Below are 84581 nucleotides of genomic sequence, written 5' to 3' on the forward strand. Positions count from 1 at the left end.
GTGCCGGGCCCGTTCAACCTCTCCGCCGACCCGGCGCTCGACGCCAACGGGATCGCGCGGGCGCTGGGGACCACCCGGGTGCCGGTGCCGGCGGCGGTGCTGCGTGCCGGGCTGAGCGCGGCGTTCCACGCGCACCTGACCCCGACCGAGCCGGGCTGGCTGGACCTCGGCCTGCAGTCGCCGGTGCTGGAGACGGCCCGGGCGCGGACGCAGCTGGGCTGGCAGCCGGCCCACCGCGGCGACGACGTCCTGCGCCAGTTCGTGGCCGCCCTCGGCCGCGGGGACGGCGGCCCGGGCCCGCTGCTGGCCACGGCCGGCGGCCGCGAGCACGACCCCGCCGGCGACCCGCGGAACGTCCCGAACCCGCGCTGAGGACAGCCGCGTCACCCCTGCCGTCGACCTGAGCCGCGGCCCGGCCCCACGGGGCCGGGCCGCGACGCTGTCTCTGGAGACTGTCGCACGCCTCTGAGCAGCAGGTTCTCCGTCCACAGGTCTGCCGCCGACTTCCGTTCGAACGTATGATCGATCACGTGACGGGAACCTCGACCGCGGTGCTCGACGCACCGGCCACGACGCCTCCAGGTGTCGGCTGGGCGTCGGGTCCACTCGGCGAGGTGCAGGCCGCCGACCGCGAGATCGCCCGGCAGACCGCGCGGCGGTACCGGGCGATCGCCGCCTTCGCCGCGACCCGGCCGGCGTCGGCGGATCGGGCGCAGGGTGAGCGCGGGGCGATGGCGGCCGAGCGGTGGGCCGCCCGCCCGGAGGTGCTGCGTCCGGTGAGTGAGTGGGCCGCCCAGGAGCTGTCGATCGCGCTGAACGTGTCTGCTCAGCGCGCGCAGGACGAGCTCGAGCGCTCGCTCACGCTGACCCGGCGGCTGCCGCTGGTGCTCGACGCGCTGGAGACCGGGGTGATCCACCCCGGGCACCTGTGGTGCCTGCTCGAGCACGTCGCCCCCATCGCCGACGACGCCGTGCGCACCCGCGTGCAGCGCGAACTGCTCGACTGGCTGGCCGTCCGGCACCGGGTGACCACCCCGGCGCAGCTGGGCGACCGGGTGCGGCGGGTGGTCGTCCGGCACGACGCCCGCGACGCCGCCCGCGACCTTGCCTCCGCGATCCGCCGGCGAGGTGTGACCGCCCGGCCCGACCGGTGCGACGGCACGAGTGTGGTGTCGGCGCTGCTGACCACTCCGGAGGCGGCTGCGCTCGTTGCGGCGCTGGGCGCTTACGCCGACGCGCTGTCGCACGATCCGGCCGATGGGCGTACCCGCGGGCAGAAGATGGCCGACTGCCTGCTCGACCTCGTCCTGCGCCCCGGGGAGACCGACCTGCCGCCGGTGCAGGTGGTGCTGTCGGTGGTCGCGCCGATCGGCGCGCTGCTCGGCGGAGACCAACCGTGCGAGATCGACGGGCAGATCGTCCCGGCCGAACTCGTCCGTGTCCTGCTCGCCGCGCTGACCGGGCACGGGCTGGTCACCCCGATCACCGACAGCCCGACCACCGACACCGACACCGACACCGGGGCAACCGACAGCGTGGTCACCCGCGACGGCGATGGCGACGGCCATCGGGGCCTCACCGTCGACGAGTCCCCGCGCAGCGACCAGGTGCTGCTCGGTGTCACCGCCGCCGAGGCGGTGCGTTACGAGGCCGAAGCAGGCGAGCTGGCGGCGTGGTGGGCCGAGGTGGAACGTCGGGTGCTGGCCGGGGAGTTCGACGCCGAGCCGCCACCGCACTTCGTCGACGAGGACGGACCACCCGACCTCGCGCCATCGACCGACTCCGCGCCACAGACCGGCAGCGACGTCGCAGACGGCTGGTGGGCCCGCGCCGACCGCGCCGTCTGTGCCGCCGGAACCGCGCTCCTCACCGCGCAGCAGGCCCTCGGCCGCGCCTGCCGGCTGGTGACCACCGCCGAACGCGCCGACACCGCCGACGAGACCGCCTGGCGCGGCAGCGACGCCGGGCGGGTCACCGCCGCCCCGGACGCACTCGCCGCGCTGGCCGCTGCCACCGACCAGGCGCGGGAGTCCCTGGCTGACCTGCTCGGGCGCACCGCCGGCGGCGGGCTGGCCGACCGCCCATGGATCGTGTTGACCGACGCCGTCACCGGCGCACTGCTGGCTCTCACCGACCCACCCCGCCTCCGCCGTGCTGCCCGCCATGGCACAGGACTCGGCGCCCCGGGCCCGACCGACGGCTACCGGCCCGGCGCCACCCTCGACCGGCACGTCCGCGCCCGCGACCGCCGCTGCCGCTTCCCCGGCTGCCGCCGCCGCGTCCCCCGCGGCGGCGAACTCGACCACGCCGTCCCCTGGCCCGCCGGGCCCACCGCCGCGGCCGACCTCACCGGCTACTGCGCGAGCCACCACCGCGGCAAGCACCACGCCCCCGGCTGGCTCCACCGCCTCACCCTGGACGGAACGCTCACGGTCACCACGCCCAGTGGCATGACCGCGGTCACCGAGCCACCGCCCTACTGAGGTCCCGGGGCCGTCAGCTCAGGAGCGGGTGGTCCAGGCGCCGACGTCGCGGCCGGTGGCGGAGAAGACGTCGGCCGCCTGCTCGGCGCGCAGGGCAACGAACAGGCCCTCGGCCTCGGCGAGCACCACCTCGGGGGTGTCCTCGGCGACCAGCCGGGCGTGCGCGGTGGTCCGCCGGCCGACGGTCTCGCCCATCTCGGCGGTGAGCAGCAGCGGGACGCCGAGGTGCACGGGACGCCGGTAGGTCACCGTGAGGGAGGCGGTCAGCCCGCCGCGGCCGGCGGCTCGCAGGGAGCGGGCGAGCACGTGGTCGAGCAGCGTGGCCACCACGCCGCCGTGCACGAGCCCAGGCGGTCCCTCGTGCGGCTTGCCCACCGTGACCCGCCCGGTCGCCGTCCCGTCGGGGGTGTCCGAGGCGACCAGCGGCGGCGCCACCGGGCTGCCGGGACCGTAGACCGGGCTGTACCAGCGCTCGCCGGTCTCGGGGTCGTCGACGCGGGCGATCTCGTGCAGCCCCCGGCTCCGCGTCCGCAGCCGGGCGGCCAGTTCCCGCGCGGCGACGGCGGCAGCCGCCAGCTCGGCGTCGTCGACCTCGGTGCGGACGGCGGCGTCGACCAGCTCGCGCAGCGCGTCGCCCAGTTCGCCGACGGCGACCCGGCGGGTGGCCCGCTCCCCGGGTGTCAGCGGCGCGTCAGCCACGCGGCATGCCGGCCGCGCGCAGCAGCCCGCCGCCGACGATGACCCGCTGCACCTCGCTGGTGCCCTCGTAGAGCCGGTACAGCCGGGCGTCGCGGTAGAAGCGCTCGACCGGGGTGGTGCGCAGGTAGCCCAGGCCGCCGTGCACCTGCACCGCACGGTCGGTGGCGCGGCCGACCATCTCGCTGCACCACAGCTTCGCCGACGACGGGCCGATCGAGGTGTCCTCACCGGAGTCGTAGCGGGCGGCCACCTCGCGGACCATCGCCCGGCCGGCCAGCCACTCGGAGTGCATGTCGGCGATCAGCGCCTGCACCAGCTGGAAGCGGCCGATCGGTGCGCCGCCCTGCCTGGCGGTGGCCGCGTAGGCGACCGACTCGTCGAGCACCCGCTGCGCCATGCCGACGCACAGCGCGGCGATGTGCAGCCGGCCGCGGGAGAGGACGGTGAGCGCCTTCGAGTAACCGCGGCCCTCCTCGCCGATCAGCGCGTCGGCGGGCACGTGCACGCCGTCGAAGAAGACCTCGGAGGTCCAGGCGCCGGACTGCCCCATCTTCTTGTCCTTGGGGCCGAGCGTGACCCCGGGCGCCTTCGCGTCGACGACGAAGCTGGAGATGCCCCGGCCACCCTTCTCCTCCGGGTCCGTCCGGGCGAAGACGACGAACAGGTCGGCCAGCGGGGCGTTGGTGATGTAGCGCTTGGCGCCGTTGATCACCCAGCCGTCACCGTCGCGGCGGGCGCTGGTGCGCAGGCCCGCGGGGTCCGAGCCGGCCTCGGCCTCGGTGAGCGCGAAGGAGCCGATCAGCTCGCCGGCGGACAGCCGCGGCAGGTACGCCTTCTTCTGCTCCTCGCTGCCGAAGCGGGCGATCACCTGCCCGGCGATGCCGTTGTTGGTGCCGAACAGCGAGCGGAAGGCCGGCGTGGTGTAGCCGAACTCGAAGGCGAGCTCGACGTCCTCGCTCATCGAGACGCCCAGGCCGCCGTACTCCTCGGGGAGGGCGTAGCCGAACAGGCCCATGTCGGCGGCCGCGCCGCGCAGCTCCTCGGGGATGCGGTCGTCGAGGTCGATCTCCTCCTCGCGGGGGACGACCACCTCCCGCACGAGCTGGCGCACCGCGTCCCGGATCTGCGTGAAGTCCTCGGCGTCCACGTCCCCATGGTGCCGCCTCCAGCGGCCACCCGACGAGCCGGGGGTGAAACACCTCGTGGGCGATGTTGCAGATCAGGGAACTGACGGTTGCCGTCTGAGCACTCCGCGTTGCCCGTCACCGTGAGCCGCACTAGCGTCACCCACGGCTCCCGAACCAGCGGCGCCGCGTCCACTCCCGGAGTCCCCGTGCACCTCTCCGTCGCCGTCGTGCCCGCTCCCGGCCAGGTCGTCGCCCGGATCACCGGCGACGCCGGCCGCACGACGCTGCCCCGCCTCGCCGCCGGCCTGACCCGTGCGGCCGAGCACGGGACGGCCAGCGTGGTCGTCGACGTGGCGGGCGTGCGGTTCCACGACGGCGCGGCCCTGCGGGCCCTGGCCGGCTTCAGCGACACGCTCACCGCCGCGGGACGGCAGTGCCGCGTGGTCGGGGCCCCGGCGGTCACCCGGCGCCTGGTGGCCGAGGCCGGCCTCGCCGGCGTGCTCGAGCTCGACGGCCCGCTCACCGGCGCGGACCCGGTGCGACCCCGGCCGTGCCCGCCGGCCGATCCCCCCGCCGCGGCGGACTGGCAGCCGCCGGCGCGCGAGGAGGCCCGATGGCCCCGCCCCGCGGCCCACCCGGTGCGGGGACCCGCCGGCGAGTCCCGCCGACGGGTCCCCGTCCCCCTCGACCGCTGGCGCTGAGGGCTCAGGCCAGGGCGTCCAGGCGGGCCATGTCCTCGTCGGAGAGGGTCAGGCGCGCCGCGCCCATGTTCTCGGTGAGGTGCTCGACGGACTTGGTCCCCGGGATGGGCAGCACGACCGGCGACTTCTGCAGCAGCCAGGCGAGCGCGACCTGCGCCGGGGTGGCGTCCAGCTCACGGGCGACGTCGGCGACCGGGCTGTGCGGAGCGGCGAGGTCGCCGGTCGCGATCGGGAACCACGGGATGAACGCGATCCCGTTCTCCGTGGCGTGGTCGAGGACGTCCTGCGACTGCCGGTTGGTCAGGTTGTAGAGGTTCTGGACGCTGACGACGTCGACGATCTCCCGCGCCGCCCGCAGCTCCTCCACCGAGACCTCGGAGACGCCGATGTGGCGGACCTTGCCCTCGTCCTGCAGCTCCTTGAAGGCACCGAGCTGGTCGGCCAGCGGCACGTCGGCGTCGATGCGGTGCAGCTGGATGAGGTCGATCCGTTCGACCCGCAGATGGCGCAGCGACAGCTCGACCTGCTGCTTGAGGTAGGCCGGGCGGCCGACGGCCGTCCAGATGCCCGGGCCCTGGCGGGTCAGTCCGGCCTTGGTGGCGATGACCAGGTCCTCGGGGTACGGGTGCAGGGCCTCGGCGATGACCTGCTCGCTGACGAAGGGCCCGTAGGAGTCGGCGGTGTCGATGAGGTCGACGCCCTGCTCCACGGCGGCGCGGACCACGCGGAGCGCGCCGTCGCGGTCGGCCGGCTCCCCCCAGACGCCGGGGCCGGGCAGCTGCATGGCGCCGTAGCCCAGCCGGTGGACAGTGAGGTCGCCGCCGATGGCGAAGGTGTCGGCTGGTGCGGTCGCGGTCATGGACCCTCCCGGGTGCGCGGTGCCCCGGGCCGGCTGCCCGGGGTCTCGACGTCGCCAGCACGGCGGCCCGTGAGGGTCTTCCCGGGGGGCCGGGATGTGACCGGCGACACGTGGAGGAGAGGACGGCGATGGGCGAGATCCTGGTGCTGCGGCACGGCGCGACGGAGTGGAGCAAGAGCGGCCAGCACACCGGGGTGACCGACCTGCCGCTGCTCCCCGAGGGCGAGGAGCGGGCCCGCTCGCTGGCCCCGGCCCTCGCCCGGCGGCACGTCGTGGAGGTCTGGGTCAGCCCCCTGCAGCGGGCCCGGCGCACCGCCGAGCTGGCCGGGCTGACCGCCACCGCCGTCGACGAGGACCTCGTCGAGCTCGACTACGGCGGCTACGAGGGCCGCACCACCGCCGAGATCAGCGAGGAGCTCGGCCGCGAGTGGTCGGTCTGGCGCGACCCGATCGTCCCGGGCGGGACCCCCGGCGAGACCCTCGAGCAGGTCGGCGAGCGGGTGGACCGGGTGCTGGCCCGCGCCCGGGCCCGGCTCGACGACGGCGACGTCGCCCTCGTGGCGCACGGGCACCTGCTGCGGGTCCTGACCGCGCGGTGGCTGGGGCTCGAGCCCGCGGCGGGGTCGCTGTTCGCGCTGCCGGCCGGCGCCTACGGCTCACTGGGGCACGAGCACGCGCGCCCGGCGCTCACGGGGTGGGGGCTGGGCTGACCTCGGCCGCCTCGACGGCGGGCGCGGCGGGCCGGCCGAACAGCCAGCCCTGGGCGAGGTCGGCGCCGAGCGCGGCGACCTCCTCGGCGACCTGCTCGGTCTCCACCCCCTCCGCGACCACCACCGCACCGAGCCGGTGCGCGTGCCCGGCCACCGTGCGCACCACCGCGCGGGCGCCGTCGTCGGGCAGCGCGGACACCAGCGCGCGGCCGAGCTTGACGACGTCGGGGCGGACGACGTCGAGCAGCGAGCGGCTCGACCAGCCGGCGGCCACCTCGTCGAGCGCCACCCGCCAGCCGCGCGCCCGGTAGGACTCGAGGACGGCGAGCAGGTGCCCGCGGTCGGCGACGGCGGCCCGCTCCCCCACCTCGAGCACCAGCTGCCGCGGCTGCAGGCCGGCGGCCTCCAGCGCCTCGACGGTGCTGGCGAGGTCGGCGTCGGGGTGCAGCACCGAGGTCGGGTGGGTGTTGACGAACAGGTCGGCCCCGCCCAGCCAGCCGGCCGCGCCGGCGATCGCGCACTCGCGGCCCACCCGGTCCAGCCGCGGCAGCCACCCGGCGGAGTCGGCGACGAAGAACAGGTCGCCGCCGTCGACGGTGCGCCCGTCGGAGTCGCCGCGCAGCAGCGCCTCGTGCGCGACGACGGCACGGTCGGCCAGGGCCACGACCGGCTGGTAGGCCGACCACAGCTCGGCCTCGGCGAGCACCCCGACCTCGGCGGTGACCGCCCGGCGGGCCAGCTCCTGCGCGAGGGTCGGCGCGGTGAGCAGGCCGATCGCCAGCGCGGTGTACTCGTCGGCCGGGTCGGTGGCCACCCGCACCGCCTCGGCCTCGGCGCCGGTCAGCGCTCGGGAGATCCGGTCGAAGAACAGCTCGACGCCCACGCCCTCGCGCTCGTCGGAGAGGTCGAGCAGGCCGGGGGCGGAGAACACCGACAGCCCCACCGAGCGGGCGACGGCGGCCACGGCGGGCAGCACGTTCTCCTCCGCGGTCGCCAGGAGCACGCGGGTCGCGGCCTCGGGCAGGGGCCACTCCTCGCGCCTCCGCACCGCGCCGATCGGACTCGCCACGCGCAGCAGGATGACCGACCGGTCCGACGAGGCCGGGCAGGCGCGCGGACCGGGTCCGACCGGGTCCGGTACCGCGGCGCGGACCGGCCTCAACGGGCACCCGAGGCCCTAGTGTCGGTCCATGACCGCACTCGTCACCGAGCCGCCGACGCGCGCAGGCCGCGGCGGCCGTCCGCGGGACCCGAGCCGCGACGACGTCATCCGCGCAGCGATCCTGCAACTGCTCGGCGAGGTCGGCTACGGCGCGCTGACCATGGACGCCGTCGCTGCGGAGGCCGGCGTCGGGAAGGCGACGATCTACCGCCGCTGGCGCACCAAGCAGGACCTCGTCGTCGACACCGTCTCCGACCTCAACCGGGCGTGGACGGTCGACGTTGACACCGGGTCGCTGGAGGGCGACCTGCGCTCGCTGGTGCACCGGATGGTGGAGATGATGGCCAGCCCGGTCGGGTCCGCCACCCGTTCCCTGCTGGCCGCGATGCAGCACGAGCCGGCGCTGATCGAGGCGTTCCGGGAGGGGCCGCTGGCGGTGTGGCGGCGGGCCTACGACGAGCTGTGGGCGCGCGCGCAGGCGCGCGGCGAGGTCGGCCCGGGGCTGCCGCAGTCCATCCCGGCCGAGGCCACCACCGCGCTTCTCGTGCAGCGCTGGATGGTCACCCGCGAGCCGGTGGACACCGCCTACGCCGACGCGGTGCTCGAGACCGTCGTCCTCCCGCTGGTGCGCCGGGCGGGCTGAGCCCCACCGGCACGCGCGTCACCAGCCCAGCGTGCCCGGCTCGCCCTTGAACGGGCCGACGACGTCGCCGGTGATCCATCCGCCGTAGAAGTCCCCGGCCTGCGCGTGCACCTGCTCGCCGTCGACCAGCGCCCGCTCCACCTTGCTCGGGTAGAACGCCACCGCACCGCGCAGGTGCTCGTAGCCCGGCGTCGGCTGCTCGTAGGACCAGCCCACCGCGGGGTACCGCCGGCCGTCGACGACAGCGTCCCAGTAGGTGGCCTGCCCCTTCCACTCGCACCACGACGAGCCACGGGCCCGCTCCAGCACGCCGGGGACGACGTCGTCACGGGGCACGTAGTAGACCGGCGGGTGGCTGGTCTCGCAGACCCGCACCGCCCGGGTGGACTCGGCGACGACGCGCCCGCCCATCTCGACGACGACGCGGCGGGGCGTGACCTCGGCCGAGGGCGGGCGGGGGTAGTCCCACACCGACTCCTGGCCGAGGCCGACGGGGTCCCGCCGGGGCGCGCGCACGGGGTCGCTCAGTTCCTGCGGTGCCGGACCTTCTGGACGACGACGAGCGTCACCAGCAGGCCGAGGGCACCGATGGTCGCCTTGCCGGCGGTCGAGGTCAGGAACCGCTGCACGGCGTCCCTGCCCTGGGCCTTGAGCCGAGTCGGGCTGCCCCGGTAGGCGAGGTGGTCCAGGGTCGCCGCCAGCGACTCACGGGCGGCGTCGATCTCCAGCTGGATCTCTCGAGGGTCGCGAGGCACGGCGACAGCCTGCCAGACACGGCGCCGACCGGCCCGTTTCGCCGATCACGGCACCCGGCCGGGCGACCGGTCCTAGACTCGGCGGCCACGCGGGAGTGGTGTAACGGCAGCCACGCCAGACTTAGGATCTGGTGCCCTCGGGCGTGCGGGTTCGAGTCCCGCCTCCCGCACTCGACGGGCCGGGCGGCAGAGGTCCCGGTCAGCCCAGCGTCACGGTGAGGTCGACCTGCGGCGAGGGCAGCTCCGGGTCGTCGGCGTCCACCACGGCCAGCAGGTCCACCCGGTCGCCGTCGGTCCCGCGCAGCGCCAGCCCCTCGACCTTGACCACCCGACCCTCCACCTCCGGGACCGGCGCGACGTCGAGCACCCGGCCGCCGTCGGCCAGGACCAGGGCGGTGGCCACCACGGGGCCGTCGTCCACGGCGTTCGGGGTGTCCTCCGCTGCCGCCGACAGCAGCTCCCGGCCGTCGGGAAGCGCCACGGCGTCGGTGACCGCCAGCCCGACGCCGGCCACCTCGCCGAGGTCGAGCACGTGCACCGCGCCGAGGCGCACCGAGCCGGGGTCGGCCCGTCCGAGCAGGACCGCGACCAGGTCCGCGAGGGGGACCTCGACGCCCGCGCTGGGCACCCCGGCCGCGAGGTTGCCGCGCTGGTACCAGCGGAGGACGTCGCCCGCGCGGCTGGCGCCCTCGAGGTTCAGCTGCCCGGCCGGCACGCCGAGGCGGTCGGCGACCGCGGCGTAGAGCGGCCCGAGGTCGGCCGCCCGCACCGAGGGCCGGTCGCCGTCGAGGGTGACCAGCACCCCCCGCATCCGCCGGTCGGTCGACCCCGACCCGAGCAGCAGGACCGCCTCCTGCCCGTCGGCCTCCACCGGGCAGGCCGTCTCGAGGTCGGGCTTGAGCGACTTGGTGCCGGCCGCCTCGGAGAAGCGGTCGTGCCCCTCCACGGGCGGGAGCAGCCGCACCGGCAGCACACCGCCGGGTCGCTGCCAGGCGGCGGCGGTGGCGTCGTCCTGCGCCACCAGCCAGCCGTCGCCCAGCGGGGCGAGGCCGGAGGCCGCGGTCACCGGCGTCCCGTCGTCGAAGCGGAGGCCGCGCACAGCGGTGAGGTCGACGCGCACGACCCCTCCGTGCCCAGCCGGGGGCCCGACCACGCCGGCGCAGATCACACGACCGTGTTCCCGCAGGTCGGCACGCTGGGTCCCCTGAGACGCCGCTGCACGGCCCCCGCAGCCGTCGTAGTGTCGGGAGCGGCCGGCCGCACGACGGGGTGCCCGGGTCCGGCCCCCTTCCCCGCACGCAGTCCCCGGACACGACCCCGTCGGAGCTCATGACCTCCCCCCGCACCGAGAACGACACCCGTCCCGGCACCGACCCCGAGCCGGCCCCCGAGAAGCCGCGCGTCTCGCTGAGCGTCACCCAGGTGTTCGCCGGAGCCCTCGCCGCCGTCTCCGCGGCGGTGCTCGCCTCCTTCTTCGGCGTCGCCGGCACCGTGATCGGCGCAGCTCTCGTCAGCGTCGTCAGCACGGTCGGCTCCGCGCTCTACAGCGCGTCCCTCAACCGGACCAGCGACCGGCTCAGGAAGGCCCGCGAGCAGCTCGCCACCCGGCCGGCCCCCGCGTCCGGTGACGCGCCGACCCGCGAGCTGCCCGCCCACCTCGACCCGCGCCGGGCCCCGGCAGCGCCCCGGCGGCGGATCCGATGGCCGCGCGTGGCGGGGTACGCCGCCGCCGTCTTCGTGCTGGCCATGGGGATCGTCACCAGCATCGAGCTGATCGGCCAGCAGCCGGTCTCGGCGCTGGTCGGCGGCACCGACACCTCGTCGTCGTCCACGACGATCGGCGAGCTGTCCAACGCCTCGTCCTCGCGCGACGTGACGCCGACGGACACCGACCCGGCCGACGCCGACCCGACCGGCCCCGCGGACACCTCCACCGAGGCCCCCGCCCCGGGGACGCCGGAGGACGGCGCCGAGCAGTCGGCCACCCCCACCGACGAGCCGGACGGGTCCGCGCCCGCGACCGAGAGCGGCACCGGCGACGACGCCGAGGACGCCGAGGAGTCCGCGCCGGCCGAGCCGTCGACGCAGGCCCCGCAGACCGGCTCCGGCAGCGGCTCCGGCAGCGGCTCGGGCAGCGGCTCCGGCAGCGGCTCCGGCAGCGGCTCCGGCAGCAGCCCCCAGGCCGACGCCGGCACCGGGGCCTCGCCCACCGCCTGAGCCGCCTGAGCCGCCTGACCCACCGCCGCCGGCCCTACGGTGGCGCGATGGGCTTCTACGCCGACCGGCTGCGGCCGCGCCTGCACGACTCCGCCCTCGGGCCCCGGGTGACCGGCGCGATCCGCGAGCGGGTCTGCGCCGGCCTGGCCGGCGACGTGCTGGAGATCGGCTACGGCTCGGGGCACAACCAGCCGCACCTGCCGGCGGAGGTCACCGGCGTGTGGGCGGTCGAGCCGTCGGCCACGGCGCTGCGGCTGTCCGAGGAGCGGCGCGCCGCCTCCCCCGTCCCCGTCGTCGTGGCCGGCGACGACGCCCGCGCCCTGCCCTTCCCCGACGACCGCTTCGACGCCGCCCTCTGCACCTGGGTGCTGTGCGGGATCCCCGACGCCGCGCTCGCGCTGGCCGAGGTGGCCCGTGTCCTGCGCCCCGGCGGCGTCCTGCACCTCGTCGAGCACGGAGGGGCGCCGGACCCCGGGGTGCTGCGGCTGCAGCGCCTGGGCAACCCGGTCAACCGGAGGGTGTCCGGCTGCGTCCTCGACGACGACGTCGAGGCGCTGCTCGCCGCCTCACCCCTGGCCGTCACCCAGCTCGCGCACTGGTACGAGCCGGGCGCCCCGCGACTGCTCGGGTCGATGTACGAGGGCCGGGCGAGCGCCTGACTCAGGAGCCGACCAGCGCCCGGTGCAGGACGGCGACCAGCTCGGCGCGGGTGACGATCCCGGCCAGCCGGCCCCCGCCGTCGACGACCGGCAGGTGCCGCAGGCCGCGGTCGGCCATGAGCCCGACCAGCTCGGAGACCGGGGTGTCGACGCCGACCGTGGTGACCGGGCTGCTCATCACCTTCGACACCGGGTCGAGCGCCACGACCTCGAGGTTGAACAGGTCGTGCACGGTGACGATGCCGACGACCCGGCGCTCGTCGGTGACCACCGGGAGCGCCTTGACCGCGTGCTGGTTCATCAGCATCCGCGCCCGGTAGAGGGTCTCCTGCGGCTGCACGGTGCGGACGTCGTGCTCCATCAGCGCCCCCACCCGCAGCTGCCCCAGCCGGCGGTCCAGGGCGTGCGCCTCGGCGTCGCGGACCAGCGCCAGGACGTCGCCGGGCAGCACGTCCAGGCCGCGGTCCAGCCGCTGCATCGCCGCCCGGACGTCCTCGGCCTGCAGCCCGACCCGCTCGGTGGGCGGCGCCTCGGGCCCGGACCGGGGCGGCTCGGGCACGTGCGGGTACGGCCGCCCGGTCAGGTTGTTCACCAGCGCCGCGACCAGCAGCAGGACGACGGTGTCGACGCCGACCGGCCACAGCGCGAACGCCCAGCCGTGCTCGGTGACCGCCGCCCCGCCGACCGCGGTGAACAGCGCGCAGGCGCCGCCCGGTGGGTGCACACAGCGCAGCACCATCATCAGCGGGACCGCCACGCCGACGGCGACCGCCGCGGCGAGCGTGACGTCGTCGACCAGCTTGCCGGCGGCCACCCCGACCAGCGTGGACACCGTGTTGCCCACGACCACCGGGTAGGGCTGGGCCAGCGGGCTGGCCGGGGCGGCGAACAGCAGCACCGCGGTGGCGCCCATCGGCGCCACGATCCACGGCAGCCCCTCCGGCCCGCCGGGGACGGCGTGAGCGGTGACCGCGGCCAGCGCGATGCCGGCCAGGGCACCGAGTCCGCCGCGCAGCACCTCCGAGCGGCGGTAGCCCACCGGCCCGGGACGCAGCCCGGCCCTCCACGCCCCGACGTCCGCGCGCACCCCGCTCCCCTCCCGCAGGCGCCCCGCCCGCGCGGGCGCAGACAGTACGGTGTGGGACCGGTCCCCGGGCCGTGTCCGGGCGTGCCCGGCCGGTCAGCTCCGGTCGAGCGCCCGGGCGACCACCGGGACGAGCGCGGTGAAGGCCTGGCCGCGGTGGCTCCGGGCGTCCTTCTCCGCGGGCTCGAGCTCGGCCGAGGTGAGGTCCAGGCCGTCGGGCACGAACACCGGGTCGTAGCCGAACCCGTTGCTGCCGCGCGGTTCGCGGACCACCCGGCCTCGCCACTGCCGCTCGACCACCGACTCGGCGCCGTCGGGGGTGACGAGAGCGGCGGCGCAGACAAACGCCGCGCCCCGCCGCTCGTCGGGGACGTCGGCGACCTGGGCGAGCAGCAGCGCGGTGTTGGCGTCGTCGTCGCCGTGCCGGCCCGACCAGCGCGCCGACAGCACCCCCGGCATCCCGTTGAGCGCGTCGACGGCGATGCCCGAGTCGTCGGCCACCGCCGGCAGGCCGGTGTGGCGGACCGCCTCGCGCGCCTTTAACAGCGCGTTCTCCGCGAACGTCGCGCCGGTCTCGGGGGCCTCCGGGTACTCGGGGACGTCGCGCAGCCCGACCACCTCGATCCCCGGGACGGCGTCGGACAGCAGGCGCTGGAGCTCAGCGAGCTTGCCGGCGTTGCGGGTGGCCAGGAGCAGGCGGGTCATCGCTGGAGTGCCTCCTGCTGGACGCGGGTGAGCTCGGCGCACCCGGCGACGGCGAGGTCGAGCAGCCGGTCGAGGGTCGCCCGGTCGAACACCGCCCCCTCGGCGGTGCCCTGCACCTCGACGAAGCCGCCGGCCCCGGTGCAGACGACGTTCATGTCGGTGCCGGCCCGCACGTCCTCCTCGTAGGCGAGGTCCAGGCGCGGCTCGCCGTCGATGACGCCGACGCTGACCGCGGCCACCGACTGCGCGAGCGGGTCCTTCTTCGCCAGCTTCCTCCGGTCGCCCAGCCAGGAGACGGCGTCGGCGAGGGCCACGTAGGCGCCGGTGATGGCCGCCGTCCGGGTGCCGCCGTCGGCCTGCAGGACGTCGCAGTCGAGCGCGATGCTGTTCTCCCCCAGCGCCGCCAGGTCGATCGAGGCGCGCAGCGAGCGGCCGATGAGCCGGCTGATCTCGTGGGTGCGGCCGCCGATCTTGCCGCGCACCGACTCGCGGTCGCCGCGGGTGTGCGTGGCCCGCGGCAGCATCGCGTACTCGGCGGTCACCCAGCCCAGGCCCGAGCCCTTGCGCCAGCGGGGCACGCCCTCGGTGACGCTGGCCGCGCACAGCACGCGGGTGCGGCCGAACTCGACGAGCACCGAGCCCTCGGCGTGGTCGAGCCAGTTGCGGGTGATGGTCACCGGGCGGAGCTGGTCGGCCGAGCGGCCGTCGGGGCGGGTCACGGACGCCGAGCCTATCGACGTCGGGACGCCGTCCTCCGGCCGAGAGGCCACGATCGTCATGCCACGATGGGCGCCGTGCGATCGGAGCTGCGGACGGTGCGGACCGGCGGGGTGGCGGTGGTGGTCGACCTGACCGGGGAGTGCGGGGAGTTCGTCGGCAGCGAGGGCGACGGCCTGCTGCACGTCTTCGTCCCGCACGCCACGGCCGGGCTGGCGGTCATCGAGACCGGCTCGGGCAGCGACGACGACCTGCTGGCCCAGCTCGACGAGCTGCTGCCCCGCGACGACAGGTGGCGGCACCGGCACGGCAGTCCCGGCCACGGGCGCGACCACGTGCTGCCGGCGTTCCTCCCGCCGCACCTGAGCGTCCCGGTGCTCGAGGGTCGGCTGCAGCTGGGCACCTGGCAGCGGATCTGCCTGGTCGACCCGAACCGCGACAACCCCCAGCGCCAGGTGCGGCTGTCCTTCCTCCGCGGCTGACGCCCCACTCGCACCCGCCCTCGTCCCGGCACGGCATCATGCCGGGCATGACCGAGACCGTGCCCGCTCCCGTCCGCCTGGCGCCCGGTGACCCGGCGCCGGACTTCACGCTGCCCGACGCCGAGGGACGGCCGGTCTCCCTCGCCGACCACCGCGGCCGGCGGGTGATCGTCTACTGCTACCCCGCGGCCCTCACCCCCGGCTGCACCACCCAGGCCGTCGACTTCACCGCCGCGGCCGGCGAGCTGGCCGAGGCCGGGCTCGACATCCTCGGCATCTCCCCCGACACCCCCGAGAAACTGCAGCGCTTCCGCGAGCAGGAGGGCCTGGGCATCACGCTGCTCTCCGACCCGGACAAGCAGGTGCTGACCGCCTACGGCGCCTTCGGCACCAAGAAGCTGTACGGCAAGGAGGTGCAGGGGGTCATCCGCTCGACCTTCGTCGTCGACGCCGAGGGGCGCATCGAGCAGGCCGCCTACAACGTCAAGGCCACCGGGCACGTCGCCAAGCTGCGCCGCGACCTCGGGCTGGGCTGATCGGGCTGGGCTGATCGGGCTGGGCTGATCGGGCTGGGCTGATCCGGCTCAGCCGGCGCGGATCCCGAGCACGCCGGTCACCAGCGCGTCGACCACCGTCGTCGCGGCCTTGAGGTCGGGGTCGCGGGCCACCATGACGTCGGAGTAGAGGAACGACTCCCCGAGCCGGACGACCGCGTAGGACAGCACCGGCAGCTGGATCTCCGAGGACAGCCCGCGCTCCTCGACGTCGCGCTCGAAGAGGTCGGTGTAGGCCTCGACCAGCCGCGGCTGCACCCGTCCGCGCGGGTCGGTGAGCACGCGCAGCGCGGTGGTCGGCTCGTCGTCGATGAACCGCCGCAGCGACGTCGCGGTGCCCAGCACGTTGCGGAAGTCCTCCATGATCGCCAGGCTGCGCAGCCGGCCGGCCGGCTCGGCGCCCTCGGGGCGGGCGTCGTGCGCCTCCGCGGCCCGCTGCAGCGTCCGCTCGGCCAGCCACCACATCGCCTCGCCGAGGATGGCGTCGCGGTTGCCGACGCGGCGGAACAGCGTCACCCGCGAGATGCCCAGCTGGCCGGCGAGCGTGGTGGTGTCCAGCCGCTCGCCGTCGAGGAGGGTGCGCGCCGCCCGACGGATGACCTCTTCCCGGGGCGCGATCACGGTGCGAGCGTAGGCGCGCCCGACCTGCGGGTACACGACCGCGCCGCTGCGCTCACCCGCACGCAGGAGGGCGGCCACCGTGCGTGCACGGTGGCCGCCCCCGTCGGAGAACTCCCCGGGATCAGACCGGGCAGGTGTTCCGGTAGTCCGAGACGTCGCCGAAGGCCGAGACCGACGGGCCGGAGCAGATGAACTGCGAGTACCGGGTGTCGGTGTCGACGAACCGCTTGAGCCAGGCGATCGTGTTGGCCGCGATCACCGTGTTCGAGCTGTTGGGCGCGAAGTGGCTCGCGTTGTCGAGCTCGAGGTGGGCCCGCTCGGGGGCGTTGCCCAGCGAGTCGTAGAACGGGATCGAGTGGCTGCCGACCGGGGCGACGCTGTCGTTCTCGGCCCCGATCACCAGGGTGGGCGTGCGGACCTCGGGCCAGGTCTCGTCGGTGTTCCAGCCGGTCGGCGGCACCGCCGCCCGCAGGCGGGGCCGGTCCTTGGCCGCCTCGAGCGTGCCGCCACCGCCCATGGAGTGGCCGACGACCGCGAGCCGGGAGGCGTCGACCCGGGTGCGGACCGCGCTGGAACCGGTCAGGTAGTCCAGCGCGGCGAGCAGCTGGTCACCGCGCGAGGAGGGCTGGTCGTAGCGGGAGTCGGTGTCGAAGACGATCACGACGAAGCCCTGCGAGGCCAGCCGCGGCCCGAGCCAGGCGACGGTGTCCCGGCCGGCGGTGTAGCCGGGCGAGATGGCGACGCCACCGAAGGTGCCCTGGGTGGTGGTCGTCGGGTGGTAGATCGACGCGGCGCCGAAGCCCGGGGTGGAGAAGTCCGACACCGTCGTGGACGACGTCGCGAAGGGGCCGGAGGTGGCGTTGATGCTGGACTGCGTGGGGGCCGGCCCGCGCCACCAGGACTCGTCGGCGCCGGCCGGGGAGGCGCCGGCGACCACGGTCGCCAGAGCCGTGACGGTCGCCGCGACTGCGCCCGTCAGGAGACGTCTGCCTCGCACGGATGTCCTTTCGACCGGACCGCGGGCACGCAGCACCCACCGCGGGTGGAGTGGGGGCCGCCCCGGCGCCGGGTCCACGGGGGTGTGGTCTGCGTCACGCCGTTGCGTGTTCGCAACGTGCCGGGTGGCTCACGCCGCGATCAACAGTCCGTTGTAACATCTTTTACCGGTGTTGCACCCGGGCGTGTCGCGACTGCGCGCACGCCTGCCGGGTCCCCCGGCGAGCGGGGTTGCGCGAGCATCAGCGGACATGAGCACAGCGACGGCACCCGCCCCCGACGGCGACATCGGCGTCACCGGCCTGGCCACGATGGGCGCCAACCTCGCCCGCAACCTCGCCCGCCACGGCTGCCGGGTGGTGGTGCACAACCGCACGAGGGCGCGCACCGACGCCCTGGTGGCCGCGCACGGCGACGAAGGCGCGTTCGTGCCCACCTCCTCGGTGGCGGAGTTCGTCGCGGCCCTGTCCCGGCCGCGCAAGGTCGTCGTCATGGTGCAGGCCGGGGCGTCGACCGACGCCGTCGTCGAGGAGGTCGCGGCGCTGCTGGAGGCCGGCGACGTGCTCGTGGACGGCGGGAACGCCCGCTACACCGACACCATCCGGCGGACGCAGGCGCTGGCCGGGCGCGGCGTCCACTTCGTGGGCTGCGGGATCAGCGGCGGCGAGGAGGGCGCCCTCCTCGGGCCGAGCATCATGCCCGGCGGGTCGGCCGAGGCCTACGAGATCGTCGGCCCGCTGCTGGAGTCGATCGCGGCCGTGGTCGACGGGACCCCGTGCTGCACCCACGTGGGCACCGACGGCGCCGGCCACTTCGTGAAGATGGTCCACAACGGCATCGAGTACGCCGACATGCAGCTGATCGCCGAGGCCTACGACCTGCTGCGGGCCCGGCTGGGCCTGTCCCCCGCCGGGATCGGCGAGGTGTTCGCCGGGTGGAACGCCGGCGACCTGGAGTCCTACCTCGTCGAGATCACCGCCCAGGTGCTGCGGCACGTCGACGCCGCCACCGGGCAGCCGTTCGTCGACGTCGTCCTCGACGAGGCCGAGCAGAAGGGCACCGGCCGGTGGACGGTGCAGTCGGCGCTCGACCTCGGGGTGCCCGTGAGCGGCATCGCCGAGGCGGTCTTCGCCCGCGGGCTGTCCGGGCACACCGCGCAGCGGGAGGCCGCACGGGCCGTCCTGCCCGGGCCGGCCGCCGATCCCGCGCCGGTGGAGGACCGCGACGCGTTCGTCGAGGCGGTGCGCCAGGCGCTGTACGCCTCGAAGGTGGTCGCCTACGCGCAGGGGTTCGACCAGATCGCCGCCGGGGCGCGCGAGCACGGCTGGGAGATCGACCCCGGGGCACTGGCCACCATCTGGCGTGGCGGGTGCATCATCCGCGCCCGCTTCCTCGACCGGATCCGGCAGGCCTACGCCGACGAGCCGGACCTGACCACGCTGCTGACGCACGGCTATTTCCGCGACGCCGTCGCCGACTGCCTCGAGGGCTGGCGCACGGTGGTGGTCGAGGCCGCCCGGGCCGGGATCCCGGCGCCCGGCTTCGCCACCGCGCTCGCCTACTACGACGGCCTGCGCGCCGAGCGGCTGCCCGCCGCGCTGGTGCAGGGCCTGCGCGACCTCTTCGGCGCGCACACCTACCGGCGGGTGGACCGCGAGGGCGTCTTCCACACGGTGTGGTCGGAGGACCGCCGCGAGGTGCAGGCCGGCTGAGAGGACGGGCCGGAGGCGGCTCACCCGTGCCCGGCGGCCGCCTCCGCCCGCACCCGGGCCCGCGCGTCGGCGTAGCGGACCACCTCGTAGGACAGCATCGCCACCAGGACGGCGGCCAGCACCGCCAGCTGGGCCAGCGCCGGCAGGTACCGCACGGCCAGGGGTGCGAGCAGCAGCACCACCGCGACGACGGCGCGCGGCCGGTTGACCGAGCCGGTGTTGCGCAGCCGGAACCCCAGGTGCGCCAGCAGGTACACCGCGACGCCGGCGTACAGGGCCCACAGACCGGTGCCCTCGAGCGGGTCGGTGAGCGCGTGGTGCTCGGTGTCCCCCACGTACTCCGCGACCTTCTTCAGCCCCAGGGCGAGGAAGATGATCCCGGCGACCATCGGGAAGTGCAGGTACGTGTAGGAGTCCCGGGCCAGCCGGATCCGGTCCCGGCCCTCCTTGCGCGCCAGCACCCGCTCGGCCACCGGAGCGACGACGTCGAAGTAGGCCCACCACAGGCACACGCTGACCGTCAGCCCCAGCAGCGCGGCGGCCGCGATGGGCAGGGTCAGCGGCAGGTCGGTGACCCCGACGCCGACCGCGATGATCGACTCCCCCAGGGCGATGATCACGATCAGGCCGTGCCGCTCGGCGAAGTGCCCGGGGGCGGGCAGCCGCCAGTTCTGGCCCGAGGCGTACATCCCCGAGTAGTCGACGAGCAGCGCCAGCACCCACAGCACCGTCTGCGCCGTACCCCCGAGGACGGCACCCACCACGAGCAGGACCGCCGCCGCGACGACCGGGACGGCGGTGCGCCCCAGCTGGGCGCGCAGCCCGGCGTCCTCCCCCGCTGCGAGCACGTACACCGCCAGGTGGAGCAGCCGCACCGCCGCGATGGCCCCGGCCAGGACCACCGGTGCGCTGAGGCCGCCGCCCTCGTCGCCCCACGCCTCAGGGATCGCCAGCCCGACGAGGAACAGCGCACCCATCGCGGCGATGACCGCGCCCCGCACCACGCCCTCGTCGGCCCGCGCCTGGTTGCCCAGCCAGGCGTAGCTGCACCAGGCGAACCAGAGCAGCGCGAGCACCACGAGGCCCCGGGCGGCGCTGCGCCAGCCGACGTCCTCGGCCATGAAGGCGGTGACCTGGGTGATCGCGAAGACGAAGACCAGGTCGAAGAAGAGCTCCAGCGTGGTGACCGTGTGGTGCTCCGTCGTGGGGAGCACGCGGGCCCGGCCGCGGCCGGCCCGGGGCGGTCGATCGGCGTGCGCGGTCACGTGCACCTCCAGCCAGCGGGCGTCCCGCGACGCGCGTCATCCTGTCGGGTCCGGCCCGCGAGGACGAGGGTGTTCTCGCAGAGCGGACTCAGGCCGTCCACGTGCCCGGTCGGGGCTGCCCGTGGCGGCCGCCGTCCCAGCCCGGGTCCCACGGGAAGCACCCCGCCGGCGAGGCCCAGGTGAGGAGGCAGGCCGGCACGGAGTACTCCGCGGGGCGCCGGTACCAGCGGTTGGCGCCGAGGAGCACCTCCCCCGGGTCGGGACACTCCTCCACGACGAGCTCCTCCCGGCCCACCTCGAGCAACTCGCCGGGCACCACCGACCGGCCCGCGACGACCTCGCCGGCGACCGCGTCGAGCAGGGTGTGCGTGGCCGACGACCCGCGTCCGACGACCACCAGCTCGGGGTGGCCCAGGCCGAACAGGCCGATGGTGTAGCCGAACGCCGGCTCGTCGGGGCGCTCCCCGGGCCCGACGTACTGCACGGCGAAGCGGGCGCGGCGGATGACCGCGGCGAGGTGGGCGTCCTCCTGGTCCAGCCAGGCGGTGGTCTGCGGGTCGTGCGTCATGCCGGGCAGCCTGCGGGTCGGCACCGACAGGACGCGCCCGCGTACACCCAGTGGTGGACGACCGGGCTCCCTGTGGACGACGGCGGCCGGACCGTCGGGCGGCTGCTCGGGCCCCTGCTCAGGCTTCGGTGGCCCTCTTCGCCCGCGCCCGCCGCTTGCCCTCGTGCATCGCGGCCACCCGCGCGACCGGGATGGTGTGCCCCTCGGCGAGCAGGTCGGCGGGCAGCTCCTGCGGCGCGGGCAGCAGCGCCGTCCACGGGTCGCCGTCGCCCAGCCGTCCGGGTGCCGTCGTCACGGTGACGTCGCCCGGACGGACCGAGGACAGGTCCTCCCAGGCCACCGGCGCCGACACCGGCAGGCCCGGGCGGATGCGGGGGCTGTAGGCGGCGACGATCGTCGACGAGCCCGACCGGGTCGAGTCGAGGAAGACGCGGCCGTGCCGGTCCTCCTTGATGTAGGCGGTGGTGGCCAGGCCGGGGTCGAGCGCCGCCGCGCGGGCGGCCAGGGCACGGGTCGCGGCCGCGGCGTCCTCGGGGCCGACCCCGCGGACCGGGACGACGACGTGCACGCCCTTGGACCCGCTGGTCTTCACCGCACCGGCCAGCCCGGTGTCGGCGAGGGCCTGCCGCACGAGTTCCGCGGCGCGGACGACGACGGCGAAGTCGGCGCCCTCCGGCGGGTCGAGGTCGAGCACGATGCCGGTGGGCTCGGTCTCCGCGCCGGCGCGGAAGAAGGGGACGTGGAACTCCACCGCCCGCTGGTTGGCCAACCAGAGCAGGGTCCGGCGGTCGTCGCAGAGCACCTGGTGGACCTCGCGGTGGGCGCCGTAGGACCACACCGGCACCGTGCGCACCCACTCCGGCGCGCCCTTGGCCACGTTGCGCTGCATGAACGGCTCCTGGCCCGGGCGCACGCGCTTGACCGACAGGGGCCGGCCGGCCAGCTGCGGCACCAGCCGGTCGGCGAAGGCGTCGAGGTGGTCGACCAGGTCGCCCTTGGTCACCTCGAGCCCGTCGCCCAGCGGCGCGTCGAGGCTGGTCAGTCGGACGCCGTCCCGTTCGTCGTCGACCACCGGCCCACCGTGCCGCCTCCCCGCGGGCCCGGCAAGCGCTCAGACGTCGTACGTCGCGCCCGGGTGGACGAGCTCGGCGCCGGGGAAGGCCGTCCGCGCGGCGGCCAGCTGCGCGGCGGGGTCCACCCAGGGCGGCACGTGCGTGACCAGCAGCCGGCGCACCCCGGCGGCGGCCGCTGCCTCCCCCGCCTGCCGGCCGGTGAGGTGCAGGTCCGGCGGCAGCCCGTCGCGCTCGGGGTGGGCGGCCTCGGCCAGCAACACGTCGGCGCGGTGCGCCAGGTCGACGACCGCCCGCGACGGCCCGGTGTCGCCGGTGTAGACCAGCGAGCTGCCGTGCGCGGTCAGCCGGATCGCGTGGCACTCGGCCGGGTGCGCGGTGCGGGCGGTCTGCACGGTGAACGGGCCGAGGATCGCCGAGACCGGGGTGACCGCGAAGTCGAAGACGTCGGTCAGCGGGGCGCCGCCGCTGTCGTACACCAGCGCCAGGCGCCGCTCGGCGCCCGCGGGGGCGATCAGCGGCAGCCGGTGTCCCGACGCCCGGCCGGAGTACCGGTGCCACACCACCAGCGGTGCGACGTCGAGGCAGTGGTCGGCGTGCAGGTGCGAGAGGTAGACGGCGTCGATCGTGTCCGGGTCGGCGAGCGCCTGCAGCGCCCCGAACGCACCGCTGCCCAGGTCGAGCAGCAGCCGGAAGCCGTCGTGCTCGACGAGGTAGCAGGAGGCCGCCGACGTCGGGCCGGGTCCGCTGCCCGAGCAGCCCACGACCGTGAGCCTCACGCCGCGCTCCCCGGCCGGCCGCATCCCCGCACGTTCTCCATCGCGGGCGCCAGGCTAGCCGTCCGGCAGGACCGATCCGGCGGCCACCGTGAGGACGCCGTCGTCCCAGCGGAGCCCGGTGAGGTCCCGGACGACGACGTCGGCCCCGGTGCCGACCGCCCGCTCTCCTACCCCGACGACGCGGGCACCCGCGGCGCGGCCGGCGGCGATGCCCGCGGGGGCGTCCTCGAGCACCACGGTGTCCTCGGGCCGCAGGCCGAGCAGCCGGGCGCCGAGCAGGTAGCCCTCGGGGTCGGGCTTGCCGGTGCGCACGTCGTGGCCGGTGACCATCGCGCCGGGCAGCGGCAGGCCGGCGGCGCGCAGCCGGGCGGTGGCCAGCGCCGGGGTGCCGGAGGTGACGACGGCCCAGACGTCCTGCGGCAGGGACGCCAGCAGGTCGGCGGCACCGGCGACGGCGGGCACCGTGCCGGCGTCCTCGAGCTCGTAGCGGTCGATGAGCGCGGCCGCCTCGGCCCGCCGCGGCCCGGTCACCAGGTCGGCCACGGTGTCGGCGGCCCGGCGCCCGTGCACCACGGCCAGGACGCCCGTGGGGTCCAGGTCGTGCTCCACCGCCCAGCGCGACCAGGAGGTGACGACGGCGGCGTCGGAGTCGACCAGCACGCCGTCGTTGTCGAACAGCAGGCCCCGGGCGGGGATGCGGCCGCCCTGCAGGGTCCCGCCGCGAGCCTGCGAGCGGCGGGGGGCAGGGTGGTCCTTGCTCACGCCCAGAGCTGGCCCTCCAGTGCGGAGGTGGCCTCCTCGACGGTGCCCGCGTACGCGCCGGTGGACAGGTACTTCCAGCCGCCGTCGCAGACGATGAAGACGATGTCGGCCTTGCGGCCGGCGGCGACCTCGCGGTCGGCGATCCCGAGCGCGGCGTGCAGGATCGCCCCGGTCGAGATGCCGGCGAAGATGCCCTCGCGCTCGACCAGCTGCCGGGTGCGGTGGACGGCGTCCTCCGGCCCGACGGAGAAGCGGGAGTCCAGCAGCTCGGGGTCGTAGAGCTCGGGGATGAAGCCCTCGTCGATGTTGCGCAGGCCGTAGACCAGCTCGCCGTAGCGCGGCTCGGCGGCGATCACCTGGACGCCGGGCTTGTGCTCGCGGAAGTAGCGCGAGCAACCCATGAGCGTGCCGGTGGTGCCCAGGCCCGCGACGAAGTGGGTGATCGAGGGCAGGTCGGTCAGGATCTCCGGGGCCGTGCCGGTGTAGTGCGCCTCGGCGTTGGCCGGGTTGCCGTACTGGTAGAGCATCACCCAGTCGTCGTGCGCGGCGGCCATCTCCTTGGCCATCGCCACGGCCTGGTTGGAGCCGCCCGCGGCCGGCGAGCTGATGATCCTCGCGCCGTACATCTCCAGCAGCTGCCGGCGCTCGACCGAGGTGTTCTCCGGCATGACGCAGATCAGCTTGTAGCCCCGCTGCCGGGCCACCATCGCCAGCGAGATGCCGGTGTTGCCGCTGGTCGGCTCGAGGATGGTGGCGCCCGGCGTGAGCGTCCCGTCCTTCTCGGCCGCCTCGATCATCGAGATCGCGGCGCGGTCCTTGATCGACCCGGTGGGGTTGTGGTCCTCGAGCTTGGCCCACAGCCGCACGTCGGAGGTCGGCGACAGGCTCGGCAGCCCGACCAGCGGGGTGCCGCCGAGGGAGTCGACGAGGGAGTTGAAGCGGGCCATGGCAGAGCTCTTCCCGGGACGAGGGGGGACGGGCGGACGGGGACTGCCTCAGCAGCCGCCGGCGACCGCCGGGAGGATGGTGACCGAGTCGCCGTCCTTGACCGCGGTGTCCAGGGCGCCGGTGAACCGCACGTCCTCGTCGTTGACGTAGACGTTGACGAAGCGGTGCAGCTTGCCCTCCTCGGTCACGAGGCGGCCCTTGATGCCCGGGTGCTGGGCGTCGAGGTCGTCGACGAGCGCGCCGAGGGTGTCCCCGCTGCCCTCGACGGTCTTGTTGCCGCCGGTGTGGGTGCGCAGGATGGTCGGGATCCGGACCTCGATGGCCATGGCGTGCGGTTCTCCTCGGGAGGGTGGGGACGTGCGGGGGCGCCCGGCGTGAGCGCGTGTCGGTGCGGGCAACGCCCGCCCGCCGCCGGGGATTCCGTGCCCGGCGGCACAGCGACGGTTCAGTCGTAGACGACGGTGGTCGGCGAGTGGCCGAACAGGTAGGACTCGACGACCTCGACGTCCTCCTCGCTCACCTCGCCGTCGACGATCCGGAAGCTGCGGAACTCGACCTCGTCACCGGCCAGGCCGGTCTCCCGGCCGTGGTGCCGGGTGGAGACGAGCACGTAGTGGGCGTTGGGCTCCGACGCGTAGCTGACATCGGTCCGCGACGGGGATGCCTCGGTCGCGGTGTGCGAGTGGTAGACGACCACCGGCTCCTCGCCCCGGTCGTCCATGTCCCGGTAGAGACGCAGCAGGTCGGCCGAGTCGAACTCGTAGAACGTCGGCGACCGGGCGGCGTTGAGCATCGGGATGAACCGCTCGGGACGGTCGCTGCCCTCGGGGCCGGCGACGACGCCACAGGCCTCGTCCGGGTGGTCCTCCCGGGCGTGGGCCACGATGGCGTCGTAGGTCGCGCGGTCGATGCGCAGCACGCTTCCAGTCTAGGCGGCGCGCTCGGGCCACCGGGACGACGGTCGCCCGACCGGGGGCGGACACCCGCGGTCGCCGACCGGCTACGGTGCGGTCTCGTGGTGCTCGAGCTGATCATGGTGGCCGGCGTGGTCGTCGTCGCGCTGCCGGCGCTCTGGCTGGGGATCCGGGGGCTGACCTCCCGGACCGGGCACTTCAGCAGCGACGCCGGCGCCGACCGCCGCTCGCTCGCCCTGCTGGTCACCGCGCGGTCGCTGCTGCTGCTCCTGGTGCTGGCGCTGTCGGCCGTCACCCTCGTCTCGGCCGTCGGCGCGATGGTCCGCGACCTGGAGCTGCCCAGCCTGGTGCTGGTCTTCTTCGTCCTCGACCTGCTGCTCGCGACCCTCGTGGTGCTCACCTTCGGCCGGCGGCGACCGCGTCGACCAGCGACCCCTGCAGCGCGGTGAGCCAGTAGTAGACGGCCAGCTGCTGGCCCTCCTCGCCGGCGGGGTCCTCGGGCGGCTCGGTCTCCTCGGTGATCCCGATCCGCTCGCCGAGCGCCAGCCGCAGGTCGTTGGTGGTGCGCAGCCACGCACCGGCCTGGTCGCGGTCCAGCCGCACCTCACCGCCGTCGGCCGGCAGGCTCGCCCGCACGGCGGCCAGGTCGTCGGTCTTCCCCGACCGCAGCGCCGACTCGGTCAGCTCCCGGTAGTCCGCGGCGATCTCCGGGTCGGAGCGGTGCCCGGCGGGCAGCAGCCGCGCCATGACCGGGTCGCCGTCGACGTCGTCGGCGTCGGCGGTGAGTAGCTGCTCGAGCTGGTCGAGCAGCAGCCCGAGGACGCCGGCCTCGGCCGGCTCGAGCCGGGCGACGACGTCACCGCGCTTGGGCCGGAACGGTCTCATGCGTCCTTCTGGTAGGTGGCCCACAGGCCGTAGGCGTGCAGCCGGCTGGTGTCGTGCTCCATCCGCTCGCGCGGGCCGGAGCTGACCACCGCCTTGCCGTCGTTGTGCACCTGCAGCATGAGCGTGGTCGCCGTCGGCTCGTCGTACCCGAACAGCTCGCGCAGCACGTGGGTCACGTAGGTCATCAGGTTCACCGGGTCGTTCCAGACGATGGTGACCCAGGGCCGGTCGAGGTCTGCGGTCTCCTCGACCGTGGATTCGGGCGTCCGTGTCGGCGCCAGGGGTCCGGCCACCCGACCACTGTAGGACGGCCCCTCCCCCGGCTCCGCGGGTGACGGCACGGCGGCCGACCTAGAGTCCCGTCCCATGCCGACGGGTCCCGCGCTGCTCACCGACCGGTACGAGCTGACCATGGTCGCCGCCGCCCTCGCCGACGGCACGGCCGACCGCGACTGCGTCTTCGAGGTCTTCGCCCGGCGCCTGCCGCACGGCCGCCGCTACGGCGTCGTCGCCGGCACCGGCCGCCTGCTCGAGCAGCTCCCGTCCTTCCGGTTCGGCGACGCCGAGCTCACCGCGCTGCGCGAGCAGGGCCTCACCGATCCCCGGCTGCTGGACTGGCTGGCCGGCTTCCGCTTCTCCGGTGACGTCGACGGCTACGCCGAGGGCGAGCTGTTCTTCCCCGGCTCGCCGGTGCTCACCGTGCGCGCGCCCTTCGCCGAGGGGGTCCTGCTCGAGACGCTGGTGCTCTCGGTGCTCAACCACGACAGCGCGATCGCCTCGGCCGCCGCGCGGATGGTGGGCGCGGCGTGCGAGCGGCCGTGCATCGAGATGGGCTCGCGGCGCACGCACGAGCAGGCCGCCGTCGCCGCGGCGCGGGCCGCCCACCTCGTGGGCTTCGTGGCCAGCTCCAACCTCGAGGCCGGCCGGCGGTACGGGGTACCGACGACGGGCACCAGCGCGCACGCGTTCACGCTCCTGCACGACGACGAGTCCGCCGCCTTCCGCGCGCAGGTCGACACCCTCGGTGTCGGCACCACGCTGCTGGTGGACACCTACGACGTCGCGAAGGGCATCGCCACCGCCGTGGAGGTGGCCGGGCCGCAGCTGGGCGCCATCCGGCTGGACTCCGGCGACCTGCCGACCCTGGCGAGCGCCGCCCGCCGACAGCTCGACGACCTGGGCGCGACCGGGACGCGGATCATCGTGACCAGCGACCTGGACGAGTACGCGATCGCCGGCCTGATGGCCGCACCGGTCGACGGCTACGGCGTGGGCACCTCGCTGGTCACCGGCTCCGGCGCCCCGACCGCCGGGATGGTCTACAAGCTGGTCGAGCGCGACGGTCTCCCGGTGGCCAAGCGCTCCGAGGGCAAGAACTCCGTCGGCGGCCGCAAGTCCGCCGTCCGGCGGCACGACCCCGACGGCACGGCGACCGCCGAGGTGGTGACGAGCGGGCCCGTGGAGCCGCGCGAGGGCGACCGGCAGCTGGTGGTCCCCCTGGTGCGCGGCGGGGAGGTGGTGGCGCCGTCGTCGCCGTCCGGTGCGCTTTCCGCCGCGGTGGCGCACCACCGCCGGGTCCGCGAGGCGCTGCCGCCGGAGGCATGGGCGCTGTCCCGCGGGGAACCGGCACTGGAGACGGTGACGGCATGACGGGAGGAACCGGGATGACGCGCGCACTCGTCGTGGTGGACGTGCAGAACGACTTCTGCGAGGGCGGCAGCCTGGCCGTGGCCGGAGGCGCCGCGGTGGCCGGGGCGATCAGCGTGCACGTGCGGTCCACCGGGTACGCGCACATCGTCGCCACCCGGGACCACCACGTCGACCCCGGCGGCCACTTCGCCGAGCAGCCGGACTACCTGGACACGTGGCCGGCGCACTGCGTCGTCGGGACCGGCGGGGTCGAGCTGCACCCGTCGCTGGACCGCGGGCCGATCGAGGCGGTGTTCGACAAGGGCGAGTACGCGGCGGCCTACTCCGGCTTCGAGGGCCGGGCCGACGGCGTGGCGCTGGCCGACTGGCTGCGCGGGCGCGGGGTCGACGCCGTCGACGTCGTCGGCATCGCCACCGACCACTGCGTGCGCGCCACCGCGCTCGACGCCGTGGCGGAGGGCTTCGGCACCCGGGTGCTGCTGTCCCTGACCGCCGGGGTGGCCGAGGCCTCGACCGACGCCGCCCTCGTCCAGCTGCGCGGCGCCGGCGTCGAGCTGGAGGGCACCGTGCACCGCCCCTGAGGGGAGGGGCTCAGCGCCCCAGGGGGACGGCACCTGGCCGCGGTGCCGCCCTCGTGAGGTGAGCCGCCCTGCGCGGCGGCGTGAGGAGTGGGGGCCGGAGGCTCCCGCGAGCGAAGGCCGGGCAGGGCTCAGCGCCGCAGGGGGACGGCACCTGGCCGCGGTGCCGTCCGGTAGGACGGCAGATCACACCGCGTCCTGCACCTCGTCCCGGGTGAAGCCGAGGACCTGCAGGACGGCGTCGAGGTAGGGCTGGTTCAACGCGGTGTGCGCCTGCTCGCGCACGACGGGCTTGGCGTTGAAGGCGATGCCCAGCCCGGCGGTGTTGAGCATGTCGAGGTCGTTGGCGCCGTCGCCGACGGCGACCGTCTGCTCCAGCGGGATGCCGTGCTCGGCGGCGAAGCGGGCCAGCGCCCGGGCCTTGCCCGGCCGGTCGACGATCTCGCCCACCAGGCCGCCGGTGAGCCGGCCGTCGGCGACCTCGAGGGTGTTGGCGGCGGCGAAGTCCAGGCCGAGGGAGGCCGCCAGCGGGTCGGTGATCTGGCTGAAGCCGCCGCTGACGATGCCGCAGCGGAAGCCGAGGCGCTGCAGCGTGCGGATCAGCGTGCGGGCGCCCGGGGTCAGCTCCAGGTGCTCGCGCACCTCGTCGAGGACCTCGACCGGCAGGCCGGCCAGCGTGGCCACGCGCGCCCGCAGCGACTCGGCGAAGTCCAGCTCGCCGTTCATGGCCGCGGCGGTGATCCGGGCGACCTCGGCGGCCCGCCCGGCGCGCGCGGCCAGCTCGTCGATGACCTCGCCGCGCACGAGCGTCGAGTCGACGTCGAGGACGATCAGTCGCTTGCTGCGCCGGGCCAGTCCGACCTGCTCGACGGCGATGTCGGCACCGGAGGACGCGGCGACGGCGGCGAGCGCGGTGCGCAGCTCGGTGGCGCCGGCCCCGGAAACGGTCAGCTCGAGGCTGGTCACCGGCCAGTCCGACAGCCGCCGGATGGCGTCGATGTTGCCGCCGACGCCCGCGATCGCCGTGGCTGCGCCGGCGACCGCGGACGGCGGCACCGGTCGGCCGAGCAGGATGACGTGGTGCGGCCGGCCGCCCGGCGCGCTCTGGACGCCGCGGTCGGAGGCGGGCTCCACCTCGACGCGGACGCCGGTGGCCAGCGCGACGTCGTCGGCGAGGCGGCCGAGCCCGGCGAGGAAGGCGGCCTCGTCCACCGGCTCCTCGTCCGTCGACAGCGCGCCGACGACCACGCCGAGGACGAGGTGCCCGTGCACGACGACCTGCTCGACGTCGACCACCTCGACCGGGGGCACGCCGTCGTCGCCCTGCGCCAGTGCCCCGAAGAGCCGGGCGGTCACTCCCGGCCGGTCGGCGCCGGTGACGGTGAGCAGCGCCCCGGGCCGCTGGGTGGCGGTCTGCGGCAGGACGCGAGGAGCGGGGTCGAGCGACACGGCCGCCATCGTGCCGCACCGCCCCGGCCGCTCCCCGGGCCGGTCGGGGACCCCGGACGCGGCGACGCCCCGCCGGCCGGAGCCGACGGGGCGTCGCTGGTGAGATCGCGGGTGGCCCTCCTGCAGCCCCGGGCCCGAGCTCCGCGAGGGCTAGGAGGGCAGGGGGCCCTCACTCAGAACGGGTCGGGGTCGTTCGGGCCCTGACGCGCACCGGTGCCGCTGGCGAGTTCGCTCACGCCGCCGTACGGCTCGTGCCGCTTGCCGACGTGCGCCTCGGCGTGCAGTCGCTCGATGAGGTGCGGGTAGTGCGCCTCGAACGCCGGACGCTCCGACCGGATCCGCGGGATCTCGGTGAAGTTGTGCCGCGGCGGCGGCGAGGAGGTGGCCCACTCCAGCGAGTTGCCGTGGCCCCACGGGTCGTCGCGCAGTGCGAGCCGGCCGTACTTCCACGACTTGGCCACGTTGTAGAGGAACGGGATGGTGCTGGCGCCCAGGACGAACGAGCCGATCGTCGAGATGACGTGCAGCGTCGTGAAGTTGTCGGTGGGCAGGTAGTCGACGTACCGGCGCGGCATGCCCTGGGTGCCCAGCCAGTGCTGCACCAGGAACGTGGCGTGGAAGCCGATGAACGTCAGCCAGAAGTGCAGCTTGCCCAGCCGCTCGTCCATCATCCGGCCGGCCATCTTCGGGAACCAGAAGTAGATGCCGCCGTAGGCGGCGAACACCACGGTGCCGAAGACGACGTAGTGGAAGTGGGCGACGACGAAGTAGCTGTCGTTGACGTGCCAGTCCAGCGGCGGGCTGCCCAGCAGGACGCCGGTGAGCCCGCCCAGGAGGAAGGTCACCAGGAAGCCGATAGCGAAGAGCATCGGTGTCTCGAACGTCAGCTGGCCGCGCCACATGGTGCCGATCCAGTTGAAGAACTTGATGCCGGTCGGCACGGCGATGAGGTACGTCAGGAAGGAGAAGAACGGCAGCAGGATCGCGCCGGTGGCGAACATGTGGTGCGCCCACACCGTGACGGACAGACCCGCGATCAGCAGGGTCGCGCCGACCATGCCCTTGTAGCCGAACAGCGGCTTGCGGCTGAACACCGGGATGATCTCGGTGATGATGCCGAAGAACGGCAGCGCGATGATGTAGACCTCGGGGTGGCCGAAGAACCAGAACAGGTGCTGCCACAGCATCGGACCACCGTTCTCGTCCGAGTAGATCAGCGCACCGAGGTTGCGGTCGGCCAGCATCCCGAAGATCGCCGCGGTGAGGATCGGGAACGCGAAGAGCACCAGCAGGCTGGTGACCAGGGTGTTCCAGGTGAAGATCGGCATCCGGAACAGGGTCATGCCCGGCGCCCGCAGGCAGGCGACGGTGGTGATGAAGTTGACCGCGCCGAGGATCGTGCCCAGACCGCTGACGGCGAGGCCCGTGAACCACATGTTGGCGCCGGCGCCGGGGCTGTGCACCGCGTCCGAGAGCGGGGCGTAGGCGTACCAGCCGAAGTCGGCGGCACCGTTCGGGGTGAGGAAGCCCGAGACGGCGATCAGGCTGCCGAAGAAGAACAGCCAGAACGAGAGGGCGTTCAGCCGCGGGAAGGCGACGTCGGGAGAACCGATCTGCAGCGGCATGATCAGGTTCGAGAACGCGAAGAACAGCGGCGTCGCGAACATCAGCAGCATGATCGTGCCGTGCATGGTGACCAGCTGGTTGTACTGCTCCGGGGACAGGAACTGCAGCCCGGGCTGGCCCAGCTCACCGCGGATGAGCATGGCCATGAAGCCACCCACGATGAACCAGGCGAACGAGGTGGCCATGTACATCAGGCCGATGGTCTTGTGGTCCGTGGTCCGCAGCAGGTTGGAGAGCCGCGCACCCCGCTGGACCTCGCGAGCCGGGCTGGGCCGGCTCACGATCGGTGCAGGCGCGATCGTCACGGCCGCAGCTTAGACCGTGCGCAGCGGGGCCGTCGGGCCCGACCGGGCAGGCACGCCGGGCCCCGGCGGTCACCCCGTGACACGATCGGGTCACGCCATGATCAACGAGGGTTTCCGCCCTGCTCAGCGCGGGAACAGCACCATCCGTCCCTGGAGATGCCAGGGCCCGGCCACCTCGGCCACATGCTTGGGAGGTCCATCGTGGAGATCCTCTGGAACATCATCGTGCTGATCGTGGTCGGCGCGATCGCCGGCTTCATCGCGCGGGCCGTCGTCCCGGGCAAGCAGTCGATGAGCATCGGGATGACCATCGTGCTCGGCATCGTCGGCTCCCTCGTCGGCAACCTGCTCGGCAGCCTGATCAGCGGCAGGGGCTTCGAGCTCGGCACCGCCGGGATCATCGGCTCGATCATCGGCGCCATCGTGGTGCTGCTGGTCTACGTCTTCGCCACCCGGGGACGCAGCCGCGCCGTCCGGTGACGCCCGTTCCCGTCGCCGTCACGGCGGCGGGGACACCGCACAGCAGTGCCCGGAGGGGCCCGGCCGTCACGGCCGGGCCCCTCCGGCGTCCGCGGGGACCGTCCAGGTCGTGACGTCGACGGCGAGGGTCGCGCGCACCCGCGGCGGCAGTGCGGCGACCGCGGCCGCCAGCCGCTCCGGCGTCAGGTGCCGGGCGTGCGGGCCCATCCCCACCACCGTGGCCACCGTGCCGCGGTCCAGGTCGAGCTCCTCGCGGTGCCGCACCCGCCCGGCCGGGACCAGGTGCGGCTCGAGGGACGCCGCCAGCCGGGCCTCCTTGTCCGGGTCCACCCGGAGCAACCCCAGCGGCCGCACGAGCTCGGCCAGGTGGTCGGGCGCGGGGGTGACCACCACGAGCCGGCCGCCGGGCCGGAGCACCCGGGCGGTCTCCGGGCCGTTGCGCGGGGCGAAGACCACCGTCGCCCGGTCGACGGCGGCGTCGCGGACGGGCAGCCGCGCCCAGGTGTCGGCGACGACCGCGAGGACCCGGGGCGACATCCCGGCCGCGCGGCGGGCCGCGTAGCGCGAGGAGTCGAGGACCACGCCCACGGCGCCCGGCAGCCGGTCGAGGACGCCCGCCAGGTGGTGTCCCGTGCCGCCGCCGAGGTCGAGGACGGCGTCCACCGGCCCCTCCCCCGCGGCCACCGCGTCGGCCAGCACCCGGGTCAGCCCGGCGTACGTGCCGGCGGCGAGGACCTCCGCGCGGTCGGCGACCATCGCGGCGGTGTCACCGGTGGGCGGCGTGTGCCCGGGCGGCAGCAGCGTCACGTGCCCCTGCCGCGCCCGGTCGAAGGAGTGGCCGGCGGGACAGCGAAGGCCGGCGTCCCCGGGCAGGGCCGACAGCGGCGCACCGCAGACCGGGCAGGCAAGCAGGGCCACCGCCCGCGGCGGCCACGGCCGACGGCTCACCGGGCGTCCGCGATGGCGGCAGTCCGCTCGGCCACTCGGCCGGGGACGACGGCGACGGCGACCGCGGCGGCGACCGCGCCCAGCGCGAAGGCCGCGCCGTAGCCGGGGCCGCTGTCGGCCAGCAGCGCCGCCAGCGGGAGGGTCAGGGCGGCCGCCAGGTTCTGGGCGGTGTTGTGCGCCCCCAGCGCCCGCCCGGCCCACGCACTCCCGGCCTGCTCGGCCACCGAGGTGAACGCCACCCCGTTCGGGCTGACCGTGGCGATCGCCGCGAGGGCGACTGCCGCCGCGGCTGCCGCAGACCCGAGGACGTCCGGTGTCAGGGCGGCGACGACGGCCAGCAGTCCGACGACCGCCGCGACCGCGACCGCCACCTGCCGCAGGGGCCCGAGCCGGCTGCCCACCCGGTCCGACCACGCACCCGCACCCAGCCGCGCGGCGACGCCGCCGATCTGGGTTACCGCCAGCAGGGTGCCGGCCCCGGCCGCGCTCCAGCCCGCCTCGCGTACCAGCCAGTCGAAGGCGAGCCCGGCGACGGCGAACTGCGGCACCACCAGCAGCGTGCTGGCCGCGTGCACCCGCCACAGGACGGGGCTGCGGTAGGGCGAGGCCGGCCGCGGCGCGCCGTCGGTCCGCGGGGGCCTGCCGGGGTCGCGGACCAGCAGGCCCACGAGGACCGCGGTGACCGCGCACCCGGCCGCCAGGAACGCGAAGGCGCCGCCGGGACCGTCGGCCGCCAGCCGCGGGAGCGTCAGGGCGGCCAGGCCGACGCCCAGCGGCTGCCCGGCCTGCCGGATGCCCATCGCCAGCCCGCGCTGCTCGGGTGGGAACCAGCCGAGCACCAGCCGGCCACTGGCGGCGTGCACCGACGCGCTCCCGGCGCCGGCCAGCAGCAGCCACAGGCCGGTCGGCACGGCGGCGTCGGCCAGGGCGGCCCCGGTCAGGGCGCCGGCGGCCACCGCGAGGCCGCAGGAGAGCACGAGGCGCTCGCCGTAGCGGTCGGCGAGGGCTCCCCAGGCGAGCAGCGCGCAGACCAGGCCGGCGGTGGGCGCGGCGACCAGGAGGCCGACCTGCGGCAGGGTGAGCCCCTCCCCGCGCAGCGCCACGGTAAGGAAGGGCAGCCCGTTCTGCGCCGCGCAGGCGGCGACCAGGCCGGTCAGGCCGACGAGCAGGTGGCGCCAGCGGGCGGCGGGCGGGGACGCCGTCGGTACCGCCGTCACCGGGCGACCGGGTGGAGGACCACCTCGGACAGGACCCCGGCGTCGGCCACGGCGGTGAGGAAGGTGCCGGTGGGCTGCCGCCGCCGGTCGGTGGGCGAGCCGGGGTTGAGCAGCCGCAGGCCGGTCGCGGTGGTGGTGTCCCACGGGATGTGGCTGTGGCCGAAGAAGAGGACGTCGGTGTCGGGGAACCGGTCGGCGCAGCGGCGTTCCCGGCCCTTGGCGTCGCCGGTCTCGTGGACGACGGCGACGCGCAGGCCGCCGACCTCGGCACGCGCCACCTCCGGCAGCCGCTCGCGCAGCGGCCCGTGGTCGTTGTTGCCGTACACGGCGAGCAGGCCGCGGGCGCGGGACTCCAGCGCGTCGAGCAGGGCGACGTCGACCCAGTCGCCGGCGTGCACGACGAGGTCGGCGGCCTCGATCGCGGCCCACAGGGCATGAGGCAGGTCACGTGCCCGCTTGGGGAGGTGCGTGTCGGCGGTCACCACCAGCGATACGGCCACGTCCCCATGGTCGCAGGGGGCTGGGTTGCTCCCTCGGCCGACGATCTCGGCCCCTGCACTCCACCCCCGAAGGACCTCATGACCCACCCGTCGTCCACCCCTGCGGCCGGGCCGGACACCCCGGCCGCGGAGCCCTACGAGAAGCGCTGGCCGGCCCTCGGCGTCATCGCGGTGACCGTCCTGCTGGTCGTCCTCGACGCCACGATCGTCGACATCGCGCTGCCCGCCGTGTCCGCCGACCTGGGCATCACCCCGGCGACCCAGCAGTGGATCGTCACCGCCTACACGCTGACCTTCGGCGGCTTCCTGTTGCTCGGCGGCCGCATCGCCGACTTCTGGGGCCGCGAGCGCACCCAACCTGGTCGGCGCGGCCGGGTTCGCCGTCGCCTCGGCACTCGGCGGCCTGGCGCAGGACGAGGCCATGCTCTTCGGCGCCCGCGCGCTGCAGGGCGTCTTCGGCGCGCTGCTGGCGCCGGCTGGGCGGCGGCGCTGCTCGTCGTCGGCGCCCTCGTCGCCGGGCTCCTCGTCGAGGCGACCAAGGACGACATCCCGGCCGGCGACGGCCCCGTCCACGTCGGGTGGGTCCGCTCACCTCGGCGCCCGCGTCCTCGGCCGGGGGCGCGGGCGCCGTCGTGTCAGGCAGCCGGCGTGTCAGGAGCCGTCGGGGCAGGAGCCGTCGGGGCAGGAGCCCGTCGGGTCAGGAGCCGGAGCGGGCCGCCAGTTGCCGGAGGCGGGCGTTGTAGGCCTCGAGCTCGGCGTCGTCCGTGCGGACGGCGGCCCGGTCCATCCGGCGGCCGCGGCGGTCCTCCGAGCCCATCCAGCTGGCGAGCACGACGAGCATCACCAGCACGGTCGGCACCTCGCCGAAGGACCAGGCGATGCTGCCGGCGGTGTTCTGGTCGGCCAGCGGGTCCACGCCCCAGCCGGCGGGCGAATCGGCGAACGTCCGCACCACCAGCGCCGACGACATCATGATCGCGACGCCGAAGAAGGCGTGCAGCGGCATCGGGATCAGCAGCTCGAGCATCCGGCCGCCGTGACCCACCTGCCGCGGCCACGGGTCCTGGGCGAGGATCGGGCCGAAGAACAGCAGCCCGGTGACGGTGAAGTGGGCGAGCATGAACTGGTGGCCGAACGGGTCGCTCATCAGCGCGTCGAAGACGGGCGTGAAGTAGACGCCGTAGAGGCTGACCAGGAACAGCGGCAGGGTGAAGGCCGGGTGCGACACGAAGCGCGCGACCCGGCTGTGCAGGGCGTCGAGCAGCAGCGCCCGCGGGACGCCGGCCACTCCCCTGCCCCGTGGCAGGGACCGCAGCGCCAGCGTCACCGGCCGGCCGAGCAGCATCAGCAGCGGCGCCACCATCGACAGCACCATGTGCTGGGCCATGTGCACGCTGAACAGCACCATGCTGTAGCCGTTGAGCCAGGTGCCGGTGACGGCGAACAGGGACAGGCAGCCGGCCACCCACGACGCCGTCCGCCACCACGGCCAGGCCACCCCGGAGCGGCGCAGGCGGACGAGGCCGACGGCGTAGGCCAGCACGCCGAGCAGCGCCAGGACCGGCAGCACCGACCACGCGTCGAGGTGGGGCAGGAACACCCGTCCCCACGTGGGTGGCTCGCCGGGCACCCACATGCCCGAGTGGTGCCCGTGCTCCACCTGCGCCTCCAGTCCGGTCGTCGTGCGCTCCCCACTGTCCCACCGGCGGGAGCGCCCTGGGTCGTGACCTCAATCGTGGACGGGGGCCTCGTGGCCGGCGTGCGTCTCGGCCTCGAGCTGGAAGGTGCAGTGGGCGACGTCGAAGTGGTCGCCCAGGCAGGTGCCGAGCGCGTCGAGGACCCGGCCGCCGTGGCCGGCCGCCAGCGCCTCGTCAGTGACGACGACGTGCGCCGAGAGCACCGGCAGCCCCGAGGTGATCGTCCAGGCGTGCAGGTCGTGGACGCCGATGACGCCCTCCACGCCGAGGAGGTGCGCCCGGACCTCGTCGAGGTCGACGTCGCGCGGGGCGGCCTCGAGCAGCACGTCGAGGGACTCGCGCAGCAGTGCCCAGGCCCGCGGCAGCACCAGGCAGCCGATGAGCAGCGCGGCGATCGTGTCGGCCGGCGTCCACCCGGTGAGCGCGACGACGCCGGCGGCGACGAGGACGGCCACCGAGCCGAGCGCGTCGCCGAGCACCTCGAGGTGCGCGCCGCGGACCGCGAGCGAGCCGCGGCGGCCGCGGTGCAGCAGCGCCAGCCCGGTGAGGTTGGCGGCCAGGCCGACGGCGGCCACGGCGAGGACGACCCCGGAGGAGATCTCCGGCGGGTCGCCGATCCGGCGCACCGCCTCGACCACCACCACCACCGCGACACCGGCGAGCAGCAGCCCGTTGGCCACCGAGGCGAGGATCTCCACCCGCTGCCAGCCGAAGGTGCGCCGTCCGCGGGCGGGCCGCTGGGCCAGCGTCACCGCGCCGAGCGCCAGGCCCACACCGAGCGCGTCGGTGGCCATGTGCCCGGCATCGGCGAGCAGCGCGAGCGACCCGGAGACCAGCGCGCCGACGACCTCGGCGACGAGGACCGCCAGCGTCAGTCCGAGGACGACGGCCAGCCGCCCGCGGGACGCGCCCGCGGCGGTGCCGTGCCCGTGCGAGTGGCCGTGCGCGTGCCCGGCTCCCATCGGCCCACCTCCCCCCGCAGTGTCCTCCCGACGGCGGCGCCCCCTGCCCGGACCTGCCGGGAGGGGGCGCCGTCGTGGTCCTGCTGGCGGCCCCGCTGCAGGGTCCCGCCCCGAGCCTGCGAGGGGTGGGGGGCAGCGGGGTCCTCACTCAGATGGCGACGCCGCGGTCGCGCAGCCACGGGATGGGGTCGATCTTCTCGCCGCCGAGGCCGCCGACGTGCACCTCGAAGTGCAGGTGCGGACCGGTCGACTGACCGCGGTTGCCCAGCAGCGCGATGGTGTCGCCGGCGCGGACCACCTGGCCGGGCTGCACGAGGACCTCCTCCATGTGCCCGTAGACGGTGACGTCGCCGTTCTCGTGCTGGATGTAGACGACGTTGCCGTAGCCGCTGGCCGGGCCGGCCTCGAGGACGACCCCGTCGGCGGCGGCGTACTCGGGCGTGAGCATGGGGGCGGCGAGGTCGATGCCGGCGTGCAGCGTGCCCCAGCGCGAACCGAAGGAGCTGGTGAGCCGCGCGCCGGCCACGGGCAGGACGGTTCTGGGCCGGGCGGCCTCCGCGGCCGCGGCGGCGGCCGCCTCCAGCACCACCCGGTCGGCGTCGGCCTGGGCCTGGGCGGCCGCGGCCTCCTCCGCCTCGCGGGCGTTGCGGCTGGCGGTCACCTCGCCGAGCAGCGCGGCGTCGGAGCGCAGGGTCGCCGCCTCGGCGGCGGCCGGCAGGTCCTGGTCCCCGATGCCCAGCTCCTCGGCGACGCTCACCGAGTGGCTGACCGCCCCGGGGCCGTCGGCCAGGGCGACGCGGTCGCCGATCGAGGAGCCGACACAGACCGCGCCCACCAGGGCGGCGGCGAGGTAGAACGCCGGGCGGCGGTGCGGCAGCCGCAGCAGCCGGACGATCTGCCGGTGCCGGCCGTGCCCGGCGACGACCGTGACCGGGACCCGTTCGGCCTCGTCGGCGGTGTCGTCGGCGGTGTCGTCGTCGGTGTCGTCGGCGTCCGTGTCATCGACGGTGTCGGTGTCCCCGGGGAGCTCGACGGGGCCGGCCGCGACGGCGGCCAGCGCCTGGGCGTCGGCGGCCTCGGTCAGCTCGGCGAGGTCGGCGGCGGCGGTCACCGGCTCGGCCGGGCACACCTCCCGGACGACGACGTCGCCGGTGACGACCACGCCGCCGGTCACGACCACGTCGCCGGTGACGACGACGTTGCCGGTCAGGACGACGGTGCGGACCTCGAGGTCGGCGGCGGGTGCCGGAGCGGCGGCGGTGCGCCGGTGGGGCGTCGGCCGCGGCCGGGGGCTCGGACGGCGGGCGGGACGGGACTCCCCTGTCGGCGACGTCTCCCCGTGACGTCGGTAGGGGGTGGGCCTCGAGGCCTCCGCGGCGTCAGCGGGTCGCCGGTCGGGCGACGCCGCCGCTGCCTTCCGGAGGGGGGTGCCGGCCGCGGTGTCCGCAGTCGTCCCTCCGTCGAGGAGGCGGTCGGGGTGGAGCTCGGTCATGCACCTGACTTCCGTCGGGGACAGGGACGTGTGCTGGTGCCCGGGGGAGCGGGCGGGGCCCATGTAAACACGCCGTGACCGTTACGTGATCTGGAGACGTGGGTACGGAGGTCGGTCGTGTGGCACGGGCCACAGAGCTGCACCGATGTCATTCGACACCACGTCGAACAAGTGTCACGCAGCGTGAGGGACGCGCCGGTTGAGCGTTGAACCAGGGGCGATCAGGCCCACACCGGGCACGAGGTCCCTGGACACCCCGTCCGGCCCCGCCCCTGCACACGATCCGAGGAGAGGTTCTCGTGCGCGCAGTCACCTGGCACGGACGTGCCGACGTACAGGTCGACACCGTCCCCGACCCGACGCTGCAGGAGGACACCGACGTCATCGTCGAGGTCACCTCGAGCGGGATCTGCGGATCCGACCTGCACCTGATCGAGGTGATGGCGCCGTTCATGACGAAGGGCGACGTCATGGGCCACGAGCCGATGGGTGTCGTCCGCGAGGTCGGCTCCGCGGTGACCGCCGTGAAGCCCGGGGACCGCGTCGTCGTGCCGTTCAACATCTCGTGCGGCAGCTGTTGGATGTGCTCGCAGGGCCTGCAGTCGCAGTGCGAGACCACGCAGAACCGCGAGAAGGGCTTCGGTGCCTCGCTGTTCGGCTACACGAAGCTCTACGGGCAGGTGCCGGGCGGTCAGGCCGAGTACCTGCGGGTGCCCTTCGGCAACACGCTGCCGATCAAGGTCCCGGAGGGCGCGCCCGACGACCGGTTCGTCTACCTCTCCGACGTCCTGCCCACCGCGTGGCAGGCCGTCCAGTACGCCGCGACGCCGCCCGGCGGCACGCTGCTGGTGCTGGGGCTCGGGCCGATCGGCGACATGTGCACCCGCATCGCCCACCACCTGGGCATCGAGGAGGTCTACGCCTCCGACGTCGTCCCGGAGCGGCTCGCCCGCGCCGCCACGCGCGGCACGAACGTCATCCGCACGACCAAGAAGGACGACGTCGTCCAGGCGATCCAGGAGGCGACCGCCGGCCGCGGCGCCGATGCCGTGATCGACGCGGTGGGCATGGAGGCGCACGGCTCCCCGCTGGCCAGCATGGCGCAGAAGGCCACCGCCGTCGTGCCCGACGCGATCATGGAGCGGGTCATGCAGGTGGCCGGCGTCGATCGCCTGGCCGCGCTGAACACCGCCATCGACGCGGTGCGCCGCGGCGGGACGATCTCGCTGTCGGGCGTCTACGGCGGGGCCACCGACCCGCTGCCGCTCATGCGGATGTTCGACAAGCAGATCCAGCTGCGGATGGGCCAGGCGAACGTGTGGCGCTGGGTGCCCGACATCCTGCCGCTGCTGGTCGACGGCGACCCGCTCGGCGTCGACGACTTCGCCACCCACCGCGTGCCGCTCGAGCAGGCGCCGCAGGCGTACACCGACTTCCGGGAGAAGAAGGACGGCGCGGTCAAGGTGCTGCTGCAGCCCTGACCGGACTGTGACCACACCCACCGACCGTGCGGGGCATGTCCCGCACGGTCGGTGCCTTGCCCCTCGGTAGTACGCCTCTCGGTAGTACTGCCCCTCGGTAGTACTGCCCCTCGGTAGTACTGGCCCTCGGGCAGGACCATCCCGGACGACGACGTCCGCGCTCCCCCCGTCCGTCTCGTCGTCCCCCTGGAGTCCCCCGTGCCCCGTGGCCTGCTCGCGCTCGCGATCGGCGCCTTCGGCATCGGCACCACCGAGTTCGTCGTCATGGGCATGCTGCCCGAGATCGCCGACGGCCTCGGCGTCTCGGTGTCCGCGGTCGGCCTGCTCATCTCGGCCTACGCGGTCGGTGTCGTCCTCGGCGCACCGACGCTCACCGCGCTCGGCGTGCGCTTCTCGCCCCGCCAGACCCTGGTGGCGCTGATGGTCGTGTTCGTCGTCGGCAACGCCCTGTCAGCGGTGGCCCCCACCTACGAGACCCTCGCCGCGGCGCGGGTGCTCACCGCGCTGGCGCACGGGTCGTTCTTCGGCGTCGGCGCGGTCGCCGCGCGCACGCTGGTCCCGCCGGAGCGGGCCACGCAGGCCATCTCGCTGATGATGGTCGGGCTCACGCTGGCCAACGTGGTCGGCGTCCCGCTGGGGACCTTCGTCGCCCAGCAGCTGAGCTGGCGCCTGGTGCTCGGCGCGATCGCCGTCATCGGCCTGGTCACCATCGCCGGGCTGCTCGCCTGGCTGCCCGCCGGCACCGGGGAGCGCGGCGACCTGCGCGCCGAGCTCGCCGCCTTCCGGCGCGGTCAGGTGTGGCTGGTGCTCGGCCTGACGATGGTCGGCTTCGCCGCGCTGTTCTCCGTCTACAGCTACGTCAGCCCGATCCTCACCGACCTCGCCGGCATCCCCGAGGGCTGGGTGACCCCGGTCCTCGCGCTGTTCGGCGTGGGCACCACCGTGGGCACGCTGGCCGGGGGCCGCCTCGGCGACCGGTTCGGCTGGTCCTTCGTCGTCGCCGGGCTGCTCACCACCGCGGCGCTGCTGGCAGCCTTCGCCGTCCTGGCCCGGTCCCCCGTCGCCGCGGTGGTCCTGCTGGTGCTGTTCGGCACCGTGGCCTTCGCGATGGGACCGGTCGTGCAGAACGGCGTCATCGAGGCCGCGCGCGTGCGCGGCGGCAGCCTGGTGTCTGCGGCCAACCAGGCGGCGTTCAACGTGGCCAACGCCGTCGGCGCCGCACTGGGCGCGCTGGTCATCTCCCTCGACCTGGGCTACACCGCGCCGATGTGGGTCGGCGCCGTCCTGGCACTGGCGGGCAGTGGGCTCGCCCTCGTGGCCCGGCGGTCCGACCGGCGGGAGACCGCACGGGTGGCCGCCGACGTCAGCGCCTGGCGGACCGAGGTGGCCGGCCGGCTGGACCGGGCGGCCTGAACCCGGGTTCGATCGCGCACGACGGGTAGGAGGCGGTCGTGACGACGACCGCCGAGAGGTCAGGGCGGTTCACCCTCGGGGACCGCACGGTCAACCGGCTCGGCTACGGCGCGATGCAGCTGGCCGGCCCCCACGTGATGGGCCCGCCGGCCGACCGCGACGCCGCCGTCGCCGTGCTGCGCCGGGCCGTGGAGCTCGGCGTGGACCACATCGACACCAGCGACTACTACGGCCCGCACGTGACCAACGAGGTCATTCGGGAGGCGCTGCACCCCTATCCCGAGCAGCTGACCATCGTCACCAAGGTCGGCGCGCGGCGGACGCCGGAGGGCGAGTGGCCCGAGGCCCTGTCCCCCGACGAGCTCGAGCAGGCCGTGCACGACAACCTCGACCACCTCGGCGTCGACGTGATCGACGTGGTCGACCTGCGGATGCCCGGGTTCGCCGCACCGGTGGAGCGCTCGCTCGCCGAGCCGTTCCAGGCGCTGGCCGAGCTGCAGCAGCAGGGCCTGATCCGCCACCTCGGCGTCTCCGACGTGACGACGCAGCAGTTCGCCGAGGCGCGGTCGATCGCGCCGGTGGTGTGCGTGCAGAACCACTACGACCTCGTGCACCGCGACGACGACCCGATGGTCGACGCGCTGGCCCGCGAGGGGATCGCCTACGTGCCGTTCTTCCCGCTGGGCGGCTTCACGCCCCTGCAGTCGGCGGCGCTGGAGACGGTGGCGCGGCGGCTGGAGACCACGCCGATGCAGGTGGCGCTGGCCTGGCTGCTGGCGCGCTCGCCGAACGTCCTGCTCATCCCGGGGACGTCGTCGGTGGCGCACCTGGAGGAGAACCTGCAGGCCGCCGCACGCGTGCTCGGGCCGGCCGAGATGGCCGAGCTCGACCGCATCGGCGGCACCGGGGAGCCCGAGGTCGACCTCTGAGGCGCGGGGTCCCGATCCCGGCCGGCAGCGGTCAGGGGGACGGCCGGGAACTGCCGGGGGATGCGATCGAGGCCGGATCGGCGCCTCGACCTGCTACTTTGCGCCTCCTGGCGGTGCAGCGTCGCACCTTCCGGTCCTGGTCGTCCCCGCACTCGAGAGGCAGCATGCCGACGCAGCACAACGCCACGAGCCCGTCCGCCGACGTCGTGATCTGCGCCTACACCGAGGACCGGTGGGACATGCTCTGCCAAGCGGTCGCCTCCGTGCAGGCGCAGTCGGTGGCCCCCCGCACCGTCCTCGTGTGCGTCGACCACAACGACGCCCTCCACAGCCGCTGTCTCGAGCGGTGGGGCGAGGACCCACAGGACGGACGGCCGCCGGTGCGCGTGCTGCGCAACCGGTTCGCCGGCCGGCTCGGCTCCGCCCGCAACACCGCCGTCGAGCAGGTCACCGCCGATGTCGTCGCCTTCCTCGACGACGACGCGGAAGCCGCTCCGACGTGGCTGGAGACGCTGCTGCGGGTGTACCAGGAGGACCCCGCGGCGGTGGCCGTGGGCGGCGCGCCGCTGCCCAACCACACCATCGACCGGCCGGGCTGGTTCCCCCACGAGTTCGACTGGGTGTTCGGTTGCCATTACCGGGGACTCCCCGAGGAGCTGGCGCCGGTCCGGCACCTGATCGGGGCCAGCATGTCGGTGCGCACCGACGCGCTGTGGGCCGTCGGCGGCTTCCACTCCGACAAGCACGACGACATGGACCTGTCCCACCGGGTGGCGGCGGCCCACGGCGCGGGATCGGTCCTCTACCAGCCGAAGGCGCAGGTCTTCCACGTCGTGCACCCGGAGCGACTCACCTGGGGCTACTTCTGGCGGCGCTGCTACTGGATCAACCGGGGCAAGGTGCGGGCCTTCGCCGACATGGGCGACGCCGGCAACATCACCGCCGAGCTGCAGTTCGCCCGTCAGATGGCCACCAGCGTCGTCCGCGAGCTCCTGCGCGCGATCCGCGGGGACGTCGACGCGCTGCGCCGTGCGGGGGCGATCGTCGCCGGACTCGGCGTGGCCGGCCTCGGCCACCTCCGGGGCAGGCTCGAGCTGCGGACGGGCCGGCTGCCGGTCTCCCTCACCACCGGTCTCGACCCGAGGTGACTCCGGGGACCACCCACCTGGTCGTCGGCTCGGGTCCCTCCGCGGCGGCAGTGACCATGGCCCTCTCCGAGCGGCCGGACCACTCCGTCACCGTCCTCGACCTCGGGACGCGGCTCGAGGAGGGGCACCGGGCTGCCCGGGACCGCCTCGCGGCGGCTGGACCGGACACCTGGGCTCCGGACGACCTCGACGTCGTCACCCGCCGCGCGACCACCGCGGGGGCGTCCGGGGTCGTGCCGCAGAAGCGCTCCTACGGCTCGTCCTACCCCTTCCGGGACCTCGGTCAGACCACCGGGATCACCGGCTCGCCGGGCACCAACCTCGACGTGGCCTCCTCCGCCTACGGCGGCTTCTCCACGGTGTGGGGCGCGCAGGTGATGCCCTTCGCCCGGAGCACCTTCGACCGCTGGCCGGTCTCCTGGGCCGACATGGCGCCGCACTACCGGGCGGTGCTGGCGGAGGTCCCGCTCGCCGGCGACAACGACGACCTGGCCGAGCTCTTCCCGCTCATCGCGCCCACGAGCCCGCTGCCTCCGCTCGGCGCCCGCGCCACGGCGGTGCTCCGGCGTTACGAGCGGTCCCGGGACGACCTGCGCGCCCGCGGCGTCACCGTGGGACGGGCACGGCTGGCCTTCGCCGCCCACGGGTGCGTCCGCTGCGGGCTGTGCATGACCGGGTGCCCGTACCAGCTGATCTACAGCGCCGCCCAGACCATGGACCGCCTGCGGCGGCGCCCCAACGTCCGGGTCCTCGACTCGCTGCTCGTCGAGCGCATCGGCCAGGACGGCGACCGGGCTGTGGCCTCCTGCCGCGACGTGCGGACCGGGCAGCGACTCGAGTTCTCCGCCGATCGTCTCTTCGTCGGAGCCGGCGGGCTGGGTACCACGCGCCTGGTGCTGGGCTCCCTCGCGGCGCCCCCGTCCAGCCTGGACATGGCCGAGTCGCTCCAGTTCGTCGTCCCGTTCGTGTCCGCGAGGCCGGTCGAGGACCCCCGGGGACCCGCGGTGCGCGACTTCACGCTGAACCAGGTCAACGTCCTCCTGCACTTCGACGACGACGGCCACACGACCTCGCAGGTGCACTGGTACCCCTACAACCCGGCCTACGTCGACGCGCTGCCGGCTCCGCTGCGCCGCCCGTGGGCCGCTCCGGCCGCACGCCAGGTGCTGCGCCGGCTGTCGGTGGGCTTCGGTTACCTGCCGTCCTGGGCGTCGCCGCCGATCCGCGTCGTCCCCCGTCCCGGTGCCGGCGGCGGTCTTCCGGACCTGGACGTCGGTCGTCCGCCCGGGACCGGGCGTCCCGAGCTGCTGGACAGGGCACTGCGCCGGCTGCTGCGCGTGGCGCCCCGGCTGGACCTCTGGCCGCTGCTCTCCCACGTCGCGGTGTCCGGGGCGGGGAAGAGCTACCACTTCGGGGGCTCGTTCCCCCACCGGGCCGGCAGCCGGCAGGTCGCCGGGATCGGCACCGACCGCTGGGGGCGGCTGCCGGACTGGGACCGGGTGCACCTCGTCGACGGGTCCGTCCTGCCATCGATCCCGTCGACCACGTTCACGTTGACCGTGATGGCCAACGCCCACCGCATCGCCAGCGGGGTCCTCGCCGGGCAGGCACCCGTCGACCCTCGACCGGGGGCGGCGCTCTAGGGAGCGACCGCGCCTGCGCTCCGTGCCGGGCCGGCCGGTGCACGGCGGCGACGGTCGTCGCTGGTCCGCCCGAGCACCCGGTCGAGGTGGGCGTTGGCGAACACGCCGGCCGGGTCGAGCCGCTCCCGCAGCGCGGTGAACTCGCCCAAGCGCGGGTAGCGGCCGGCCAGGGCGGCGGCGTCGAGGCCGTGCAGCTTGCCCCAGTGCGGGCGCCCGCCGGCCGCGCCGGCGATCGCCTCGAACGCCGCGAAGTACCGGCCCGGCTCGCTGCGGGCGGGCACGTGGACGGCGACGTAGGCGGTGTCGCGCCCCGAGGCGGTGGACAGCGGGACGTCGTCGGCCGCGGCCACCCGCACCTCCACCGGGAACGGCACCCGCTCCGGCCCGGCGTCGACCACCCGCCGCAGCTCGGCCAGCACCTCGGGCGCCGCCTCCCGCGGGACCGCGTACTCCATCTCCCGGAACCGCACCCGGCGGCGGGAGACGAAGACCCGGTGCGCGACGTCGGTGTAGGTGCGCGCACCCAGCGCCCCGGCGGAGAAGCGGGCCAGCTGCGGCACCAGCGCCGGCACCCGGCGGCCGGCGGCGACGACGGCGGCGAAGCCCACGTTGGCGAGCACCTCGTCGTCCCAGAACGCGCGGGCCCGGCCGAGCGGGGCGGCCTGCTCCAGCGGCACCCGGGTGTTGCGCTTGGTCAGGCAGCGGTCGGTCTGCGGGAACCAGTAGAACTCGACGTGGTCGGTGGCGGTCACGACCTCGTCGAAGGCGTCGAGCAGGTCCGGCAGCCGGGCCGGCCCCTCCTCCGCGCGCAGGGCGAACGCCGGCACCGCCTGCAGCGTCACCGTGCTCAGCACACCGAGCGCGCCGAGGCCGATGCGGGCGGCGGAGAACACGTCGGGCTGCTCGCCGGGCGAGCAGCGCAGCACGGTGCCGTCGGCGAGGACGAGCTCGAGTGCCCGCAGCTGGGTGGCCAGGCCGCCGAAGCGGGCGCCGGTGCCGTGGGTCCCGGTGGACAGCGCGCCGGCGACGGTCTGCCGGTCGACGTCGCCGAGGTCGGTCAGCGCCCAGCCGCGGGCGGACAGCTCGGCGTTCAGGCGGTGCAGCGGCATCCCGGCCTGCACGGTCACCAGCCCGTCGCCGTCGACCCCGACCAGCTCCGCGTGCCGGTGCAGCGCCAGGGCGACGTCCTCCGGGCGGCCGATCCCGTTGAACGAGTGCCCGCTGCCCAGCGCGGTGACCCGCAGGCCCGCCGCCGCGGCCGCCCGCACCTCCGCGGCGATGGCCTCCGCCCCGGCCGGGGCGACGAGGTCAGCCCGGCCGCCCGCTGGTCGCCCGCCCAGTTGCGCCAGGTCCCCGTCACGGTGCCCCTCCCGTCGGCCCTCCTCCGGCGTCCGCGGCAGTGTGTCGGCTCGTGGGGAGGGCGTCGAGGCCCGCGGCGCTTGCCTCCCCGCGCCGCCGACCGGGAGGCTCCGGGACCGTGACCTCGGCACGCGCCCGGCTCGACGCCGCGACGGCGGACCTCGACCCGCCGCTGGCCGTCCTCGACCTCGACGCCCTCGACGCCAACGCCGCCGACCTGACCCGGCGGGCCGGCGGGCGGCCGATCCGGGTGGCGAGCAAGTCGGTGCGCAGCCGCGCGGTGCTGCGCCGGGTGCTGGCCCGGCCGGGCTTCGCCGGCGTGCTCGCCTACACACTGGCCGAGGCGCTGTGGCTGGCCGGCGGGGACGACCCGGTGTGCGAGGACGTCGTCGTCGGCTACCCGAGCGTGGACCGGACGGCGCTGCGCCGGCTGCTGGCCGACCCGGCGCTCGCCGCCCGCGTGACGCTGATGGTCGACTCCCCCGACCACCTCGACGCCGTCGACGCGGTGGCCCGCCCGGGGACCCGCCGGCCGGTGCGCGTCTGCCTCGACCTCGACGCCTCGCTGCGCGCCGCCGGTGGCCGGGTGCACGTGGGGGTGCGCCGCTCCCCCGTGCACGACCCGGCCGGCGCGGCCGCGCTGGCCCGGGCGGTGTGCGACCGGCGCGGCTTCACCCTGGTCGGGCTGATGGCGTACGAGGCGCAGGTCGCCGGGGTGCCCGACGCGCCGCCCGGGCGCCCGCTGCGCGGCCTCGCGGTGCGCGGCGTGCAGGCGCTGTCGGTGCGCGAGCTGGCCGCACGGCGCGCGGCGGCGGTGGCTGCGGTGTCGGCGGTCGCGCCGCTGGAGTTCGTCAACGGCGGCGGCACCGGCAGCCTCGAGCGGACCGCCGCCGACGCCGCCGTGACCGAGCTGGCCGCCGGCTCGGGCCTCTACCAGCCGACGCTGTTCGACGGGTACCGCGCCTTCCGTGGCCGGCCTGCCCTGCTCTTCGCGCTCCCGGTGACCCGCCGCCCGGCGCCCCGGACGGTGACCGTGGCCGGCGGCGGGTGGATCGCGTCGGGCCCGCCCGGTGCCGACCGGCTGCCCCGCCCGGTGCACCCGCCCCGGCTGCGGCTGCTCGGCACCGAGGGCGCCGGGGAGGTGCAGACGCCGCTGCGCGGGCCGGACGCCGACGGGCTGCGGGTGGGCGACCGCGTGTGGTTCCGCCACGCGAAGGCCGGCGAGGTGTGCGAGCACGTCGACGTCCTGCACACCCTCGACGGCGACGCGCTTCCCGGCGCCGTCCCCACCTACCGCGGCGAGGGCCGGGCCTTCTGACCGGCAGTAACGGCCATTCCTGCCGTCCCGGCCCGGCCGGCTCAGTCGGCGTCGTTGGCGAGGAGGGCGCGTGCCTCGGCGGCCTCGTCGTCGTCGAAGCCCATGTGGCCTGCCTCGCTGCGGCGGGCGACCTGCGCGTCGATCCAGCGCCGGTGCGCCTCCCACGCCGACTGCCGGGTGGCACCGAGCGCGCGGCCGATCTGCGCCCACGACGCCCCCGCCGTCCGCGCGGTGCGCACGGTCAGCTGCCGCCCCTGGGCCGCACGCCGGGCGATCACCTCGCCGAGCGCCAGCAGTTCCAGCGCCTCGTCACGGGCGAGCGGACGCAGCCCCTGCGGGTCGTCGGGGTCCGCCAGGGAGTCCCGCGCGCGCAGCTCCTCGTAGCGCCGGACCGCGCTGCCGAGGGTGTGCTGCCGTTCGAGGTCGTCGACGTCCATGACCCAGCGTCCGTCAGGCTGCCCTGACAGTCAAGGCAGCCTGACGGACGCTCGCGTCAGGCCCCGGCAGTCGCCGGCGCCTGGGCCTCGGGTGCCGTCGCGCCGGAAGCCGGAGCGGCGTAGGGGTGGTCGATCACGTAGAGCCATCCCCCGTCCGGCTGCCGCTGCACCACCTCTGACGTGATCCCCGACAACCGCACGTCCCCGGCGGTGTAGCTCCACTCGCTGCTCATCAGGGCCAGGTCCCCCACCTCGACGACGTGGCGGGTGGTGACCGTCATCCGGCCCCTCAGGGCGAACAGCGGGGTCATCGCCTCACGGATCGCCTCGGCCCCGACGACGGTCGCGCCGTCGGGGCCGACCAGGCAGGCGTCCGCGGTGTAGAGGGCGACGAAGCCCTCGACGTCCCCGTCGTCGACCGTGCGCTCGACGGCCGGGTGGATGTCCTGCAGCGCGAGTCCGGATGCCATGACCTCGCCTCTCGGAGCGAAGGGGGAACGAGGCCGGACCGTATGCCCGGACGGCCACCGAGGGGTCCGCGCGCGTCCTCCCGGCCGGCCGGCCCCGCATGTCGGCACCCACGGCGACCACCGCCGACGGTGGGTGCCTCCCGTCCGCGGGTCAGCGGACCCGGACCACCCGCGTCTCGTCGAACACCGGCTCGGCGGACTCGTACACCCGCCCGTCGGCGCCGAAGACGAGGAACCGGTCGAAGGACCGGGCGAACCAGCGGTCGTGGGTGACGGCGAGGACGGTGCCGTCGAAGGCGGCCAGGGCCTCCTCCAGCGCCTCGGCGGACAGGACGTCGAGGTTGTCGGTGGGCTCGTCGAGCAGCAGCAGCGTGGACCCGGAGAGCTCGAGCATCAGCACCTGCAGCCGCGCCTGCTGCCCGCCCGACATGGTGCGGAACTGCTGGTCGGCGGCATCGGTGAGCCCGTAGCGGCGCAGCGCGGCCATCGCCCTGCCCCGGTCGACCCCCGGCCGGCCGGGCTCGCCGTGCCACAGCAGGTCCACCGGCGTCCGGTCCAGCCACTCCGGGTGGGCGTGGGTCTGCGCGAACATGCCCGGGACCACCCGCGCCCCGAGCCGCCAGGACCCGGTGTGCGTGACGTCGGCGCCGGCGAGCAGCCGCAGGAAGTGCGACTTGCCCGCGCCGTTGGCGCCGAGGACGCCGACCCGGTCGCCGTACCAGACCTCCAGGTCGAACGGCTGCATGAGCCCGGAGAGCTCCAGCTGCTCGGCCATGACCGCCCGCACGCCGGTGCGCCCGCCGCGCAGCCGCATCGTCACCTTCTGCTCCGGCGGGCGGTCCGGCGGCGGCCCGGCGGCCTCGAACTTCGCCAGCCGGGTCTGCGCCGCCGAGTACCGGCTGGCCATGTCCGGGGAGTTCGCCGCCTGCTGCTGCAGCGTCCGCACCAGGTCCACCAGCCGCTGGTGCTCCTCCTCCCAGCGCCGGCGCACCTCGGCCATCCGCTCGTGCCGGGCGGCCCGCGCACCGGGGTAGCCGGCCCACCCGCCGCCGTGCACCCAGGCCGTCCGGCCCTCGACGGTGACCACGCGGTCGGCGACGGTCGCGAGCAGCTCGCGGTCGTGGCTGACGAACAGCACCGTCTTGCGGGTCTCGAGCAGCCGCTGCTCGAGCCACCGCTTGCCGGGGACGTCGAGGTAGTTGTCCGGCTCGTCGAGCAGCAGCACCTGCTCGGGCCCGCGCAGCAGCGCCTCCAGCGCCAGCCGCTTCTGCTCACCGCCCGACAGCGTGGACAGCTCACGGTACTTGCACCGGTCGTAGGGGACACCGAGCGCGGCCACGGTGACCGTGTCCCAGGTGACCTCGGCGTCGTAGCCGCCGACGTCGCCCCACTGCGCGAGCGCGCCGGCGTAGGCCAGCTGCGCGGGCTCGTCGTCGGTCTCCATGAGGGTGAGCTCGGCGGCCTCGAGGGCGTCCCAGGCGGCGCGCACCGCCGGGGCGGAGAGGTCGACGAGGAAGCGCTGGACCGTGGTGTCGTCGCGCACCGAGCCGATGAACTGCCGCATGACGCCCAGCCCGCCGTAGCGGGCGACGGTGCCGGCCTCGGGCACGAGGTCACCGGCGACGATCCGCAGCAGCGTCGTCTTCCCGGCGCCGTTCTCGCCGACCAGCGCCGCCCGGGCGCCGTCGCCGACCCGGAACGAGACGTCGTCCAGCAGCACCCGGCCGTCCGGCAGCGTGTGCCGGACCCCGCTCACGTCGACGAAGCCCACCCGGTCATCGTCCGGGACGCGGCAACCGGATTCGGCGCGGGGTCAGCCGACGGACTGCAGGCGGGTGCGGGCCAGCCGCTCGACCATCTCCGGCAGCGCGGTCACCGGGACGCCGCTGAGGTCCTGCCGGCACGAGCGCACCACGCTGCCCACGACCTGGGGTCGCAGCCGGGTGCCGAACTCGTCCACGAGACGGGTGACGGCCTGCTCGACGGCGGGGTCGGCGGTGTGCTGCTCGGTGAGCGTCATGGGCGCGCGGGACTCCTCGTGCGGTCCGGTGCCAGGGGGGATGGCGTCCACGGTGGCGGTCCCGAGCCCGGTGATCCAGGGACCTTGGTCCCCGGCGCAGGGCGGCCCCGGCGTGTCAGGAGGCGAAGTACGCGTTGCCACCCGACGAGGTGACCGCCGCGGCGTCGCGCACCAGCGCCGCGAGCTCGCCGGCGTCGACGCGGTCGAGCGAGGGGAAGCGGACGCAGCTCTTGCCGCAGGAGACCCTGCCCAGTCGCTCCGCGCGGGCCTCGGGCAGGTACTCCCCGTCGACGACGGCGCAGACGTGGAGCGACAGGTGCCGCTTCTGCGCGGCGAGGGCGATCAGCGGCCAGCGGGTGGTCTCCTTCGCCGACCGCGGCCGGTAGGGCATCAGCCCGTAGCCGAGCATCTGCCCGGCGCCGGCCGGGACGAGCTCGCGGTCCAGTCCCGGCGCGGCGTCGCGCACCAGCGCGTCGACCCGCCGCAGCTCGGCCTCGCGCGGCCCGGCCGCGGCGAACCACTCCTCGATCGGGTCGGACACGGCCGCCTCCTCAGTCCAGGACGAGGGAGAGCACCGTGGCGCCCGCCGCGAGCACCATGGCCAGCACGATCACCGCGGCCACCAGCCGGCGCCGCCGCTCGGCACCGGGGCCACCGGCCCCGCCCATCCCCATCACGGCGCAGACGCTAGCGCGCGGGGGTGACGGATCAGGCCGGTCGGCGTCCCCAGAGCAGGGTGTCCAGCGCGGTGCCGGCAGGCGTCCCGCGCGGCACGGTCTCGAGCCGGTCGACGTCGAGCAGCCCGGCCACCGGGGCCAGCCGGTGCGGGCTGTGCAGGATCGCCGGGTCCTGCGGGCCGCCCACGCCGTGCGCGAGGTTGTCGACGTCGTGGCCGAGCAGCAGGAGCCGCCCGCCCGGCCGCAGCCAGTCCACCGCGCGGCGGAGCACGTCGGTCATCGCCGGGTCCGGCAGGTGCAGGTAGGCGACCAGCACGAGGTCCAGCGAGTCCGGCGGCGCGGACCACCCGGTGACGTCGGCGGTCACCCAGGTGACCCGGCCGGCGTCCGGCTGCGCCCGCCCGCGCGCCAGGCCGGTGGCCGAGAAGTCGACGGCCGTGGTCCGCCAGCCGAGCCTGGCCAGCCACAGCGCGTGCCGGCCCTCCCCCGCGGCCAGGTCGACCGCGTCGCCCGGCGGCAGGTCCCCCACGAGCGAGGCGACCAGCGGGTTGGGCTCCCCCGACCACTGCTGCCGCTCGGCGTACCGCGCGTCCCAGTCCCCGGCCTGCACGGGCGGAGTCTGCCAGCGCCGGGACCGTCCCCGCGGGTGCGTGCCGTCGGGGCCGGGGTCAGGCTTGGCCGGTGTCCGCCGTCCGGCTCGTCCCCTTCCAGCCCGAGCACCTGCCCGCCGTCACGCCGTGGTTCGACGACGACGAGACGCGGCGCCGGCTCGGCGGGCGCGAGTGGCCGGTCCGCGAGCTGGCGCTGCGCAGCACCCGGTGGACCGACGAGTTCCGCGGACGGCAGGTCCTGCGCACCCACTCCTTCGTGGCGCTCGGCGACGACGGCCGACCGGTCGCCCAGATCGGCGGCGACGTCTACGACCGGTGGACGGCGTGGGACCCGGTCGCCGAGCGCGTCCTGTCCACCGACCCCCGCCGCACCATGGGCTCGGCCTACGTCGTCGACCCGGCGTGCCGGCGACGCGGGTACGGCAGCGCGGCCCTGCGTGCGCTGCTGGCCGCGCCCGAGACCGCCGACGTCGAGCAGTTCGTCCTGGGCATCGAGCCGGACAACACGGCGAGCCTGCGCATGGCCGCCGCGGTGGGCTTCACCCCGCTCACCACCGAGCCCGACGCGGAGGACATGGTCTACCTGCACCTGCTGCGCTGACCGGAGCGGGTCCCGTACCCCAGGATGGCCCGGTGCCCGCACACGTCTCCGTGCCCGACGACCTCGTGCTGCACGGGCCCCGCGTCCTCGGGTTCGCCTCGCCCGGCCGGATCGCCGACCGCTTCGGCCTCGACCGCGACGAGGTCGAGGACCGGCTGCTGGAGTTCGCCGCGCGCGGGTGGGTGGTCCACACCCGCTTCGCCGACAGCGGCAGGTGGTCGCTGACCGAGGCCGGCCGGGTCGAGGACGAGCGGCGGATGGCCGCGGAGCTGGAGCTGACCGGGGCGCGCGAGCACGTCGTGGAGGCCCACACCCGCTTCCTGCCGCTGAACAAGCGCTTCGGCAAGGTGTGCACCGACTGGCAGCTGCGGCCCACGCGCACCGAGCCGCTGGCGGCCAACGACCACACCGACTGGCGGTGGGACGAGCGCGTCCTGCGGGCGCTGGCCACCCTCGGCCGCGACCTCGCCGCGGTGACCGACCCGCCGGCCCGGTGCCTGCAGCGCCTCGACGGCTACTCCGACCGCTACCTGGCCGCGCTCGCGCGGGTCGACCACGGCGACCGGCGCTGGGTGGACTCCCCCGAGGTCGACTCCTGCCACAGGGTGTGGATCCAGCTGCACGAGGACCTGCTGGCCACGCTCGGGATCGCCCGCGGCGCCGAGGGCTGAACGCCGGCGCGGGGTGGCACCCTCGCGCCATGACGACGGTGACGCCCCGGGAGGTCGCGCTGCTGCGCCTGGTCGCCCAGCGGGTGGCCGGCCCGCCGTTCCCCGACGCCGCGACGGCGGTGCGCGGGCTGCTCGCCGTCCAGGGGCAGGACTGGCCGGGCGCGGTCACGTCGGTGGCGCTGCGCACCGCCGACCGCTCGCGGGCCGGGGTGGAGGCGGCGCTCGAGGCGGGCGCCGTCGTCCGGTCGTGGCCTATGCGCGGCACGCTGCACCTGACCCCCGCCGAGGACCTGCCCTGGATGCTCGACCTGCTCGGCGCCCGGACGCTGGCCGGGGCGGCGAAGCGGCGGGCCGTCGTCGGGCTGACCGAGGACGACCTCGAGCGGTCCCGCGGGGTTGCCGTCGCGGCGCTCTCCGGCGGGCGGCGGCTGGGCCGCAGGGAGCTGCTGGCGGTCCTCGCCGACAGCGGCTGCGCCGTCGCGGGCCAGCAGGGCTACCACACGCTCTGGTATCTCTCCCAGACCTCGACGCTGGTGCTCGGCCCGCTCCAGGGCGGCGACCAGGCGTTCGTGCTGCTCGACGAGTGGGTGCCCGCGCCGCGGCGGCTGGACCGCGAGGAAGCGCTGGCCGAGCTGGCGCTGCGCTACTTCACCGGGCACGGGCCGGCCACGGTCGCGGACCTGGTGCGCTGGGCCGGCACCACCGTCCGCGACGCCCGGGCGGGCCTGGCGGCCGTGCGCGACCGGCTCGCCGCGGTCGACGTCGACGGCACCGAGATGCTCCTGGACCCGGCCGCCCCCGAGCGGCTGGCCGCCTGCCGCGCTGACGCCGAGGGCCTGCACCTGCTGCCCGGCTTCGACGAGGTCGTCCTCGGCTACGCCGACCGCACCTGCACGGTGCCGCCCGAGCACGCCGACCGCATCGTCCCCGGCGGCAACGGGGTCTTCCGGCCGACCGTCGTCACCGGCGGGCGGGCGGTCGGGACCTGGCGGTGGACCGGGACCGGTGCCCGCCGGCGGGTGGAGGTCGAGCCCTTCACCGCGTTCCCCGACGGCGTCGCCGAGCGCGTGCCGGACCTGGCCGCCGGCCTGCCCTGAGCCCTGGCTCACCGGCCGCCCGCCCCGCAGCCGCACTGCGGGTGTTCCTCGCGCGTCGACGGCGCTGCACGGCCCGTGGTCCACCAGGAACGCCGGCGATCTCTCAACCTCGGGGAGCCGGCCCCTTCCGCGGTGTCGTCGGTGCTCCTGCGGCGGTGCAGGACCCTGGGAGCACGAGGAACACCGCAGGAGCCCGCGTCGGCGGCACGGTGGCCGGGCGCGCGACGCGGACGCAGGGTGGGGGCATGGAGTACGTGCGCCTGGGCGCCACCGGCCTGGAGGTCTCGCGGATCTGCCTGGGGATGATGAGCTTCGGCGAGCCCGGGCGCGGGATGACGCCGTGGAGCCTGCCCGAGGACGAGGCGCTGCCGCTGATCCGCGCGGCGCTGGAGGCCGGCGTCACCTTCCTCGACACCGCCAACGTCTACTCGGCCGGCGGCAGCGAGGAGATCACCGGCAGGGCCGTCCGGGAGTTCACCACCCGCGACGACGTCGTCCTGGCCACCAAGGTGCACGGCCGGATGCGCCCGGGCCCCAACGGCGGCGGGCTGTCCCGGGTGGCGATCCTGCGCGAGCTCGACGCCAGCCTGCGGCGGCTGCAGGTCGACCACGTCGACCTGTACCAGATCCACCGCTGGGACCCGGACACGCCGATCGAGGAGACCCTCGAGGCGCTGGACTCGTGCGTGCGCAGCGGCAAGGTGCGCCACCTCGGTGCGAGCAGCATGTGGGCCTGGCAGTTCTCCAAGGCGCTGCACCTGGCCGGCGAGCGCGGCTGGCACCGCTTCGTGTCGATGCAGGACCACTACAACCTGCTCAACCGCGAGGAGGAGCGCGAGATGCTGCCGTTGTGCGCCGACCAGGGCATCGGCGTCATCCCGTGGAGCCCGTTGGCCCGCGGCCGGCTCACCCGCGACTGGGACGAGACGACGAACCGGTCGGAGAACGACGCCTTCGGCAGCCGCCTCTACGACGAGGGCAGCGACCGCGCGATCGTCGAGCGGGTCGCCGAGGTGGCCCGGGAGCGCGGCGTGCCGCGGGCGCAGGTGGCACTGGCCTGGCTGCTGGCCAAGCCGGTGGTCACCGCACCGATCGTCGGCGTCACCGAGGCGGCCCACCTCGCCGACGCCGTCGCGGCGGTCGACCTGCGCCTCACCGACGAGGAGGTCGCCCGCCTCGAGGAGCCGTACCGGCCGCACGCCGTCGCCGGGTTCTGAGCCGCCGGCCCCACCCGGCGGCCGGCCGCCGGGTGGCCCGGGTCAGTCCTTCCGCTCGACCAGGAAGACGGGGATGACCCGGTCGGTCTTCTGCTGGTACTCGGCGTAGGGCGGGTAGGCGGCCACCGCGCGCTCCCACCACTCGGCCCTCTCCTCGCCGGTGATCTCGCGGGCGACGCCGTCCCACGGCTCCGGGCCGTCCTGCACGCTCACCTGGTCCGGGTACTTCCGCAGGTTGGCCACCCAGGCCGGGTCCTTCGGCGCCCCGCCCTGGGAGCCGACCATCGCGTAGACGCCGTCCTTCTCGACGCGCATGAGCGGCTGCTTGCGCACCTTGCCGGTGGTGGCGCCGCGCGTGGTGAAGACGACGACGGGCAGGCCGGTGTCGAGCAGCGTGTTCGCCTCGCGGCCGCCGGTGGCCTCGTAGCGCTCGACCTGGTCGCGGACCCACTGCTGCGGACTGGGCTCGTACTCCCCCTCGACTGGCATGACCCGACCGTAGTTCCGCCCCCGGACGCCCGCCGACCGACGAGTCCCGGACCGCCGTGGAGTCGGTCCAGGGACACCTGACGACAGGAGGACCGGCGTGGCCTGGCTGGTGATCACCCAGAACAGCCCCTGGACGGCGTCGTCGAGGTGCTCGGCGACTGGTTCCTCCCGCAGCCGGAGGGCGACGTCACCGACCAGCTCGAGGTCCTGCGCGGGCACATGGCCGCGCAGACGGTGTTCCTCGTCGGCCGTCGGACCTTCGAGGACATGCGGTCGTCCTGGCCGCAGCAGACCGAGGACACGACCGGCGTCACCGCCCACCTCGACGCGGTGGAGAAGGCCGTCGTCTCGCGCACGCTCACCGACCCGGCGTGGGCGAACACCACCGTGCTGTCCGGCGACCCGGTCGAGGAGGTGCGCCGGCTGCTGGACGGACGCGACGGCGAGGTCGGCGTCACCGGCAGCATCCGGCTGTGCCACGCGCTGATCGGTGCCGGCCTGGTCGACGAGTACCGGCTGTTCGTCCACCCGCGCGTGCTCGGCCGCGGGCGCCGGCTGTTCCCCGAGGGCACCGACGTCCGGCTGACCGCCACCGGCAGCCGCACGTTCCGCTCCGGCGTCACGCTGCTCACCTACCGGCCCGGGTGAGCCGGGCGCTCAGCGGGCGTCGACGGTGTGCGGGACGAAGAAGCTCAGGTTGTCGGTGATGAGCCCGTCGCTCTCCCGGATGCCGAGGCCCGCCGGCTCGCCGTCGACCACCCAGGCGCCGAGCACCGGGTGGTGCGGCCCGTCGACGCCGGCGAAGTCCGGCAGCGGCGCGAACTCCTGGACGACGAAGCCCTCGGTGCCGTAGCGGCCGGGCAGGGCGGTGACCACCTGCCCGTCGCGGACGATCTGCACGTTGGCCCCCTCGCGGCCCCACAGCGGCTTGCGCACGTAGTCCCGCCACGTCGAGGGCATCTCGTCGGCGAAGTAGGCCGGCAGCAGCAGGTCGCCGAGCACCGGGTCGCTGCCGAACAGCTGCCACAGCACCGGCAGCAGCGCCTTGGTGCTCCACAGCATCTTGTAGACCGGCTCGATCCACGTCGTCCCGCCCGGGCGCGCGGCGTCGGCGAGGACGGCGGCGCCGAACTCGTCGTCGACCAGCCACTCCCAGGGGTAGAGCTTGAAGACGACGTCGACGTGGCGGCCCGACGGGTCGTAGAAGCGGCCGTCTCCGGAGTCCAGCGCGATGTCCTCGACCAGGACCTCGACCGCCTCGTACCCGGCCTGGACGACGGTGTCCATCAGGTAGGCGATCGTCATGCGGTCCTCGCCGGAGGTCTCCGCGTTGGTCCAGGCCAGGTGCACGCGCGGCCGCAGCCCGGTCCGCCGCTCCCACCGGGTGAGGTTGCGCTGCCAGGCGGCCACGAGCTTCTCGTGCAGCGCGTTCCACTGGTCGCGGCCCTGCCCGGTGAACAGGTGCCAGTTCCACTGGGTGACCGCCGCCTCGACCAGCCCGGTCGGGGTGTCGGCGTTGAACTCCAGCAGCTTGGGCGGGCCCTCGCCGTCGTAGCGCAGGTCGAAGCGGCCGTAGACGCTCGGCGGCTCGCCCTCCCAGGTGGCGCGGATGCCGGAGCGGGCGATGAGCGGGATGCCCATCCGGTCGAACAGGTCGTTCTCGACGACGTGGTCGCCGGCGGCCACGCACATCTCGAACAGCTGGGCGACCGCGCCCTCGACCCGCTCGACCTCCGCGGAGGTGAAGTCGTAGTACGGGCCCTCGCGCCAGTAGCTGCGGACCTCGCCGCCCGGCGTCGTCGTCCGGTTGTAGACCAGCCCCTGCGCCTCGACCTCGGCCTCCCAGCCGGGCCGGACGACGCCGCCCTCGACGCGCCGCACCCCTAGGAGCCCGAGCCGCCGGTGCCCGAGCCGATGCCGCCGGTCACCCGCTGGCCGGCCGACACCTTGCCGGTGCCGGGCAGGCCGTAGCGCTGGCGGGCGGCGGTGTCGCGCGGGTCGACCCGGGTGCCGCCGCGGGGCAGCACGCTGCCCACGGGCAGGCCGGGACGGAAGGCGCCGAGGTAGAGGAAGAACAGGCCCCCGCCGCCGCGGTAGTCGTCGTCGCAGTAGTCGTCGTCGACGACCTCGCCGTCCTCGTTGGTGCAGTAGGCGACCTGCTCCTGCTCGTCCTCGGAGCCGCAGCCGGCGAGGAAGCCGGTGGCGGCGGTCGCCAGGACCGTGGTGGTCAGGGCGCTGCGCACCCGGTTCGAGAACGCCATGGGCTCCTCCCCGCTCGGTCGTCGACCGCCGACCCTAGGGCCAGGCCCGTACCGAGCGCGTCCCCGGTCGGCGCGGACGGTCCCGTGCCGCTAACGTCCCGGGACGACGCCGCAGCCCCGGGAGGCGCGATGACCGCCAAGGAACCCGCCGAGATCGCCAAGGTCGCGGCCGCGACCGGCGCCAAGAAGGTGCACCGCACCTGGGACCGGGTGCTGGTGAGCGCCTTCCTCGCCGGTGCCTACATCTCCTTCGGCGCGCTGGTCGCCGTCACGGTGTCCTCCGGCCTGGACACCGACACCTGGGGCACGCTGCCGACGCTGTTCATGGGCGCGGCCTTCACCCTCGGACTGGTGCTCGTGCTCATCGCCGGCTCCGACCTGGCCACCGGCAACATGATGCTGGTCCCCCTCGGCGCGATGAACGGCAAGCTCAGCGTGGGCGACGTCGTCCGGAACCTCACGCTGGTGCTCCTCGGCAACCTGGTGGGCGCGCTGTTCGTCGCCTACTTCCTGGCCGTCTCCACCGGCGTCATCGGCGACCCGGACAGCACCGGCAGCGCCCAGCTCACCTTCACTCGGCTGGCCGAGATCGCCGACGGCAAGGTGCACCACACCGTGTGGGAGACGTTCCTGCGCGGCGTCGGGTGCAACTGGCTGGTGTGCCTGGCCGTGTGGATGTCGCTGGCCTCCAGCAGCGTCGCCGGCAAGATCCTCGCCGTCTTCTTCCCCGTCATGGCCTTCGTCGCGATGGGCTTCGACCACGTCGTCGCCAACATGTTCTTCCTGCCGGCCGCCCTGTTCGCCGGGGTCGACGGCCTCGGGTGGGACGACACGCTGGTCAACTGGCTGGTGGCGGGCGCGGGCAACCTCGTCGGCGCGGTCGTCTTCGTCGGGACGTCCTACTGGTACCTGTTCCTGCGCGACGCCCCCGACGCCGTCCCCAGCACCGGCGCGGAGCCGGCCGAGCGCGCCTGAGTCGCGCCGTCGCTACGGTCGCTCGCGTGAGCGAGCCCAGCACCCCATCGACGGACGACGAGACCGCGGCAGCGGCGGCCCGCATCGCGGCCGGCTACGCCGTCGAGGGTCCCGCTCTCGACCTCGGCGCCGTGTCCGTGGGCGGCCGGACGCACCCGGACGCGCAGGTGCGGCTCCCGCTGTCGGTGCTCAACCGGCACGGCCTCATCGCCGGGGCGACCGGCACCGGCAAGACGCGCACCCTGCAGCTCATGGCCGAGCAGCTCTCGGCCGCGGGCGTCCCGGTGGTGCTCGCCGACCTCAAGGGCGACCTGGCGGGGCTGGCCCGCCCCGGGGAGGCCACCGAGCGCGTCACCCGCCGGTCGGCCGACACCGCCGACCCGTGGCAGCCCACCGGCTTCCCCGTCGAGTACCTCGCGCTCGGCGGCCTGGGCACCGGCGTCCCCGTGCGGGCCACGGTCAGCGACTTCGGCCCCACCCTCCTGGCCAAGGTGCTCGGCCTCAACGCCACCCAGGAGAGCTCGCTGGGCCTGGTCTTCCACCACGCCGACGAGGCCGGCCTGCCGCTGCTCGACCTCGCCGACCTGCGCGCGCTGCTCACCTGGCTGACGAGCAAGGAGGGCAAGGAGGAGCTCGCCGGCCTCGGCGGGCTGTCCAAGGCGACGGCGGGGGTCGTCCTGCGCGAGCTCGTGGCGCTGGAGGACCTCGGCGGCGACGTCTTCTTCGGCGAGCCCGCGTTCGACCCCGCCGACCTGATCCGCACCGCGCCGGACGGCCGCGGCGTCATCAGCGCCGTCGAGCTGCCCGCCGTCGCCGACCGGCCGGCGCTGTTCTCCACCTTCCTGGTGTGGCTGCTCGCCGAGCTGTTCGAGGAGCTGCCCGAGGTCGGCGACCTGGACGCCCCGAAGGTGGTCTTCTTCCTCGACGAGGCGCACCTGCTCTTCACCGGCGCCAGCAAGGCCTTCCTGACCGCGGTCACCCAGACCGTGCGGCTCATCCGGTCGAAGGGCGTCGGCGTCTTCTTCGTCACCCAGCAGCCGACCGACGTCCCCTCCGACGTGCTCGGCCAGCTCGGCAACCGGGTGCAGCACGCGCTGCGCACCTTCACCCCCGAGGACGCCGACGCGCTGAAGAAGACCGTGCGGACCTTCCCGCGCAGCGACGTCTACGACGTCGCGGAGCTGCTGACGACCCTGGGCACCGGTGAGGCCGCGGTGACCGTGCTGTCCGAGCGCGGCGCGCCGACGCCGCTCGCGTGGACGGTGCTTCGGGCGCCGCGGGCGTCGATGGGCACCGTCGAGCCCGCCGCGATGGCCGCCGCGGTGGCCGCCTCCCCGCTGCAGCCCCGCTACGGCACCGCCGTCGACCGGGAGTCGGCGCGGGAGGTGCTCGCCGCCCGGCTCGCGCCGCCTCCCGCGCCGTCGCCGAGCCGGGAGCCCGAGCGGGAGCCCGAGCGGGAGCCCGAGCGGGAGCCTCTGCGGGAGGCCCAGCGGCGTACCCGGGCGGAGGCGCCCGAGGAGGAGCGCGGTGTGCTCGGGGACCTCATGGCCTCCTCCGCCTTCCGCTCCTTCGCCCGGTCGGCGGCCAGCACGCTCGGCCGCGAGCTGACCCGCGGCCTGTTCGGGACCCGCCGGCGCCGCTGACGCCTGCCCGTCCCGCGTCCCGGGTCGCGGAGCCCCGGGACCGATGGCACGGTCGAGCGGCACGCGAGACGGGGAGGGCACAGGGCGATGCGGTACAGGGAGGGCGGCGACCTCGACACGTCGCACGTCCAGGACCGGCGCGGCAGAGGCGGCGGGTTCGGTGGCGGCGGGTTCGGTGGCGGCGGCCTCGGTGGCGGCCGGGGGGTCGCCGTCGGTGGTGGCGGGCTCGGCCTGGTCGGGCTGATCGTCATCGTCCTGGTGCAGGTGCTCGGGGGCGGCAGCGGCAGCGGCGGCGGTGCCGGGCTCGGGGCACTGGCCGGGCTCGGCGAGGGCGAGACGGCGAACACCAGCACCCTCGCGCAGTCCTGCGACGACAGCGGCGACGCCAACGACTCCGTCGAGTGCGCCGTCGTCGCCGACATCGACTCGATCCAGGACTACTGGTCGCAGACGCTCGACGGGTACGTCCCCACCCAGACCGTGTTCTTCTCCGGCCAGGTGCAGACGCAGTGCGGCGGGGCGACGAGCGGCTCGGGGCCGTTCTACTGCCCGGCCGACCAGCTCGTGTACATCGACCTGACCTTCTTCGACACCCTGCGCAGCCAGTTCGGCGCCGAGGGCGGCGCGTTCCCGAACGCCTACGTGCTCGCCCACGAGTACGGCCACCACGTGCAGAACCTGCTGGGCACCAACTAGCAGGTGAGCCTTAGAGGCCGACCGCTACGCCAACAAGCTCCTGACCAGCAAATTCACCCATACGATGGCGTTGATAGGACTGTCCGGGGCGTGCTACACCTGCTAGGTTGTCAACCGTGCCCACCCCGAGCAGCTCCCCACTGCGCCGCGACTACCACATCTCGCTCCAAGCGGACGGCAAATCCAAGAACACCATCCGCGCCTACCTGCTGGCGGTTGACACCCTGGACGAGTGGTGCCGCCAGCAAGGCCCCTCGTTCAAGCTGGACACCCTGACACCCCGCGATCTACGTACATATGTTGTGTCGCTGAGCGAGAGGGAGCTGAGGCCCACCACCGTGGCGTCCTACTTCCAGGGGTTGCAATCGTTCTACAAGTGGCTGCTGGCTGAGGGTGAGATCGACAAGGACCCGATGAAGGCCCTCAATGCGCCACGTGTGCCCGAGGTGCCTGTCCCTGTCCTCACCGATGACCAGGTGCGTGACCTGCTATCCGGGTGCTCGGGTCGGACGTTCGCTGACCGGCGTGACACCGCCATCATCCGGTTGTTCCTGGACACGGGATGCCGACGCAGTGAGCTGGCCAACCTGAAGCTCGACGACCTGGACATGGAGACGAAGGTCATCAGAGTAGTTGGCAAAGGCAACCGTCTCAGGCTGATCCCCTTCGGCTACAAGACAGCACAGGCACTGGGCCGCTACCGCCGGGTGCGGGACGAGGACAGGTACGCCGCCATGCCCCACCTCTGGCTCGGTGCTGGTAGGCGTGGGCCGCTGTCTGCTGATGGTGTGCGGCAGATGTTGCAGCAGCGCGGGAGACAGGCCGGCATCCCCAACCTGCACGCTCACCTGTTCCGTCACACCGCAGCGCACAGGTGGCAGGCCAACGATGGTGGTGAGACCAACCTGATGCGGCTGATGGGCTGGCGATCCAGTGACATGCTGCGTCGCTATGCCGCCAGTACTGCTGATGCCCGAGCGCACGAGGCCCACAGGAAGCTGAGTCTCGGCGACCGCTTCTGAGCAGGTGGGTAGGGGGAGGGGTATCTGCGGCCGGGTCAGACCTGCGGGCACCACACCGCCAGCTCGTCAACCTCGTTAGGCAGCAACCTGACGTGGTAGCCGTTGTCTGCCCTGATTGGCGTGAGCCGCTTGTTCCGGATCGCCCGGTCGATGGTGGCGATGTGTACTCCGATCCTCGCGGCGGCCTCCCTTCTTGGTCACTGGTGCTCCCTCGCGGTGTTTCTGGAGGTCATGCCGGGCGCGGGTGGACCCTTTCTCATGGCTGTGCACGTGCGGACGGTGCAGCTTCCCTGGTGGATCGGCGGGAGCTGGAGCGGCGGGCCCGGGACAAGGGCGCGCCGGCCCGGGAGGTCGAACGGGCCCGGATCGTGCTGCTGGCGGCCGAGGGCGTGCCGGGCAAGCAAATCGCCGCGATGGTCGGCTGCGCCGAGCCACGGTGGTGACCTGGCGCGCCCGCTACGCCGATCGGGGGGCCGGCCGGCCTGGAGGACCTGTCGCGGCCGGGCAAGCCGGCGCAGCTGCCCGAGGAACTGCGGGATCGGGTGCTGCAGCTGACGCTGAGCGAGCTGCCGATCCAGTTCGGGGCGACCCACTGGTCCTCGCGGCTGCTTGCCACAGCGCTGGCCGGTGAGGGCACGCCGATCTCCCACACCACGGTGGGCCGGATCTGGCACCGCTTCGGCGTGCAACCGTGGCGGGTGGGCACGTTCACGTTCTCCACCGACCCCGAGCTGGAGGCTAAGGTCCGCGACGTCGTCGGGCTGTACCTGCATCCGCCGGAGAAAGCGGTGGTGCTTTGTGTGGATGAGAAGCCGCATCTCCAGGCACTCGAGCGGACCGCGCCGCCGCTTCCGGTGCACCCCGGTCATCCGGAGGCGGCCAGCTTCGACTACGTCCGGCACGGCACCACCACGCTGTTCGCCGCACTCGAGGTGGCCACCGGCAAGGTGACCGGGACATGCACCGAGCGGCACCGCCACCAGGAGTTCCTGGCCTTCCTGCACCAGGTCGCCGCCGCCTATCCGCGCCGGCAACTGCATGTCGTAGTCGACAACCTGTCCACTCACAAGCATCCGGCGGTGCGCGCCTGGCTCCAGCGCCATCCCCGGGTCCGGCTGCACTTCACCCTGACCTCGGGATCGTGGCTGAACCTGGTGGAGGCGTTCTTCTCGATCATCACCCGCCAGGCCCTGCGCCGCGGCAACTTCCCCACCATCGCCGACCTCATCGCCGCCATCGAGCGGTTCATCACCGCCTGAAACGACCGATGCACCTCGTTCACCTGGACCAAGGACCCCGACACCGTCATCGCCCAGGCCACCGACCCCCGACACCGCAAGACACAAACGACGTTAGTTACGCAGCACTAGACAAGACACATCCTTGCTGGTCAGGAGCACTTTTCAGTTGATCAACACCCGGTCATGGCGCCTTCGCGTGAAAGCCTCGGGTTGATGGAACGGCCAGCTGGATGGACGACGGCGAGGATGGGCTCCGGCGATGCGGGCATGGACGGCGCCGAACTCGGCGCTTGCTGCGCTGAGATTCCCCGGCAGCGGTGACCTGGGTGCCGTCGAGGTGGAACCGGTCTCGGCTGAGGGTTTGGCCGGTGGTCGGAGCCCGCCTGCTCCCAGAATGCAAATTTCGCACACGTCCCTAAGATGACCCGCGTGACTCCCCTGGGAGTTCGCTGGCTACGCCTTCGGCTGACCGAGCAGCGGGACCGAGGGCGTGCTGTTGACACGCGTCGCCGACGCACTCCGGTGGCTGCTGTGCGCGCCGCCTCTGCTGTCCGTATCCGGAGGTCCTGATGGCTCGTGCTTCTGTCGGCGTGGAGGACCACGCGCTGACCCGTGTCCCGCTCGAGGAGCGCTACTCGTGGTGGCAGGTCGCCGTGCAGCGGTTCGGGCAAATCTCGGCCCTGAGCCAGTTCCTGCTCGGTTCGACGCTCGGTTTCGGCATGCGGTTCTGGGACGCCGTGCTGGCGCTGCTCCTTGGCGCGGTGATCCTTGAGGTCGTCGCGATCTTCGTGGGGATCGCCGGTATGCGCGAGGGACTGCAGACATCGGTGCTGGCGCGTTGGACCGGCTTCGGTCACGGCGGCTCGGCCCTGATCGGCCTGGCGATCGGGATTAGCCTCATCGGCTGGTTCGGAGTCCAGTCCGCCGTGTCGGCCCAGGGGCTGGAACAGCTGCTCGGCGTGTTTCCGGTGTGGGTCTGGTCGCTGATCTTCGGACTCGCCGTCACCTTGGTCGTCCTGTACGGCTTCCACTCCATGCAGTGGGTCGCCAACATCACCGTCCCGGCGTTCGTGGTGCTCGTCGGGTGGTCGATCATCAGCGAGCTGACCGACCACGACATCGGCACGTTGGTCGACTCCGCCCCGGCCGGCCCGCCGCTGTCTCTGCTGGAGGGCACGACCCTGGTCGCGGGTGGGTTCATCGTGGGCGCCGTCATCACGCCCGACATGACCCGCTTCAACCGCAGCGCGGCCGACGTCGTGAAGCAGACCGTGATCGGGATCACTCTCGGTGAGTTGGTCATCGGGCTGTCCGGGGTGCTACTGGCCCACGCGATCCGCTCAGGCGACATCATCCAGATCGTCACCTCGTCAGTCGGGTGGGTCGGCGTCCTGGTTATCATCCTGGGCACGATCAAGATCAATGACTGGAACCTGTACAGCTCCGGGCTCGGCATCGTGAACTTCGTCGGCACGGTCTTCGGCCGCCACGTCAACCGGGGGCTCGTCACGCTCGTCGTCGGCGTGCTGGGCAGCGTCCTCGCGGCTGCCGGGATCCTCGAGCGGTTCGTGGACTTCCTCATCGTTCTCGGGGTCGCCTTCCCGCCCATCGCCGGGATCATGGTCGCCGAGTACTTCATCGTGAAGCGTTGGCGGGCCGACCTGGAGTCCACCCGCGGCACCGGAGGGCCCCCGACGACGGCGCCCACCTGGGTGCCGGCCACCCTCGTCATCTGGCTGGCCGCCGGGCTCATCGGCAGGTTCTGGGAGTGGGGACTGCCGAGCGTCAACTCGCTCGTCATCGCCTTCGTTGCCTACGTGGTGGCCGGTCGTCTGGGCCTCGTCCGGGGCGTTGGCGTCACCCGCGAGAAGGACGCCGAGGAGGCCCTGATGGACGAGGCCGAGGAGACACCGCGTTCCGCTCCGCCCACCGGGCATTGATCCGCCCGTCTCGATCGACAGGAGTGCGACGTGCGCATCGGAATCGACGTCGGCGGGACGAACACGGACGCCGTCCTCCTCGACGGCACCACGGTCCTGGCGGCGACGAAGTCGCCCACGAGCGAGGACGTGACCGCGGGAATCGTCCACGCCCTGGACAGCCTGCAGGCGCAACGCGCGTTCGACCCCGCCGCCGTGACCGCCGTGATGATCGGGACGACCCACTTCATCAACGCGCTCGTCGAGGCCCGTCGGCTGGCGCCGACAGCGGCCCTGCGGCTCGGCCTGCCCGCCACCGCGTCGCTGCCACCCATGGTCGACTGGCCGCCTCAGCTGGTCGAGGCGATCTCCGGGCGGGCCTACCTCGCCCACGGCGGTCACGAGTTCGACGGGCGTCCCATCTCCGACCTCGACGAGGGGGAGCTCCGGGCGCACGCGGCCGACATGGCCGCACACGGCACCCGGTCCGTGGCGATCGCGTCGGTGTTCTCGCCCGTGAACACGGAGTTCGAACTGCGGGCGGCCGAGATCCTGTCGGCCGAGCTCGGCCCGGACGTGGCAATCTCGCTGTCGCACGAGATCGGCCGTATCGGCCTCCTGGAGCGGGAGAACGCCACCGTCATCAACGCCGCGCTGCGCGAGCTGGCGACCCACATCGTCGACGGCCTCGCGGCGTCCGTGGCGGGGCACGGCATCTCCGCGCCACTCTATCTGAGCCAGAACGACGGCACGCTGATGGACGTCGACTTCGCCCGCCGCTATCCCGTGTCCACGTTCGCCTCCGGGCCGACCAACTCCATGCGCGGCGCCGCGTTGCTGTCCGGCCTCGAGACGTGTGCCGTGGTCGACGTCGGCGGCACAACGAGTGACGTCGGCGTGCTCACCCACGGCTTTCCGCGGGAGGCCACCACCGAGGTGAGCGTCGCCGGGATCCGGACCAACTTCCGGATGCCCGACGTGCTGAGCATCGGCATCGGCGGTGGCAGCCTGGTCCGGCAGGACGGCCGGGTGACCGTCGGTCCCCAGTCCGTCGGCTACCGGCTGACCGAGGAGGCTTTCGTCTTCGGCGGCTCGACCCTCACCGCGACGGACGTCGCCGTCGCCGCCGGTCGCGCGAGCATCGGGGACTCCTCCCTGGTGCAGGACCTGGACGCGAGCCTGGTGAACGAGGCGCTGGAGCGGATAGCCGGCAACGTGGCCGACACCGTCGAGCGGATGCGCACCTCCCCGGAGCCGCTGCCCGTCGTGGCCGTGGGCGGTGGCTCGGTCCTCCTCCCCGACGAGCTGCCGGGCGCCGGAGAGCTGCACCGCCCCGAGCACTTCGCGGTCGCCAACGCCATCGGCGCGGCGATCGCCCAGGTCGGCGGAGAGGTTGACCGCGTCTACGCCATCGAGCCGGGCCGGCGCGACGCGGTCGTGGACGAAGCCCGGCAGGAGGCGGTCGACCGCGCGATAGCCGCCGGCGCCGACCCCGCGGCCGTCCGGGTCGTCGACTTCGACGAGGTGCCGCTGCCCTACCTGCCGGGAAACGCGACGCGCATCAGATGCAAGGCGGTCGGCGACCTGCGGCTGGGAGCAGGAACATGACCAAGGTCGGCCTGGACGACGTGGCAGCGCTGGCCCGCGGCGCGGCCGTACTCGGCACCGGCGGAGGCGGCGACCCGTACATCGGGCGGCTGCTCGCCGAGCAGGCGCTGCGCGCTCACGGGCCTGTCGAGACGGTGACGCCCGACGAGCTGCCGGACGACGCATCCGTGCTACCGGTCGGCATGATGGGCGCCCCGACGGTGATGGTCGAGAAGATCCCCTCCGCCGAGCAGGTGGGCACGGCCGTGACGGCCCTCGCCCGCTATCTCGGCCGCACCGCCACCCACGTCGCCTGCATCGAGGCCGGCGGGGTCAACTCGACCATCCCGTTCGTCGCCGCCGCGCAGCTCGGGCTGCCGCTCGTCGACGGCGACGGGATGGGCCGGGCGTTCCCGGAGCTGCAGATGGTGCTGCCGACCCTGTCAGGGATCGCCGCGACCCCCATGTCGATCGTGGACGAGAAGGGCAACCGTGGCGTCCTCCACACCGTCGACAACCACTGGGCCGAGCGGCTGGCCCGGACGGCGACGATCGAGATGGGTTGCTCGGCGATCGTCTCCCTCTACGCAATGACCGGGGCGGAGGTCCGGCAGGGGTTCGCGGCCGGCACATTGGGCCTCTGCATCGCGCTCGGACGCGACATCGACCGGGCGCGCCGTGAGCACCGCGACCCGGTGACGGCGGTCGTGGACCGGCTTCGCGGGCAGGTGGTGCACACGGGCAAGGTCGTCGACATCGCGCGGCGCACGGCCACCGGCTTCGCACGCGGCGACGCCACGATCGAGGGCGTCGACGCCTCGGCCGGCACCCGGCTCGTGCTGCGCTTCCAGAACGAGCACCTGATCGCGGAGAGGGACGGGACGCCGATCGCCACCACGCCCGACCTGATCATCGTGCTCGACCGCGAGACCGGGGAACCGATCACGACCGAGTCGCTCCGGTACGGCCACCGGGTCAGTGTCATCACCGCCCCGTGTGACGAGCGCTGGCATTCCGAGGCCGGGATAGCGCTGGTCGGTCCGCGGTACTTCGGCTACGACCTCGACCCGGTGCGCGTCCCGAGGGAGGCCTAGTGGCCTGGACCCTCGGCTCTGAGCAGCTGCCGGATCTGGCTCGCGGGGCGGCGATCCTCGGCACCGGCGGCGGCGGCGATCCGCGGATCGGGCGGCTGCTCGTCGAGCAGGCGATCCGCGCGAACGCGCCCGTTACCGTGCTGGACCCCGACGAGGTGGACGATGACGCGTTCGTGATCCCCACCGCGATGATGGGTGCGCCGACCGTCATGGTGGAGAAGATCGCCCGCGGCACCGAGGCGCTCGCCGCGCTGCGGGCGCTGGAGAGCCACCTGGGCCGCCGTGCCGACGCGACTATGCCGGTCGAGTGCGGCGGCATGAACTCGATGATCCCGCTCGTCGTCGCCGCCCGCGCAGGGCTGCCCGTCGTCGACGCCGACGGCATGGGCCGAGCGTTCCCCGAGCTGCAGATGGAGACGTTCTTTGTGTACGGCGTCCCGGGGTCACCTATGTCCGTCGCCGGCGAGCGCGACGAGACCGTCGTCATCGACACCGGGGCGGACAGCCGGCGGATGGAGTGGCTGGCACGCGGGGTCACGATCCGGATGGGCGGGGCGAGCCACATCGCCGAGTACTCCATGAGCGGTGCCGACGTGAAGCGGACGGCAGTGCCGCGCACCCTCTCCTTGGGCCTGGCGCTGGGCCGAGCCGTCCGCGAGGCGCGGGAGGCCCACGCGGATCCCGTCGACGCCCTGCGGACCGCACTGGCCGCCACGATCTACACGCATCTGCGCGTGCTGTTCCGGGGCAAGGTCGTGGACGTCGAGCGAAGAACGGTGGAGGGTTTCGCCCGCGGCACGGTGCGGTTCACGAGCTTCGAGGGCGACTCGCGCCTGGAGATCACGTTCCAGAACGAGCACCTCGTCGCGGTCGTGGACGGGGAGGTGCGCTGCACCGTGCCCGACCTGATCTGTGTCCTCGAGGACGACACCGCCGAGCCGATCACAACGGAGGGGTTGCGCTACGGGCAACGGGTCACCGTGGTAGGCATCTCGACGCCGGACCTCATGCGCACGCCCGAAGCGCTCGCCGTCTTCGGACCCGCCTGCTTTGGGCTCGACGTGCCCTTCCGCCCGGTGGAGGAGCTGGTGGAGGAGAGTTCCGGAACAGTCCGCCTCCGTTGACCGACTTTGTCCCCGCACCTTGCGCGCTCTAACGATCATTAGAGCTCGTCTCACATCGTGAGCTTCTTGTAGCAGGTGAGCGTGGCGGCCAGGGTGAGGAATTGGGGAACAGCCGGGCGGAGCGCTCGTAGCGGATGGTCAGTCGGCGGTAGCCGGTGAGCCAGGCGAAGGAGCGTTCGACGACCCAGCGGTGCCTGCCCAGCCGCGTGCTGGACTCGACACCGCGGCGGGCGATGCGCGGAGTGATGCGCGGAGTGATGCGGCGAGCCCGCAGCCAGGCCCGCAGGTGCGGATAGTCATAGCCCTTGTCCGCGTGCAGCCTGGCCGGACGCCGTCGACGCGGACCGCAGCGCGGGCGGATCGCGGGGTGGCCTGCCCCAGCGCAATCAGCGCGAGGCTGTCGTGGGTGTTGGCCGCGCTGACTGCCACGGCCAGTGGTAGGCCGCCCACGTCGGTGAGCACGTGCAACTTGACGCCGGGTTTGCCGCGGTCGACCGGGTTCGGGCTGGTCAGCGGGCCCCCGTATTCGCCCGCACGCTGGCTGAATCCACCACCGCGCGAGACCAGTCGATGGCCGCCTGCTCGCCCAGGCGGTCGACTACCGCCCGGTGCAGCCGGTGGTCAGCACGTAGACGACCGCGGTGGACACCGCCCGGTCATCGACGTACCGGGTGCCGCCGCCCTGCGGTCGCTTGCGCTGCGCCGTGATCAACGGCTCGACGATGTTTCACAACCCGTCGGGCACCACCTCCTGGCCCAGTCGTTGTGCCACTACCGGACAACACCTCGCAGGTCACCGGCCATCCACGTGAGACAAGCTCTAATGAGCATAGTATTCACATATAAACCGCTCGGATCGGCCGACCCGGGCTGAGCCTAATGAATTCCGACTGGAACGCTGGGCTCGCTCCGTCGGCCTAGAGCTCACGGCGTCGCAGCTTGCTGCAGCTGATTTAGCATCTCAATCTGCTCTAGCACCTTTAGGCGGGTTGTCCCTCGCAAAGTCAACTGCTTGAAGACCCATGCCATGTCTGGATTGGCGACTCTGAGCGCGCCATCATGAGCCATGCCTTGGTTTACGCCTGTTGGTAGCCACTGCAGGTTCACCGGAGAATTGATTACTCGCAGCATGTTCTCGGGACTCAACTTCAAGAAGCCCGGCAGCTGTATCAACTCCACTAGCGGGATAATATGGTCTGGCGAGACCTTGGATAAGCCTCGGCCATTTAGGCCTAGGGGCCGATGGTCCGCGCGGGCTGGATTGGGATCGTTAGCTGATGGCCGCGGTTGTCCTTGCAGATGCTCTTGGCTGTATCGGAGTTCCGTGGTCGGAGACCTTCCACGTAAAGTCCTGTACAACATATCTAGCTCGACGGGCAAGTCATAGAACCCGCTGCTGTTCGGACCTGGAGAGACAAAATTGCGATCGAGATTGCCGGTGGACTCAAGATCGTTGATAAGCTTCTTCAGGTTATCGACCTTCACTTGAGTTGGTATGTACTGGTAATCACCCGAATACTCGCTGCGTAAGGCCTCGAGGGCAGCCTTAAGCAGGGAGTTGCACTCAACAATCCTGGCATTGTGGGTGTCCCTCTGAGCATTCAGGTTACGCGATACGGAATTGTAGGCATCAACCGCTGCGGGGCTGTACCTATCCAGTCCCGCCCCTGCAGCGTTGTGCGCAGCGATCTGCGCCTCTAGTTCCCTCGCTGCGGTATCAAGAGGCGCACACTGACTGGCCACTGAAGCCGACGGAGCAGCCTCAGTTGTGCGGTGGGGAAGGCCACCAGTGCACAGGACGACAAGCAATGCAAAGACGGCTGCACGAGACCGCTGCCGAGGCGAAGGCTTCATGATTGCTCCATCGGGTAGCTGACCCGTTCGGCGTTGCCTCAAGCTAAACCTCGCTCCTCCATGAAGCAAGGGTTCGTCTGAAGAGCCGGAGGTGGCTATCCGAAGCGCGCCCCGCCGCTGATGGGGCTACCCTGCGTCTGTTCCGGCACTCGGGGAGTCCTGAAGTAGGGGGTGCATCATTGGCGCCACTTCGACTACGTCATCCGCTGCGGTTGTTTGCTGTGGTCGCTGGCCTATTGATGGCATTGACAGCCACTTGGTTGCTTGTCTCCGACCAGTCGCAGCAGCCGTCGGGAGGGCCGACACGGATGGGCCAGGACGAAGAATCAATTCGTAAGTTGATTGGGGACTTCACCCTCGCCGTTGAAAGCGGCACCAAAGCAGAGGTTATGAATCTCATGTGTCCCGAGGACGCCAAGCACTTCGACCTCTACTATGAGGAGGATCCCGAAGCGGAACCTGAGCAACCTGACCCTGACATCGACGTTCGCGTAGACAACGTTGTGATCAACGGTGACGCCGCGTCCGCGACTGTGCAGACCGCTAATGCGGCTGAACCCAGCAGTCTCTACTTCCGTAAAATGGAGGGTCGCTGGACGGTGTGCATGTATGGCCCCGAGGGTATGCCGGAGTCGGGTGATACTCCGGGCTCCACGACCCCACAGTGAACGAACCGATGATGCCGGGCTGTAACCGCTCCAACGACCTCGTGCGGGGTTAGCCGCGGGGCGTCGTAGACCTGTCCAGGGCTAGTACCGCGGCTGCCAACCTGCGCCCTGAGCGGCCCAGCCAGGGACAGCCCAGGTCGGCGGTGGACGCCTCCGTCGGTGGCGGAGGCCATCGTGACGTCGGCCGACCTAGACACCGGATGTCCCACCGGACAGGCTGCCTCCTCGGCACCGGCGAGTGGAGCAGTCGATGGCTGGGCGCTACGAGTACAAGGTCGAAGAGATCCGCGAGGGCATGATCGGCGGCAAGATGTCCGGCGACAAGCTCGAGAAGGTCCTCAATGCGCACGCTCGCCAGGGCTGGCAACTCAAGGCCGTCGAGGTGAAGGGGGCCGCGTCGGACCAGGCGGTGTGGAGGGCGTCCTAGTGACTTTCGAGCGACCCCTTGCCTGAGCAACTCGACGACGAAGGCGTCGGGTAACGCCGGGCCAGTGGATCCGCTGCAGCGGTAGGCGAGCATTCTCCGCTCCGAGCACACGCTGGCGTCGGCGTACGCGTTGGCTTCCGAGCCACCATGAGTGCAGCCTGAACGCTGCCCCTGAAAGCCGCCTTATGTCCCTGAGCGCTCTACCTAGGGACAGCTGGGCCGCGGGGACACGTCGCTACCGGACGCAGGCTCGTGCTCCTACCCTTTCGCCATGCTGCAGTGGATCAGGCAGCGCAGCCGGTACCTGTGGCTGTCGCTTGCGGTCGGCGTTGTCGCCGCCGTTGCTGCACTGCCGTCGTTCACCGACCCGTGGCCCAGCAACCTCGGCGGCTTCGTGTTTGTGGTCGTCGTCGTGACGGCGCTTGTGCGCGGGGCCGTCGCGCTCGGCAAGGCGTTCATGCAGGGCTGGAACGAACCGCGGTACCCGACCGCGCGGTAGGCGTCGCCGGTTACCCGATCGTCGGCCCGTCCCCGAAGCCGCCCTCACGGATGCACCTGTCCAACCGGCAGTGTCCGTCCAGTCGTTGTCCGATGTGTCCCTGCAGGGCCCAGTAGTGGTACGCCGAGGTTAACTGCGGTTAGCCGACGATCTCTGCTTGCCGTGCGACCGAGAATGCGGCCGCGGACGCAAGCGCTAGAGGCACCGCCCCGGCCGAGGTCATCGCTGACCCCTATGGCGTTGCTGCAAGTGGCGGTGCGAACGCCTCAAGTAGCCTGCGCCCTGGCCATGTCTGAAACGTCACCGCAACTCGCAGCCGAGCAGCGCGCTCGCGTACTGATCGACAGCCAGCTGTCAGCGGCTGGCTGGACGGTGCAAGACCGCGCGGCGATGAACCTGTTCGCAGGCCCCGGCGTAGCCGTTCGTGAAACGATCATGGCCAAGGGGCACGGCCAGGCCGACTACCTGCTCTACGTCGGCAAGCGTGCCGTGGGCGTCACTGAGGTTTTCTCACCTGCTTCCGCGGTCGAGTGAGGTCAGGACCAATGCGGCGGCGGCGATTGCGCCGATGCGCTGCGGGCAGACGGTGACCTGGTGCAGAGCGCGCCGGCAGCCGAGGAGGGCGTTGCCGCGTTCGGTGGGTGCACGTAGCGCGGTGATCAGGGAGTTGTAGCAGCGGTTGTCGGTGTGTAGCGGCCCGTCGGGGTGGTGCTTGACGGGGGTATGGATGCCGACGCTGGCGCCGGTGTAGCCCTTGTCGGTGAGCACCGGCAGGCCGCGGGCGGCGTATGGATAGAGCGCGGGCAGCACCAGCTCGCGGGCGGCGGTGAGGTCGTGGGTCGAGCCGGGGCGGACGGCGGAGACCCACAACGGGGAAGCCGCCGGGGTCGGTGAGGACCTGCACGCTGCCGCCGAAGGTGTGGTGCTTGCCGGAGCACCACCGGTGATGGCCGCCCTCGGCTCGGGCGGCGATCCGGTCGGTGGGGATCAGCATGCCGTCTAGGCAGAGGAAGGGCAGCCGGGCGGCGCGGGCTCGGGTCAGCACGTCGGCCAGGTCGGGGGGGTGCGCGGCGATCACGTCGAGTGCCTCGTGCAGGTAGCGGTAGGCGGTCGCGATGCTCACCCCGGCGTCTCGGGGGTGACTCCATGGCGCAGGTGCACCGGGGTGGCCAGCAGCCGGTCGAGGAACACCAGCCGGTGCGGGCTGCAACGACCCCACAGACGTCCGGCCGGCGGCCTCTCGTCCGCTGATTGAGGTTGAGCACCATCTCGTGCGGACCCGCAGGAGGACCTGATTAGAGGAGACACCACCATGACGAGCACTACCCTCCGACGGCGCGGGCTGCGTGCAACCGCCATTCTCACCGGCGCGCTGGCGTTCGGCGGTGTGGCCGGCACCGCGTCTGCATTAACGCCGGCCACGACGCCTGCGGCGGCCTGCGTGGGCCTGACCGGCGCCGAACGCGGGCAGTGCACAGCGACGGTCGCCCAGGACCCGGAGGTCCTGGCGGCCGGGGTGGTCAACGTGAGGCCGCTGAGCGACGGAACGGCGACGTTCGACGTGCTGGTGACCGGCGCCGAGCCGGGCGCCCTGCTGTTCCTGTTCGCCGCATACGAGACGGCCGACGGCGCGCCGACCGGCGACGGGTTCAACACGTCAGTGTTCCCCGGCACGGCGGGGACGGCGCAGGCTTCCGCTCCTGCGCCGGTCGACTGCGGGCAGACAGTCCTCGTCCGCGTGTACGACGCCGGAACCAACTACCTCGGCGGTTACCGGGATGTCGTCGACTGCTGACCGGCGGTGCCGAACGTCCGTTCTGCCGGGTCTCCCCCGTGCCCGGCCGATACTTCACACCACCACGACAAGAGGACGGACCGGGTGGAACTACGGAACGAGGCGCACAGGCACCCGAACGTCGGGAGCCGCGTCCTGGTGCAAAGCCCGGCCCACTTGGCCAGCCGCAGTGGCACCGTCACCTGTCTCTGGTGGGCGCAGCAGGCTGCGGGTGTGCAGCTTGAAGGCATGGCGACGCCGGTGCTGCTCCGCTGGACCAGCCTTGAGCTCGTCGAGCATGCGCCCGCTGAGGTGGTGAGCACCGATGAGTCGGCGGCGTTAGGACCTCGTCGCCGGGAGCGTCGCGCAGGTCGACCACGTGTCGGCGTCGCGGGCCGAGTACCCGACCTACCGGGTGACGTTCTCTGACGAGCGGTCGTGGCTAACGTCCGGCGACTACCGGCTGTCGGCACCGAACTTCCGTAAGCACTCGCTCCGGCCGCCCGTCAGCCCGGCAGTGTTGACGATCGGTGCCCGCCAACGCATCCCCCGCATGACCCGTCCGGAGGAATTGTCGGACCCCGGTGATTCCGGGAGTGACAAAATGTCTCGCGGATGGACTGACTGCATGGACCAGGCCGCCCGGTCGCCGTCCCCTGGCCGGTAGGTGCTGCTCTGCCCGGCCGACTGCCAGGCCATGGGCGGGTCAGGTCCCCGGTGACCGATACGCTCCGCGGACTTCCCTCGCCTTGCCAAGGATGGTCAGGAGCTGGTCCTGGTCCAGCAGCTGGTGTGTCTCCAGATGTCCGAGGGCACCGCTGCTGAACGAGGAGACGCTCACCGCGGCGGCGGCCTCGGCGTCCGGCGCCTCGAAAACGACCAGACCGTCATGCCCGCCGAGCATCCAGTACAACGCCTCCAGTCGACCGCCGGCGGCCTCCGCGGCGGCTCGCACGGCAGCGGTGCGATCCCCCGGCTGGTCGATCATCCGGGACCACGCCTCCGCGGTGTAGGAGAAGAACACGACGAATCTCGGCATCTCTGGCCTCCCTCAAGGGCACCGTCGGTCCTGGTCGGGGATCCAATCAGCTAGGGCATAGGCAGGTCCAGAGTCGCTGCGGGACGGCAAGGACGGCGCAGGAAAGCCACGGTCCTCGTGGGGCGATGGCCCTGCGCTACGGCCGCAGCGCCTCGACGATCACCGCACTGGCCTGGCGCGCCGTCACCCTCCTCTGCACCCGGCGGCTTCCCACGAACTAATGCAACATCTTCTGAGGCGGGCAGGTGTCGTATCGCCGTCCCTCACCCGGAGTGAGGGACGAGGCGTCGCGCGGGACAGGGGAGTCTCATGACCGAGGATGACATCGGCCTCAGCACGGGGCACGGCGACCTGACGGCGCGCTCGCCCGACCAGGACTCCAAGAGCCGCTTCCCGCTCAGGGACGTGACCACAGCGCGGCAACTGCGGGCGGCCGGGACCGCGCTCGCACAGCACGCGGCGCGGCCACTGGTACCGCTGGTGCGCGTGCTGCTCTGCGAGGATCAGGAGGTCTTCCGCCTCGGGCTGCGGGTGGTGTTCGAGGCGCAGCCCGACATCGCAGTCGTCGCCGAGACCAGCCAGCTCGGTGAGGCGCTCGAGGTCGCCGACGGCCCGGGGACGCAGGTCGTCGTCGTCCGGCAGGGTCTGGTGGGCTGCTCCAGCCTGCCGCTGCTGCGGGACCTGTGCCAGCGCGCGACGGGGGTGCTGGTGCTCGCGGAGACCGGGGGCGAGCTGGGGCTCCTGGAGGTCCTGCAGGCCGGAGTGCGGGGCTTCCTGCCGCGTCGCGCGGCTGCGCAGCGACTCCTGGACGCCGTCCGCGCACTCGCCCGGCAGGAGACCGCGCTCGACTCCGCCGTCGTCAGCCAGCTCGTGCGCTACCTGACCGGTGAGGCGACCCAGGCCGGTGTCGAGGGCCAGGTTCTGAACCGGCTCACCGACCGGCAGCGCGATGTGGCGACGCTGGTGGCTGAGGGCCTCAGCAACGAGGAGATCGCGCGTCGGCTGTTCCTGAGCCCGACGACGGTCAAGAGCCACCTCACCGCGGTGATGCGCCGCCTCGACATCCGCACCCGCACCCAGCTGGCCATTCTGATCCACCGTGACCACTCGCCGGCCGCCTAGAACCGCAACAGCACTTCCTTGTGCCGACGCTTGATCCTGCCTCTCGGCGGCGCGTCCAGCGTTCCGCGCGGCGTGCCACCCCATCGGTCATGCAATCGGACCTGGCACTCTGGAGAAGTGCCGTTGCAGTACTGAGCATTGACCAGCTCACAGGTCGAGGCGCCACCATGTGGGCATCGGGGACTGGTGTCCACAACATGAACTTCCGCGCCGACACCCCTCGTCGTCCCCACAAGTTTCTGGGGAATTCCGTCGGGAACGTTTTATCGTGGCTCACGATGGGCTGAGAGTCGTACAGGAAGGGTGAAGGGGGGTTGCGAGACTCACACATTCTCCAGGTAGCCCTACCCCACCCGAAGGTGACGGCTTCCTGACCGCGCTTGACACACACGCACTACACGCGGACTGTGAATCGCATGGCCACAAAGACCATCGTCACGATGCATGACGACCTGACGGATGAACTCGCGGACACAACCATGAGCTTCGGCCTCGATGGTCGGGACTACGAGATCGATCTCACCGACGCCAACGCCGAGGAACTGCGGAAAGCGCTGGACAAGTACGTTGAGGCAGGCCGCAAGGTGGGCGGCGTGCGCGGGCGTCGCCGTGGTGCTAGTTCTGTCGCGGATGTGGATCCCAAGGCCGTGCGCGCTTGGGCTGCTGCCAAGGGGTATGAGGTCAGCAACCGCGGGCGTGTCCCTACTGCAGTAGTTGAGGCGTATCGAGCGGCTGGCAACTAACCCGTACGGAAAGGGCACCTACGCACGGTGCTGGGCGCTGTCCGTGCCGCCCGCCACCGCCACGGTCTGCCTGCACTGAAAGCATCCGAACTTGGCTGCACCGGCTCGGATCTCAGCGTGGCGCTTGGGACAGACACGCATGCTGTCCTCACCACATCCACAGCCGGTGGTCGCAGTGTAGCGGCCAAGGTTATGACAGGTGTGGATCTGGCAGCGGGGTCTGGTGTCCGCCCGTTGAACTCGTGCCTTCATCCAGTTCGGGACAGAGACGATCTCGGTAACCACCCTGCGGATGCCCCCGCAGGATGGGCAGTTCTTCATGTGCTGGGACCGAAGGCCAGCTCCGCGGCGCCCGCCGCGGTGTTCGGCACAGCGTGGGTGTTGCTCATCGCCGCAGCCGCAGGACACGTGGACGTTCCAGATGGCCGGCCGATCGCACCGGCTGCACCTGAGGGTCTGGGTGGCCATGGGCCAGTGTGCGGGCATAGTTGTCCGGCGGTCCAGCAGGTTTGCCCGTCGCAGCCCACTGGGGTGGCCGTTACCCGCCGTTCATGACTGCTAGGGCGCGTCTCTCAATCCCGTAGCCAAAGCAGGATCGAGGCGAAGACGACTGCGCCGTGGAAGACGGTGGCGTGCTTGTCGTAGCGGGTGGCGAGGCCGCGCCAGGCCTTGAGCTGGTTGAAGGCCCGTTCGATGACATTGCGGCGGCGGTAGGCGGTGCGGTCGTAGCCGATCGGCCGGCCCCCGGCCGAGCCGCGGCGTCGCCGATGGCCGGCCTGGTCGGCCGGTTCGGGGATCACCGCGGTGATGCCCCGGCGGCGCAGTTCGGCGCGGTGACCGCGGGCGGAGTAGGCCTTGTCGGCGAGCACCGCCACTGGGCGGGTGCGCGGCCGTCCGCCGCCTGGCCGAGGAACCCGGATGGCAGCCAGCAGCGGGCCGAGCATCGGTGAGTCCCCGCCCTAGCCAGGTCCGACGAGGACTGCCAGGGGTCGGCCGCGACCGTCGACGGCCAGATGCGTCCTGGTCGACAACCCGCCGCGGGAACGGCCCAGCCCGTGGTCAGCCGGCTCGGTCTTGCCGCCGAGTGGTGCCGTCCCCCGATCGGTCCGGGGTCCGGGCGGCGGTGGCGCCGTGCTGGTGCACCCGGGAGATCGAGGAGTCCACGCTCACCGTCCAGTCCAGCTCGCCGGCCGCGTCGGCCTGGGCCTGCAGCGCGGTGAGAATCCGGTCCCAGGTGCCATCGAGACTGAGAAGACGTTGCGGAAGTAGGTCGTCGGGCTCTGTCCGCTGACGAGGTGTCGGCGCAGTGTGCCGGGCATGTCGTCGTCGGCGTCTTGCCCGCCGCCGCGGTTGATCAGTGACGAGCTGTGGGCGCTGGTCGAGCCGCTGATCCCACCCCGCAAGCCGGCCATCCACGGCCGCACCGGCCGGCCGCGTACCTCGGATCGGGACGTCCTCGAGGGCATCGCGTTCGTGCTCTCTACCGGGATCGGCTGGGCCAAGCTGCCGGTCGAGCTGGGCTACGGGTCGGGCTGGACCTGCTGGCGCCGGATGCACGAGTGGGCCGAGGCCGGTGTCTTCGATCGGCTGCACGTCGCCGTGCTCAACCAGCTCGGCGAGCGCGGTGAGCGGGACTGGTCCCGGGCCAGCCTCGACAGCGTCAGCGTCCGCGCGAAAAGGGGGGTGAGCTGACCGGCCCCAACCCCACCGACCGGGGCAAGGCCGGCAGCGAGTACCACCTGCTCGTCGACGCCACCGGGCTACCACTCAACGTCGCCGTCTCCGGCGCCAACCGGCACGACAGCATGCTCGTCGAGCCGATTCTGGACTCCATGCCGGCCATCCGCCGCGGCGGCCGCGGCCATCCCCGCCGCCGACCGGTCAAGCTGCACGCCGACAAGGGCTATGACAACCCGCGGGTCCGCCGCTACCTGCGCCGCCGTGGGATCACCGCCCGGATCGCCCGCCTCGGCCGGGACTCCAGCGCTCGCCTGGGCCGGCACCGCTGGGTCGTGGAACGCACGCTGGGCTGGCTGCTGTCCTACAAACGTCTGGCCCTGCGCTACGACCGCACCGCCACCACGATCACCGCCCTGGCCCGCCTGGCCGTCACCCTCATCTGCGCCCGACGGCTCCCACCGAACTAATGCAACGTCTTCTAATACTGCAACGGCAGTTATGGCGGGGCCTGTCCGCGGGCTCGGTAGTGGGCGGCGCGGGCCTGGGCCTGGCGTCGTCGGCGCCACCACGACCAGTCCGCGGCGTGGTCCAGATCGAGCCGCGGTCTGCGGATGAGCGTGTTGAGCAGGCGCCGGAGCTCGAGCACGGTCAGCGCGATGAGCTGCTCGCTTCCGGCCGCGGGCCCCCCTTTTTCCGCGCTGGCGCGGGTAGCACTGGGGTAGGCGTGAGCGAGCATGGCCAGGGTGATGTGCCGATACCAGGCGGTGTAGTCCCGCACCTGGTAGGAGGCCAGGCCGGCCTCGTTCCTGGCCGCGGCGAAGCACTCCTCGATGCGCCACCGGCTGCCGGCCACCGCGATGAGCTGCTCGAGGCTGGTGTCGGTGGGTCCGGCGCAGACGTAGAAGGCCAGCTGCGACTCCTCGCCCGGGTCGGTGGGAATGGTGCGGCGGGCCAGCACCCACCGAGACCAGCTCGCGTCAACGCCGGCCAGCAACTCCAGGCGCGCCCAGTCATAGAGGCGCAGGCCGTGCGCGCCCGCGCCGGCCGAGCACCGCGCCCAGGCCGACTCGGGCAGCTCGACGATCAGCGCGCGGACCCGCCGCTGGCGCCAGTCGACGGTGGCCACGGTGTCGGTGGAGCGGGTGGCCAGCAGGTAGGGCAATCCGTGCTGCTCGCACCACACCCGCAGCCGCTTGTCCTGCCCCGTAGATCTCATCGGCGGTCAGCCAGCCGCCCGGCACCCCGGCGTCCAGGGCGCGGGTCAGCATGCGGCGGGCCAGTTCGGGCTGGGTGGCGAACCCGACGTCCTCGCCGATGCCGGCCGAGCGGGCGCCCTTCTTGATGAACCCGGTCTCATCGACGATCAACACTCCGCCGGGGTCGAGCCGCTCGACCACATAGCAAGGCAGCTAGTACCGCGTCAGGCAACGTTTGCCTTGAAGGCGGCTTACGGGACAGACGCGCCGCGCGGTCACATCAGGGGGCGGCGACTGACCAGGATGCCGACCACGGGGCTGAGGACGACGAGCGAGAGCCATGACAGCCGGGCGGCGGAGGAGGAGACCAGGAACGCCACGGGGATCGACGCGAGGAAGACCGCCGGGGGGACGAGCTGGGGCACCAGCTCGAGCCGTATCCGCCGGGGTGACGGCGGCGCGCTGATCAGCCCTCTGTGCCAGGCCAGCAAGGACATCACCGCCTCCGTCGAGGAGATCACCGCGACGTTCCCGGCGAAGACGGCCGTTGCCAGCGGCTCCTGGTGCTCCCCGAGTGCGTCGGTGCTGAACGGCAGCAGCACGACGAACGCGAGCAGTACGAGGTTCACGGTGATGAGGCGCCCGCTGAGGTGGTGCAGCCGCGCGACGAAGGCGTGGTTCGAGCGCCAGTAGAAGGCGACGATGGCGAAGGCCAGGAAGAAGGCCACGATCTCGTTTCCGATCGCCGCCCACAGGGCCGCGAGGTCGGCCCAGGCGCCCGGCACCTGTATGCCGTCCAGCGTGGTGACCAGCAGGGTGAGGGCGACGGCGTAGGTCGCGTCGAAGAACGCGAGCGCGCGGTCGAACTCCGGTGTCCCCCGAGGGAACCGCGGCGCCCCCGGGTCCGGTGAGTTGGAAGCCACGCCCGCAGGGTCGCAGTCTCGCGCCGGACAGCGGCGGGCGAGGAGGTCCGGTCAGGGCGACTCGTCCCAGCGCGCCCGGAGCTGCGCGAAAGTCTGCCGTCTGTCGTCACGGGTGTCCCTGAGGGAGACGCTCAGGGCGAACGTTGTCAGCCGCAGCACTAGTCGCGGACGGTGTCGGCGTTCCAGTCCGCGGTGCGCAGCAGCCGCTGCATCCCGTCCGGGGAGACCTCCCCGGCGGTCTCGGCCAGCGTCCAGCCGTTCTTGCGCTCCAGCTGACCCAGCAGGCCACGCAGATAGGCCAGCACCTGGGCCCGCGGCTCGGCCCGAGCGAAGGCACTCGCGATCCGGGCGTGTACCTCCTCCAGGCCCGCCGCCCAGTCCTGCACCTCGGCCACCAGGCCATCGCAGCGCATCGGCACACGCTGCTACCAGCCCTCCGCCGATCCCGACAGCGACACGCACAACTGCCGTTGCAGTACTAGCCACCGGGCCGACGGCAAGGCGGCGATGATGGCTGCCGCGTCGCGGACCGCCTCCTGAATGACGGCAGGGCTCCCTGTCGTGTGCGGTCGCTGCAAGACGGCCGTCGAGTAGCAGGTCGGCGAGCTTTGCTGGCGGACTCGACTGCCGTCCCGAGCCCGATCGAGCCCTCGCGGTGGAGGAGGTCGGCGGGGTCGAGGCCCGCCGGGCAGGGTGAGGCCCGGGGGGCGTTGCGGGCGGTGAGCTGCCAGTACATCTGCTCGGGGCCCGCTGACCGGCGTCGTCGGCATCGGTGGCCACTAGAACGCTGGGACCGTTGCCGCGAATGGTGGGCGGAGTGCTGCGCTACTGATCGAGCGGGGCGGACCGGTTACCCGAGCGGCCGGGCTGGTGCAGGCCCGGCCGAGGGCGCGGGCTGGCAGGCCACCTGCTGAGTAGCTGCGGGCGATGGGGGTCCGACCGCCCCGGCCGCTCACAACAGGAAGCACCCACCACAGCGCTCGATCAGGACGCGGCACAGCGCGACGGAACGGGCAGGCGGACGCACGGAGGGTCCACACCCCGACGAGCGGGGCGTGGACCCTCCGAGTGTTCTGCGGGATCAGGCGTCGACGCCCACGGCCTCCTTGGCCACCTCGGCGAGGGCGACCTGGGCGGCGCTGATGACGCTCGACCGGTTCTTGTGGGTCTCCTCGTACCGGATGATCACGCGGATGTCGTGCGGCTCGCGCAGGGCCTTGGCGGCCTTGGCGGCATCCGGCGTCGACAGCGAGTCGAAGCCCTTGATCGGCAGCTCGTCGGCGGAGACGTCACCGAGCTCCTCGCGGGCGGTCCGGGCAGCCTTGGCGGCGTCCTTGTTGCCCTCGCGGCGGGCGATCTGCTCGGCGCGACGCAGCGAGGCGCTGCGTCCGGCGGTGAGCGTCTCGCGGACGGCGCCGGTGAGCTGCGCGGCGCGGTCGGTCACGGCGGAGAACCGGTCGGAGGTCTCCTCACCGGCGTTCCTGACGGTGTCCACGGCGTTGTTGACCCGGTTCGCCCAGAAGCGCACCGGGGCGTTGACCGCGCGGGCCACGCCTCCGGCGACCTTCTGGACGGGGGTCGCGACGAGTGCGGCGGGGCCACCGAGGGCCTCCTCCGCGAGCACGACGGTCAGCCACTCCACGGTCGCCTGGTGGGCGCCGATGAGCTTCTCGGCCAGCCGGCGCACCTTGGTCTCCTCGGCCTGCTCGGCGAGGACCTTGACGTAGGTGGCGCGGTCGAGCAGCTGGTGCTCCAGGGACAGGTCGCTGAGCAGCGCCTCCTCGACGGGGGCCGCCTGCTCGAAGGTGGCCTTCAGGCTGGCGCTGAGCCGGCCGAGGGCCGGGGTGACGACATCGGGGACGCCGCCGAGCGAACGGAGGGCCTCGGTGATCTCGATGGTGCGGGCCGCGGCGTTGTCGGCGTTCTGCGTGAGCTCGCGGCGGACGGCGTCGGTCCGGGCCTGCGAGATGCGGGTGCGCGCCACCTGCTCCTCGGTCTTGGTGAGGAGCACAAGGGCGCGAAGCTGGTTGACGATCTTGTTGTTGTTGGCCATGTCTGCACTATGCCCTCAGAACCCCGGGTGCTAGCTGTTGCAAGCGGATTGCTAGCAGTGAGTCCTGTCATGCCCGCTCGGCTAACGCAGCCCCACTTCCTCCGCCACTCTCATAACCGATTATCGCCCTGATCGGGTGCAGCCAACCGGTCCCCCGACCGACGTGCCCCTCCCAGGGATTCCTGACCGGCAGACTGCTGTGATCAGTCGATCACTGGAAGCCGCGGTCCGGGTTGGCCCAGGCGATCAGTTGGTGGTCGACGGGGACACCCCGGCGGGGCTCCGGCGGCGGTGACGTCGGGGGGCTCCAGCGCGGTCAGGATGCCGGAGCACCCTGCCACCTCACCGGCCATTACGCACGGTCTCGCGGTCCTCGCGGAGTGGCATCTTTCCGCCTGCGATGGTCGACTGGGCGCTGTGCCCGATGTAAGTCCCTCGCACACTGCAATTCCTCCGCAGGCGCAGGCAGCCTGGGCGGA

General features: G+C 73.6%; 89 protein-coding genes, 1 tRNA gene and 4 pseudogenes (1 of these 94 only partly in view). 44 read left to right on the top strand and 50 right to left on the bottom strand.

Features of this window, described 5'->3' with window-relative positions; all coding sequences use genetic code 11:
* Positions 1-372: the final stretch of an NAD-dependent epimerase/dehydratase family protein gene (locus BM414_RS15275; RefSeq protein WP_093580531.1), read on the top strand. 741 nt of this gene lie to the left of the window's left edge; 372 of the gene's 1113 nt are visible here — the last part of the coding sequence; its start codon lies beyond the left edge, outside the window; it ends in the stop codon at positions 370-372.
* Positions 373-530: 158 nt separating this feature from the next.
* Complete coding sequence (locus tag BM414_RS15280; protein ID WP_217644736.1) at positions 531-2483, top strand: DUF222 domain-containing protein; 1953 nt, start codon at positions 531-533, stop codon at positions 2481-2483.
* Positions 2484-2501: 18 nt separating this feature from the next.
* Here BM414_RS15280 and BM414_RS15285 read toward each other — a convergent pair whose 3' ends face one another.
* Both BM414_RS15285 and BM414_RS15290 read right to left on the bottom strand, forming a co-directional pair.
* Positions 2502-3182: a PaaI family thioesterase gene (locus tag BM414_RS15285; protein WP_093580535.1), complete on the bottom strand. Its 681-nt coding sequence runs from the start codon at positions 3180-3182 to the stop codon at positions 2502-2504.
* Positions 3175-4329: an acyl-CoA dehydrogenase family protein gene (locus tag BM414_RS15290; protein WP_093580537.1), complete on the bottom strand. Its 1155-nt coding sequence runs from the start codon at positions 4327-4329 to the stop codon at positions 3175-3177. Before BM414_RS15290 ends, BM414_RS15285 begins: the two co-directional genes overlap by 8 nt.
* Before the next feature lie 186 nt (positions 4330-4515).
* On the opposite strand from BM414_RS15290, the gene BM414_RS15295 reads away from it, so the two are divergent.
* On the top strand, positions 4516-5010 hold the full coding sequence (locus BM414_RS15295) for an STAS domain-containing protein (protein WP_175551611.1): 495 nt from the start codon (positions 4516-4518) through the stop codon (positions 5008-5010).
* A 4-nt stretch (positions 5011-5014) separates the two neighbouring features.
* On the opposite strand, the gene BM414_RS15300 is transcribed toward BM414_RS15295, so the two are convergent.
* The gene (locus BM414_RS15300) at positions 5015-5869 is read right to left on the bottom strand and encodes an aldo/keto reductase (RefSeq protein WP_093580541.1); all 855 of its coding nucleotides are present in this window, start codon (positions 5867-5869) and stop codon (positions 5015-5017) included.
* Between the two features lie 128 nt (positions 5870-5997).
* Between BM414_RS15300 and BM414_RS15305 the strand changes: the two genes are divergently transcribed.
* Entirely contained in the window at positions 5998-6579 is a 582-nt protein-coding gene (locus BM414_RS15305; protein ID WP_093580543.1) for a histidine phosphatase family protein, read from the top strand.
* Here BM414_RS15305 and BM414_RS15310 read toward each other — a convergent pair.
* On the bottom strand, positions 6557-7648 hold the full coding sequence (locus BM414_RS15310; RefSeq protein WP_093580749.1) for an EAL domain-containing protein: 1092 nt from the start codon (positions 7646-7648) through the stop codon (positions 6557-6559). The two genes, BM414_RS15305 and BM414_RS15310, sit on opposite strands and share 23 nt — an antisense overlap.
* Positions 7649-7769: 121 nt before the next feature.
* On the opposite strand from BM414_RS15310, the gene BM414_RS15315 reads away from it, so the two are divergent.
* On the top strand, positions 7770-8384 hold the full coding sequence (locus BM414_RS15315) for a TetR/AcrR family transcriptional regulator (protein ID WP_093580545.1): 615 nt from the start codon (positions 7770-7772) through the stop codon (positions 8382-8384).
* Between the two features lie 18 nt (positions 8385-8402).
* Here BM414_RS15315 and BM414_RS15320 read toward each other — a convergent pair whose 3' ends face one another.
* Positions 8403-8900, bottom strand: a complete 498-nt coding sequence (locus BM414_RS15320; protein ID WP_093580547.1) for a DUF427 domain-containing protein — start codon at positions 8898-8900, stop codon at positions 8403-8405.
* 8 nt (positions 8901-8908) lie between these two features.
* The gene (locus BM414_RS15325; protein WP_093580549.1) at positions 8909-9139 is read right to left on the bottom strand and encodes a DUF3618 domain-containing protein; all 231 of its coding nucleotides are present in this window, start codon (positions 9137-9139) and stop codon (positions 8909-8911) included.
* A gap of 89 nt (positions 9140-9228) precedes the next feature.
* Between BM414_RS15325 and BM414_RS15330 the strand changes: the two genes are divergently transcribed.
* Positions 9229-9309: transfer RNA gene (locus BM414_RS15330), tRNA-Leu, on the top strand.
* 29 nt (positions 9310-9338) lie between these two features.
* On the opposite strand, the gene BM414_RS15335 is transcribed toward BM414_RS15330, so the two are convergent.
* Positions 9339-10259: a DUF6910 family protein gene (locus tag BM414_RS15335; RefSeq protein ID WP_093580751.1), complete on the bottom strand. Its 921-nt coding sequence runs from the start codon at positions 10257-10259 to the stop codon at positions 9339-9341.
* A 209-nt stretch (positions 10260-10468) separates the two neighbouring features.
* On the opposite strand from BM414_RS15335, the gene BM414_RS15340 reads away from it, so the two are divergent.
* Both BM414_RS15340 and BM414_RS15345 read left to right on the top strand, forming a co-directional pair.
* Positions 10469-11356, top strand: coding sequence for a hypothetical protein (locus BM414_RS15340; protein ID WP_093580551.1), 888 nt, complete (start codon positions 10469-10471; stop codon positions 11354-11356).
* A gap of 47 nt (positions 11357-11403) precedes the next feature.
* Positions 11404-12015 carry a class I SAM-dependent methyltransferase gene (locus BM414_RS15345; protein ID WP_093580553.1) on the top strand — a complete coding sequence of 204 codons (612 nt, stop codon included), beginning with the start codon at positions 11404-11406 and terminating at the stop codon, positions 12013-12015.
* Between the two features lies 1 nt (position 12016).
* On the opposite strand, the gene BM414_RS15350 is transcribed toward BM414_RS15345, so the two are convergent.
* The 3 genes from BM414_RS15350 to rph form a co-directional block, all read right to left on the bottom strand.
* The gene (locus tag BM414_RS15350) at positions 12017-13102 is read right to left on the bottom strand and encodes an HPP family protein (RefSeq protein WP_093580555.1); all 1086 of its coding nucleotides are present in this window, start codon (positions 13100-13102) and stop codon (positions 12017-12019) included.
* A 93-nt stretch (positions 13103-13195) separates the two neighbouring features.
* Positions 13196-13804, bottom strand: a complete 609-nt coding sequence (gene rdgB / locus BM414_RS15355) for an RdgB/HAM1 family non-canonical purine NTP pyrophosphatase (RefSeq protein ID WP_093580557.1) — start codon at positions 13802-13804, stop codon at positions 13196-13198.
* Positions 13801-14523 (bottom strand): ribonuclease PH, encoded by a 723-nt coding sequence (gene rph, locus BM414_RS15360; protein ID WP_093580559.1) that lies wholly within the window; start codon positions 14521-14523, stop codon positions 13801-13803. The genes rdgB and rph overlap by 4 nt, the downstream gene beginning before the upstream one ends.
* Before the next feature lie 66 nt (positions 14524-14589).
* Here rph and BM414_RS15365 point away from each other — a divergent pair, with 66 nt between their 5' ends.
* Complete coding sequence (locus BM414_RS15365; RefSeq protein ID WP_093580561.1) at positions 14590-15003, top strand: YjbQ family protein; 414 nt, start codon at positions 14590-14592, stop codon at positions 15001-15003.
* A gap of 47 nt (positions 15004-15050) precedes the next feature.
* The gene (gene bcp / locus BM414_RS15370; RefSeq protein WP_093580563.1) at positions 15051-15539 is read left to right on the top strand and encodes a thioredoxin-dependent thiol peroxidase; all 489 of its coding nucleotides are present in this window, start codon (positions 15051-15053) and stop codon (positions 15537-15539) included.
* 48 nt (positions 15540-15587) lie between these two features.
* On the opposite strand, the gene BM414_RS15375 is transcribed toward bcp, so the two are convergent.
* Together BM414_RS15375 and BM414_RS15380 are read right to left on the bottom strand one after the other, a co-directional pair.
* Entirely contained in the window at positions 15588-16178 is a 591-nt protein-coding gene (locus BM414_RS15375) for a QsdR family transcriptional regulator (protein ID WP_139245872.1), read from the bottom strand.
* 121 nt (positions 16179-16299) lie between these two features.
* Positions 16300-17115 carry an alpha/beta hydrolase family protein gene (locus BM414_RS15380; RefSeq protein WP_217644737.1) on the bottom strand — a complete coding sequence of 272 codons (816 nt, stop codon included), beginning with the start codon at positions 17113-17115 and terminating at the stop codon, positions 16300-16302.
* A 310-nt stretch (positions 17116-17425) separates the two neighbouring features.
* Here BM414_RS15380 and gndA point away from each other — a divergent pair, with 310 nt between their 5' ends.
* Entirely contained in the window at positions 17426-18886 is a 1461-nt protein-coding gene (gene gndA, locus BM414_RS15385; RefSeq protein WP_093580567.1) for an NADP-dependent phosphogluconate dehydrogenase, read from the top strand.
* A 20-nt stretch (positions 18887-18906) separates the two neighbouring features.
* Here the strand turns inward: gndA and BM414_RS15390 are convergent, their stop codons facing one another.
* The 8 genes from BM414_RS15390 to BM414_RS15425 all read right to left on the bottom strand — a co-directional run bounded on the left by BM414_RS15390 (position 18907) and on the right by BM414_RS15425 (position 25197).
* Positions 18907-20151 carry a low temperature requirement protein A gene (locus tag BM414_RS15390; protein ID WP_217644738.1) on the bottom strand — a complete coding sequence of 415 codons (1245 nt, stop codon included), beginning with the start codon at positions 20149-20151 and terminating at the stop codon, positions 18907-18909.
* Between the two features lie 88 nt (positions 20152-20239).
* A complete protein-coding gene (locus BM414_RS15395) occupies positions 20240-20719 on the bottom strand; it encodes a DUF4262 domain-containing protein (RefSeq protein WP_093580756.1) in 480 nt (159 codons plus the stop codon).
* A gap of 118 nt (positions 20720-20837) precedes the next feature.
* Complete coding sequence (locus BM414_RS15400; protein ID WP_093580569.1) at positions 20838-21791, bottom strand: DNA polymerase domain-containing protein; 954 nt, start codon at positions 21789-21791, stop codon at positions 20838-20840.
* A gap of 39 nt (positions 21792-21830) precedes the next feature.
* Positions 21831-22568, bottom strand: a complete 738-nt coding sequence (locus tag BM414_RS15405; protein ID WP_093580571.1) for an MBL fold metallo-hydrolase — start codon at positions 22566-22568, stop codon at positions 21831-21833.
* 54 nt (positions 22569-22622) lie between these two features.
* Positions 22623-23330 carry an HAD-IA family hydrolase gene (locus BM414_RS15410; RefSeq protein WP_217644739.1) on the bottom strand — a complete coding sequence of 236 codons (708 nt, stop codon included), beginning with the start codon at positions 23328-23330 and terminating at the stop codon, positions 22623-22625.
* A complete protein-coding gene (locus BM414_RS15415) occupies positions 23327-24277 on the bottom strand; it encodes a PLP-dependent cysteine synthase family protein (RefSeq protein WP_093580573.1) in 951 nt (316 codons plus the stop codon). Before BM414_RS15415 ends, BM414_RS15410 begins: the two co-directional genes overlap by 4 nt.
* Before the next feature lie 48 nt (positions 24278-24325).
* Complete coding sequence (locus tag BM414_RS15420) at positions 24326-24604, bottom strand: MoaD/ThiS family protein (RefSeq protein ID WP_093580575.1); 279 nt, start codon at positions 24602-24604, stop codon at positions 24326-24328.
* A 119-nt stretch (positions 24605-24723) separates the two neighbouring features.
* Positions 24724-25197, bottom strand: coding sequence for a M67 family metallopeptidase (locus BM414_RS15425; protein WP_093580577.1), 474 nt, complete (start codon positions 25195-25197; stop codon positions 24724-24726).
* A 96-nt stretch (positions 25198-25293) separates the two neighbouring features.
* Between BM414_RS15425 and BM414_RS15430 the strand changes: the two genes are divergently transcribed.
* Positions 25294-25641: a hypothetical protein gene (locus BM414_RS15430; protein ID WP_093580579.1), complete on the top strand. Its 348-nt coding sequence runs from the start codon at positions 25294-25296 to the stop codon at positions 25639-25641.
* Here BM414_RS15430 and BM414_RS15435 read toward each other — a convergent pair.
* On the bottom strand, positions 25589-26077 hold the full coding sequence (locus tag BM414_RS15435) for a DUF2017 family protein (RefSeq protein ID WP_093580581.1): 489 nt from the start codon (positions 26075-26077) through the stop codon (positions 25589-25591). The genes BM414_RS15430 and BM414_RS15435 overlap by 53 nt on opposite strands.
* Positions 26074-26370, bottom strand: coding sequence for an ATP-dependent Clp protease adapter ClpS (gene clpS, locus BM414_RS15440; RefSeq protein ID WP_093580583.1), 297 nt, complete (start codon positions 26368-26370; stop codon positions 26074-26076). The genes BM414_RS15435 and clpS overlap by 4 nt, the downstream gene beginning before the upstream one ends.
* Before the next feature lie 73 nt (positions 26371-26443).
* Between clpS and BM414_RS15445 the strand changes: the two genes are divergently transcribed.
* Entirely contained in the window at positions 26444-27727 is a 1284-nt protein-coding gene (locus BM414_RS15445) for a nicotinate phosphoribosyltransferase (RefSeq protein ID WP_093580585.1), read from the top strand.
* A 14-nt stretch (positions 27728-27741) separates the two neighbouring features.
* Positions 27742-28308: an isochorismatase family protein gene (locus BM414_RS15450; protein ID WP_093580586.1), complete on the top strand. Its 567-nt coding sequence runs from the start codon at positions 27742-27744 to the stop codon at positions 28306-28308.
* Positions 28309-28491: 183 nt separating this feature from the next.
* Here BM414_RS15450 and serB read toward each other — a convergent pair whose 3' ends face one another.
* Together serB and ctaD are read right to left on the bottom strand one after the other, a co-directional pair.
* Positions 28492-29754, bottom strand: coding sequence for a phosphoserine phosphatase SerB (gene serB, locus BM414_RS15455; RefSeq protein WP_245784757.1), 1263 nt, complete (start codon positions 29752-29754; stop codon positions 28492-28494).
* A gap of 173 nt (positions 29755-29927) precedes the next feature.
* Positions 29928-31685, bottom strand: coding sequence for an aa3-type cytochrome oxidase subunit I (gene ctaD, locus BM414_RS15460; RefSeq protein WP_093580590.1), 1758 nt, complete (start codon positions 31683-31685; stop codon positions 29928-29930).
* A 201-nt stretch (positions 31686-31886) separates the two neighbouring features.
* On the opposite strand from ctaD, the gene BM414_RS15465 reads away from it, so the two are divergent.
* Positions 31887-32165 carry a GlsB/YeaQ/YmgE family stress response membrane protein gene (locus BM414_RS15465; protein ID WP_245784758.1) on the top strand — a complete coding sequence of 93 codons (279 nt, stop codon included), beginning with the start codon at positions 31887-31889 and terminating at the stop codon, positions 32163-32165.
* Positions 32166-32231: 66 nt separating this feature from the next.
* Here BM414_RS15465 and BM414_RS15470 read toward each other — a convergent pair whose 3' ends face one another.
* Genes BM414_RS15470 through BM414_RS15480 form a run of 3 tightly spaced genes read right to left on the bottom strand, consistent with a single transcriptional unit; the run spans position 32232 to position 34830 of the window.
* Positions 32232-33083, bottom strand: coding sequence for a putative RNA methyltransferase (locus BM414_RS15470; protein ID WP_425432356.1), 852 nt, complete (start codon positions 33081-33083; stop codon positions 32232-32234).
* Positions 33084-33109: 26 nt separating this feature from the next.
* Positions 33110-34330, bottom strand: a complete 1221-nt coding sequence (locus BM414_RS15475; protein ID WP_093580594.1) for an MFS transporter — start codon at positions 34328-34330, stop codon at positions 33110-33112.
* Positions 34327-34830 (bottom strand): metallophosphoesterase family protein, encoded by a 504-nt coding sequence (locus BM414_RS15480; RefSeq protein WP_093580596.1) that lies wholly within the window; start codon positions 34828-34830, stop codon positions 34327-34329. The genes BM414_RS15475 and BM414_RS15480 overlap by 4 nt, the downstream gene beginning before the upstream one ends.
* Positions 34831-34908: 78 nt before the next feature.
* On the opposite strand from BM414_RS15480, the pseudogene BM414_RS30840 reads away from it, so the two are divergent.
* Positions 34909-35121: pseudogene (locus tag BM414_RS30840) on the top strand (MFS transporter); the annotation flags it as partial.
* Between the two features lie 406 nt (positions 35122-35527).
* Here BM414_RS30840 and BM414_RS15490 read toward each other — a convergent pair.
* The 3 genes from BM414_RS15490 to BM414_RS15500 all read right to left on the bottom strand — a co-directional run bounded on the left by BM414_RS15490 (position 35528) and on the right by BM414_RS15500 (position 38981).
* Complete coding sequence (locus BM414_RS15490; RefSeq protein WP_093580598.1) at positions 35528-36490, bottom strand: cytochrome c oxidase assembly protein; 963 nt, start codon at positions 36488-36490, stop codon at positions 35528-35530.
* 69 nt (positions 36491-36559) lie between these two features.
* Positions 36560-37489 carry a cation diffusion facilitator family transporter gene (locus BM414_RS15495; RefSeq protein WP_093580600.1) on the bottom strand — a complete coding sequence of 310 codons (930 nt, stop codon included), beginning with the start codon at positions 37487-37489 and terminating at the stop codon, positions 36560-36562.
* 148 nt (positions 37490-37637) lie between these two features.
* Positions 37638-38981: a M23 family metallopeptidase gene (locus tag BM414_RS15500; protein ID WP_093580602.1), complete on the bottom strand. Its 1344-nt coding sequence runs from the start codon at positions 38979-38981 to the stop codon at positions 37638-37640.
* 299 nt (positions 38982-39280) lie between these two features.
* On the opposite strand from BM414_RS15500, the gene BM414_RS15505 reads away from it, so the two are divergent.
* From BM414_RS15505 to BM414_RS15525, 5 genes are all read left to right on the top strand, one after another.
* Positions 39281-40462 (top strand): alcohol dehydrogenase catalytic domain-containing protein, encoded by a 1182-nt coding sequence (locus tag BM414_RS15505; RefSeq protein ID WP_093580604.1) that lies wholly within the window; start codon positions 39281-39283, stop codon positions 40460-40462.
* 198 nt (positions 40463-40660) lie between these two features.
* Positions 40661-41875 (top strand): MFS transporter, encoded by a 1215-nt coding sequence (locus tag BM414_RS15510; RefSeq protein ID WP_093580606.1) that lies wholly within the window; start codon positions 40661-40663, stop codon positions 41873-41875.
* Positions 41876-41913: 38 nt separating this feature from the next.
* Positions 41914-42804: an aldo/keto reductase family oxidoreductase gene (locus BM414_RS15515; protein ID WP_093580608.1), complete on the top strand. Its 891-nt coding sequence runs from the start codon at positions 41914-41916 to the stop codon at positions 42802-42804.
* Positions 42805-42968: 164 nt separating this feature from the next.
* Entirely contained in the window at positions 42969-43952 is a 984-nt protein-coding gene (locus tag BM414_RS15520) for a glycosyltransferase family 2 protein (RefSeq protein ID WP_093580610.1), read from the top strand.
* A gap of 56 nt (positions 43953-44008) precedes the next feature.
* The gene (locus tag BM414_RS15525) at positions 44009-45595 is read left to right on the top strand and encodes a GMC family oxidoreductase N-terminal domain-containing protein (protein WP_139245876.1); all 1587 of its coding nucleotides are present in this window, start codon (positions 44009-44011) and stop codon (positions 45593-45595) included.
* Here BM414_RS15525 and BM414_RS15530 read toward each other — a convergent pair.
* Positions 45592-46863, bottom strand: coding sequence for a D-arabinono-1,4-lactone oxidase (locus BM414_RS15530; protein WP_217644740.1), 1272 nt, complete (start codon positions 46861-46863; stop codon positions 45592-45594). The two genes, BM414_RS15525 and BM414_RS15530, sit on opposite strands and share 4 nt — an antisense overlap.
* A 209-nt stretch (positions 46864-47072) precedes the next feature.
* Between BM414_RS15530 and BM414_RS15535 the strand changes: the two genes are divergently transcribed.
* Positions 47073-48272: an amino acid deaminase/aldolase gene (locus BM414_RS15535; protein ID WP_175551614.1), complete on the top strand. Its 1200-nt coding sequence runs from the start codon at positions 47073-47075 to the stop codon at positions 48270-48272.
* A gap of 41 nt (positions 48273-48313) precedes the next feature.
* Here BM414_RS15535 and BM414_RS15540 read toward each other — a convergent pair whose 3' ends face one another.
* The 7 genes from BM414_RS15540 to BM414_RS15565 form a co-directional block, all read right to left on the bottom strand.
* Positions 48314-48709 (bottom strand): hypothetical protein, encoded by a 396-nt coding sequence (locus BM414_RS15540; RefSeq protein ID WP_093580617.1) that lies wholly within the window; start codon positions 48707-48709, stop codon positions 48314-48316.
* A 56-nt stretch (positions 48710-48765) separates the two neighbouring features.
* The gene (locus BM414_RS15545) at positions 48766-49179 is read right to left on the bottom strand and encodes a YybH family protein (protein WP_093580619.1); all 414 of its coding nucleotides are present in this window, start codon (positions 49177-49179) and stop codon (positions 48766-48768) included.
* Positions 49180-49330: 151 nt separating this feature from the next.
* On the bottom strand, positions 49331-50950 hold the full coding sequence (locus BM414_RS15550; protein ID WP_093580621.1) for an ABC-F family ATP-binding cassette domain-containing protein: 1620 nt from the start codon (positions 50948-50950) through the stop codon (positions 49331-49333).
* A gap of 42 nt (positions 50951-50992) precedes the next feature.
* Positions 50993-51199 carry a three-helix bundle dimerization domain-containing protein gene (locus BM414_RS15555; RefSeq protein WP_093580623.1) on the bottom strand — a complete coding sequence of 69 codons (207 nt, stop codon included), beginning with the start codon at positions 51197-51199 and terminating at the stop codon, positions 50993-50995.
* 115 nt (positions 51200-51314) lie between these two features.
* Positions 51315-51740, bottom strand: coding sequence for a DUF1801 domain-containing protein (locus BM414_RS15560; RefSeq protein ID WP_093580625.1), 426 nt, complete (start codon positions 51738-51740; stop codon positions 51315-51317).
* A gap of 10 nt (positions 51741-51750) precedes the next feature.
* Entirely contained in the window at positions 51751-51876 is a 126-nt protein-coding gene (locus BM414_RS31385) for a hypothetical protein (RefSeq protein ID WP_275582099.1), read from the bottom strand.
* Positions 51877-51907: 31 nt separating this feature from the next.
* The gene (locus BM414_RS15565; RefSeq protein ID WP_093580627.1) at positions 51908-52486 is read right to left on the bottom strand and encodes a class I SAM-dependent methyltransferase; all 579 of its coding nucleotides are present in this window, start codon (positions 52484-52486) and stop codon (positions 51908-51910) included.
* Positions 52487-52557: 71 nt separating this feature from the next.
* Between BM414_RS15565 and BM414_RS15570 the strand changes: the two genes are divergently transcribed.
* The 4 genes from BM414_RS15570 to BM414_RS15585 all read left to right on the top strand — a co-directional run bounded on the left by BM414_RS15570 (position 52558) and on the right by BM414_RS15585 (position 56073).
* Entirely contained in the window at positions 52558-53088 is a 531-nt protein-coding gene (locus BM414_RS15570; RefSeq protein ID WP_093580629.1) for a GNAT family N-acetyltransferase, read from the top strand.
* Positions 53089-53120: 32 nt separating this feature from the next.
* On the top strand, positions 53121-53759 hold the full coding sequence (locus tag BM414_RS15575) for a transcriptional regulator (RefSeq protein ID WP_175551615.1): 639 nt from the start codon (positions 53121-53123) through the stop codon (positions 53757-53759).
* A 29-nt stretch (positions 53760-53788) separates the two neighbouring features.
* Entirely contained in the window at positions 53789-54856 is a 1068-nt protein-coding gene (locus tag BM414_RS15580) for a winged helix DNA-binding domain-containing protein (RefSeq protein WP_093580631.1), read from the top strand.
* 245 nt (positions 54857-55101) lie between these two features.
* Entirely contained in the window at positions 55102-56073 is a 972-nt protein-coding gene (locus BM414_RS15585; RefSeq protein WP_093580633.1) for an aldo/keto reductase, read from the top strand.
* A gap of 42 nt (positions 56074-56115) precedes the next feature.
* Here the strand turns inward: BM414_RS15585 and BM414_RS15590 are convergent, their stop codons facing one another.
* Complete coding sequence (locus tag BM414_RS15590; RefSeq protein ID WP_093580635.1) at positions 56116-56562, bottom strand: nitroreductase family deazaflavin-dependent oxidoreductase; 447 nt, start codon at positions 56560-56562, stop codon at positions 56116-56118.
* A gap of 147 nt (positions 56563-56709) precedes the next feature.
* Between BM414_RS15590 and BM414_RS15595 the strand changes: the two genes are divergently transcribed.
* Positions 56710-57210, top strand: a complete 501-nt coding sequence (locus BM414_RS15595; protein WP_217644741.1) for a dihydrofolate reductase family protein — start codon at positions 56710-56712, stop codon at positions 57208-57210.
* 9 nt (positions 57211-57219) lie between these two features.
* Here BM414_RS15595 and BM414_RS15600 read toward each other — a convergent pair whose 3' ends face one another.
* Entirely contained in the window at positions 57220-58443 is a 1224-nt protein-coding gene (locus tag BM414_RS15600; protein ID WP_093580637.1) for a glutathionylspermidine synthase family protein, read from the bottom strand.
* Between the two features lie 2 nt (positions 58444-58445).
* Positions 58446-58823 (bottom strand): hypothetical protein, encoded by a 378-nt coding sequence (locus BM414_RS15605; RefSeq protein WP_093580639.1) that lies wholly within the window; start codon positions 58821-58823, stop codon positions 58446-58448.
* A gap of 129 nt (positions 58824-58952) precedes the next feature.
* On the opposite strand from BM414_RS15605, the gene BM414_RS15610 reads away from it, so the two are divergent.
* The 9 genes and pseudogenes from BM414_RS15610 to BM414_RS15650 all read left to right on the top strand — a co-directional run bounded on the left by BM414_RS15610 (position 58953) and on the right by BM414_RS15650 (position 70124).
* Positions 58953-59798: a formate/nitrite transporter family protein gene (locus tag BM414_RS15610; protein WP_093580641.1), complete on the top strand. Its 846-nt coding sequence runs from the start codon at positions 58953-58955 to the stop codon at positions 59796-59798.
* A 26-nt stretch (positions 59799-59824) separates the two neighbouring features.
* A complete protein-coding gene (locus BM414_RS15615) occupies positions 59825-61441 on the top strand; it encodes a helicase HerA-like domain-containing protein (protein ID WP_093580643.1) in 1617 nt (538 codons plus the stop codon).
* A gap of 87 nt (positions 61442-61528) precedes the next feature.
* Positions 61529-62137: a neutral zinc metallopeptidase gene (locus tag BM414_RS15620; protein ID WP_093580645.1), complete on the top strand. Its 609-nt coding sequence runs from the start codon at positions 61529-61531 to the stop codon at positions 62135-62137.
* A 116-nt stretch (positions 62138-62253) separates the two neighbouring features.
* Positions 62254-63159: a tyrosine-type recombinase/integrase gene (locus BM414_RS15625; protein ID WP_245784759.1), complete on the top strand. Its 906-nt coding sequence runs from the start codon at positions 62254-62256 to the stop codon at positions 63157-63159.
* Between the two features lie 290 nt (positions 63160-63449).
* Positions 63450-64529, top strand: a pseudogene (locus BM414_RS15630) (IS630 family transposase).
* Positions 64530-64969: 440 nt separating this feature from the next.
* Positions 64970-66340, top strand: a complete 1371-nt coding sequence (locus BM414_RS15635) for a purine-cytosine permease family protein (protein WP_093580651.1) — start codon at positions 64970-64972, stop codon at positions 66338-66340.
* 30 nt (positions 66341-66370) lie between these two features.
* Positions 66371-67927, top strand: coding sequence for a hydantoinase/oxoprolinase family protein (locus tag BM414_RS15640; protein ID WP_093580653.1), 1557 nt, complete (start codon positions 66371-66373; stop codon positions 67925-67927).
* Complete coding sequence (locus BM414_RS15645; protein ID WP_093580655.1) at positions 67924-69000, top strand: S-methyl thiohydantoin desulfurase family protein; 1077 nt, start codon at positions 67924-67926, stop codon at positions 68998-69000. Before BM414_RS15640 ends, BM414_RS15645 begins: the two co-directional genes overlap by 4 nt.
* Complete coding sequence (locus tag BM414_RS15650; protein ID WP_093580657.1) at positions 69000-70124, top strand: S-methyl thiohydantoin desulfurase family protein; 1125 nt, start codon at positions 69000-69002, stop codon at positions 70122-70124. Before BM414_RS15645 ends, BM414_RS15650 begins: the two co-directional genes overlap by 1 nt.
* Before the next feature lie 50 nt (positions 70125-70174).
* Here the strand turns inward: BM414_RS15650 and BM414_RS15655 are convergent.
* Both BM414_RS15655 and BM414_RS28440 read right to left on the bottom strand, forming a co-directional pair.
* A pseudogene (locus tag BM414_RS15655) lies at positions 70175-70848 on the bottom strand (IS5 family transposase).
* A gap of 200 nt (positions 70849-71048) precedes the next feature.
* Positions 71049-71609 carry a hypothetical protein gene (locus tag BM414_RS28440; protein WP_139245880.1) on the bottom strand — a complete coding sequence of 187 codons (561 nt, stop codon included), beginning with the start codon at positions 71607-71609 and terminating at the stop codon, positions 71049-71051.
* Between the two features lie 590 nt (positions 71610-72199).
* Here BM414_RS28440 and BM414_RS15660 point away from each other — a divergent pair.
* The 4 genes from BM414_RS15660 (at position 72200) to BM414_RS15675 (ending at position 74106) form a co-directional block, all read left to right on the top strand.
* Positions 72200-72646 carry an Rv0361 family membrane protein gene (locus BM414_RS15660; RefSeq protein WP_483866620.1) on the top strand — a complete coding sequence of 149 codons (447 nt, stop codon included), beginning with the start codon at positions 72200-72202 and terminating at the stop codon, positions 72644-72646.
* A gap of 250 nt (positions 72647-72896) precedes the next feature.
* A complete protein-coding gene (locus tag BM414_RS15665) occupies positions 72897-73073 on the top strand; it encodes a DUF4177 domain-containing protein (RefSeq protein ID WP_245784760.1) in 177 nt (58 codons plus the stop codon).
* Positions 73074-73344: 271 nt separating this feature from the next.
* Entirely contained in the window at positions 73345-73572 is a 228-nt protein-coding gene (locus BM414_RS15670) for a hypothetical protein (RefSeq protein ID WP_093580661.1), read from the top strand.
* Between the two features lie 288 nt (positions 73573-73860).
* Positions 73861-74106, top strand: coding sequence for a hypothetical protein (locus tag BM414_RS15675; RefSeq protein WP_217644743.1), 246 nt, complete (start codon positions 73861-73863; stop codon positions 74104-74106).
* Here BM414_RS15675 and BM414_RS15680 read toward each other — a convergent pair.
* On the bottom strand, positions 74083-74520 hold the full coding sequence (locus BM414_RS15680) for a transposase family protein (protein ID WP_093580663.1): 438 nt from the start codon (positions 74518-74520) through the stop codon (positions 74083-74085). The two genes, BM414_RS15675 and BM414_RS15680, sit on opposite strands and share 24 nt — an antisense overlap.
* Positions 74521-74884: 364 nt before the next feature.
* Here BM414_RS15680 and BM414_RS15685 point away from each other — a divergent pair, with 364 nt between their 5' ends.
* Positions 74885-75367 (top strand): hypothetical protein, encoded by a 483-nt coding sequence (locus tag BM414_RS15685; protein ID WP_139245884.1) that lies wholly within the window; start codon positions 74885-74887, stop codon positions 75365-75367.
* Positions 75368-76052: 685 nt separating this feature from the next.
* On the opposite strand, the gene BM414_RS15690 is transcribed toward BM414_RS15685, so the two are convergent.
* Positions 76053-76385, bottom strand: coding sequence for a GYD domain-containing protein (locus tag BM414_RS15690; protein WP_093580667.1), 333 nt, complete (start codon positions 76383-76385; stop codon positions 76053-76055).
* 309 nt (positions 76386-76694) lie between these two features.
* Between BM414_RS15690 and BM414_RS15695 the strand changes: the two genes are divergently transcribed.
* Positions 76695-77507 (top strand): response regulator transcription factor, encoded by an 813-nt coding sequence (locus BM414_RS15695; protein ID WP_093580670.1) that lies wholly within the window; start codon positions 76695-76697, stop codon positions 77505-77507.
* A gap of 416 nt (positions 77508-77923) precedes the next feature.
* Positions 77924-78250, top strand: a complete 327-nt coding sequence (locus BM414_RS15700; RefSeq protein ID WP_093580672.1) for a histone-like nucleoid-structuring protein Lsr2 — start codon at positions 77924-77926, stop codon at positions 78248-78250.
* 572 nt (positions 78251-78822) lie between these two features.
* Here BM414_RS15700 and BM414_RS15705 read toward each other — a convergent pair.
* Positions 78823-79194, bottom strand: a complete 372-nt coding sequence (locus BM414_RS15705; RefSeq protein WP_093580674.1) for a transposase — start codon at positions 79192-79194, stop codon at positions 78823-78825.
* 373 nt (positions 79195-79567) lie between these two features.
* Between BM414_RS15705 and BM414_RS15710 the strand changes: the two genes are divergently transcribed.
* Positions 79568-80397 (top strand): IS5 family transposase gene (locus BM414_RS15710; RefSeq protein WP_093580676.1). Its coding sequence is split into 2 segments (ribosomal slippage): positions 79568-79925 and positions 79925-80397, totalling 831 coding nucleotides; the frame shifts between segments, so codons are not numbered across the junction.
* 29 nt (positions 80398-80426) lie between these two features.
* On the opposite strand, the gene BM414_RS15715 is transcribed toward BM414_RS15710, so the two are convergent.
* From BM414_RS15715 to BM414_RS15730, 4 genes and pseudogenes are all read right to left on the bottom strand, one after another.
* A complete protein-coding gene (locus BM414_RS15715; RefSeq protein WP_139245886.1) occupies positions 80427-81146 on the bottom strand; it encodes an IS701 family transposase in 720 nt (239 codons plus the stop codon).
* Between the two features lie 255 nt (positions 81147-81401).
* Positions 81402-82049 (bottom strand): TMEM175 family protein, encoded by a 648-nt coding sequence (locus BM414_RS15720; protein WP_093580680.1) that lies wholly within the window; start codon positions 82047-82049, stop codon positions 81402-81404.
* 161 nt (positions 82050-82210) lie between these two features.
* Positions 82211-82462 (bottom strand): annotated as a pseudogene (locus BM414_RS15725) (IS701 family transposase); the annotation flags it as partial.
* Between the two features lie 668 nt (positions 82463-83130).
* Positions 83131-84102: a hypothetical protein gene (locus BM414_RS15730; protein ID WP_093580681.1), complete on the bottom strand. Its 972-nt coding sequence runs from the start codon at positions 84100-84102 to the stop codon at positions 83131-83133.
* Positions 84103-84581: the final 479 nt, after the last annotated feature.

It is taken from the genome of Geodermatophilus amargosae, assembly GCF_900116515.1.
Taxonomy (GTDB): domain Bacteria; phylum Actinomycetota; class Actinomycetes; order Mycobacteriales; family Geodermatophilaceae; genus Geodermatophilus; species Geodermatophilus amargosae.

Coding starts and splice junctions, on each gene's coding strand:
- BM414_RS15300 (WP_093580541.1), bottom strand. CDS start 5,869: ATGACCGCGACCGCACCAGCCGACACCTTCGCCATCGGCGGCGACCTC.
- BM414_RS15305 (WP_093580543.1), top strand. CDS start 5,998: ATGGGCGAGATCCTGGTGCTGCGGCACGGCGCGACGGAGTGGAGCAAG.
- BM414_RS15315 (WP_093580545.1), top strand. CDS start 7,770: ATGACCGCACTCGTCACCGAGCCGCCGACGCGCGCAGGCCGCGGCGGC.
- BM414_RS15340 (WP_093580551.1), top strand. CDS start 10,469: ATGACCTCCCCCCGCACCGAGAACGACACCCGTCCCGGCACCGACCCC.
- BM414_RS15345 (WP_093580553.1), top strand. CDS start 11,404: ATGGGCTTCTACGCCGACCGGCTGCGGCCGCGCCTGCACGACTCCGCC.
- rdgB (WP_093580557.1), bottom strand. CDS start 13,804: ATGACCCGCCTGCTCCTGGCCACCCGCAACGCCGGCAAGCTCGCTGAG.
- BM414_RS15365 (WP_093580561.1), top strand. CDS start 14,590: ATGGGCGCCGTGCGATCGGAGCTGCGGACGGTGCGGACCGGCGGGGTG.
- bcp (WP_093580563.1), top strand. CDS start 15,051: ATGACCGAGACCGTGCCCGCTCCCGTCCGCCTGGCGCCCGGTGACCCG.
- gndA (WP_093580567.1), top strand. CDS start 17,426: ATGAGCACAGCGACGGCACCCGCCCCCGACGGCGACATCGGCGTCACC.
- BM414_RS15395 (WP_093580756.1), bottom strand. CDS start 20,719: ATGACGCACGACCCGCAGACCACCGCCTGGCTGGACCAGGAGGACGCC.
- BM414_RS15415 (WP_093580573.1), bottom strand. CDS start 24,277: ATGGCCCGCTTCAACTCCCTCGTCGACTCCCTCGGCGGCACCCCGCTG.
- BM414_RS15420 (WP_093580575.1), bottom strand. CDS start 24,604: ATGGCCATCGAGGTCCGGATCCCGACCATCCTGCGCACCCACACCGGC.
- BM414_RS15435 (WP_093580581.1), bottom strand. CDS start 26,077: ATGAGACCGTTCCGGCCCAAGCGCGGTGACGTCGTCGCCCGGCTCGAG.
- BM414_RS15445 (WP_093580585.1), top strand. CDS start 26,444: ATGCCGACGGGTCCCGCGCTGCTCACCGACCGGTACGAGCTGACCATG.
- BM414_RS15450 (WP_093580586.1), top strand. CDS start 27,742: ATGACGCGCGCACTCGTCGTGGTGGACGTGCAGAACGACTTCTGCGAG.
- BM414_RS15495 (WP_093580600.1), bottom strand. CDS start 37,489: ATGGGAGCCGGGCACGCGCACGGCCACTCGCACGGGCACGGCACCGCC.
- BM414_RS15500 (WP_093580602.1), bottom strand. CDS start 38,981: ATGACCGAGCTCCACCCCGACCGCCTCCTCGACGGAGGGACGACTGCG.
- BM414_RS15520 (WP_093580610.1), top strand. CDS start 42,969: ATGCCGACGCAGCACAACGCCACGAGCCCGTCCGCCGACGTCGTGATC.
- BM414_RS15525 (WP_139245876.1), top strand. CDS start 44,009: ATGGCCCTCTCCGAGCGGCCGGACCACTCCGTCACCGTCCTCGACCTC.
- BM414_RS15540 (WP_093580617.1), bottom strand. CDS start 48,709: ATGGACGTCGACGACCTCGAACGGCAGCACACCCTCGGCAGCGCGGTC.
- BM414_RS15545 (WP_093580619.1), bottom strand. CDS start 49,179: ATGGCATCCGGACTCGCGCTGCAGGACATCCACCCGGCCGTCGAGCGC.
- BM414_RS15555 (WP_093580623.1), bottom strand. CDS start 51,199: ATGACGCTCACCGAGCAGCACACCGCCGACCCCGCCGTCGAGCAGGCC.
- BM414_RS15580 (WP_093580631.1), top strand. CDS start 53,789: ATGACGACGGTGACGCCCCGGGAGGTCGCGCTGCTGCGCCTGGTCGCC.
- BM414_RS15585 (WP_093580633.1), top strand. CDS start 55,102: ATGGAGTACGTGCGCCTGGGCGCCACCGGCCTGGAGGTCTCGCGGATC.
- BM414_RS15590 (WP_093580635.1), bottom strand. CDS start 56,562: ATGCCAGTCGAGGGGGAGTACGAGCCCAGTCCGCAGCAGTGGGTCCGC.
- BM414_RS15605 (WP_093580639.1), bottom strand. CDS start 58,823: ATGGCGTTCTCGAACCGGGTGCGCAGCGCCCTGACCACCACGGTCCTG.
- BM414_RS15610 (WP_093580641.1), top strand. CDS start 58,953: ATGACCGCCAAGGAACCCGCCGAGATCGCCAAGGTCGCGGCCGCGACC.
- BM414_RS15620 (WP_093580645.1), top strand. CDS start 61,529: ATGCGGTACAGGGAGGGCGGCGACCTCGACACGTCGCACGTCCAGGAC.
- BM414_RS15635 (WP_093580651.1), top strand. CDS start 64,970: ATGGCTCGTGCTTCTGTCGGCGTGGAGGACCACGCGCTGACCCGTGTC.
- BM414_RS15645 (WP_093580655.1), top strand. CDS start 67,924: ATGACCAAGGTCGGCCTGGACGACGTGGCAGCGCTGGCCCGCGGCGCG.
- BM414_RS15665 (WP_245784760.1), top strand. CDS start 72,897: ATGGCTGGGCGCTACGAGTACAAGGTCGAAGAGATCCGCGAGGGCATG.
- BM414_RS15670 (WP_093580661.1), top strand. CDS start 73,345: ATGCTGCAGTGGATCAGGCAGCGCAGCCGGTACCTGTGGCTGTCGCTT.
- BM414_RS15675 (WP_217644743.1), top strand. CDS start 73,861: ATGTCTGAAACGTCACCGCAACTCGCAGCCGAGCAGCGCGCTCGCGTA.
- BM414_RS15685 (WP_139245884.1), top strand. CDS start 74,885: ATGACGAGCACTACCCTCCGACGGCGCGGGCTGCGTGCAACCGCCATT.
- BM414_RS15690 (WP_093580667.1), bottom strand. CDS start 76,385: ATGCCGAGATTCGTCGTGTTCTTCTCCTACACCGCGGAGGCGTGGTCC.
- BM414_RS15695 (WP_093580670.1), top strand. CDS start 76,695: ATGACCGAGGATGACATCGGCCTCAGCACGGGGCACGGCGACCTGACG.
- BM414_RS15700 (WP_093580672.1), top strand. CDS start 77,924: ATGGCCACAAAGACCATCGTCACGATGCATGACGACCTGACGGATGAA.
- BM414_RS15705 (WP_093580674.1), bottom strand. CDS start 79,194: ATGCTCGGCCCGCTGCTGGCTGCCATCCGGGTTCCTCGGCCAGGCGGC.
- BM414_RS15715 (WP_139245886.1), bottom strand. CDS start 81,146: ATGAGATCTACGGGGCAGGACAAGCGGCTGCGGGTGTGGTGCGAGCAG.
- BM414_RS15730 (WP_093580681.1), bottom strand. CDS start 84,102: ATGGCCAACAACAACAAGATCGTCAACCAGCTTCGCGCCCTTGTGCTC.